This window comes from Pedobacter sp. 22163, assembly GCF_052045595.1.
Taxonomy (GTDB): domain Bacteria; phylum Bacteroidota; class Bacteroidia; order Sphingobacteriales; family Sphingobacteriaceae; genus Pedobacter.
Genome location: NZ_JBQEPM010000006.1, coordinates 57,672 through 173,014, shown reverse-complemented (window position 1 = coordinate 173,014; position 115,343 = coordinate 57,672). Strand labels below are relative to the sequence as shown.

103 protein-coding genes (1 of these 103 only partly in view) are annotated in these 115,343 nt (G+C 37.8%); 33 read left to right on the top strand and 70 right to left on the bottom strand.

What is annotated here, in order from left to right; all coding sequences use genetic code 11:
- From ACTJKN_RS16805 to ACTJKN_RS16705, 21 genes are all read right to left on the bottom strand, one after another.
- A protein-coding gene (locus ACTJKN_RS16805) for a substrate import-associated zinc metallohydrolase lipoprotein (RefSeq protein WP_440826791.1) crosses the window boundary here: on the bottom strand, positions 1-1,091 show its 5' portion. It extends 286 nt beyond the left edge of the window; only the first 1,091 of its 1,377 coding nucleotides appear in the window; its start codon is at positions 1,089-1,091; the stop codon falls past the left edge of the window.
- 9 nt (positions 1,092-1,100) lie between these two features.
- Positions 1,101-2,573, bottom strand: coding sequence for a RagB/SusD family nutrient uptake outer membrane protein (locus tag ACTJKN_RS16800; RefSeq protein WP_440826789.1), 1,473 nt, complete (start codon positions 2,571-2,573; stop codon positions 1,101-1,103).
- A 14-nt stretch (positions 2,574-2,587) separates the two neighbouring features.
- The gene (locus tag ACTJKN_RS16795; RefSeq protein WP_440826787.1) at positions 2,588-6,217 is read right to left on the bottom strand and encodes a SusC/RagA family TonB-linked outer membrane protein; all 3,630 of its coding nucleotides are present in this window, start codon (positions 6,215-6,217) and stop codon (positions 2,588-2,590) included.
- 343 nt (positions 6,218-6,560) lie between these two features.
- The gene (locus ACTJKN_RS16790) at positions 6,561-7,721 is read right to left on the bottom strand and encodes a FecR family protein (protein WP_440826785.1); all 1,161 of its coding nucleotides are present in this window, start codon (positions 7,719-7,721) and stop codon (positions 6,561-6,563) included.
- Between the two features lie 62 nt (positions 7,722-7,783).
- Complete coding sequence (locus ACTJKN_RS16785) at positions 7,784-8,383, bottom strand: RNA polymerase sigma-70 factor (protein ID WP_440826783.1); 600 nt, start codon at positions 8,381-8,383, stop codon at positions 7,784-7,786.
- A gap of 225 nt (positions 8,384-8,608) precedes the next feature.
- Positions 8,609-9,151 (bottom strand): DUF420 domain-containing protein, encoded by a 543-nt coding sequence (locus tag ACTJKN_RS16780; RefSeq protein ID WP_440826781.1) that lies wholly within the window; start codon positions 9,149-9,151, stop codon positions 8,609-8,611.
- Between the two features lie 87 nt (positions 9,152-9,238).
- Entirely contained in the window at positions 9,239-9,934 is a 696-nt protein-coding gene (locus tag ACTJKN_RS16775) for an SCO family protein (RefSeq protein ID WP_440826779.1), read from the bottom strand.
- Complete coding sequence (locus tag ACTJKN_RS16770; protein WP_440826777.1) at positions 9,934-10,287, bottom strand: cytochrome C oxidase subunit IV family protein; 354 nt, start codon at positions 10,285-10,287, stop codon at positions 9,934-9,936. Before ACTJKN_RS16770 ends, ACTJKN_RS16775 begins: the two co-directional genes overlap by 1 nt.
- Before the next feature lie 25 nt (positions 10,288-10,312).
- Entirely contained in the window at positions 10,313-11,026 is a 714-nt protein-coding gene (locus tag ACTJKN_RS16765) for a cytochrome c oxidase subunit 3 (RefSeq protein WP_086547888.1), read from the bottom strand.
- A gap of 31 nt (positions 11,027-11,057) precedes the next feature.
- Positions 11,058-11,624: a cytochrome c oxidase subunit 3 gene (locus ACTJKN_RS16760; protein ID WP_083488668.1), complete on the bottom strand. Its 567-nt coding sequence runs from the start codon at positions 11,622-11,624 to the stop codon at positions 11,058-11,060.
- 15 nt (positions 11,625-11,639) lie between these two features.
- Positions 11,640-12,548: a heme o synthase gene (cyoE, locus tag ACTJKN_RS16755; RefSeq protein ID WP_440826775.1), complete on the bottom strand. Its 909-nt coding sequence runs from the start codon at positions 12,546-12,548 to the stop codon at positions 11,640-11,642.
- A gap of 12 nt (positions 12,549-12,560) precedes the next feature.
- Complete coding sequence (locus tag ACTJKN_RS16750) at positions 12,561-13,619, bottom strand: COX15/CtaA family protein (protein WP_440826773.1); 1,059 nt, start codon at positions 13,617-13,619, stop codon at positions 12,561-12,563.
- Positions 13,620-13,702: 83 nt separating this feature from the next.
- The gene (locus ACTJKN_RS16745) at positions 13,703-15,583 is read right to left on the bottom strand and encodes a cytochrome c oxidase subunit I (protein WP_440826771.1); all 1,881 of its coding nucleotides are present in this window, start codon (positions 15,581-15,583) and stop codon (positions 13,703-13,705) included.
- Between the two features lie 23 nt (positions 15,584-15,606).
- Positions 15,607-16,839, bottom strand: a complete 1,233-nt coding sequence (locus ACTJKN_RS16740) for a cytochrome c oxidase subunit II (protein WP_440826769.1) — start codon at positions 16,837-16,839, stop codon at positions 15,607-15,609.
- A gap of 69 nt (positions 16,840-16,908) precedes the next feature.
- Positions 16,909-18,132, bottom strand: coding sequence for a quinol:cytochrome C oxidoreductase (locus ACTJKN_RS16735; RefSeq protein ID WP_440826767.1), 1,224 nt, complete (start codon positions 18,130-18,132; stop codon positions 16,909-16,911).
- Positions 18,133-18,146: 14 nt separating this feature from the next.
- A complete protein-coding gene (locus tag ACTJKN_RS16730) occupies positions 18,147-18,752 on the bottom strand; it encodes a c-type cytochrome (RefSeq protein WP_090498417.1) in 606 nt (201 codons plus the stop codon).
- Positions 18,724-19,260 carry a DUF3341 domain-containing protein gene (locus ACTJKN_RS16725; protein WP_029275887.1) on the bottom strand — a complete coding sequence of 179 codons (537 nt, stop codon included), beginning with the start codon at positions 19,258-19,260 and terminating at the stop codon, positions 18,724-18,726. Before ACTJKN_RS16725 ends, ACTJKN_RS16730 begins: the two co-directional genes overlap by 29 nt.
- A gap of 2 nt (positions 19,261-19,262) precedes the next feature.
- Positions 19,263-20,735 carry an NrfD/PsrC family molybdoenzyme membrane anchor subunit gene (gene nrfD / locus ACTJKN_RS16720; RefSeq protein ID WP_057931705.1) on the bottom strand — a complete coding sequence of 491 codons (1,473 nt, stop codon included), beginning with the start codon at positions 20,733-20,735 and terminating at the stop codon, positions 19,263-19,265.
- A gap of 26 nt (positions 20,736-20,761) precedes the next feature.
- Positions 20,762-23,794, bottom strand: a complete 3,033-nt coding sequence (locus ACTJKN_RS16715) for a TAT-variant-translocated molybdopterin oxidoreductase (RefSeq protein ID WP_440826764.1) — start codon at positions 23,792-23,794, stop codon at positions 20,762-20,764.
- Between the two features lie 48 nt (positions 23,795-23,842).
- On the bottom strand, positions 23,843-25,138 hold the full coding sequence (locus ACTJKN_RS16710; RefSeq protein ID WP_440826762.1) for a c-type cytochrome: 1,296 nt from the start codon (positions 25,136-25,138) through the stop codon (positions 23,843-23,845).
- Positions 25,139-25,393: 255 nt separating this feature from the next.
- Positions 25,394-26,374 carry a deoxyhypusine synthase family protein gene (locus ACTJKN_RS16705; protein WP_055903284.1) on the bottom strand — a complete coding sequence of 327 codons (981 nt, stop codon included), beginning with the start codon at positions 26,372-26,374 and terminating at the stop codon, positions 25,394-25,396.
- Between the two features lie 269 nt (positions 26,375-26,643).
- Here ACTJKN_RS16705 and ACTJKN_RS16700 point away from each other — a divergent pair, with 269 nt between their 5' ends.
- The gene (locus ACTJKN_RS16700) at positions 26,644-27,774 is read left to right on the top strand and encodes a BamA/TamA family outer membrane protein (RefSeq protein WP_440826759.1); all 1,131 of its coding nucleotides are present in this window, start codon (positions 26,644-26,646) and stop codon (positions 27,772-27,774) included.
- Positions 27,775-28,171: 397 nt separating this feature from the next.
- On the opposite strand, the gene ACTJKN_RS16695 is transcribed toward ACTJKN_RS16700, so the two are convergent.
- From ACTJKN_RS16695 to ACTJKN_RS16670, 6 genes are all read right to left on the bottom strand, one after another.
- Positions 28,172-30,550, bottom strand: a complete 2,379-nt coding sequence (locus ACTJKN_RS16695; RefSeq protein WP_440826757.1) for a TonB-dependent receptor domain-containing protein — start codon at positions 30,548-30,550, stop codon at positions 28,172-28,174.
- Positions 30,551-32,725: a M56 family metallopeptidase gene (locus ACTJKN_RS16690; RefSeq protein WP_440826755.1), complete on the bottom strand. Its 2,175-nt coding sequence runs from the start codon at positions 32,723-32,725 to the stop codon at positions 30,551-30,553.
- 12 nt (positions 32,726-32,737) lie between these two features.
- Complete coding sequence (locus ACTJKN_RS16685) at positions 32,738-34,291, bottom strand: N-acetylmuramoyl-L-alanine amidase (RefSeq protein WP_440826753.1); 1,554 nt, start codon at positions 34,289-34,291, stop codon at positions 32,738-32,740.
- A complete protein-coding gene (locus tag ACTJKN_RS16680; RefSeq protein ID WP_057931716.1) occupies positions 34,288-34,656 on the bottom strand; it encodes a BlaI/MecI/CopY family transcriptional regulator in 369 nt (122 codons plus the stop codon). The genes ACTJKN_RS16685 and ACTJKN_RS16680 overlap by 4 nt, the downstream gene beginning before the upstream one ends.
- Before the next feature lie 463 nt (positions 34,657-35,119).
- A complete protein-coding gene (locus tag ACTJKN_RS16675; protein WP_440826751.1) occupies positions 35,120-35,791 on the bottom strand; it encodes a DUF1345 domain-containing protein in 672 nt (223 codons plus the stop codon).
- A gap of 3 nt (positions 35,792-35,794) precedes the next feature.
- Positions 35,795-36,577, bottom strand: coding sequence for an O-methyltransferase (locus ACTJKN_RS16670; RefSeq protein WP_440826749.1), 783 nt, complete (start codon positions 36,575-36,577; stop codon positions 35,795-35,797).
- A gap of 44 nt (positions 36,578-36,621) precedes the next feature.
- Here ACTJKN_RS16670 and ACTJKN_RS16665 point away from each other — a divergent pair, with 44 nt between their 5' ends.
- Both ACTJKN_RS16665 and ACTJKN_RS16660 read left to right on the top strand, forming a co-directional pair.
- Entirely contained in the window at positions 36,622-37,485 is an 864-nt protein-coding gene (locus ACTJKN_RS16665) for a transglutaminase-like domain-containing protein (protein ID WP_440826748.1), read from the top strand.
- A 14-nt stretch (positions 37,486-37,499) separates the two neighbouring features.
- Complete coding sequence (locus ACTJKN_RS16660) at positions 37,500-38,621, top strand: glycoside hydrolase family 18 protein (protein WP_440826746.1); 1,122 nt, start codon at positions 37,500-37,502, stop codon at positions 38,619-38,621.
- On the opposite strand, the gene ACTJKN_RS16655 is transcribed toward ACTJKN_RS16660, so the two are convergent.
- From ACTJKN_RS16655 to ACTJKN_RS16620, 8 genes are all read right to left on the bottom strand, one after another.
- A complete protein-coding gene (locus tag ACTJKN_RS16655; RefSeq protein WP_440826744.1) occupies positions 38,616-39,098 on the bottom strand; it encodes a CAP domain-containing protein in 483 nt (160 codons plus the stop codon). The two genes, ACTJKN_RS16660 and ACTJKN_RS16655, sit on opposite strands and share 6 nt — an antisense overlap.
- 70 nt (positions 39,099-39,168) lie before the next feature.
- On the bottom strand, positions 39,169-39,996 hold the full coding sequence (locus ACTJKN_RS16650) for a glycoside hydrolase (RefSeq protein ID WP_440826742.1): 828 nt from the start codon (positions 39,994-39,996) through the stop codon (positions 39,169-39,171).
- A 430-nt stretch (positions 39,997-40,426) separates the two neighbouring features.
- A complete protein-coding gene (locus tag ACTJKN_RS16645) occupies positions 40,427-41,242 on the bottom strand; it encodes a DUF4595 domain-containing protein (RefSeq protein WP_440826740.1) in 816 nt (271 codons plus the stop codon).
- Positions 41,243-41,282: 40 nt separating this feature from the next.
- The gene (locus ACTJKN_RS16640; RefSeq protein ID WP_440826739.1) at positions 41,283-42,197 is read right to left on the bottom strand and encodes an alpha/beta hydrolase; all 915 of its coding nucleotides are present in this window, start codon (positions 42,195-42,197) and stop codon (positions 41,283-41,285) included.
- A 10-nt stretch (positions 42,198-42,207) separates the two neighbouring features.
- A protein-coding gene (gene prfB / locus ACTJKN_RS16635; RefSeq protein WP_131030342.1) for a peptide chain release factor 2 occupies positions 42,208-43,282 on the bottom strand; the annotation gives its coding sequence in 2 pieces (ribosomal slippage) (positions 42,208-43,221 and positions 43,223-43,282; 1,074 coding nt in all).
- A 158-nt stretch (positions 43,283-43,440) separates the two neighbouring features.
- Positions 43,441-44,745: an amidohydrolase gene (locus tag ACTJKN_RS16630; protein ID WP_440826736.1), complete on the bottom strand. Its 1,305-nt coding sequence runs from the start codon at positions 44,743-44,745 to the stop codon at positions 43,441-43,443.
- A 121-nt stretch (positions 44,746-44,866) separates the two neighbouring features.
- Complete coding sequence (locus tag ACTJKN_RS16625; RefSeq protein WP_440826734.1) at positions 44,867-46,060, bottom strand: hypothetical protein; 1,194 nt, start codon at positions 46,058-46,060, stop codon at positions 44,867-44,869.
- 65 nt (positions 46,061-46,125) lie between these two features.
- Positions 46,126-46,635 carry a hypothetical protein gene (locus tag ACTJKN_RS16620; protein WP_440826732.1) on the bottom strand — a complete coding sequence of 170 codons (510 nt, stop codon included), beginning with the start codon at positions 46,633-46,635 and terminating at the stop codon, positions 46,126-46,128.
- A 156-nt stretch (positions 46,636-46,791) separates the two neighbouring features.
- Here ACTJKN_RS16620 and pgi point away from each other — a divergent pair, with 156 nt between their 5' ends.
- The 6 genes from pgi (at position 46,792) to ACTJKN_RS16590 (ending at position 54,347) form a co-directional block, all read left to right on the top strand.
- Positions 46,792-48,438, top strand: a complete 1,647-nt coding sequence (gene pgi / locus ACTJKN_RS16615; protein ID WP_440826731.1) for a glucose-6-phosphate isomerase — start codon at positions 46,792-46,794, stop codon at positions 48,436-48,438.
- A gap of 170 nt (positions 48,439-48,608) precedes the next feature.
- Positions 48,609-49,922 carry a M16 family metallopeptidase gene (locus ACTJKN_RS16610; protein WP_440826729.1) on the top strand — a complete coding sequence of 438 codons (1,314 nt, stop codon included), beginning with the start codon at positions 48,609-48,611 and terminating at the stop codon, positions 49,920-49,922.
- Between the two features lie 33 nt (positions 49,923-49,955).
- Positions 49,956-52,034 carry an insulinase family protein gene (locus ACTJKN_RS16605; RefSeq protein ID WP_440826727.1) on the top strand — a complete coding sequence of 693 codons (2,079 nt, stop codon included), beginning with the start codon at positions 49,956-49,958 and terminating at the stop codon, positions 52,032-52,034.
- A gap of 389 nt (positions 52,035-52,423) precedes the next feature.
- On the top strand, positions 52,424-52,792 hold the full coding sequence (locus tag ACTJKN_RS16600; RefSeq protein WP_440826725.1) for a hypothetical protein: 369 nt from the start codon (positions 52,424-52,426) through the stop codon (positions 52,790-52,792).
- A gap of 58 nt (positions 52,793-52,850) precedes the next feature.
- A complete protein-coding gene (locus ACTJKN_RS16595) occupies positions 52,851-53,393 on the top strand; it encodes a YceI family protein (RefSeq protein WP_440826723.1) in 543 nt (180 codons plus the stop codon).
- A gap of 6 nt (positions 53,394-53,399) precedes the next feature.
- Entirely contained in the window at positions 53,400-54,347 is a 948-nt protein-coding gene (locus tag ACTJKN_RS16590; protein ID WP_440826721.1) for a DUF5777 family beta-barrel protein, read from the top strand.
- Positions 54,348-54,427: 80 nt separating this feature from the next.
- Here ACTJKN_RS16590 and ACTJKN_RS16585 read toward each other — a convergent pair whose 3' ends face one another.
- Genes ACTJKN_RS16585 through ACTJKN_RS16575 form a run of 3 tightly spaced genes read right to left on the bottom strand, consistent with a single transcriptional unit; the run spans position 54,428 to position 57,661 of the window.
- Positions 54,428-55,570 (bottom strand): ABC transporter permease, encoded by a 1,143-nt coding sequence (locus ACTJKN_RS16585; protein WP_440826719.1) that lies wholly within the window; start codon positions 55,568-55,570, stop codon positions 54,428-54,430.
- Complete coding sequence (locus tag ACTJKN_RS16580; protein ID WP_440826718.1) at positions 55,570-56,706, bottom strand: glycosyltransferase family 2 protein; 1,137 nt, start codon at positions 56,704-56,706, stop codon at positions 55,570-55,572. The genes ACTJKN_RS16585 and ACTJKN_RS16580 overlap by 1 nt, the downstream gene beginning before the upstream one ends.
- Entirely contained in the window at positions 56,684-57,661 is a 978-nt protein-coding gene (locus ACTJKN_RS16575; protein WP_440826716.1) for a lysylphosphatidylglycerol synthase domain-containing protein, read from the bottom strand. Before ACTJKN_RS16575 ends, ACTJKN_RS16580 begins: the two co-directional genes overlap by 23 nt.
- Positions 57,662-57,702: 41 nt before the next feature.
- Here ACTJKN_RS16575 and ruvC point away from each other — a divergent pair, with 41 nt between their 5' ends.
- Entirely contained in the window at positions 57,703-58,290 is a 588-nt protein-coding gene (ruvC, locus tag ACTJKN_RS16570) for a crossover junction endodeoxyribonuclease RuvC (RefSeq protein ID WP_440826714.1), read from the top strand.
- A 245-nt stretch (positions 58,291-58,535) separates the two neighbouring features.
- Here ruvC and ACTJKN_RS16565 read toward each other — a convergent pair whose 3' ends face one another.
- The 3 genes from ACTJKN_RS16565 to ACTJKN_RS16555 all read right to left on the bottom strand — a co-directional run bounded on the left by ACTJKN_RS16565 (position 58,536) and on the right by ACTJKN_RS16555 (position 61,244).
- Positions 58,536-59,426, bottom strand: coding sequence for a DUF4349 domain-containing protein (locus tag ACTJKN_RS16565; RefSeq protein WP_440826713.1), 891 nt, complete (start codon positions 59,424-59,426; stop codon positions 58,536-58,538).
- Between the two features lie 777 nt (positions 59,427-60,203).
- Positions 60,204-60,422: a hypothetical protein gene (locus tag ACTJKN_RS16560; protein ID WP_029278686.1), complete on the bottom strand. Its 219-nt coding sequence runs from the start codon at positions 60,420-60,422 to the stop codon at positions 60,204-60,206.
- Between the two features lie 57 nt (positions 60,423-60,479).
- A complete protein-coding gene (locus tag ACTJKN_RS16555) occupies positions 60,480-61,244 on the bottom strand; it encodes a 5'-nucleotidase, lipoprotein e(P4) family (RefSeq protein ID WP_440826711.1) in 765 nt (254 codons plus the stop codon).
- A 223-nt stretch (positions 61,245-61,467) separates the two neighbouring features.
- Here ACTJKN_RS16555 and ACTJKN_RS16550 point away from each other — a divergent pair, with 223 nt between their 5' ends.
- On the top strand, positions 61,468-62,172 hold the full coding sequence (locus ACTJKN_RS16550; protein WP_440826710.1) for a hypothetical protein: 705 nt from the start codon (positions 61,468-61,470) through the stop codon (positions 62,170-62,172).
- A 57-nt stretch (positions 62,173-62,229) separates the two neighbouring features.
- On the opposite strand, the gene ACTJKN_RS16545 is transcribed toward ACTJKN_RS16550, so the two are convergent.
- The 9 genes from ACTJKN_RS16545 to ACTJKN_RS16505 form a co-directional block, all read right to left on the bottom strand.
- Positions 62,230-63,357: an ATP-binding protein gene (locus ACTJKN_RS16545; protein WP_440826708.1), complete on the bottom strand. Its 1,128-nt coding sequence runs from the start codon at positions 63,355-63,357 to the stop codon at positions 62,230-62,232.
- 209 nt (positions 63,358-63,566) lie between these two features.
- Positions 63,567-64,451: an ATP synthase F1 subunit gamma gene (gene atpG / locus ACTJKN_RS16540; RefSeq protein ID WP_215132261.1), complete on the bottom strand. Its 885-nt coding sequence runs from the start codon at positions 64,449-64,451 to the stop codon at positions 63,567-63,569.
- 87 nt (positions 64,452-64,538) lie between these two features.
- Complete coding sequence (atpA, locus tag ACTJKN_RS16535; protein WP_029279568.1) at positions 64,539-66,113, bottom strand: F0F1 ATP synthase subunit alpha; 1,575 nt, start codon at positions 66,111-66,113, stop codon at positions 64,539-64,541.
- A 141-nt stretch (positions 66,114-66,254) separates the two neighbouring features.
- Complete coding sequence (gene atpH, locus ACTJKN_RS16530) at positions 66,255-66,794, bottom strand: ATP synthase F1 subunit delta (RefSeq protein ID WP_440826705.1); 540 nt, start codon at positions 66,792-66,794, stop codon at positions 66,255-66,257.
- A gap of 61 nt (positions 66,795-66,855) precedes the next feature.
- Positions 66,856-67,350 carry a F0F1 ATP synthase subunit B gene (locus ACTJKN_RS16525; protein WP_086547936.1) on the bottom strand — a complete coding sequence of 165 codons (495 nt, stop codon included), beginning with the start codon at positions 67,348-67,350 and terminating at the stop codon, positions 66,856-66,858.
- Positions 67,351-67,438: 88 nt separating this feature from the next.
- Positions 67,439-67,651, bottom strand: coding sequence for an ATP synthase F0 subunit C (gene atpE, locus ACTJKN_RS16520; RefSeq protein WP_025144011.1), 213 nt, complete (start codon positions 67,649-67,651; stop codon positions 67,439-67,441).
- Positions 67,652-67,693: 42 nt separating this feature from the next.
- Positions 67,694-68,860, bottom strand: coding sequence for a F0F1 ATP synthase subunit A (atpB, locus tag ACTJKN_RS16515; RefSeq protein ID WP_440826703.1), 1,167 nt, complete (start codon positions 68,858-68,860; stop codon positions 67,694-67,696).
- 14 nt (positions 68,861-68,874) lie between these two features.
- Positions 68,875-69,264 (bottom strand): hypothetical protein, encoded by a 390-nt coding sequence (locus ACTJKN_RS16510; protein WP_440826701.1) that lies wholly within the window; start codon positions 69,262-69,264, stop codon positions 68,875-68,877.
- Positions 69,265-69,520: 256 nt separating this feature from the next.
- Entirely contained in the window at positions 69,521-69,745 is a 225-nt protein-coding gene (locus ACTJKN_RS16505) for an AtpZ/AtpI family protein (protein ID WP_029279573.1), read from the bottom strand.
- 110 nt (positions 69,746-69,855) lie between these two features.
- Between ACTJKN_RS16505 and ACTJKN_RS16500 the strand changes: the two genes are divergently transcribed.
- From ACTJKN_RS16500 to uvrC, 5 genes are all read left to right on the top strand, one after another.
- Complete coding sequence (locus ACTJKN_RS16500; protein ID WP_440826699.1) at positions 69,856-72,621, top strand: tetratricopeptide repeat protein; 2,766 nt, start codon at positions 69,856-69,858, stop codon at positions 72,619-72,621.
- A 106-nt stretch (positions 72,622-72,727) separates the two neighbouring features.
- On the top strand, positions 72,728-74,947 hold the full coding sequence (locus tag ACTJKN_RS16495) for a transglycosylase domain-containing protein (RefSeq protein WP_440826698.1): 2,220 nt from the start codon (positions 72,728-72,730) through the stop codon (positions 74,945-74,947).
- Between the two features lie 75 nt (positions 74,948-75,022).
- Positions 75,023-75,250: a hypothetical protein gene (locus ACTJKN_RS16490; RefSeq protein WP_440826696.1), complete on the top strand. Its 228-nt coding sequence runs from the start codon at positions 75,023-75,025 to the stop codon at positions 75,248-75,250.
- An 11-nt stretch (positions 75,251-75,261) separates the two neighbouring features.
- Complete coding sequence (locus tag ACTJKN_RS16485; RefSeq protein ID WP_440826694.1) at positions 75,262-75,624, top strand: type II toxin-antitoxin system VapC family toxin; 363 nt, start codon at positions 75,262-75,264, stop codon at positions 75,622-75,624.
- Positions 75,625-75,655: 31 nt separating this feature from the next.
- A complete protein-coding gene (gene uvrC / locus ACTJKN_RS16480; protein ID WP_440826692.1) occupies positions 75,656-77,458 on the top strand; it encodes an excinuclease ABC subunit UvrC in 1,803 nt (600 codons plus the stop codon).
- Between the two features lie 132 nt (positions 77,459-77,590).
- On the opposite strand, the gene gldN is transcribed toward uvrC, so the two are convergent.
- The 9 genes from gldN to ACTJKN_RS16435 form a co-directional block, all read right to left on the bottom strand.
- Entirely contained in the window at positions 77,591-78,505 is a 915-nt protein-coding gene (gene gldN / locus ACTJKN_RS16475) for a gliding motility protein GldN (RefSeq protein WP_440826690.1), read from the bottom strand.
- Positions 78,506-78,512: 7 nt separating this feature from the next.
- Positions 78,513-80,045, bottom strand: a complete 1,533-nt coding sequence (gene gldM / locus ACTJKN_RS16470) for a gliding motility protein GldM (RefSeq protein ID WP_440826688.1) — start codon at positions 80,043-80,045, stop codon at positions 78,513-78,515.
- 42 nt (positions 80,046-80,087) lie between these two features.
- Complete coding sequence (gene gldL, locus ACTJKN_RS16465; protein ID WP_440826686.1) at positions 80,088-80,891, bottom strand: gliding motility protein GldL; 804 nt, start codon at positions 80,889-80,891, stop codon at positions 80,088-80,090.
- A gap of 40 nt (positions 80,892-80,931) precedes the next feature.
- Positions 80,932-82,257 (bottom strand): SUMF1/EgtB/PvdO family nonheme iron enzyme, encoded by a 1,326-nt coding sequence (locus ACTJKN_RS16460; protein ID WP_057931913.1) that lies wholly within the window; start codon positions 82,255-82,257, stop codon positions 80,932-80,934.
- Between the two features lie 225 nt (positions 82,258-82,482).
- Positions 82,483-83,253, bottom strand: coding sequence for a uroporphyrinogen-III synthase (locus ACTJKN_RS16455; protein WP_440826685.1), 771 nt, complete (start codon positions 83,251-83,253; stop codon positions 82,483-82,485).
- 14 nt (positions 83,254-83,267) lie between these two features.
- On the bottom strand, positions 83,268-84,245 hold the full coding sequence (locus ACTJKN_RS16450) for a DUF4271 domain-containing protein (protein WP_440826684.1): 978 nt from the start codon (positions 84,243-84,245) through the stop codon (positions 83,268-83,270).
- A 102-nt stretch (positions 84,246-84,347) separates the two neighbouring features.
- Positions 84,348-84,614 carry a Fic family protein gene (locus tag ACTJKN_RS16445; RefSeq protein WP_440827160.1) on the bottom strand — a complete coding sequence of 89 codons (267 nt, stop codon included), beginning with the start codon at positions 84,612-84,614 and terminating at the stop codon, positions 84,348-84,350.
- A 6-nt stretch (positions 84,615-84,620) separates the two neighbouring features.
- A complete protein-coding gene (locus ACTJKN_RS16440) occupies positions 84,621-84,944 on the bottom strand; it encodes a hypothetical protein (protein WP_440826682.1) in 324 nt (107 codons plus the stop codon).
- Positions 84,935-85,393, bottom strand: coding sequence for a mobile mystery protein A (locus ACTJKN_RS16435; protein ID WP_440826680.1), 459 nt, complete (start codon positions 85,391-85,393; stop codon positions 84,935-84,937). Before ACTJKN_RS16435 ends, ACTJKN_RS16440 begins: the two co-directional genes overlap by 10 nt.
- A 180-nt stretch (positions 85,394-85,573) precedes the next feature.
- Between ACTJKN_RS16435 and hemW the strand changes: the two genes are divergently transcribed.
- The 7 genes from hemW to ACTJKN_RS16400 all read left to right on the top strand — a co-directional run bounded on the left by hemW (position 85,574) and on the right by ACTJKN_RS16400 (position 92,317).
- A complete protein-coding gene (gene hemW / locus ACTJKN_RS16430; RefSeq protein ID WP_440826679.1) occupies positions 85,574-86,707 on the top strand; it encodes a radical SAM family heme chaperone HemW in 1,134 nt (377 codons plus the stop codon).
- Positions 86,708-86,804: 97 nt separating this feature from the next.
- Positions 86,805-87,587 (top strand): SDR family oxidoreductase, encoded by a 783-nt coding sequence (locus tag ACTJKN_RS16425; protein ID WP_440826677.1) that lies wholly within the window; start codon positions 86,805-86,807, stop codon positions 87,585-87,587.
- Between the two features lie 325 nt (positions 87,588-87,912).
- Positions 87,913-88,464: a fasciclin domain-containing protein gene (locus ACTJKN_RS16420; RefSeq protein WP_230144413.1), complete on the top strand. Its 552-nt coding sequence runs from the start codon at positions 87,913-87,915 to the stop codon at positions 88,462-88,464.
- Positions 88,465-88,789: 325 nt separating this feature from the next.
- Complete coding sequence (locus tag ACTJKN_RS16415; RefSeq protein WP_440826674.1) at positions 88,790-89,671, top strand: cupin-like domain-containing protein; 882 nt, start codon at positions 88,790-88,792, stop codon at positions 89,669-89,671.
- 134 nt (positions 89,672-89,805) lie between these two features.
- Positions 89,806-90,591 carry a DUF3050 domain-containing protein gene (locus ACTJKN_RS16410; RefSeq protein ID WP_440826672.1) on the top strand — a complete coding sequence of 262 codons (786 nt, stop codon included), beginning with the start codon at positions 89,806-89,808 and terminating at the stop codon, positions 90,589-90,591.
- Between the two features lie 128 nt (positions 90,592-90,719).
- On the top strand, positions 90,720-91,598 hold the full coding sequence (locus ACTJKN_RS16405) for a cupin-like domain-containing protein (protein WP_029274179.1): 879 nt from the start codon (positions 90,720-90,722) through the stop codon (positions 91,596-91,598).
- Positions 91,599-91,702: 104 nt separating this feature from the next.
- Positions 91,703-92,317, top strand: a complete 615-nt coding sequence (locus ACTJKN_RS16400; protein ID WP_440826670.1) for a sugar O-acetyltransferase — start codon at positions 91,703-91,705, stop codon at positions 92,315-92,317.
- Positions 92,318-92,606: 289 nt separating this feature from the next.
- On the opposite strand, the gene ACTJKN_RS16395 is transcribed toward ACTJKN_RS16400, so the two are convergent.
- Positions 92,607-93,032 carry a YybH family protein gene (locus tag ACTJKN_RS16395; protein ID WP_440826668.1) on the bottom strand — a complete coding sequence of 142 codons (426 nt, stop codon included), beginning with the start codon at positions 93,030-93,032 and terminating at the stop codon, positions 92,607-92,609.
- Between the two features lie 93 nt (positions 93,033-93,125).
- Between ACTJKN_RS16395 and ACTJKN_RS16390 the strand changes: the two genes are divergently transcribed.
- The 5 genes from ACTJKN_RS16390 to ACTJKN_RS16370 all read left to right on the top strand — a co-directional run bounded on the left by ACTJKN_RS16390 (position 93,126) and on the right by ACTJKN_RS16370 (position 99,169).
- On the top strand, positions 93,126-94,007 hold the full coding sequence (locus ACTJKN_RS16390; RefSeq protein ID WP_440826666.1) for a carbohydrate kinase family protein: 882 nt from the start codon (positions 93,126-93,128) through the stop codon (positions 94,005-94,007).
- 340 nt (positions 94,008-94,347) lie between these two features.
- Complete coding sequence (locus ACTJKN_RS16385; protein ID WP_131030386.1) at positions 94,348-95,445, top strand: vWA domain-containing protein; 1,098 nt, start codon at positions 94,348-94,350, stop codon at positions 95,443-95,445.
- Positions 95,446-95,604: 159 nt separating this feature from the next.
- A complete protein-coding gene (locus ACTJKN_RS16380) occupies positions 95,605-97,092 on the top strand; it encodes a magnesium chelatase (protein WP_440826664.1) in 1,488 nt (495 codons plus the stop codon).
- 5 nt (positions 97,093-97,097) lie between these two features.
- Positions 97,098-97,859: an AAA family ATPase gene (locus ACTJKN_RS16375; protein WP_440826662.1), complete on the top strand. Its 762-nt coding sequence runs from the start codon at positions 97,098-97,100 to the stop codon at positions 97,857-97,859.
- A gap of 59 nt (positions 97,860-97,918) precedes the next feature.
- Positions 97,919-99,169, top strand: coding sequence for a metallophosphoesterase (locus ACTJKN_RS16370; protein ID WP_440826660.1), 1,251 nt, complete (start codon positions 97,919-97,921; stop codon positions 99,167-99,169).
- Positions 99,170-99,268: 99 nt separating this feature from the next.
- On the opposite strand, the gene ACTJKN_RS16365 is transcribed toward ACTJKN_RS16370, so the two are convergent.
- From ACTJKN_RS16365 to ACTJKN_RS16355, 3 genes are all read right to left on the bottom strand, one after another.
- Positions 99,269-99,958: a response regulator transcription factor gene (locus ACTJKN_RS16365; RefSeq protein WP_029274172.1), complete on the bottom strand. Its 690-nt coding sequence runs from the start codon at positions 99,956-99,958 to the stop codon at positions 99,269-99,271.
- Between the two features lie 91 nt (positions 99,959-100,049).
- Complete coding sequence (locus ACTJKN_RS16360; protein ID WP_440826658.1) at positions 100,050-101,723, bottom strand: sensor histidine kinase; 1,674 nt, start codon at positions 101,721-101,723, stop codon at positions 100,050-100,052.
- Positions 101,724-101,726: 3 nt separating this feature from the next.
- Complete coding sequence (locus ACTJKN_RS16355; RefSeq protein WP_440826656.1) at positions 101,727-103,610, bottom strand: S9 family peptidase; 1,884 nt, start codon at positions 103,608-103,610, stop codon at positions 101,727-101,729.
- Between the two features lie 229 nt (positions 103,611-103,839).
- On the opposite strand from ACTJKN_RS16355, the gene ACTJKN_RS16350 reads away from it, so the two are divergent.
- Entirely contained in the window at positions 103,840-105,663 is a 1,824-nt protein-coding gene (locus ACTJKN_RS16350; protein ID WP_440826654.1) for a tetratricopeptide repeat protein, read from the top strand.
- Positions 105,664-105,770: 107 nt separating this feature from the next.
- Here the strand turns inward: ACTJKN_RS16350 and ACTJKN_RS16345 are convergent, their stop codons facing one another.
- Together ACTJKN_RS16345 and ACTJKN_RS16340 are read right to left on the bottom strand one after the other, a co-directional pair.
- The gene (locus tag ACTJKN_RS16345) at positions 105,771-106,328 is read right to left on the bottom strand and encodes a GNAT family N-acetyltransferase (protein ID WP_440826652.1); all 558 of its coding nucleotides are present in this window, start codon (positions 106,326-106,328) and stop codon (positions 105,771-105,773) included.
- Positions 106,329-106,345: 17 nt separating this feature from the next.
- Positions 106,346-106,609: a hypothetical protein gene (locus tag ACTJKN_RS16340; RefSeq protein WP_440826651.1), complete on the bottom strand. Its 264-nt coding sequence runs from the start codon at positions 106,607-106,609 to the stop codon at positions 106,346-106,348.
- 108 nt (positions 106,610-106,717) lie between these two features.
- Here ACTJKN_RS16340 and ACTJKN_RS16335 point away from each other — a divergent pair, with 108 nt between their 5' ends.
- Complete coding sequence (locus tag ACTJKN_RS16335; protein ID WP_440826649.1) at positions 106,718-107,020, top strand: DUF4286 family protein; 303 nt, start codon at positions 106,718-106,720, stop codon at positions 107,018-107,020.
- Positions 107,021-107,103: 83 nt separating this feature from the next.
- Here ACTJKN_RS16335 and ACTJKN_RS16330 read toward each other — a convergent pair whose 3' ends face one another.
- From ACTJKN_RS16330 to dtd, 3 genes are all read right to left on the bottom strand, one after another.
- Positions 107,104-107,430, bottom strand: a complete 327-nt coding sequence (locus tag ACTJKN_RS16330; protein ID WP_440826647.1) for a nucleotide pyrophosphohydrolase — start codon at positions 107,428-107,430, stop codon at positions 107,104-107,106.
- Complete coding sequence (locus ACTJKN_RS16325; RefSeq protein WP_440826646.1) at positions 107,420-108,961, bottom strand: glycosyltransferase family 39 protein; 1,542 nt, start codon at positions 108,959-108,961, stop codon at positions 107,420-107,422. The genes ACTJKN_RS16330 and ACTJKN_RS16325 overlap by 11 nt, the downstream gene beginning before the upstream one ends.
- A gap of 87 nt (positions 108,962-109,048) precedes the next feature.
- Complete coding sequence (gene dtd, locus ACTJKN_RS16320; RefSeq protein WP_440826644.1) at positions 109,049-109,501, bottom strand: D-aminoacyl-tRNA deacylase; 453 nt, start codon at positions 109,499-109,501, stop codon at positions 109,049-109,051.
- Positions 109,502-109,531: 30 nt separating this feature from the next.
- Between dtd and ACTJKN_RS16315 the strand changes: the two genes are divergently transcribed.
- Both ACTJKN_RS16315 and ACTJKN_RS16310 read left to right on the top strand, forming a co-directional pair.
- Positions 109,532-110,557 carry a hypothetical protein gene (locus ACTJKN_RS16315; RefSeq protein ID WP_440826642.1) on the top strand — a complete coding sequence of 342 codons (1,026 nt, stop codon included), beginning with the start codon at positions 109,532-109,534 and terminating at the stop codon, positions 110,555-110,557.
- Positions 110,523-112,976, top strand: coding sequence for a hypothetical protein (locus tag ACTJKN_RS16310; protein ID WP_440826640.1), 2,454 nt, complete (start codon positions 110,523-110,525; stop codon positions 112,974-112,976). Before ACTJKN_RS16315 ends, ACTJKN_RS16310 begins: the two co-directional genes overlap by 35 nt.
- A gap of 136 nt (positions 112,977-113,112) precedes the next feature.
- On the opposite strand, the gene ACTJKN_RS16305 is transcribed toward ACTJKN_RS16310, so the two are convergent.
- Complete coding sequence (locus ACTJKN_RS16305; RefSeq protein WP_215124980.1) at positions 113,113-114,159, bottom strand: 3-oxoacyl-ACP synthase III family protein; 1,047 nt, start codon at positions 114,157-114,159, stop codon at positions 113,113-113,115.
- A gap of 154 nt (positions 114,160-114,313) precedes the next feature.
- On the opposite strand from ACTJKN_RS16305, the gene ACTJKN_RS16300 reads away from it, so the two are divergent.
- Positions 114,314-114,595: an ATP-dependent Clp protease adaptor ClpS gene (locus tag ACTJKN_RS16300; RefSeq protein WP_029274160.1), complete on the top strand. Its 282-nt coding sequence runs from the start codon at positions 114,314-114,316 to the stop codon at positions 114,593-114,595.
- 145 nt (positions 114,596-114,740) lie between these two features.
- On the opposite strand, the gene ACTJKN_RS16295 is transcribed toward ACTJKN_RS16300, so the two are convergent.
- Entirely contained in the window at positions 114,741-115,340 is a 600-nt protein-coding gene (locus ACTJKN_RS16295) for a thioredoxin family protein (protein ID WP_440826638.1), read from the bottom strand.
- Positions 115,341-115,343: the final 3 nt, after the last annotated feature.

Below are 115,343 nucleotides of genomic sequence, written 5' to 3'. Positions count from 1 at the left end.
GTATTTGTATAATAAAGTGACAAAGTCATAGCAGTTGAACTTGTAAACGACAGCTTAGCATAATTAAAAACACGACCAGCATTTCCAACTGCAGCAACAGCTACTTTAGTTGCTTGATAAGCAGCTTTGAAATCACTAGATATTCCACTTGTATTATAAACTGGATCAGAATCTAAATTAATGGTCATTGATTTATATAAATTCTGCCCCATCCAGTAACGGAAGCTGGCTTGTTGATACTTATATTGATTGCGAACGATATTCTGAATTTCCATTTGCAGCGCTCTGAAATCAATACCCATATTGGTAAAATACTGTACAACACTTGCTTCTTTGGCTTTTAACGCTGCTTTACCGACTGCTTTTGAACTGTTTGCTCGTGCATCGAACCAGGCTTGACCAAACACCAGTAAGTGAGATACTGTTTCTGCAAAATCTTCACCTGGCTGACTTGAAGCATAAGGGGTTACATACCCATTATTTCTTGCGGTAGTATCATGTGTACTTGTCCAGGTTGCCAAATAAGTAGACTTGGTAATGTTCTGAAAATCATCAGGCATAGGAACGATTTGATTCAAAGTATGCGTAAACTCATGATGAATGGTTTTTAATTTTCCCACCACATCGCCTGGAACATTTATATTAAAATCGTTTACTGCATAAATGGTAATGTTTCTACCAGCAGCAGCCGTTGCCAATGTATATGAATTATCGGGATTGTAAGAACCAGAGCCAAACAACACAAATTGTTTAGGCACCATCTTTTTAATAAAGGAGGTACCCGCAATTTTTCGGTAAGGCAAAATAAAACCTTCTAAAACAGTTTGCATCTGAGACTGAACTTTATCAACTTTTACAGCCGCCACATCACGGTCATCTCCATGAAAGAAACGGTTGTAGCGGTAAATAACATCAATATTATATTCATCTAAAAATGTCGTGGTTAGCCATTTATCAAGCGGCGTATTCGCTACAGGGTTATCGATGTTGTATTGGCTAAAATCGACATTTAAAGGATCCTCTTTTTTACAGGAGTTTGCTAAAACCACCATTAGCAGTAAAGCAAATAATTTAAATATGTTCTTTTTCATAATTAGAAATTATCTTGGATTTAGTGGAACATTTGATAATAATGCTTCTTGAGGGATCTGGAAAACTCTGCGAAGATCGGTTGGACCTAACTCATCAAAAGTTTCTACACCAGCTGTATCATACTTGTTGTGTCTAACAGTTAATCCGTGGCGGATGATATCCAGCCACCTTAAACCCTCTTGTAAAAATTCTGCTTTTTTGCTTTCTAAAATTAATTTAATGATCACCTCTTTCGGATCAGAGATGCTGTAGAATGCAGTAATCTTTGGCAACGTTGCTGCATCAGAACTTGCACTATAATTACTGATCTTCGTACTTAAGAATGTATTCATATCTCTTAATGCATTATCAAACTGACCTAATTGTGCGTATGCTTCTGCTCTGTTTAATAAAGATTCATCAACCGTAAGCAATGGTGCAATTAGATATGGGAACCCGATATCAGCACCAGGGCTAACGCGATGGAAATATTCCTTGAATTTATAAGTGGTATAATGAGGAACTCCATAAGATAGGATTTTATCCGCTCTGGTTTTACCCGTAAAGTTACCCGCCAGGCTGAACATTTTAACCATGTTAATGCCATAACCATAACGAGGCGAAGTCTGTCTCTGCCAGCCAGAATATTGCTCGGTTAGCAACAAAGTAGATTTTTGATCTGATCTAGTGAACATGGTTCTGAAATCTTCTGTTCCTGCAGCTCTATAAGTGCTGTTAACAGGCCTTAAGTTGTTGAAGAAATCACCACCTGATACGGTTGCTGATGATTCATCAATTACCTTTTGCCATTCACCTTTGAATAAATAGAACCGCGATGCAAAAGCATGTGCAGCTGCCGGCGTAAAGTGATATTTTGGAACGGTGTAAGCTGTTGCAGATAATAAGGCCATTCCTTCCACTAAATCCTTTTCAATTTTCTCGTAAGTAGATTTTACAGTACCTCTGTCATATTGAGCTATAACCTTTGTTTCTGGAGCCGTTACATAAGGAATGCCAGGAGAGTCATTCGAACCGCCAATTGCATAAACTTTCGAAAAAAGTGTAACCAACATAAAGTGCGCATAAGCACGTGCTACCAAAGCTTCTCCTTTGTAAGGTAAAACCGCGTTGCCCAGGTTATTTTTTTCTATGGCTTCCAAGGCCTGGTTAGCTGCTGCAATAGCTTCATAACAACTGTTCCAATAAGCAGTGGTAGAACCAGTTCCATCACCAATTACATCTTGCCAGTTGTATGGCCTGCTAATTACATCATCCAAACCACCAACGCCATTACCTTTATCTTCAGCATTATCTGATGCAGATTCTGTAAAGTAGTAATAGTCACGGCCAGGGTAAGCTGTTGTTACCAATTGTGCAACTTTTTCAACAGAATTAATTTGTGTTCTATTATCTGGTTCAGTATCTAAATATTTATTACACGATTGTGTAGAAAACATAACACCCAAACCGAATAATAAGATATGTATCTTATTTAATTTCATAATTTTAGTTTTTTTTAGAATCCAACCTTTAGTGATAATGTATATTGTTTTGGAATAGGTAAAGCCACCCCTCCTGATCCGAAGAACTCAGGGTCTTGACCATTTAATCGTTTATCTGAATACAGTAGCGCAATATTATTTCCAATTAATGAAATTGATGCATTAGACATGCCCAGTTTTGCAGCCCATTGTTTTGGGACATCATAACCGATTGAGATTTGCTTAAATCTGATGAAGTCGCCTTTTGCTACACGCTCTGTCGAATAATTGTAAAGGTTGTAGGGATATACAGCCCAAACCGTTGATCCATCAGCATCCTTAACAGTCTGATTCACATCGTATGGATCGAGCAAGGCAGGAATGTTGGTAAACGCTTCATCGCCAGGCTTAATCCATCTGTTCAACATATCTTTCGACATTGAATAGATATCTGAATAAGATGCCTGATAAGTTGGGTCTAGACGTACGTAATTACCTGCTTGAAATGTAAATAAAGCCGAAACAGTGAAGTTTTTGTACCTGAACTGGTTATAAAAACCACCTGTTAACTTTGGATCAACCGGACCTTCGTATTTTAAATGTTGGGTATTTGTACTTTGCAAATTGATGTAAGTGTTGCGCCTTCCATCTTCGTCAATATAATATGGAAATCCTCTGTTATGATCTAAACCATCAAATTGAATTGAGAACAATCCACGTTGAGAATATCCTTTTAAAACGCCACCATCAGCATCTACTAAGCTGAAAATATTAGGACTAACTTCAAGATTTGTGATTTCATTGGTATTGTAACCGAAGTTTAAATTAGTTCTCCAACCAAAATCTCCAGCTTTAACTGGGGTACCGCCAATGGTTAGCTCCAAACCTTTACTTTTCATGGAAGCATAGTTGGCTGTTTTCTCAAACTGACCACCAATACCGGAGGTTCTGATGGTACCAATCAAATCAAAAATATTTCTTTTATAAACATCAACAGTTACGTTTACCCTATTCTGGAAGAATGCCAAATCAGCACCAATGTTTAATTCTTTATTTTTCTCCCAGGTAAGTTCAGAATTTTCTAAGCCGGAGATGTAAGTGGCTGTTTCTTTCTCATTATCATACGGCCTTCTTGTTACCTGATTATAGTATATTGCCGATGAGTTTCTGGCGTTACCAATGTTTGCAGTTAAACCATAAGTAGCGCGTAATGCTGCTGCAGTAAAGATTTTGCTATCCTGAGGCCAGAATGCTTCCTGATTAATAAACCACTTACCCGATATATTCCAGGTTGGTAACCATCTCGCAGTTCTGCTACTTCCCATTTTGTTCGATCCATCTAAACGACCAGAAGCATTGATGGTATAACGTTCCTTATATGAATAAGCGCCATTTAATAGGAAACCAGCGAATCTGTCGTAAGTATTACTCATACCAAAATAAGGGAATCCAGATTCTTGAGCCCATTTGAAATATTTGTAGGCCGAATTTACAATCCCCCCGTTTTCATATTGATATCCAACACCATCGAAGTTTTCTGCTTGCCTGTCGGTGTAGCGTACCTCCATTAAACCCATTCCATAAACATGATGATCTTGCCCGAAGATTTTATCATAAGTTAATTTTTGATTGAAGTAGTAGTTTTTCAGGTTATCGGTTTTTGTATTGTAGAAACCGCCTTCAGGTAAAACGCTTACTGGTAACCTTGTTGGATCTTCCGGATCAGTGTACAAATACTTGTTTGAACCAATTGTTGTCGCATCAGATGTATTGCGATAGGCTAATACCATATTTGCATTTTCTAAGATATAATGTTGACGTTCGGTTTTCGCAAAACGGTAGGCTGCATCAACTGAGTAGTTTAACGAAGGAATAATTTGATATCTCAATCCTCCTTGAACTTTGAAGTCAATCTGCCCTAATTTTAAATAATTGTTATCAATCTCATGAAGAATATTGAATGGTGAAAAATTTCTGGTAAAAAACTCACGGTTCCCATTTTCATCAAAAGCAGTCATTGTTCTGCTCGTATTCAAAGCATACGAATATGGGTTGATGTCGAAATCTCTAGAAAATTTTCCATAAACCGGATCAGATGTTCTTTCTAATGTACCCGGCGCACGTTGATCACGAACAGAACCATTGGCAAGCAATTCAAAACTTAGCTTATTAGTTACTTTACCATTAATCCTGAAATTACCTGTGAAACGATCTACATTATTTCCAATTGTTTGACCATTATCATGCAAGTACGAAGTTGAAGCATATGTTTGAAACTTCTCTGTACCTGAATTAACACTCATTGAGTGTTCTTGTAGTAAAGAATTTTTAAATAGTACATCAAACCAATCCGTATTTGCATTCGCATAACGTTGCAAGAAGTTGTTTCTACTCTGGATGTCGTTTCTTAGTGCGAACGAATCCGTTGATGGATTGTAATCGTACAATGAATTATACATTTTATAGAAAACACCACCTTCAGAACCTCTCGATGCGCTGGTATGCTGAAAAAAGCCTTTGTTCTCCAACTCCAATAAAACGGACATTTGATCTGCCGAATTTAGAATATCGAAGTTATCATAAGTAGGCTTTAAATACGTTGTGAAGTTTCCGGTGTAACTAATTTTAGGTGCTCCATCGGTAACTCTACCTTTTTTTGTGGTTACAACAACAACACCATTCATTGCACGGGCACCATATAAAGCAGTTGCTGCCGCATCCTTCAAAATGGTAAAACTTTCGATATCATCCGGATTAAGGCCGGCAACAGAAGAACCGATAAGTGTGTTGGCATCACCGGTTGAAAGTGCCTCATTGGAGATATTTACCACGTCTTCCAAAATGATACCATCCACTACCCAAAGTGGTTTGTTATCACCAGAAAGTGAAGTAGCACCACGAACACGGATTTTAGGTGCTGCACCAAATGTACCTGAAACGTTTTGAACAGAAACACCGGCAACCTGACCTTCTAACATTCTAGAAACATCAGGAATACCATTACGTTGTGCATCTGATGCCTTTACTAATGTTGCTGAACCTGTAAATAACTTTCTATCAATGTTTTGATAACCATTGGATACCACATTTACTTCTTTAAGTTGAGCAGCGTCTTCTTCAAGCGTAACATTAATAACCGTTTTACTGCCAATAGGTACCTCGAGTGTTTTGTAACCTATAAAGCTAAAGGTTAAAACGCCACCCTCTGTTACCGAAATAACATAATCGCCCGATCCATTGGTTGATACCGCATTGGCAACTCCTTTTTCTCTTACACTTACGCCTGGGAGTACTGCGCCACTTTTATCTCTTACCTTACCAGTTATTTTTACTGCAGCAAAATAACCAACTACTTTATCGAAAATACTCTTTTCCTTAGGTTTAATTAAGATCGTTTTATCTTCAATAGTATAGGTTAAATTCCGTCCTGAAATAATTTTAGCCATTACCTCTTCTATAGTCGCATTATTAAAATTGGCATTTAAAGTAGTAGCGCTTTTAATGGTGTTGGTCGATAATAGTACATCATAACCAGATTGCTGTCTGATTTCCCTAAACATTTTCTCTAATGTTACATTTTTCTCCTTTAATGTAACCAGCTGGCCAAATGAAGCTGCACTTACCTGCATTAGCGAGGCAAGTAATATGACCGTAACTAACTTCATAATTAATAGCAATTTAGGTATGTAGCGTCGATGCGTACATAAAATTCTAATATAAATTTTGTACATTTAATAGTCTGTTTTTGTGCGAAGCGCAATAAAGTTTAGACGCCAAAAAGCGTTTCGCGGTTATCCAAGAAATAATTGATTTTTAATCGATTCCGGCTTACGGAATAGCTAAACAGATAATAAAGGGGGTGTTGCAAGCACTCCTTTTTTATTTATTCAACGTTGAATCGTCAGGAGTTTTGTCGAGGTTTATTCATCATTTGTTAAGTTTTAGGTTAAGTTGATTAATTAGTTATTTTTAGAGATAAAGGTTAGTTACGCCTTCATCTTTTCTCGTTTATTCTTTATAGACAATTACTTTATTGCCTTTGATATCGAAACGCACCTCTCCGGTCTGCTCAAATTTTCTTAATACTTTCGAAATTTTTTCAAAACGGCTTACCGTTCCATAGTACATTACCTCTTTTGCATCTGCATCGGCATATTCTATTTCGACATTATACCAACGGGCAACTTTGCGTAAAATGCTTTCTTGCCTTTCGTTATTAAACATAAAATAGCCTTTTTTCCATGCGATTGATTCATCAACATCTACTTCTTTTATATCCATGCCCGAAACAGATACCAAAGATTGCTCGCCAGGTTTAAGCACCTCACTCTCATTGGTAATATTATGCGAAACACGTACACTCCCTTCCAACAAAGTGGTTTTAGTTACCCTTTCATCTTTATAGCTATTAATGTTAAAGTGTGTACCCAATACCTCAACAGACTGCTTATCGGTTTCTACAATAAAAGGATGTGCTGCATTTTTAGTTACTTCAAAATAAGCCTCCCCATCTAATTTCACTAAGCGCTGTTTAGCGGTTCCAATATTTAACGAATATTGGATTGAAGATGCTGCATTTAACCAAACCGTAGAACCATCGGGCAATTTGATCTGCCATTCGCCACCGTTAGGCGTAGAAATCGTATTTAATCTGGTATCATTAATATTTTCGGATTCAGCCAAGGTGTAAACCAATTGCCCATCGGCAGTTTTGGTGATAGAGAAGCCGGCTTCTTTGGCAACATCACCATTCATCACATCTGAAAGTGAAATTTTCTTTCCATCCGCCAGGGTGAGAATAGCTTTGTTTTTTCCCGGTGCCACGTCAGTAGCAAAAACATGCTCTTTCTTTTTCTGTAGAGAGAGGTAAGCAGTGAATGAAAACACAATAAAAACAACTGCAGCGGCAGCCCATTTTAAGCTGTTCATTAAAATCCGCTTAGGCGATTGGATTGGTTTATCTACCAAAAGAATTTTATTTAGAACCGGATTCCATTTTTCGTCAACAACATTAACCGCACATTCTTCTTCTGCGATAATCATTTTCACGATTTCGTCAGAAAGTAATGATGTGCTGTTTTCTGCCAAAACTAAAAGTTCTTCTCTTTCGGCCTGGCTTAAGGTTTTAGCTGTAAACTGTTGTAAGAGATAATGTATGCGTTCTTCCATAAAGATTCTGATATTAAGAAGCCGCAAAATAAAATTAGGACTATCGGGATATTAATTTTTTTCTATTTTATTTTCAAAAAGAAAAAAATTATGGAAAAAAAGAACACAATCCCATGTTGATCGAGGTGTATACGTATCGATTTAAGGGCAATTACCAGGGCATTTTTAACGGTATTAGGCGAGATATTGAGTATTTCTGCAATTTCAGGTATAGTTTTACCATCGCGTCTGCTTAATTGGTATATATTTTTGCGCTGATCAGGTAATTTTTCGACAGCAACAGCAATAATTTTCGTTATCTCGTTTAAATTAATAGTTTCTACGGTATTATTATGGCTATTTTGTTGTTTCGCGGTAAATGCATCAACAACTCTATCTTCTTTTAATTTTTTACGCAAGTAGCTTAAACATTCGTTTGAAACATATTTATATAGATAGGCTTTCACATTATCAACTTCCGCTAATTTATCGCGATTTAACCAAACCCTTAAAAATGAATCCTGAATAATTTCTTCTGCCGCATCTTCAGATTTAGTAAACTTAGCGGCAAAAATCTGGAGTACAGGAAGGTATTTGAAGAAAAGGACAGAAAAAGCCTGCTCATCTCCCCCTACGATTTTATCAATCAGCACATGTTCCTTGTCTGCGTTCCTTAGCGCCATAAAATTAGTTCATCACAATTTACTATATCTTCCATTATTCTGAGGCGTAATAATAAATAGATTTATCATTAAAAGAGAAGAAAGATTTAAACTAAAACATTTTAGTATGATAATAGGCTTCTTTACCAAATATACTGATTAAGAAATTTTAGCTGGCAAAAAATTAATTAAAAATAAAACCCCTACTTTTTAGGGTAGGGGTTCAAAAGTTAAGGTAGGATAACCTTAGTATGAATAATACGGTGATATCATCAGATAAACCACTACTCCGGTTATGGCTACATACAGCCACAGTGGAAAAGTAATCCTGGCAATTTTTCTGTGGCGATCAAAACGCTCGGCCAACGCCCTTACATAAGTAACCAATACCAATGGAATAATGGCTATTGACAATAGGATATGCGTTAACAAAATAAAGAAGTAGGCATATTTAATAGCGCCCTCACCACCAAATTTGGTAGATGGCGTAGTCATATGATAAGCGATATACATCACCAGAAACAATAAAGAACAGCCGATAGCAGTCTTCATGAGGTTTTGGTGTAATTGTATTTTACCGTTTTTTATTGCCCATACAGCCACTACTAAGAGTACAGCTGTTATTCCATTAATGGTAGCGTATATTGGCGGCAAAAAAGGCAAGGTAGGTGCATCAATACCTAAATCTTTCAGCTTTACCACAAATAAAAAGGCTACGGCTACGGGTATAAGGATAGAAAGAATAATGATCCACTTGTTATACTTTTTCTCAATTGGGCTATTTTCCATGAGTTTTTTAAATCTCTTTTATATTATTATTATTTTGTATCGACTTAGGACTTCAAACGCTAAGCCCTAAACATAACGCTAAGCCAACTACCTACCATCTTTAAGATTTCTTAAGTATTCGGCAATAAGTACTTTTATTTCATCCTCTAACCTGGCGTTTGCTTCAGCATTATCTGCATCATAAATACCACGTATACGGTGTAGATTATCAATAAGTACTATTTTATTGCTAAAAAGAAAATTGGTTTTCTCTTTCGTTTCGTCTGCAACTACATCAAGTAACAAACCTTTTCTGATCAGCGGATAAGTTTGAATGGTATCGCCAACCAGAAAATCCCATTTTCCAGCCTTTGCTTTAAACTGTTCGGCAAAATCTTTTATTCTACCATTATCAAGTGGATCAACAGAGAGGCTTAAAAATTTAACCAAAGGTTTTTGCTCATACCCATCAGATAATTTCTTGATGTATTTACTTGTTCCTTGATTATTTGCACCGGTATAAAACATATTCAGTACCACAATCTTGTTCTGCAACGATTTCCAGGTAACTGTATCGTTATGCTGGTTTATGAGTTTAAAATCAGGAACCTGATGGTAAATGGTATCTGGGATTTTCTTTCCTTTTACACTGTGAAAAGTTGATGCAACTACTTTTTTACCAAAGATGGGTAAACTCTTATACCGATTCTTGGCGAAGTGCGGCAATAAGTAAAAAAACAAAAATCCCGGTATAGCTAAAATGCTTACCAGGATTATTACCTTTTTTATAGGACTTCTTTTCATTAATGGTTCATCATGTGGATGTTTAAAAACCCACCTTCTATTAACATTAAAACAATAAAGTAAATAATGAAAACAAATGAAACTGTTAATGCAAGCTGCAAACCTAGCTTTTCATATTTTAAGTGCATAAAATAAGCTACAATATAAAATGCTTTTAACAGCGTTAATGCGATATAAATGTAATTACCAACATGTTGAGTCATATATCCTTTAGGAATGAAAACCAATGCGATAATAAACTCTATAACTGTAATTAATAAAAGGATACCAAAAACTTTCCAGATTTTACCCTTTGATAAACCTGCATGGTCATCGTGGCCGTGGCCTTCTGTGCTATGTGCGTTCTCTGACATAAAAATATTTTTATAATATGATAAATTAAACCAAATAGAAGAATGTGAATACGAACACCCAAACTAAATCAACAAAGTGCCAGTATAAACCCACTTTCTCTACCATCAGATAATGTCCTCTTTTCTCAAAAGTTCCATTAATTGTCATGATCAAAATGATGATGTTAATGATTACTCCACTAAATACGTGGAAACCGTGGAAACCTGTAATGGTAAAAAATAAGTTTGCAAATTGTTGAGAAGCAACTAATGATACATCTTCTGGTTTAAGGAAGAAATGTTTTAATTCTTCTGCTGACGGAATATGTCCCCACCAGAAACCATCATGGTGTAAGTGAGTCCACTCAATAGCCTGACAACCTAAGAACATGAAACCACCAATAATGGTTGCAATCATCCAGCCGATAACTTCTTTTTTAGAACGTCTGTGACCAGCCTCTACAGCTAAAACCATGGTTACCGAACTCATGATTAAGATAAAGGTCATGATACCTACGAAAACTAATGGAGCGCCATGTTCTGCAATACCTGGAATAGATTGGAAAACCTTATCCGGAGCTGGCCATGTTAATTTAGAAAAACGCTGAGCGCCGTAGTAGATCAATAAAGATGAAAAGGTAAAAGCATCTGACAAAAGGAAAAACCACATCATGATTTTACCATATTCTACCGACCACGGAGAACGACCACCATTCCATGGTCCGGTTTTAACTTGATCTAATTGTGATACTGCATTCATTTGGAAATAGTATAATAGTTTGTTAACAAATTTAACGGTTCAAAAGTAAAAAAACATACAGATATATCCATAATATATCTATAAAATGCCAAAAAATAGAAGCAATTTCCATTCTATACTGGACTTTGGCAACTGGAAGGCTTTTATAGCTGCCTGCTAAAGCATTAATAATAAGGCCAACACCGCCAATAATATGTAATAAGTGCATGCCAGATACCACATAAATAAATGATATCGCAGCGTTATTTCCTACAAGGGTTGCTCCGGTTCTAACCATACTTCCCCAGGCATTAAACTGCATTACACCAAAAGCGATGGCTAATATTACGGTAATCCACAGCATGTTGCGCTGTAAGCTAAAGTTCAGTTTCTTTAAAGCTTTTGATGCCAGCACCAAGGTGATGCTACTGGCAATAATTACCAAACTAGAGTAAATAAAAGCATCAGGTAAAACTAAACCATGTCCCTTTCCCTTCGAAGCGGCAAATACCAGATAATAACTGGTAAAACCACCAAACATAATTGTTGATGATACGACAAATAACCAAACAATAAATTTCCTTGGTTTAGGGTCAAACGTATCCTGCATCTTTTCCATTGTTAGCACCATAAATTATTTTGCTATAAAATTTAATAATAAGCCCAACTGTACAGCGGGGATGTAAAAAAACGAACAGAACATTACTTTCTTGGCGTCAGCCAATTCTCTGTTCATTAAAAGTTTAAAAGCCAGCCAGCTAAATATAAGCCCTGCTATTAAAGATAAACCAGCAATGTAGTATCCACCAAAACCATATAGCGTTGGCAGTAAACTTACCGGAATTAAAATTAATGTACTTAAAAAGGTAAGCAAAGCAGAGGTTTTATCTCTTTTTTTTGTAGGTAACAACCTAAAACCTGCTTTCTTATAATCATCATCCAAAACCCAGGCAATTGCCCAGAAATGTGGAAACTGCCATACAAACTGGATTAAAAACAGAATGCCCGCAATGTAATAATCAATTTCGTGGAACATTTCGGCTTTTAAACTACCAAATGCTGCTAAATACCCAATAAGTGGTGGTAAAGCGCCTGGAATGGCGCCAACAAAAACTGCTATTGGCGATTTCCTCTTTAATGGTGTATAAGCAAAAGCATATAGCAAAATTGAAAATACAGAAAGCAAACCTGTTTCTAAGTTTAGTTTACCGAGTAACCAGGTACCCAAAAATGCCATAAAAACCCCCAGGATCAATCCTTGTCCGGTAGTCATTCTGCCTGCTGGCATAGGGCGATCTTTAGTTCTAGACATTAGCTTATCTAAGTCCTTCTCAATAATTTCGTTAAAACAGTTTGCAGCAGCGGTAACTAAAAAACCACCGGCAATCAATATTAGCCAGTTTCCCCAATCGATACTAGGGATATGGTCTCTACCCACCTGCATTTTCTGTCCGATCAAAAAAGAGATCGACGCCGAAAACACCACCGTAAACGATAGCCTGAATTTGACAAGTTTAGAAAAATCTGAAAGATATTGTTTCAATTTTCTTAAATATTATTGTTTATATGTACTTGTTCGGTAAACCAATAAGTACAGGTAAAACTGTAAACTAAATAACAGCGTAGAGAACAAAATGTGCAAAGCCTGCGCTGCCGGTGGAAAAGCTATATACGCTAAAGCAAAACCACTTAATAACTGTATGAGGAGCGTTATTAACATAAACCTTGCAGTTAACAACGGTGCAGCCTTACCACTAAAACGGTCAATAACCATTTTATATACTACTGCATTGGCAATTACTACGAGTATAGCTAAATCACGATGATAAGAGAATACTTCTCCTACTTTCGAAATCCATGTATTCTTGCTTCCATAAGAAAGTGATTTTGCAATCACATCTACAGCTTCTCTAACTTCAGTCCCTAAAACAATCTGAACAATACTGATTACAAGGGTAAAAAACAAAAATCCCTTTAGCCATGCTATTCGGTACATAATTACCGAAGGCGTTTTATTTAATTGCTTCGCATAATTGTAGGTATAAATAGATATCGCTAAAATAACCAATGCCAACAACATGTGTACAGTTACCACCCATTGCGCCAGGTTGGTAGAAACCACTATCGAACCTAACCAACCTTGGTATCCCACTACAAAAAGATTGAGGATACTGAGTAGAATAATTCGTTTAGCTGTTTTGCGGTAGGCAAATGAATACACAACTGTTAAAAACAAGAATATTCCTGCGGCTACCCCAGCCAATCTATTCAGGTATTCAGTCCAGGTTTTAGTTGGATTAAACGCTTCAGGTATTGTAATACTCTTATCATGCCTAATGCTATCAGCCAGGGCTACTTTACCCATGCTTTCCAGATACTTGGCAAATTTCTCATTCTTCTTTAACCTACCTGCCACATATTTCTCTTTATAATTGGCAGGAAGTTGCGATACATCAGTTGGCGGAATGTAACGATCGAAACATTTAGGCCAATCCGGGCATCCCATGCCAGATCCGGTACTGCGCACAATACCACCGGCAAGTATAACCAATAGCGTAACTATGATGGTTATAAGATTAATTCTAATGAAACGTTGTTCTGATCTGCTGACCATATATCTATTAAGATGAAAAGGGTATCCGGATAAGCAGAAACTTAATCAGATACCCCTTTTAAAATTTTATTTTTAAGCTTAAACTAGCCCTTGTTTTCTGCAACAGGGTTAGCTAATTCCCAATCTTGCTGTATTTTTTCTGCTTCTGCATTTCCTTCAAAATCGTGAGGCAAGTTAGAGCTCATGGTTTGAGAGAAAGGAACAGTTTGAGGAATAAAGTCAGCATCATGACCTGGTTTGCTATAGTCATATGGCCATCTGTAAACCGTAGGAATTTCTCCCGGCCAGTTACCATGTAGGTGTTCTACCGGAGCAGTCCACTCTAATGTATTCGATTCCCAAGGATTTTGAGGAGATACTTTTCCTTTAAAGATTGAATAAAAGAAGTTAAACAAGAACGCTACCTGAGCTAGTGCTGCCATAATAGCTGCCCATGTTACAAATACGTTAACAGTTAACCATTTCTTCATAAATTCAAACTCAGTAAATGCATAGTAACGACGAGGTACACCATCTAAACCTAAGAAGTGAAGCGGGAAGAATACCAGGTAAGCTGCAATGAAAGTTAACCAGAAGTGTAAATATCCCAATTTAGCATTCATCATTCTACCGAACATTTTAGGGAACCAGTGATACACACCTGCAAGCATACCAAAGATTGCTGCAGATCCCATTACCAAGTGGAAGTGGGCAACAACAAAGTAGGTATCGTGTAAGTTAATATCTAACGAAGCATTTCCTAAGAAGATACCGGTTAAACCACCAGAGATAAAGAATGAAACTAAACCGATAGCAAATAACATTGCTGGAGTGAAACGGATGTTACCACGCCATAATGTAGCTAAATAGTTAAAGGTTTTTACTGCTGATGGTACTGCAATAATCAATGTGGTAATCATAAACACACCACCCAACAATGGATTCATCCCCGTTACAAACATATGGTGACCCCATACGATGAACGATAATACGGTAATACCAATTAAAGAGTAAACCATTGCATGGTAACCAAAGATTGGTTTACGTGAGTTTACAGAGATAACCTCTGATGAGATACCCAATGCTGGCATAATTACGATATATACCTCAGGGTGACCTAAGAACCAGAATAAGTGTTGCCATAAAATTGGCGAACCACCTTCATTTGGTAAAATATCGGTACCCATTACGATATCTGATAAGTAGAAACTTGTTCCAAAACTACGGTCGAATACCATTAACACTACCCCAGCTACAAGAACAGGGAATGATAAGATACCTAAAATAGCGGTCAAAAAGAAAGCCCAGATGGTTAATGGCATTTTCCAAAGGTCCATACCTTTAGTACGCATGTTTAAAATTGTACTCACATAGTTAATACCACCCATTAAAGATGATGCTACGAAAAGTACCATACTGATTAACCATAAAGTCATACCTAAACCAGAACCTGGCATTGCCTTCTCTACAACCGACAATGGCGGATAAACCGTCCAACCACCTGATGCAGGACCTGTTTGGATAAAGAATGAAGACATCATGATTACACAGGCCATAAAGAAGAACCAGTATGAAAGCATGTTTAAGAATGGCGAGGCCATGTCTCTTGCTCCAATTTGAAGCGGAATAAGTAAGTTACTAAATGTACCACTCAATCCGGCGGTTAGTACAAAGAATACCATGATGGTACCGTGTATGGTTACCAAAGCCAGATAAAAGTCAGACTTAATACGCCCACCTTCAGCCCATTTACCTAAAAATGTTTCTAAGAAAGGGAAGTTTTGATCTGGCCATGCCAATTGAATACGGAATAAAATTGATAAGCCCATTGCTATTACCGCCATAATAATACCGGTAATCAAAAATTGCTTAGCAATCATTTTATGATCCATACTAAAGATGTACTTTGAAATCAAAGTCTCTTTATGATGCCCATGATCAGCGTGATCGTGATTGTGTTCGTCGTGTAATGCTATTGTTGACATAATTCGTTCGCTCCTGCTTAATATTATTTATTTAAAGCCATTTGGTTAGTTTTCACAGCTGCTGAATCTTTAGCTGCTGAATCTGCTACTGATTTTACAGGTGCAGGTGCCACTGGCAAATTAAATTGTTTTCTTAAATCGTCGTTTAAGTATGTTTTTTGTTCAGCTATCCAAGTTTTGTACTCCGCCTCAGAAACTACACGTACCACTTTTTGCATGTTGTAGTGACCGGCACCGCAAATTTTAGCACATAAGAAAAGGTACTTAAAGTTAGGATCGTTAGTTTCTTGCTGCATTTCTGCAGTAGTTTTTGTAGGCGTAAACTCAAATATAGTTCTCATACCTGGTACGGTATTTAACTGTACCCTGAAGTGCGGCATATAAAAACTGTGAATTACATCTTTACTGGTTAAGATCAATTTAACTGGTTTACCAACAGGAAGAACCATTTCATCAGCCATCTCATCATCACGAGAGTTGATATCTTTGAAATCGATACCCAATGTATTGGTAGCTGTAGTTAACTTGTAGTTTTTGTTACCTACTATTCCATCAGCTCCAGGATAACGGATAGACCATTTAAACTGCTCAGAAGTAACTTCTATCTGCAATGGTTTGTTATTTGGATCTTCAACTTTGAAGAAAATAGATCTCCAGGTTAAGAAACCCATTAATACCAAAACAGTTAATACTAAAGCCGGAACAATTGTCCAGATTTTTTCGATGGTATTATTGTGTGGGTAGTAGTAAGCTTTTCTTTTAGCTGAGTATTTATAGATATAAGAAAATCCGAATAATAAGATGTGCGTAACTACAAATACAATGGTGGTAATGATTAATGTTAAATTAAACATCTCATCAATTTTCTTTCCGTGCTCAGATGCTGCATCAGGAAGTAACATTGCCCCATGTACTGTATATTCCCAATATACACCATATAAACCGATAACTAAAAACAGCGCAAATAAACTTGCGTGTACCCTGTTCCAGTTAATACCAACAGGTTTACCTTGTGCTTCACGGCTTAATTCATATACTTTTATTGCTTTACCAATAATTGCAATGAATAAGCATATGGCAAGGAAAACCAGAATATAAAATATTACCGATTTATAAACCTCGCCCATATCAACTTTCGGTGCCGCGGCAGCACCTGCTGCTGCATCTTGCGCAAATACGCTAGTGTTTGCAAAAACAGTAATCAATACTGCTAAAGCTGCGGTCGTTTTATTCGTTATAAACTTTCTTAAACTCATTTTCTTAAAAGTAGTACGCTGTACTGCTAATTATAATAATAATTAAATATTTGCTTTATCTTATCACCACTACAGTTGATGATGCAAACTTTCTTGTAATAATGGGTGGTTCTTTGCAATTAACGGTTTTTTGCTTAATGATGTTAAAACCGTAAAGGTAAACAATCCTACGAAACCTATTGCAGTACCAATTTCAATGATACCAAAACCATTATGTCCTTCTTCTACCGCTCCTGGCATAATCATTTGGTAGTAATCTACCCAGTGACCTAACAATACCACAATAGCAACGAACAACAATTTCGCATCTGTTCTTTTGTTATCTCTGTCCATTAATAATAATACTGGCGCTAAGAAGTTCATGGCCAGGTTTAAGAAAAACCAGAACTTGTAATATTCAAAGCGTTTGTAGAAGTATACAGTCTCTTCAGGCATGTTTGCATAGTAAATCAATAAGAATTGAGCAAACCATACATAAGTCCAGAAGATAGAGAAACCGAAAATAAACTGACCTAAATTGTGTAAGTGGCTATTGTTAACCCATTGCATATAACCAGCTCTTCTTAATAAGATAAGAATAATGGCAATAGTAGCTAAACTGCTTACCCACATAGCGGCGAAGTTATACCAACCGAACATGGTTGAGAACCAGTGCGCCTCTAATGACATTACGGTATCGAAAGCAAAAATTGGCGTTGTAAAACCATAGATTACCAAGAAGATACAAGCATTTTTAAAGCTTTTTCTGTAAGAATTTAAGCCACCTGCTAAATCTTCGTTGTAAGAAAACTTAACAAACATGATCGAAAATATACTATAGATACCTAAGAACACCACTTGGCGGCCTAAGAAAAAAGGTACATTTAAGAACACCGACTTACCAGCGATTAATGAATCGTAGTTCGGGCTGTTTGGATCAGTTAATCCATCAGCATGCCAGTGGTGATATAAGTTATGTGTATATAAACCTGCCGAAATTACTACAACAAGTATTACAGCTGCAATAGGCAATGTTTTTGCCATAGCCTGTGGTACACGTAAAATCGACGCAGACCAACCTGCTTGAGCTACGTATTGAACAGCTAGGAAAAATGTACCCGACATACAAACGCATGCAAAGTAATATGCCATAAGCAACAGGTTAGCAAAAGTACGCTCGTGCATTATTTTATCACCAGCGAAAAAGCCATAACCAACAGCAGCAACACCTAAAATGATACCAACTATGCTTAAAGTTTTTACTTTACCTGTAAACTCAAACTGTTCACTAAAATTAATATTGTGAGTTCCCATTTATATTTGCTTTACTATTGTCCTTTTTGTAATTGTTGAACATACATCACTACTTTCCAACGATCTGTTGGTGAGATTTGCGAAGCATGCGAGCCCATGTTATTTACACCGTATGTAATGGTGTGGTAAATTTTACCTGCAGTAAGATCAACCATGTTACCACCTCTAGACGATGAGCCTGTTTGATAAGCAGGTACACCACTAAATTTCTCAATTTTAACTAAGTGTCCCTGTCCATCGCCTTTTTCTCCGTGGCAAGGGCTACAGAAAACGGTAAATAAGTGTTTACCCTGAGCTAAATTTACAGTATCTACTGGTAAAGGGTTAACCATACTCACACCTGCTGCTTCATATCCTTCTTTTGTATTAGGATACTCATCGTATTCAGTAAAACCTACTGGTTTAGTATGTGCAGGTGGCAACTGAGCTGTTTTACCATCTTTAAAATTTTTGTTTGGCTGATCTGGATTATAAGCAATCGGATCATACATGTTTCTGGCATATTCCAAGCCAGTACTGCGTTTATCTTTACAAGCAGAAAAGGTAGCTGCAAAAGCGATAGCTAAAAACGCCGTGTAAACAAATTTATTCTTATTCATAGCTAATGTACTTCCTTTCATTATACTTTATTTCTAAAGCACCTGCATCTTTTAATAATCCATCAATTACAGTATGTTCTACATTGTCTTTTGCATCAACTGCAATAACAAAACGATCATCAGTAGCACGTAAATCCATCACTCTTGGTGCTCTTCCCGGAAATAAGTGAGTAGATGCATAATAAGTTAACACCATACCGAAAGCACAGAATAATACTGTAAGCTCGAACATTATCGGAATAAAATCCGGTAATGCGAATGATGGTTTACCACCTATGTTTACTCTCCAATCGATTACCGCGCAGAAATAAATCAAAGCGAATGCACAGCAAGTACCGGTAATACCAAAGCAAAATGCTGCGATATCGATTCTAGATCTTTTAATTCCTAATTTGGCTTCTATTCCGTGTATAGGCATCGGTGTATATACATCATGAATGCTGATGTTATTCTCCTGAAGCTTTTCGATGCCGTGCATCATTTCGTCAGGATCGCCAAAGCTGCCTAAAATATATTTGATATCACTCATTGTTATATTTTTGCGTAATCTTCTTGTTTAACACTATCAAATTTTTCTAAAGACTCTACGTATTCTGCAACGTATTCTTTATTCTCATGCCCTTCTTTAATCTGTTTCATTTTGGCTTGCTCACTTGCAGTTTTCAATAATAATTTAACCTCTGCTATAGCGATTGATGGCAATACTCTTAAGAACAATAAGAATAAAGTAAAGAACAAACCAATTGAACCTACGAATACACTGATATCAACCCAGGTTGGATAGAACATTGCCCAACTTGATGGAATATAATCGCGGTGTAATGAAGTAACGATAATTACGAAACGTTCGAACCACATACCCACGTTTACTACAATTGATAAAATCCAGGTAGCTTTAATGCTTAAACGGATCTTTTTGAACCATAACAACTGTGGAGAGATTACGTTACAAGTCATCATCATCCAGTACGACCACCAGTAAGGACCGGTAGATCTGTTGATAAATGCATACTGCTCATACTCAGAACCTGAATACCAGGCGATGAAGAACTCAGTTAAATAAGCCACACCTACGATTGATCCGGTTAAGATGATGATTTTATTCATCGACTCGATGTGGAACATGGTGATATAGTTTTCTAAGCCCAATACTTTACGTGCAACCAATAATAAGGTTAATACCATCGCAAACCCTGAGAAAATCGCTCCAGCAACGAAGTATGGAGGGAAGATGGTCGTGTGCCATCCCGGAATTACCGATGTTGCAAAGTCCATTGATACAATGGTGTGTACCGAAAGTACAAGTGGTGTAGAGATACCTGCTAAGATTAACGACACCGCTTCGAAACGTTGCCATGTTTTAACACTTCCACTCCATCCAAAAGAGAAGATAGAATAGATTTTTCTACGTGTACCCACTGCACGGTCGCGGATGGTAGCAATATCTGGCAATAAACCTGTGTACCAGAATAATAATGATACAGAGAAGTAAGTCGAGATCGCAAACATATCCCACACCAGCGGTGAGTTAAAGTTTACCCAAAGTGATCCAAATTGGTTTGGTAAAGGTAAAACCCAATAAGCTAACCAAGGACGGCCCATGTGTGATACAACATAAGTTGCGGCACAGATTACGGCGAAAATAGTCATCGCCTCTGCCGAACGGTTGATGGAGTTACGCCAGTTCTGACGGAAGAGTAATAGTACTGCTGAAATTAGTGTTCCAGCGTGACCGATACCTACCCACCATACGAAACCGGTGATATCCCAAGCCCAACCAACTGTTTTATTTAAACCCCATGCACCGATACCGTTCCAGAAAGTGTAGCTTACTGCTACTACCCAAAGTAAAGCACCTAATGAGGCAACGATGAAACCAATCCACCAAGCCTTGTTCGGCTTGTTCTCTACCGGGCTTAAAATATCATCCGTAATTTTAGCATACGTGATGTTATCTCCGGTAATTAATGGTTCTCTAAGTATTGATTCGTTATGTCCTGACATAATTTGTATTTTCTTTATACTAAAGCTTACGCTTGTACTGTTGTATCTGTATTTCTAATTTTTGTCATGTATCCGATACCCGGTTTCACATTGATCTCTTCTAATACGTAGTAGATACGCTCAGAACGTAATGCTTTTGAAACCTCTGAATTTGGATCGTTTGCATCACCAAATACAATCGCATTTGCTGAACAAGCTTCCTGACAAGCCATTTTAATATCGCCATCTTTTAATGGACGTTTCTCCAGTTTAGCTTGTAATTTGCCACCTTGTATACGTTGAATACACATAGAGCATTTTTCCATTACCCCTCTCGAACGTGTAGTTACATCAGGGTTTAAAACTAATTGGGTAAACTCGTTATTTAAATAGTTATCGAAACGTGAATCGTTCCAGTAGTTAAACCAGTTGAAACGACGTACTTTATATGGACAGTTATTTGCACAGTAACGTGTACCTACGCAACGGTTATAAGCCATGTGGTTTAAACCATCACTTGAGTGTACAGTTGCCAATACCGGACAAACGGTTTCGCAAGGTGCGTGATCACAGTGTTGGCACAACATTGGTTGGTGAACCACAGAAACGTGATCTAAGTCTTCTAACTTAGCAATTTCTTTCTCTCTAGTTACATCACCGTCTTTAGTTTCGTAGCTGTAATAACGGTCGATACGGATCCAGTGCATTTCACGGCGACGGCGAACCTCATCACGGCCTACAACAGGAATGTTGTTTTCTACGTTACAAGCAACAATACAAGAACCACAACCTGTACAGGCATTCAAATCGATTGCCATCACCCAGTTGTTGCCTGGTTTTTCCCATTTATCCCAAAGATCGTAATCTTTATGCTCGCCTTTTTCGTTACCGGCTCCAGGATTTTTCAAGTACTCCTTAAAAGTAGCTTCTTTAATCACTGCACGGCCTTCGAAAGAGTGGTGAGTTTGTGTTTGAGCCAATTCGTAATAACCGCCTGTTGGGGTAATGGTTACCGAAGTAGCATATTGGAAAGTTCCATTTACAAAAGAAACAAAAGGGAAAGCATTTTTACCTACATCGTTACCCGCTTTACCAGTTTTGGTACGGCCATAACCTAATGCGATAGATGCAGTTCCTTGTGCTTGTCCTGGCTGGATCAATACCGGAAGATCTACTGAATATCCGTTGCTGGCCTTAACCGTTACAACATCAAATTCTTTAACTTTTAATTTCTCAGCAAATTTTGGTGCAAGTGCAACATAATTATCCCAGGTTACTTTAGAAACCGGATCAGGTAACTCTTGTAAGAATGCATTGTTTGCATTTTTACCATCGCGCATCGGGATGCTTTCGTAAACCTGTAATTCTACTTCTTTAGCTAAAGCTTTGCTGCTATTCGCAATTGAAGTAGCAACTTGTGCTAAAGATTGAGTGAATGAATAGGCTCCAGCAGTTTTTGCTGTTGCAGTAACCACTCCTTTGTCTAAAACTTCTTCCCATTTCAAACCAACAGCTGGTAACATTTTAGCTTCCCAGTTGCTGCGTACAAACTGATAGTAATCTTTAACAGGAGCATCAGCCCAGGTTAATAAACTTTCTTCAGCCTGGCGGCTATTGAAAACAGGATTGATTGTTGGCTGAACGATAGAATAATATCCTTCGTAAGCGTTTGCATCACCCCATGATTCTAAATAGTTATGGTTAATTGCAATGGCATCACAAGCGCTAGCAGTTTCATCAGCACGGTCAGAGAATGAAATTTTAGCAGGAACCTTAGCTAATGCATCAGTAAATGCTTTTGCATTTGCGGCATCGTAAACAGGGTTACTGTTTAAGAATAAAACAGCACCAACTTCGCCACGGTTCATTTCAGCAACTAAGCCATTAAATTCGGCATCGTTACCTGCATATAAATAACAAGGGTTATCTAAATCGATAGTAGTACCATAACTTCCGATAGCGGCGTTAATAGCATTTACTAAAATCTGAGTAGAAACATCGTTTGAACCGCAAACTACAAGGCCTTTACCTTTAGCTTGTACTAATTCTTTAGCTACCAATTTAATTACTTTATCGGCAGTGGTGTTGTTACCTAACGTTCCGCCAGGTAAAGCACTACCGGTAATTGCATTATATAAAGCAATTAAAGCAGGTCCTTCTTCCGATAATTTAACCGGAACACGGGTATCTGCATTAGTACCTGTTAAGCTCATTCCACTTTCGAACTGAATGTGGCGGCTCATTTTTTTATTTTCTAACGATTTGTAGTTACGGTTAGCAGTGTACTGAGCAGTAAACTCTTCTCCGCTAATCCAGGTACCTAAGAAATCGGCACTGAAACTTACAATTAAATCGGCCTTATCAAAGTTGTATTTCGGCAAAACTGCTTTACCGAAACTGTTTTGGTTAGCCTGAATAATACCAGTATAAGAAACCGCATCGTACTGAACCAATTTAGCAGCAGGATATTTTGCAATAAACTGCGCAATAACTGCATTAGTTGACGGGCTGTTTACAGTTGATGCTACAATACGGATTTTCTTTCCACCCGCCTGTGCTTTTGCCAACTCGCCTTTTACAAAGCTGTCGATTTTTGCCCAGGTAGTTTCTTCAACTTTTCCATCTTTTACTAAAGCTGGTGCTTTTAGTTTAGATACATCATATAAATCTAAAACCGAAGCTTGCGCTCTCGCATCTGTACCGCAGTTAAATTGACCCGCATTTGGATTTGGTTCAATTTTAATCGGGCGTCCCTCTCTCGTTTTAACTAAAATACTCTGGCCATTAAAGCTCGAAGTATAATAGTTAGGAATACCCGGAGTAACCTCTTCAGGCTTTACCAGGTAAGGAATAGATTTATGAACAGGGGCAGTTTGACAGGCTGCCAAAGTTACTGCACCTAGCCCAAAACCTAACGCCTTTAAAAAGTCGCGGCGTGGGGTAACGGTACTTAACCCTGCTTCATTTAAAACATCTTCTATTGGAAGTGGCTCGGCGAATTCGTTTTTGCTATTCTTAACAAAATCGGGTGTATTGTTATACTCCTCTAAGCCTTTCCAGTATTTTTTGTTGCTTTCCATTTAAGCTATATTACTGTTTATTCGAACGTTCTTACTAAACTCTATCTATTAATAGTGGCATTTACCACACTCTAAACCACCCAATAACGCTGGTGTAATTTTCTCGCCTTTTTTAATCTTCTCGTGCGCTTCGATAACCTTAGCGTAGAAAGCATTATTTTTCTGACCAGAAATATCTGTTTCCTTATGACAGTTAATACACCATTTCATGGTTAATGGAGAATATTGGTAAATTTCTTCCATTGTGTTAACCGGACCGTGACAAGCGAAACATACAGGTTCTGTTGGTTGTAATCCTTTTGCTTTACGGATTGCATCTTCTGCAACAACTACGTGTTGAGAGTGATTGAAGTAAGCAAAATCAGGAAGGTTGTGTACACGTACCCATTCCATTGGTTTAGCTTTACCTTCATCATATTTCTGTGTTTCAGGATCGTAACCTAAAGCATTGTAGATTTTTTTGATCTCTGGAGAAATCTCACCTTCATATTTATCTCTTGCCTGAACAGCTTTATGGCAGTTCATACAAACATTTAATGATGGAATAGTGGCATTTTTAGATTTAAATGCTCCATTGTGACAATACTGACAATCGATCTGATTGATACCAGCGTGCAACTCGTGAGAGAATTTAATTGGCTGAACTGGTTGGTAACCGGTATGAACACCAGTGTTCCACATGCCCATCCAACCGAATGAACCTAAACAGATGATTAAACACAAGATAAAGAACATTACAAATTTCTTGTTTTTGAACATCTTGCGCACACCTACCTTTAACGGCACATCTTCTTCAATCTCGATACCTTGTTTTTGTAAAATCAGGCGCTCTAACAATTTAGAAGCACGACCTAAGATTACTAAAATAACAATCGCTAATACAACGATGGCTACAATACCTGCAATTGATAAACCTGAAGTAGATTCATCTTTTACTGCAACAGCACCACCTGCAGGAGTAGCTGCTTTTGGCTCACCTTCTTTAATGTATTGTAAGATGTCTTTAACTTTTGTTTCATCCAATTCAGGAAAAGAAGTCATTGGTACTTTTCCATTCTCATTGAATAATTTAACAGCCTCTGGATTTCCAGATGCCACCAATCCCTGAGAATTAGGAATCCACTTTAAAAGGAATTCTTCTGAATGGCGATCGCTTACACCAGTTAAGGCCGGACCAACCAATTTAGCATCTAACGCATGGCACGAAGAACATTTTGCTTTGAAAAGCGTTCTTCCCTCTTTAGCATCCTGCGCATTTACGGTAGAAACCGCTATTACGGAAATTGCTGAAAATACGAATAACGACTTCCAAACGCTTTTTAAAATCATCGAGATATCTCTCATAATGAACACTTTATACTTATTTAATTTACTTTTTGTTGTGAAATTGATGCTGAACTAGGGGTAGCCCCACCAAAACTTGAACAAAAGTATAACTTATTAATAAATCCCATGACATAATAGTGACTGGAAATACAATTTATAATCATTCTAAACAAATGTCGTTTCAAGCCATTCAGGCAATAAAAATGCCCATTTTTGATATGTTATCTCCAATGGGCATACTAGAAACCAATTTGGTTTATTTATTTTTAATGATTATTGTTTTAATATCCAGGCAAACATTAACGGTGCAACAATTGTCGCATCACTTTCTACAATAAATTTTGGCGTATTGATATCCAGTTTACCCCAGGTAATCTTTTCGTTCGGTACAGCACCAGAATATGAGCCATAAGAAGTAGTCGAATCTGAAATCTGGCAGAAATAACTCCAGAAAGGAATATTTTCCATTTCCATATCCTGATAAAGCATTGGTACTACACAAATAGGGAAATCGCCGGCTATACCGCCACCAATCTGGAAGAAACCGATTCCTTTTCCTCCGCTGTTCGCAATATACCAGTCGGCCAACCAACCCATATATTCAATACCACCTTTTACAGTAGTTGCGGTAAGTTCTTTTTTCATCACATACGATGCAAAAATGTTTCCCATGGTAGAATCTTCCCATCCCGGAACTACAATCGGCAAATTCTTTTCAGCCGCAGCAAGCATCCATGAATTTTTAGGATCAATTTCATAGTATTGCTCTAAATCTCCGCTTAAAAGCATTTTATACATAAATTCATGCGGAAAATAACGCTCACCTGCAGCTTCGGCATCCATCCAGATTTTTTGAATGTGTTTCTGCAAACGGCGGAAAGCCTCTTCTTCAGGGATACAGGTATCGGTAACACGGTTGTAATGGTTTTCTAAAAGGTCCCATTCATCCTGCGGACTTAAATCGCGATAGTTTGGTACACGTTTATAATGTGAATGTGCTACCAGGTTCATAATATCTTCTTCAAGGTTTGCACCAGTACAAGAAATAATAGCCACTTTATCCTGGCGAATCATTTCTGCAAGTGAAATCCCCAATTCTGCAGTACTCATTGCACCAGCAAGTGTGATCATCATTTTACCACCTTCATCTAAATGCGTTTCGTATCCTTTAGCCGCATCCATCATTGCCGCAGCATTAAAATGGAGGTAATTACGCTCCATAAACTGAGATATTGGTCCTCTTGTATTGCTCATTTCGTTTTGTATTGTTTGCGGCAAAAATAGGTATTTAGGCCGAAAGGTTAAAACGTAAAAGCGTTTAGCGATTGGAGCATGGCGTTTGGCGCATAGCGACTAGAACACGACGTCTATTAACTGATAAAAATTAGAGCTGATCATTCCCTCGCGGTTTGTCATCCTGAGCGAAGTCGAAGGATCTTTATTTGAAAAGCAGTTTGCAGTACCAATCAACAAATGAACCATCGACTAATGAACTATAACTAAATTTCCTTTTCTTTGTGACAATGAAAAAATATTATCTAATTATTATACTTGCGCTCATTTCAGGAAGTTCGTTTGGACAGATGAAACTGATCAAAAAGATGCTCTCAAATGAAAAAGATACTACCCGTAAAGCAAGCTTTTTACCTTTGCCAGCTTTTGGCTATAGTCAGGAAACAGGCTTTGAATTTGGCGTTGGTGCCATTTATTCATTTTACATAGACCGTAAAGACACGCTGAACCGCAGTTCCAACTTTGCCTTGAACACAACCTATTCTACCAAAAAGACAGCTAATTTTATGTTGAAGGGCGATGCCTGGACGAAAGGAAATAAATATCATTTTATCGGTGATATCCGTTTCAAAAACCAGCCATTTAATTTTTATGGTATTGGCAACAATGCAATAAAGGCAAATGAAGATAAACTAGACCAACGGGTATTTAAAACGCTTTTCGATGCGGAAATGAACACTTTACCAAAAGCTTATACGGGTATTTCGCTAGGTTTTGAGAATTACCGTTTTATAGATAAGGAAATTGGCGGCATTTTCACCACCAATCCACAGATTTTGGATAAAGAGGGTGGTTCAGTAGCCTGGATCGGTGCATCGCAGAGTTACGATACGCGGAACAGCAATAATTATCCAACAAAAGGCTTTTTTGGTAGAGCAACCTATCAATACGCGCCTGATTTTTTTGGCGGAGAAAGTTTTAATGGCTCACAGATTAAACTAGATCTCCGTGGTTTCTTTAGCCTGGCACCAAAGGTAGTTTTAGGGGTACAGGGCATTTTTTATACCATTCAGAGCAAGAGCACTCCATTTTACCTGTTACAACAGTTAGGCAACGACCAGATGATGCGCGGTTACTACAGTGGCCGCTACCGCGACGAAAACCTGATGGCCGCTCAGGCCGAAATCCGCTACCGTTTTATGAACCGTTTTGGCATTGTCGCTTTTGCAGGTACTGGTAAAGTATTTGCAAACGGTGAGTTTAATGGCGATGGGCTAAAACCAAACTTTGGTGTTGGTGGGCGTTACTTTTTCGATCCCGCAAAAGGTTTGAGTGTTCGGTTAGATTATGGCATTGGCGAAAAATTGCCAAACGAAAAACGCCAGGCCGGGTTTTACATCAGTTTGGCGGAAGCGTTTTAGGGGACGGGGGATGTATAATCGGAAAGATATGACGGAGGAGGTTCGTACTATCTTCCTGTTCCTTTTGTCATCCTAAGCATAGTCGAAGTATCTTTAGCCACAGATACACACAAATCAACACAGATAGCTTATTGTCACGGAAATGAAGAGATACTTTACTAGTTATCATCCAGCCAGACTTGTCATTCTGAACGCAGTGAAGAATCTTATAACAATATAGATGCTGAACAAGTTACCAATGACAGATTACAACGAATGGTCGTCTTTCCCGCGCAGGCGGGAACCACGCAGTGCTCAGCGAAGCTAATCTTAATGCAAGCTACAAGCCCAAATAAGTCATTACGATTTCCAATCAAGTTGGGAATGACGATTTGCCAGCACCTTTTCTCCTACATCTCTAATTACTCCTCCTCCGCTCCTCTTCATTACCCGGCTTTCTATCCTGCTGTTTAATTTTTTCATTGCCAAAATTATAGCGGAAGGCAATCTTGAGTTGGCGGCTATCGTAATAGTTATTATAATCCTGCCTGATGTTGTTGACCAAACTGTTAAACCGGTATTGATTCGTTTTTAAAACATCGGTAGCGGTAATGGCCAATTGGATCTTTTTGTTAAATAATAAGGTTTTTATACCCAGATCGAGGTTATATTGGTTTTTATTCTGGTTCAGTCCATCAACTGAGGGAAATTGATACCAGAAACTGGCTTCACCTAAAATAGTTTTCGACGGGTTAAAAACAAACTGATTTAATGTAGAAAAATAACCACCAAATCCATTCAGGTTACTTAAGGTTTGCGTGATGCTGGAATTTGATGTATTATAAAAAACATCAACCTGATTGATACTTTCCAACCATTTCAACACATTAAAAGTAACTGCATTGCTGAACTGATAATGATACCCTGTAATAAAGTTAACAGGTTTGGCCGCCTGGATGTTAGTGCCAGCATCAATAAAATTTACATCATTAAAGCCGTTTGTGGTATGACTAAAAGATAGTGTCGTGGTGAAGACATTATTATAAGTGTGAGAAATTTCGATGTTGTCGTTATAAGATGGTTGCAAAAAAGGATTTCCTTCAGTATAGGCATATTGATTGCTGTACCAGCGGAAAGGATTCAATTTGCGGTAAGCAGGCCGGTTGATCCGACGGCCATAATTAAGCGCAAAAGTACTTTTATCATTTGCACGATAAACAATGTAAAATGTAGGAAAAAGACGGAAATACTCATTTCGATTTTGTTCATTAACGGATATGCCATCAATCTGCGTATACTCTCCTCTTAGTCCGGCCTGAAAATCCCATCGTCTTATCGTTTTATTATAATTAACATAGAGGGCCTGTGTATTTTCCTGATAGTTAAAAAGGTTGGTTTGGCCCGGATCTAATTCGTAAACCGCATTACGGACTTTGTAAAAGGCAAGATCACTCTGGTTTTTGATAAAGCTCAGTTTTGTACCGAAGGACAACTTAAAGGTTTTATAGGGCAGGTCTACATCGGCTTTTAAGGTATATAAATCTATATTTTGTTTGCTGGTTGATAGGTATTCGGCAAAGGAATCCGGGATAACCCCTCCATTTTGGAAATAACTCGTATTGTTAAAAAACCTGTTTTTATCATCACTGTATTTAAACCAATCGCCGTTAATGGTTAGTTGTTTCCCTGTAGAATCCAAGGCCTGTTTTAAATAAATATTGGCCGAATGATAATGAGACCTGATTTTGGCATTGGCATCAGAATTCAGTACTGAATCTAAATTACCGGTTTTGCTATAAACAGTGGTTTTAATATTTTCTTCGGAATGAAATTTGGTTAAGCCAGCGTTATATGATAAACCCAATACTGTTTTTGAGGAGGCCTGATAATCAATTCCGATCTGTCCGCTCGGTACCGTTCTAAAATTCCGGTCCTTATTTACAATATTCCAGCTCTGTGTTGGATAAAAAACATTACTTTGCTCAAACGGCACAAGAGATCCTTTTCTGACATTGAAATTTGAGGAGAGTGTAATTTTATTTTTCCGAAAACTCAAATTCGCACCTGCAGATGCCGTTGGATGAGTAGCTTGTGAAAAAGCTGTATTAACCGACCCTCTAAAGCCTTCGGCTGTAACTTTCTTCAATACAATATTAATCAATCCATTATTTCCATGGGCATCATATTTTGCCGGTGGATTGGTAATCACTTCAATCTTGGCGATATTGCCTGATGAAATTGATTTTAAATAATTCGACAGTTCATCATCTGACAAGGGCACCAATTTATCGTTGATCATGATGTTAACAGCACCCTTGTCTACCAAAGAAACCTTATCATTCAAAACCCTAATACCTGGCACTTTCGAAAGCAGTTCCAAAGCATCTGTTCCGATGGCAGAAACACTGTTCTCGACATTAAAAACTGTCCTATCGATCAGTTTTTCTATTAAAGCTTTTCTAGCATTGATCTGAACATCAGCAAGCTTGTTTCGATTTTCCTGGAGCTGAATATTAATTACGGTATCTTTTGTTAAGGCAAATGACTGTTTTACAGCTTTATAATTGATTGCAGAGCAAATGACTGAATATTTCCCAGCTTGTAAATTGTTGAAATGGTACAATCCCAAACTATCTGTTTGAGTATAATTTACCCGATTTTTAGCATCAGAGATTTTAATGGTAACAAATGGTGCGGCTTTATCCTCTTGGCCTGTTACTTTTCCTGAAAGATTAAATTGGGCTTCAGCAGATAAAACAGAAAAAAAAGTAAAAAGAAAGAAAAGAAATTTTAACATCTAGCGTTTAAAATCAGCGCTATATAATATAGCTTTTGTGGTTTTCAGATCAAAATATATGCTGTCTGCCTTAACGGTTTTATTGTCACTCGACATCATCGTTGCATTGTTTACCGTTACCGAACTGTTCTTTTTGTTATAAACGATTTTCGTTCCTGATAGTACTGTTTTATTGTAAAACACCTTGGCATTTCCAAATAAAGAAATTATTGATTTATCCTTACTTATTGTAATAGAGTCACTAGCATTGTAATCGACCTCTGAATTGTCTATATAACCACGATGAGCAATAGAATTAATCAATTTTTCAAGATTATTGCCTGTTTTGGTTTCATCACCGATATCAATACGATAATCTCCTTTTTTTAGGTCAAACTTCATGAGGTTAGACTTTACCATAACATTTTGTTTAGAATTTTTAAGCGATGCATTTTTGGCGATCATTTTATTGTTGGCTTGATCCAACTCAACATACCTGGCTTCTAATCTGCAATTGCTAATATCGATAACCGCATTTTCCATGTAAGAAATCTTATTTTTTGTATCACCCGTTATCTTAGAAAAGGAGATGATTTTAGGTTTAACAGGTTCTGAAATTTTGGCTGGATCATCTCTTACCGCAGCTACTTTCTGCTTCCCATCATTAAAATAAAACCGGTTATAAAGCGCTTCATTTTTGATTGTATATTTTTTAGGTTCAGAATACAGCACAATCATTTTATCTGTACTATAAGTATTTTTTGAAACCAACTTTTCCCCAATAAATTTAACCAGTACCTTATCACCAACTTTAAAATTATCATCCTTTATGTTCTGTGTTTTAAGGTTTAGGCTGATGATAAAAAATCCATCATTCAAAACAATCTTTTCAATCTTACCATTGGCACCTTTTTGAATAGATTTAATTTTAGAGGAAGCAAAACGTGCTTTATTGGCTTCATATAAAAAGGCATGTTTTTCAGGTTTAAACTCGTAAATTAAATTACCTTTTAAATCTTTTATAGTTTTAGGCAAGTAGGTAATATCGACATCTTTAAATCGATCAGGCTCCCCAATTGGTACAGGCGGCAATATATTTGCACTAATTAACGCAATCACTTTGTCACCTATTTTAAGTTTATTGTTAGCATTATTATATTCTATTGAATAAATACCAGTTGCCGTTTTTAAGCTGAATGTTTTACGGTTATCTTTCTTATTAAATTCAATAACCACTCCTTCAATCGACTTTCCAAGTATGGAATCGGTTTGTAATGTTTTAATGTCGGTTTGTACTGTGCGGGAAACATCAACATATTCTACTGTAAAACCATACACCAGCCCCAGTAATATCGGCAATGCCAATACATAAACTAATTTTTTCATATTTCCAGATTTTTGTTTAAACAACATTTTAATCCGGTCTTTAATCGGGCTCTTCACAAAATTGTGGATCAGCGGCACATCACTTTTGCTGATCGCCAGTTTTAAAAGGAGGTTGGCATATTCCTGATTGCCAAAATCTGTAGAACTGATTTCATCTGCCTCATATTCATGGATCTGTTCCAAAGCTTTATCATATAAGTAAACAACAGGATTAAACCACAAAACGGCTTTAAAAACCATTAAAACAATTTTATCGATCGAATGATATTGCCTGGCATGAACCTGTTCGTGTTTAAGCAAAACCGATAAATCGGCTGTACTTAAATCTTCATCATTTATAAAAACATAGTTAAAAAAAGAACAGTTGGTAAACCCTTCTGTTTTGGTAATCAGCTTTAGGCCATCGCCATTTTTAGTATACCTATTAGTATGCTTAAGCAAGCTGAACAAACGCCACAGGCAGACCAATAGTATAAGCGAAGCAGTACAACCATAAACGTAATACATCACCGCCACCCAGTCGATTTTAGGCGCTACCTCTGGCTGGTACTTCACCATAACGGGCTGAACAGGCGCTTGAGCTATGGGTTTTATTTCAGGTATATTAACCGGAACCTCAGTTTCTACTATTGTTATTTCTCGCTTAACTTCGAACTGCAAAGCCGGAATAATAAAACTAAGCAACAGCGTAGCCAGCAAATAAAAACGGTTGATTTTAAAGAAAGTCAGTTTTCTTAAAACCAGCAGGTAGAAGCCAAAGAATAACACCGTACAGGCGGTAACTTTGAGTAGGTAGGTTAACCATTCCATAGCTATAATTTATTAACAGCCGCGTTTCGAAAAAGCTACAAATCCATCTAAAATCAAATTACTGATTCTTCGGATATTTTTTTCCTGATTGATATAATCAAGCGTCTTACTGTCTGATATATTTCCAAGCTCAATTAAAACTGCAGGTATTTTAGATTCGCGGAGCAACAAAAGGTTTGCGTTCTTTAATGAATCTCCTACTTCCATCCCTTTAAGCTGTTTCAGATTGCTTAAAATTCCGGCACCCAGATCTTCAGCAGTTTTAATATTGCTGTTCAGTTTCGAAACATAAATTTCAATACCACCGAAAGGTACAGCGGCATTTGCAAGTGTTGCATTATGATGGATGGAAATAAAAGCCGTAGCTTCTTGTTTTGGTAAACGATCGCGAAGTGAAATAAACTGGTCAGAATTTCTGGTTAATATTACTTTAATCCCTCTTTTTGCGGCTTCTTCCTTCAGGATTTTTACCGCCCTTAGATTTAAGTCTTTTTCCTTTTGTCCATCCAGGGAGCTTACAGCTCCATCTTTTCCGCCGTGGCCGGCATCAATAACCAATGTAGGTTCTACTTCATTAAAAGCAGCATTCGGATTAACCCTAATATTGCTGTTTAAATAGTTCATAGCATAAACATTTGGTTTTGTCGGTGCATCCGCAGAAGCCTGGTTCCCTACTGACGTTTTCTCAACAATAATTTCTTTGCGGTTTATAAATGCCATACAGCAGATCATTAAAACCGGAACAATGGCTAAATAGGCAAGCTTTTGCAGCTTGGCGTTTGGTTCTTTATACAACATCATGATTCTATTTTTTAGTGGAAGTTTACTGAAACTATTAATGGCTAAATTTTTAGCTGGCATAGCCAGATTTAAAAGTAAAGAAGCATAAACCTTCTTATCTGCAACTTTAGAAGTTTCACGGTCGGCCAGAAATTCGTGGTTATGATCGATGGCGTTCCGCCAGAAATAAATAATGGGGTTAAACCAAAGGATTGCAGTAACGAAATTGACCAAAAATTTGTCGACAGCATGCAACTGCTTCACATGAACGTATTCGTGTTTAATTACCAGGTTTTTTTCTTCTTGCTGCAAAGCGGAGTCGACAATAATCTGGTTAAAAAAAGAGCAGTTTTTTATGGTTGATTTCGCATCGACCAGGATAACGGCAGCACTCCTTTCAATGGCATGTTTTCGCAATTGCATCTGAATACGTGCCATCATAAAAAGCATTCTAAAAACAAGGGCGGCTAAAACCAAGCAATAACCATACATGAGCACTTGATCCCAGTTTATGGTAGCGTTAGCAGCATTACCATCATCTACAAAATCCCGTTCAACAAAACCATCGTTGCTGTAAGCTATTTTTGACGGAATCTCCTGGCTGGCTACCATTACTTCCTGACGGTTTTCGATGGTAACTGCCGGAATACTAAAACTCAACACCAGCATTATTAATAAATAAGCACGGTTCAGGTTAAAAAACGTGAGTTTAGCCAGTAAGAACTGATAGGCTGCAAAGAAGATTAAGGTACAGGCCGATACTTTTAATAAGTAAATTAAAATCATGATTTTGGATCTTGGTTAATGATCTTTTTAATTTCTTCTATATCCTTTTCACTTAGTTTTTCTTCTTTTACCATAAACGATAAAAGGCTGGTTGGAGAATTATCAAAATAACCTGAAAACAATTTCGAAAAGGTAGTTTTGGCATATTCATCTTTTGTAATCGCCGGAAAGTATTCGTAAGTTTTTCCATAGGCCTTATAATTAACATAGCCTTTCTTCTCTAAAAGCCTTACAATTGAGGAAATGGTATTGTAAGGTGGTTTAGGTTCTTCTTCCAGTTCATCAATAATATCTTTCACAAATGCCTTTTGCAGTTTCCATAAAACCTGCATAATGCGCTCTTCCGCTTTAGTTAATTCTTCCATACCCAAACTTATAACTTATTTTTCAGTTTCACAACTAAAAAACAAGTTATATTACTGAAAAATCAGTTTAAAATAATAAAAGACTGATATACAATAAGATAAATTGATTTTATTTTATTTGTTGGAAAACGTACAGACTGTGGTTCTTGGCAAGTGAAGCCCTGCCATCCGCTTTACTCCGTTACACTTCGTGCTCGCTGCTGTCAGGTTTACGACCGAATGGCTTGCTCCTGGCATGAGCCAAAAGGCATCTATCCCTTGTAACTAAACCTGATCGAAGTGGTTCCGGTTCTTCACCGGAAGGAACGGAGAGCGGGACTGAAGCCCGCCAAAAGAACTGGATTGCTCATTTCCAAAATACTAAAATTTACTACAGCCTCGCCCACACCAGGCCAAACTTACGAAGTTCGCCTGTGCTTTGGCCTGCCTAAACTTCGTAAGTTTCCAAAGCCTTAGCTAAAACTTATTTACTTAACCCAGCCAATGCGTTAATGGTTAACGCTACAATTACAGTATTAAAGATAAAGGCGATTAAACTGTGTAAAAGGGAAAGCCGCCTGATCTTCCGATCTGAAATTTCTACATCAGAAACCTGGAAAGTCATGCCGAGCACGAAAGAAAAATAGGCGAAATCGATAAAATCAGGCTCATCATCTCCAGGAAATTCAAGTCCTGCTCCTTTTTTATCAATATGTTTCTTTTTATCGTCGCCATAATAAAGGTGTGCATAACGCATGCTAAAGGTGGTGTGCACCAAAAACCACGATAAAAACATACCTGTTATGGCTACCACTAAATCGAGTGGCTCAATATCTTTATTAATCAGCAACAAAATTACGGCAAGCAAACCAGCAAAAGTAGAAACCACCACAATAGCAAAAATTTCGCCTCGAGTTTCATCCTGCATTTTCGCTTTAAGATGTGTTTCGGCAGCGGAAGTATGAAAAAACATATACCAATGGAGGGAAATTAGGATTAAACAAAATATATCCCAACCGAACATGATATGTGTAAGCACACTCATTTTAAAAAAAAGCGAAACCAAATAAAAAGCGATCCCGGAAAACAGGCTTATCAACAGGATAAATAGCGCTGATCGTTTCTGGATGCCTTCTAACTTGGGTTCAACATTCATTTTTTAAAATTTAAGCTTAAAATGTTCTTTTGCCTGTCCTTTTTTAAAGTAAACCAAGCCGATCCAGAACAAATCTACTGTTAGGGTAACATCAGGATGGTTTTTAATTTCTGTCCAGGCTTCTTTCATACCTTCGCTCCAATAAATATCGTCAAAAATCAGCAGTGAATTCTCATTAACTTTAAGCAAACACCAGTTAAAATAATTCAGGGTAGCATCCTTGCGGTGGTTACCGTCAATGTAAACGAAATCTAAACTTGGTTGTTTCGCAATAACATCGGGTAAGATCAGATCAAAATTGCCCACATGAAGCTCGATATTCTCTAAATTTAGATCCTCGAAATTTTTCTTCGCCACCTCTGCCGTTTGCGGACAGCCTTCTATACTAATCACTTCTGTATCAGCACTTGTTGTGGCCAGATAAGCTGTTGTAATGCCAAGGCAGGTGCCTAATTCTATAGCACTTTTAGGATTTGTATTTTTCGCCAGCCGATAAATCAGTTTGGCCAAGCGCGGACTTTTCAACGCATTCTTCGCAATCTGACTTACCTTTTTTGTACGGTTCTTATTGAGATGAGAACCCGCCCCAAGGTCTGTAACAGTGATTATCGAATCGTCATTAAAAAGTTTTTTTCGCTGTTCTTCTATGTTTTTGTATTCAGATTTGTCGGTAAAATCGTAAATTACCTCATCAGCGAGCTTGTACACGAATGGTGAGTGCGTTCCATGTCGGCTTTTTGCTGTTAAACGGTGTTTAAGGTAATCTGTAATAAATTGAAATAGCATAATATTGCAAAAGTAATTAAACACTGCAAACGTAGGTATGTTTTATGGAAAATAACGCAGAGATAAGTGCTTTAGTAAAATTGTTGGATGATCCTGACGAGGAAGTTTTCCATCATGTAGAAAAGAAACTGCTTGAATATGGCGGCGAAGTAGTACATTTTTTAGAAAATGCCTGGGAACAGTCTTTTGATGGATTGTTACAGGAGCGAATTGAAAACATTGTTCATCAGATCCAGTTTAAAACGGTTAAAGAAGATTTAAACTTATGGTATTTAAGTGGTGCTTTTGATTTATTACAAGGCGCTTTGATTATTAACCGGTATCAATATCCGGATTTAGATGAGCAAAAGGTAATTAACCAGCTGGAAGAAATTAAAAGAGATATCTGGTTGGGCCTTCAGTACGAAATGAGTTCGGTTGAAAAAGTTAAACTGATCAATCACGTTTTGTATCAACAATATGGTTTTGGTGGGAATACCAAAAACCATCACGACCCTCAAAATTCTTATTTAAACCAGGTTTTAGAAAGTAAAAAGGGTAATCAGATTTCGCTGGCCATTATCTATTCTACCCTGGCACAGAAATTAGATCTGCCTGTTTATGGGATAAATTTGCCGCAGCACTTTATTTTAGGTTACATAGATGATAGCAAACAGGAAGGAAGCGAATATGGCGTACTTTTTTACATCAATGCTTTTAACCGTGGCAATATCTTCGGCAAACACGATGTTGATCAGTTTCTTCGTCAGCTTAATTTAGAGGCCCTGCCCGAATATTACAGGCCTTGCAGCAATAGCGATATTATCCGCCGGGTAATCAGAAACCTGATTTCGGCTTATGAAAATGCAGGGGCTACCGATAAGGTTGCCGAATTGAACGAACTTCAAGATATTATTGCCGAAAAATAGTTTACCCAGATCCCATGCACAAAAGAAAGCTTACCGCCCCCACTGTACTGTTCTTCATTATAGCCATCATCTCCTTATCATTTTTGAGTATCCAAACAAAAGCTCAAAAAACAATTAAACCAAACGTAATTGCTTATTACACCGGACAAAATTCAGTAATAGATAGCTTTCCTATCGAAAAATTAAGTCATTTAATTTATAGTTTCGGTCATTTGAAGGGTGATAGTTTAAACATTAGCTCCGCTAAAGATTCTGCGCTGATTTCAAAGATGGTCGACTTAAAGAAACGGAACCCTGATTTAAAGGTAATGATTGCTATGGGTGGCTGGAGTGCCTGCAAAGATTGTTCGGAGGTATTCAGCAGGGCTGGGGGACGAAAAACATTTGCCAAAACCACTAAAGAAATACTCGATTTTTTCCATGCCGACGGGATAGACATTGACTGGGAATACCCTGCAGTAGTTGGCTTTCCTGGACATAGATATACACCTGAAGATAAACATAATTTCACTTTACTGATTGAAGAACTCCGTAAAAAATTAGGTAAAAAGGCCGAAATTAGCTTTGCAGCAGGCAGCACAAAAAACTGCATCGATTCTTGTTTCGAATGGGATAAGGTGATGCCATTGGTAAACCGGGTTAATGTGATGAGCTACGATCTGGTAAGCGGATATGCGACACAAAGCGGTCACCATACCCCGTTATATGCTACCGCTCAACAATATTTATCAGGCGATTACGCAGTAAAAGCTTTAATAGATTTAGGTGTACCCGCACAAAAAATTGCATTGGGAGCAGCTTTTTACGCCCGTATTTTTGAAAACACTACCGAGGCCAACCAGGGATTATACCAGCCTACCAAATTTTTAAGCGGTGTTTCTTTTAAGGATTTTAAAAAGCAGTTCACTGCAGAAAATGGCTATACTTATTATTGGGACGAGAAAGCCAAAGCCCCATATTATTATAATCCACAAACAAAATACCTTGCCACTTTTGACGATCGGAAATCAATTTCATTAAAAACCAAATATGTTATCGATCAAAAATTAAATGGCATTATGTTTTGGGAATTAACAGATGATGCTTATACCGATGGACTATTGGATGTGATTGATAAAACGATAAAAGAATTATAACGGATTACCAAAGGTTACCACCCAATAGTTTTGGGCCATACCTACACCAGCTTCTTTGCTTTTAGCATCCATCATGGCTTTACAATGGCTTACGCTATTTTTCCATGCAGCAATTACCTGATCTGCCTGACTATATCCCTTAGCTAAATTTTCTGCCCTAAAATCACCTGTATAACCTGCATTTAATGCACGCTCTGCTGGGGTACCGCCTTCAGGAGATAAATGATCAAAATAGTTTTGCTGTGCCATATCTTTGGCATGAGTTATTGCGGCATTTTGCAATTGGTTATTTAATGATAGGGTAGGTACCGGGGGCATGTATATTGTACCACAATTACACCCACTTTGCCTTAACAGATTAATTTTAGCGATTAGCAAATTAACATCATTCTCTGGCACAGCCAATTCATCCTTTTTACACTGTGCAAATAAAATGCAGAGCAGTATACAGGCCAAAATGCTTAGGCTTTTTTTCATATTTATTTTATGCTATAAAAGGAGGCAGCTATAAAGCTACCTCCGAAAGTGAGTGTTTGTTTTTTATAAATTAAAAAGCTCTTTCTCTACCCATATAAACATTCTTACCTGTGTAGAACGTATTGCCAGAAGGGCCTGGAGCGCCGCTATCGCCTTCCATTTGCATGTTGATAATTAGCCACATGGGTTTATTTACCGAATTACTCATGGTATGCTTGGCTACCCACACGTTATCAATATAATAATGGCAATCTACATCTGTTGCATTTACCTTATTGTACCAGCATTTGTAGTTATGGTATGAGGCCGCATTAGAAACTGCTGTAAGTTTATTCTCCCAACCACCATCATAAGTATTCTGCCAATTAGTGTTACTGCCTTTAAACTCCATGATATCGCTTTCAGGTGGCCATGAATTAACGCCGGTAATCCAAAAAGCAGGCCAGGTTCCTCTACTGGTGGGTACAGCAAAATCGCCAGAAATGGTATAACTGGGAAACTGATCGTTAATTACAACCTGTTGTTTGGCATAACAAGCACCCGAATTGTACCAAATAGCAATATTGGTAAAACCGTTAGCCGTACTGTTTCCTGGAGATGAGGCCAAGCGGGTAGCTTTGATGGTGAGTACACCTCCGCTTAACGAGAGCTGGTTATGATTTGAGGAACTCCCTACCATGCGGGCTGAACCATTATGATCGGCACCCCAGGGATAATTATAATTCCATTGTGCCTCAAAATTAGTATAGTCGGCAAGAGAATTACCATCTATTAATGTTTCCCAGGCTTTAACCTGTCCGTTTTCTTGTTTAACTTCTTCTTTCTCTTTTTTACAAGATAAAAGCGCCACAAACATGCATGTAAATAACATACACCATTTCATTTTTTCATTTCTCATTTTTTTTGAATTAGGTAAATATTTGGTTAATTGCAAGGCATTTAGATGTGACCAATCAGCTGTAAATCAATAATTAATAAGCACAAAAGATTCAGCGACTACTTTAGGGCAGGCAAGGTTGATTGGTGTTTTTTTCATAAGATTTGGTTAGGCTACAAACATAATCTCAATTTTAAAATTGACATGCTTGTAAGCAAAGATATACGCAGGCTTATCAGAAAATGAGGGGCTAAATCGTAAAAAAAGAGTGGTAAAATGGGCATTTTTACATCATTTTCTTAATATGTGTTATTTTCTGTTTCTGATATTTGGGCAATTAATTTTATTGACGGCTAAAAACCCCACAAAAACAAAAGCCTGATCACGGTTTATGATCAGGCCTTTTCCATCCTTGTACCTTTATTCTAAGGTTATGTAAGATATTTTTTGTCTATTTACAGTTATATACCAAATTAAAAATTGCAGCAGATTCGTTTAATATCGTTCCGTCGCCCAATTTCTGTTCACTTTTTACTGAAGTATATATTGCATTTCCTTTAGCATCAAATTTATAACTATAATCAGAAACCAGCTGACCATCTAAGTTTGATAAACGTTGTATAGATTTTATGACCACATTTTTAGAATGTTTACCGAAGTAACCACCAGGCATATAATCAACAATCACTGAAATTGGATCTGAAGTTTCATATGGATTAACAGCTAGCTGACTGGAGTATTCGTATGTGGTTGTTTCTGTTTCGCCATCTTCAGCATAGGTAATTTTGCTTTGCGTTAGGTTCCCATTCGAATAAGTAAGCTCGGCTGTAGAATTTAAATTCTTATCTAAATAACTCTTTATTACACTTAGGTAGCCATCAGCATTATAAGTATACGTTCTGGTTACGGGAACGCTGGTACCATTTACATTAAAAAAATCTGAATTATAGCTCGAAATGGCTTTTCCACCAGATATGGTTAGTTCTGTTCTTTCGCCGCCAGGTAACACACCCGTAATTTTTGTCTCAGTATAGGTATATATCCTGCTTTCGCCATCGCTGGTAGCCTTAATCAGTTTACCAGATGCATCATAAGTATAGTTAATAACGTATCGGCCCAGTATGCCTAAATCAGTATCAACACTTGCCAGTTTACAGCCATTTTCGCCATTGGCAAATTTGGCATTATAATTAATTTCCTTTTTACAACTTGCTATTGATATGATAGCAACAAAAGCTACCATAACATATTTCATTGTTTTTTGCATTAAAATTTCCGGTTAAGAGGTTAAAATATCAGCAAAGATATTAAAATTTCTCTTTTTTCATCCAGTCAGCCAACAAGTTAAACCAATCTACATCCGAAGTTCTGTTGATTAAGCCAAAACCGTGACCACCTTTCTCGTACAGATAAATATCGGTATCTACCTTATTTTGTTTTAACGCCTCATTCATTAAAACACTATTTTCGAAAGGAACAGTTTTATCATCTTTAGCATGTACAAAAAAAGTTGGGGGTGTTTTCCTGGTTACATTTTTATCGGCTGAGAAATAATGTTTTAAACTATCAGCAGGATTTGGGCCCAATAAATTCTTCATCGTACCTGTGTGAACAGATTCTTCAAAACTAATTACAGGATAAATTAATGCAGCGAAATTTGGCCTAAGATCTATCTTTTCCGGATCGGAAATTTTAAGATCGTTATAATGGGCAACCAAAGTTGAGGCAAAATGCCCTCCGGCAGAAAAACCCATAATCCCGATCTTGTTAGCTTTGATACTATACTTTTTTGCATTTTTTCTGATCAGGTAAATGGCCTGCTGTGCATCCTGTAAGGGGCCATAAGTTTTATCAACCATAATCTGATCGCTCGGTAACCGGTATTTCAATACAAAAGCGGTAACTCCAATCGCATTAAATCTTTTGGCTACATCGGTTCCTTCATGGCTAAATGCCAAAGCGCCATAACCGCCACCCGGACAAATAATTACTGCAGTTCCAGTAGCAATATTTTTAGGTGCTTCGAAAACCGTAAACGTAGGTACCGATACTTTGGTAACACTCAAGGTACCGTTTGCACGTACTTCAGTATTTTCAACATAATCAGCAGGTGTAGTTTTAGCACCCGGAATTTCACCTGAATATAACGGTACAACTTCTTGGGCATTCGAATAGTTAACTGCCATAACCAATAACATGATAAGGATGGATGATTTTGCCATTTGTTTTAGATTAAAATTCCATTAAATATGCTTTTAAAAACCCGTTAATATCGCCATTTAAAACCGCATCGGGATTAGAGGTTTGATAATTGGTCCGGTGATCTTTTACCCTTCTGTCATCCAGCACATAACTTCTGATCTGCGAACCCCATTCTATTTTCTTTTTCGATCCCTCTACCGCAGCAATTGCTTCGTTACGTTTCCGTTCCTCAATTTCATATAATTGAGATTTTAATAAACGGATAGCATTCTCTTTATTCTGCAATTGCGACCGCGACTCCTGATTTTTAATAATGATGCCTGAAGGTTTATGGTATAAACGCACAGCTGTTTCTACTTTGTTTACGTTTTGTCCGCCTGCTCCACCAGCCCTAAATGTTTCGAACTCTATATCAGCAGGATTAATATCAATCTGTATTGTATCGTCAACCAGGGGATAAACATAAACAGAAGCGAAAGATGTATGCCTACGGGCATTAGAATCGAATGGAGAAATCCGAACCAAACGATGCACACCATTTTCACCTTTCAGATAACCATACGAGAAATCCCCATCAAATTGAAGCGTTACCGATTTTATACCTGCAACCTCCCCTTCCTGACTATCCTGTTCGGTAATTTTATAACCGTTCTTTTCTCCCCACATCATATACATGCGCATCAGCATATAAGCCCAATCACAGCTTTCAGTTCCGCCAGCTCCAGCAGTAATCTGTAAAACGGCAGAAAGCTGGTCTTCCTTGCTACGGAGCATGTTTTTAAGTTCCAGTTCTTCTACAGCAGTTTTACTGATCTCGAACTGGTCTTGCAGCTCCGCTTCTGAGGCATCGCCCGATTGAAAAAACTCAAACATTACCGCTGCATCTTCAACCGCATTATTGGTTTGGTTAAAGCCATCCGTCCATTTTTTCTTTGAACTGATTTCGGCAAGAATTTTTTCTGCTTTTTTAGGGTCGTCCCAGAAATCGGGAGCCATTGTTAATTTTTCTTCTTCGCGGATGGCGTAAAGTAGCTCATCAACGTCAAAGATACCTCCTCAGCGACGTTACTCTGTCCCTTAAATCCTGAATATTTTCTTTGGTCATGGAACAAATATATAAAATCGATTTGAGCATAATGCATGGCGGAAAGCGATTTCAATTAAACTGACCCTTTACTGTTTGTTAATCAATTTTATTTTCTTTATTAATCCATTAGGCACCATGACTAATTAACCAACGACAAATGAATTAATGAACCACCCTTATTTCTTCATCGACATATAATCTAAAGTAAGATTAGAGAGTAATTTAACCCCTAAAACAAAACCGCTTTCATCAAGATAAAAATCTGGTGTGTGGTGCGATGCAGCTTTTAAAGGATCTTTACCTTTTGGCATCCCTCCTAAAAACACAAATAAACCTGGTACTTTTTCCTGAAAGAAGGAGAAATCTTCTGCGCCTGTAACTGGTGGTTTTAATTTCACGTGATCCTTACCTGCCGTCGATTCCATGCTTGGCAACATCTTTTCGGTTAGCGCAATGTTATTAAAAGTAACCGGATAATGGTTGCTATAAGGGATTTTGACTTCTGCTGTTGCACCGCCTGCTTCAGCCGTTTTGGTTACTATGGTTTTAATCCTTTCGATAAACATGGCCTCATCTTCCTTACTAAAGTTGCGTACTGTACCTAACATTTCTACCTTTTCGGGAATAATATTCGACCTTACACCACCATTAATGGCCCCAATGGTAACGACACCTGGGTTTTCGGTCACATTTAAATTCCTGCTTACTATGGTTTGTAAGCCATTGATAATCTGGGCCGAAACTACAATAGGATCGATGCTGCTCCATGGATAAGCCCCATGCGCTTGTCGGCCCGTAACAGTAATCTTCATATCGTTTACCGCTGCCATTGTACCACCCGGGCGATAAGTTACATCACCTACTTCGGTCTGAGAATTGATATGTAAACCGAAAATTACATCAACTTTGGGGTTTTCGAGTACGCCCTCCTTAATCATTAATGCTGCTCCACCTTCATCTCCGGCAGGCACACCTTCCTCCGCGGGCTGAAATATGAATTTCACCGTCCCTTGAATATCTTTTTGCATAGAAGCCAGCACTTCTGCTACGCCCATTAAAATAGCCACATGACTATCATGTCCACAGGCATGCATTACACCAACCTCTTGTCCGTTATACTGCGTTTTAACCTTCGAGGCAAACGGAACCTCTACCCGTTCGGTAACCGGCAAGCCGTCCATATCGGCACGTAAAGCCACTACTGGTCCGGGTTTACCCCCTTTTAGCACACCAACTACGCCTGTTTTGGCAACGCCTGTTTTTACTTGTATACCTAAAGATTCTAAATGTTTTGCAATAATGCCAGCTGTTCTTACTTCAGTATTTCCCAATTCGGGGTGTTCGTGAAAATCGCGCCTCCACGTAATTACCTTTTGTTCGATGGCATCAGCTTTTTTTGAAACCAATGGCCTCAAATCTGATTTTTGGGCGAAAGAATTTAATGCCAGTAGGGAAAAACCGATCAGGAATATTTTCTTCATAAATGAATTATTTAGTTTAGGTGCCCTAAGCTAAACAATTTTAAGGAGAGATGGAATTGTGTAAAAAAACAAAAGCCATCCTGTATAAGAATGGCTTTACGTAATTTTATAGAAGCAAATTTTAACCTTTTTTAAATACGATTATCCTTCTTCCGTAAACATCGCAGGCAATAACATCTCCATTCGGTGCAACAGTCACATCCACTAAATTCAAAAATGAACCAGCACCTATTTTTTCTTGAATATCTCCGTTTTCATCAGTCTTAATAATAACGCTTTCGCCCGAGTTGGCTATGTAAATATTATCACCAAAAGCCCTTAAGCCAAAAAGGTAGCCCTTTACAGCAAAGACTTTTAAGAATTTACCGTTCTTGTCAAAAACTTCAATACGATTATTCCTTGTATCTGAAACGTATATTTTGTTTCTGAAATAGCATATACCAAATGGAGCATCAAAATCACCTTCTGATTTTCCTTGTTTTCCTAATTTCAAGAGGAGATTACCATTTTGATCATACTTTTTTATCCTGTGGTTCACACCATCAACAATCCAGATATTCTGTTCATCGTCTATCGTCAAACATTCAATATTACCGAAATTGCTATCACCTGTACCATAAGTACCCCACTCTTTTATCAGTTGTTTATTAGGGTTAAATATTTGCACGTAGCTACTGCTCTGGGTACGGGTAGCAATGTAATTGCCATTACTAAAAAATGCAACGGCTCTGGCAGCAGATCCACTATAAAATTGTTCAATAAAACTTCCAGTAGAATTGAATTTCAAAACCCTGTTTAACCCTTCATCGCTAACGTAAATATTCCCGGTTTTATCAACTTCAACGTGCATATTAAAGTTAAACTGTGCAGCTCCCGATCCTTCCGAGCCAAAGGATAGTGATTTATAATAGTTAAATGCGGAAGTATATCCAAAATCTGCATCACTAAACCGACTAAAAGACTTTGTATTATTGTAAGTTCTAACTTTATAAAAGTTCTTTGTCAAAGATTTTGCTATAGCTGCATCATCAAAAGTAGTATCGGCTAATTCTTTTAACAAAACATACTTTTGAGTAACATCATTAAACTTATATAACTGATACTTTTGAGCCAATGGCATTGGTGTCCAAGAGATGGTGATCCGAGTTCCGTAACTGCCTTTTGTAGCTTTAAGATTTATAGGTCGATCAACATCAAGTGTGTCGATTATTCTTAAGGTATCTATTTTAGTTACCCCCTCTTTTTCACAAGAAGAAAAAAGGAAACAACAAAAAAACAGGCAGCCTGCTGCCAATAGTGAGAGCGCTCTATACATATTTTATTTTTTCGGTGAAGATAATTATTTAACCTCATCTGCTAAATAATTATCTTCAATTGATTTTACCCAAACATTCCCTTCAGCTTATCCATAATACCGTCACCACCCGTTTGGCCAGGTTGCTGCGCCTGCCCACCGCCATTAAACATTCCGATTACATCACTTACATCAAATTTACCATCATCACCGCCCAAACTTCCCAAAACATCTTTAATGTTAAAAGAACTATCGTTCGGGTCGTTTGTTTTTTGGGTAAACTTGGCAATCAGGCCCGGAATAATGCTTGCCGCCAAAGATTTCGCCGTATCGGCATTTATGCCCAAGCCACTTAATTTATCTATAAAATTACCCGAAGCCTGCTCAGCAACCTGGGTACCTTCTGCTTTATTACCGTTAAATATATCGGTTAATGCACCAATATTACCTGATGATACCTGATCTTTCAGCGTATCGAAGATAGAACCAGATGCAGCCTGGATTACCGCTTCATTTTGTTCGTTCGGAATGGCAGTATTGTTTACAACACTTTCCTGCACGTTTTCACGCACCATATTATTTAAATTTTCTAACATAACGTAGCATTAAAGGTTAAAATAATTAATGAACTAACAGGGATGGTATATTAAAGTTAATGTGTTTAATCGACATTAAAAATTCTTATTCATTTAGAACATTAAAAAGACCATTTTAAATTTTTGCTTTATTACTTTTACAAAAAAACAAAGATTATGTTACCTAAAGTAAATTTCACAGAAACTGAGGCCTACAAGTATTTAGCCGATCATTTTATAGATATTAATCAAAAAAGCATTAAAGATCTTTTTGCTGAGGATGCAGATCGTTTCAATAAGTTTTCTGTTTTTTTTGAAGATATTCTCCTAGATTACAGCAAGAACCGCATCAGCGATGAAACATTAGCCCTATTAATTCAATTGGCCCGTGAGTGTAAATTGGATGAAGCTATAAAATCGATGTATAATGGCGATAAGATTAATGAAACTGAAGACCGGTCGGTACTTCATATTGCCTTACGTAATTTAAGCAATACGCCAATTTTAGTTGACGGTAAAGATGTGATGCCCGAAGTAAATGCAGTATTGGCTAAAATGGAGAAATTCAGCAACAGCATCATTAGCGGCGAATGGAAAGGTTATACAGGCAAAGCCATTACCGATGTGGTTAATATTGGTATCGGTGGGTCAGACTTAGGCCCGGTAATGGTTACCGAGGCACTAAAACATTATAAAAACCACTTAAACATTCACTTTGTTTCGAATATTGATGGCACACACATAGCCGAAACATTAGCAGATTTAAATGCCGAGACAACACTATTCTTAGTCGCATCAAAAACCTTTACTACGCAAGAAACCATGACAAATGCACACTCTGCACGCTCTTGGTTTTTGGATAAAGGCGGAAAAGAAAGTGATATTGCTAAACACTTTGCTGCATTATCTACAAATGCTAAAGACGTTTCTGCTTTTGGTATCGATACCGAAAATATGTTTGAGTTTTGGGACTGGGTTGGTGGTCGTTACTCATTATGGAGCGCTATCGGTTTATCCATCTCATTAAGTATAGGCTTCGATAATTTTAAACAATTGTTAGCGGGTGCGCACGCAACTGATAACCATTTTAAAACCGCTGAGTTTGAAAGCAATTTACCTGTAATTTTAGGCTTGTTAGGCGTTTGGTATATCAATTTCTACAATGCAGAAACACAGGTTATTTTACCTTATGACCAATATATGCACCGTTTTGCAGCTTATTTCCAACAGGGAGATATGGAGAGCAACGGTAAACATGTAGATAGGAACGGTAACGAGGTAGATTATGAAACAGGACCAATTATCTGGGGTGAGCCCGGAACAAATGGCCAGCATGCCTTTTATCAGTTAATCCACCAGGGTACCAGAATTATCCCTGCCGATTTTATTGCTCCGGCACAGAGCTTAAACCCACTAGGCGATCATCATCCAATTTTACTATCAAACTTCTTTGCACAAACAGAAGCTTTAATGAATGGTAAAACCGAAGAAGAAGTAACAGCTGAGTTAAAGAAAGAAGGCAAATCAGATTCAGAAATTGAAAAAATTGCACCGTTCAAAGTATTTGAAGGCAATCGCCCAACAAACTCTATCCTATTGAAAAAAGTAACGCCATATACTTTGGGCAGTTTAGTTGCCATGTACGAACATAAAATATTTGTTCAGGGAATTATCTGGAACATCTTTAGTTTCGATCAGTGGGGGGTAGAACTTGGCAAACAATTGGCCAAAAAGATTCTTCCAGAGCTGGAGGGCAGCGAAAAAGTTTCGAGCCACGATAGTTCTACCAACGGCTTAATTAACCAATACAAGGCCTGGAGATAAATTATATAAAAAAAGCGAGTGTTAATACTCGCTTTTTTATTTAAATCTCATATTTTAGGCCTATCCTTATTACTGTTTCACGCTAGTGAAAAATCTAAAATTAACTTATTAATGAAATAATTGCTCGCTTTCTGCTTTTGATTATTTCTAATCATTAAAACAAACTATCAATGAAAAAAAGAATTCTTTTTGCTTTGGCCATTTCCGGTCTGTGCTTAAGTGCTTCTGCCCAAAAAGTACAGTTTACGGAGTTTGACCTTGACAATGGCCTCCATGTCATTCTACACCAAGACAAAACCGCTCCGGTAGTTGCCGTTTCGGTAATGTATCATGTTGGTTCTAAAGATGAAGAAACCCAGCGTACAGGTTTTGCTCACTTTTTCGAACACTTATTATTCGAAGGTTCGGATAATATCAAAAAAGGTGAATTTATGAAATTAGTAAGTAGTAACGGCGGCCAGAACAATGCCAATACTTCTCAAGACCGTACTTTTTATTATGAACTTTTTCCATCAAACCAATTGGAACTGGGTTTATGGCTGGAAAGCGAAAGAATGTTACACCCGGTAATTAACGAAAGTGGCGTAAAAACACAAAATGAAGTCGTAAAAGAAGAGAAACGTTTGCGCATAGACAACTCACCTTACGGAAAATTTACAGAGAAAATTTTCGGCCATTTGTTTGATGGGCATCCTTATCGTTGGCAGCCAATTGGTTCAATGGAGCATTTAGATGCGGCAAAACTAAGCGAGTTTATTGCTTTCTTTAAAAAGTATTATGTGCCCAACAATGCGGTTTTAACCATTGCCGGCGATTTGGATATAGAGAAGACCAAAGCTTTGGTAAAATCATACTTCGCCGAAGTACCTAAAGGTGCACCAGTTGTTCGTCAAGAATATAAATTACCGGAAATCACCAAAGAAATCATCGATACGGCTTATGATGCCAACATTCAGATCCCGGCCATCTTCGCGGCATACCGCGTGCCTGGCATGAAGAGTAGAGAGAGCAAGGTTTTAGGTATGATCAGCTCTATTTTATCAGAAGGTGGAAGCTCGAGATTAAGCACTAAAATGGTCGATCAAAAGAAAACAGCCCTGCAGGTTGCTGCTTTTAACTATTCGCTTGAAGATTATGGCGCCTATATCACTTTAGCTTTACCCAATAAGAATACACCACTTAACGATTTATTAAAAGATATTGATGAAGAAGTTTTACGCCTTCAAACCGATTTGATTAGCGAAAGTGATTATAAAAAACTGCAGAATAAATTCGAAAACAATTATGTAAGTGCAAACAGTAAAATGTTAGGTGTTGCCGAAAACCTGGCCGATGGTTATACTTTCCATGATAAGGATACAAACGATATCAACAAGGAATTAGAGGTAATCAGATCAATCACCCGTGAGGAGATCAGAGACGTTGCCAAAAAATACCTGAATAAAAACCAAAGAGTTGTATTGTATTACTTACCTAAGAAATAAGCTGATCGCTTTTTCATTTTAATTATTAAAAACATGAAGAAATTATTCATTATAGCTGCAGTTTCCTTATTGGCTCAAGGTATTTCAGCACAAACAATAGACCGAAGCCACAAACCAAAACCAGGTCCGGCACCCGTTATTACCGTTGGCGATCCTGTAATTTATAAATTAGCAAATGGTATTACTGTTTTGGTGGTAGAAAACCATAAACTACCAAAAGTAGCAGCAAGTTATAGTATCGATGCAGGTCCCATTACTGAAGGTGCTAAAGCAGGCGTAGTAGGCCTGATGGGCAGTATGCTGAACGAGGGAACCACAACTAAAACAAAAGCGCAATTTGACGAAGCGGTAGATCAGCTTGGCGCTGATGTAAGTGCAGGGGCATATGGTGGCGCTGCTTCTGCTTTAACCCGTTATTTTCCTGAGGCATTTGCTTTAATGGCGGAGAGTATCCGTAAACCTGCTTTTCCTGCAGAATCTTTCGAAAAACTAAAATCGCAAACCATTACCGGATTAAAATCTAACGAAAAAAGTGCGAAAGCCATTTCTGCACGTGTGGTAAATGCATTGGCTTATGGCAAAAACCATCCTTACGGAGAGTTTGAAACCGAGGCTTCTATTACAGGCATTACTTTAGATGATGTAAAAGCAGCTTATAAGAAATACATTACCCCATCAAGAGGTTATTTAACTTTTGTAGGTGATATTAAACCAGAAGCAGCAAAAGCTTTGGCCGAGAAAGCCTTTGGCGATTGGAAAGGAACTACCTTAACTTTACCAGTACTCACTAAAGTTGCTAATCCTGCCAAAACTGAAGTCGACATCATTAATGTGAGCAATGCTGTTCAATCTGAAATTACAGTTGTGAACTTAATCGACCTCCCAATGAGCAGTCCAGATTATTTCCCGATTTTATTGGCAAACCAGATTTTAGGTGGTGGCTCTGAATCGAGATTATTTGATAACCTCCGCGAGAAACACGGCTTTACTTATGGTGCATACTCAAGCACGGGTTCAGGCCGTTTTCAATCTAAATTTTCGGCCAATGCAGCTGTTAGAAACGAAAAAGTTGATAGTGCAGTAGTAGAATTTTTAAGAGAAATTAACAATATCCGCACAACCAAGGTGACTCCTGATGAATTACAGAATGCAAAAAATCTTTTCAATGGATCGTTTGCATTGGGCTTAGAAAACCCGGCACGTACTGCAGGTTTTGCGAGCAATATCTTAATAAATAACTTACCTAAAGATTTTTACCGTACTTATTTACAAAAGATTAATGCCGTAACTACCGATGATATTTTAAGGGTAACCAAAAAATACTTTAACCATGATAATACACGTATTGTTATTGTAGGCAAAACTGATGCATTCGCAGCAGGCTTAACCAAAGCAGGTTTTAAAACACAGGTTTATGATAACTATGCCAATGCGGTTAAAGCAACCGAAACTACGGCTATACCAACAGCTGCACCTGCAGAAATCATCAAAAATTATATTAAAGCCATTGGCGGTGAAGAAGCTATTAAAAAAATCACTTCATTACAGCAAAATGGTGAAATGGAAATGCAAGGTCAAAAGCTTACGGTTACCATTAAAAACATGGCGCCTAACTTAAGCAGCATGGAAATTTCTATGGGCGGCCAAACGGCGATGAAACAGGTTTACAATGGAAAAACAGGTTATGCGATGCAAATGGGCCAAAAGGCTGAATTAACTGGCGATGACCTGACTGAAAAGAAAGATGATAAAGGTTATGGTAGTCAAGTGTATTATGCAACTGATGGAACGAAAATTGAAGCCGCTGGAACGGCAAAGGTAGGCACTGCTGACGCTTTTAAATTAAATATCACTTCGCCATCAGGCAAAAAGAAAACCGAATATTACGATACCAAATCTGGCTTACTTTTAAAAGACGAGAGTACCATTACCAAAGGCGGGGTAGAAATTAGCCAGTCTATGGAGTATTCCAACTACAAAAAAGTAGGCGATGTATTATTTCCGTTTACCTTAACTCAATCCGTAACAACCCCACAAGGTGCTCAGGAGTTTTCAGTTGTAATTAAAGACATTAAAATTAATCCGCCATTAAAAGCCGAAGATTTTAATTAAGTTTTAGATAGAATTTATCTCGAAAGCCGTCCTGATGTAAAATCGGGACGGCTTTTTTTGTATTTTTTTTTATTGCAGGCAACCAATTATAAAGAGTGTACGTATCGATTAAGATTTCAACAGAAATTTCATTTAAAAACCACTGCCAATACAAAAACACCAATGATTTTTTAAATAAACAAAACTTAAACTTAAAACTATTCGGATATGACTGCTAAAAAACAATTTACCGCATTTTATTCGCTGCATTCCTGAACATGCTATGCATTTCCGTAAAGGCAAAAGTCAATTCAGTCCTCACTAACAAAATTTTAGCTGTTTCGCTTACCAATCGACTATGATTATCAAGAAATCTATCTTTTTACAGAAATAATTTAAACAAAAACCTTATGAAAAAACAAAATTCATTTTTTTTACTAGCCGCGCTCATTGCTTTACTTTTTGCCTGCTCAAAAAAACAAGCAGAGGAAATAAAACCCGAAACACCAACACCAAGCGGTCCAACACCTGTAACCACAGCGAATGTAACCTACTCAAATTTTGCCGGGGCATTGTTTCAAACCAAATGCAACAGCTGTCATGGTCCTAATGGAGGGATGAAAGGGGTATGGGCATTAAATGGTTTAGCCTCTATAAAAAATGATGCACGTGTAGCTAATTCTGTTCTGGTTACGAAAACAATGCCTAGAGGTGGATCACTAACCACTAGCGAAAGGGAATTATTACAAGCCTGGGTTGATAAAGGTATGCCAGAATAATAAATAAAGATTAACGCTGATCAAGATGGTTCCATTAAAAATTTAAATAGATACACCAATGCAAAAACTACTTTTCACCTTAATAGCCCTGTTATTATGCACAGGTATAAAAGCGCAGATATGGGTAAGTAAAAATGTAACTTCTTCATTTTTCTCTTCAACACCCGTTGAAGATATAGATGCCTCGAGTAAAGCAGGGGCTTCAGCCATAAACACCAAAACCAACGATATCATTTTCAAAATCAACAATACTTCTTTTCAATTCAAGAAGAAGTTGATGCAGGAACACTTTAACGAAAATTATATCGAAAGCGATAAATATCCTACATCAGAATTTAAAGGAAAAATTGTAGAACAGATCGATTTTTCAAAGCCAGGCACCTACCCCATTACGGTAAAAGGGAACCTGCAGATCCATGGAGTTACCAAAGAATATCAGGTTAAAGGTTCGCTGGTTATTACAGCTGATGAGGTAAAGGCCACCTCAGCCTTTAATGTAAAACTTGTAGATCACAATATCAAAGTCCCAACGATTGTTTTCAAACAAATTGCCGAAACCATACAGGTAAAAATGACGGCTACTTATCAACCTAAAAAATAAAACCTTATGAAATATCATCTAAAATCACTTCTATACCTATTTGCTCTTTGTTTACCAATAGTTGCTTCAGCACAGGATTCGCTTGAAAATGCATTGCAGATGCCTGTAGAAAAAAAGAATGTAAAGGCCACGTTTAAAGCAACCAAACTCATTAACATACAAACCAATGAAACCATTTACAAAAATGAGATGGATTTCAGGGTAGACCACCGTTTTGGAGACATTGCCGGATCAGGTGGCGGGATTAAAAACTTTTTTGGTCTGGATCAATCAACCGATATCCGCATTGGTTTTGAATATGGAATCAGCGATAAACTTTCTGTTGGTTTAGCCAGGGCAAAAGGTGCCGGAGTTGTAACACAATTGTATGAAGGAAATTTAAAATATCGGTTACTGGAACAAACAGATGATGAAAAAATACCCGTAGCGGTAACTTTGTTTGGCAGTACAACCATTGCTGCCGTAAAAGCTTCAACTGATCCAACAGCGGTGAATGCTTACAGTAAATTTCAAGACCGTTTAACCTATGTAGTGCAAGCGGTAATTGCCCGTAAATTTAATTCGAACTTCTCCATGCTGGTAATGCCATCGTACATACACCGCAACTTTACTGTTTTTGGAGATCAGAATGATATGCTTGCACTATCGGTTGGTGGGCGTATCAAGATCACTAAACGCATGGCTTTTGTTGCCGATTATACCATTCCATTCAGAGATAAAGATAAAAAAGCCTACCTCGAAAACACATTGGGAACGCAATATTACAAAACGCTTGGTGCCGGACTGGAGTTCGAAACTGGCGGTCATATTTTCCACCTTAATTTCACTAATGCCACGGCCATACAGGAGTCGCAATTTATTACCGATACCAATACCTCCTGGCTTAAGGGACAATACCGTTGGGGCTTTAGTATTGCCCGAAGGTTCTCTTTCGATAAGAAGAAAGCAAAATAATCAAACTTATAACAAACGATTAAGTTTTGTTTTTAAGGGTAAGCAGTATCGTAATTGGTACTGCTTTTTTATAACAGGATTTAAACGGTTACATTCTGTCCTTTTACATCAAATGCATCGCGTAAGCCTATGGCCAGCACATTAAAGGCATAAACAGTAAACATAATGGCTAACCCGGGCAAAACCGCTAAGTAGGCTGCATCCATAATAATATATCCATAATGTTCTTTAATCATGCTCCCCCAACTGGGCATAGGTGGCTGAGCGCCAAAGCCTAAAAAGCTTAACCCTGTTTCAAGCAATATGGCTGAGGCAAAATTAGATGAGGCAACAACTAAAATTGGCCCCGCGATATTCGGTAGTATATGTTTGATAATTGTTCTGCCCGTGCTAAAGCCCAGGGCTCTTGCAGCCTCTACAAATTCGACTTCTTTTAAAGCCATTACCTGCCCGCGTACTAACCTTGCTACATCTACCCAGGTTGATAAGCCTACCGCAATAAAAATCTGCCAAAAACCCTTGCCTAAAGCGAATGATATAGCAATGACCAGCAGTAACGAGGGCAGTGACCAAACTACGTTCATAAACCAACTGATGGCTGCATCTACGCGACCACCAAAATAGCCAGCAATGGCTCCCAAACTTACGCCAATAAAAAGAGAGATGAGCACAGCCATTAACCCTACAGATAACGAAACTCTGATACCTAAAATCAACCTGCTTAATAAATCACGTCCATAAATATCTGTGCCTAGAATATAGGTGTGTGTATAGATGTTATTTTCTTTAAACAGTGCTTGTGGTGTTCCTATTTTTGAAGGTAAAACACAGCTTGGACATAAATCTTTCAGTTCGTACCTGGTTTCCTTGGCTTTTTCATCCTCGCCAATATATTCCTGCACAAAAACATCTTTGCCTTTTATCTTGTAAGAAGTAATTGGGATACTTTTAAAAGTTGGTGTTTGCCCGTTCAGCATTCTTTCGAAAAGACCGACTTTTTCAATATGATCATATCGCTCAATGATCAGAAATTTGAACTGAGCACCGGGTTTCTGTTTGGCAATTTGAACTTTTTGAACATTCGCATTTGGAGAATCATCGGGCATAATCAAATAGCCCAAAATACCCATCACCATCAAAAGCAAAATAAAGACCAATCCGCCAAAAGCAAATTTATTCCGCTTAAACTTTAACCATACTTTTTTTGATGGGCTACTATCCATTATCTAACCATTCTGCCTTTCCAATTGTATTTGCCACTGTTTCCAGCAATGCCGATGTAAACCATATAAAGCACATGCAGCACATTTAAAACCGGGATTAAAAGGAGTAAACTGCGTCTTTTTGCAAAGCCGGTTACATCCCATAAAAATAAGGTTTCTAAAATCATTTTAACCAATAATTGATAAAATGTGATGGTCATAAAACCCGGAATGAAAAGCCCGGTGATAAAGTTTGCCAGAATAGTGAGGTTAAAGACCCAGATCAGAACCCCTAATACGATAATGGCCTTATTTTTATAACGGGTACTTTTAGATGCCCAACGTTTGCGTTGCTGAATAAATGCGCCCAAGGTTTCTTTTGCATGCGTATACACAATGGCTTCTCTATTTTTGAGAAAACCAATCTGATCAGGATACTTGGCTGCAATTTTATGCAATAGTAGCTCGTCATCGCCCGATGCCAGGTCATCTATGCCCTGAAAGCCACCAACTTCATAAAAAGTCGTTTTTTCGTAAGCTAAATTTGCTCCATTACAGGTAGAGGGTTCCTTATTGCCAATAGTAGAGGCCCCCAAACCAATAAGGTATAGAAATTCTAACGATTGCAGGCGCTCAAAGAAACTCTTCTCCTGAAAATAGGCTACCGGAGAGGAGATCATTTTATAATTTTTCTGTTCATATAGGTTTACAATGGTAGCCAGCCAATCTGCGCCCATCCTGCAATCGGCATCGGTCGTGATAATCAGATCGCCAGAACAAGTTCCTATTGCAGTTTGTATAGCCTTTTTTTTGTATGAATTCAGGGCTCTATCTTCATTCAGCTTAATCAGTTTTACATTCCGGTCTGCATAACTTAACACAATTTCTGCCGTACGATCGGTAGAATGGTCATCAATAATAATAATTTCGGTTAATACCTTAGGGTATCGCTGTGCAACCAGGTCATCAATGGTTTTGGTAATATTAGCTTCCTCATCCCTTGCGGCAACAATTATAGACACTTTGGTCTGAGGATCAGACTTTTGTGGAGTATAATAAACCAGGTTATGCCATCCTCTGATAAAATTAAGGACTAAAAAACCGTAGATTAAGGTTAAAGCAGCAGATACTAGACTAATTAGATTTAAGATTTCCAAAAAAATTGAGTTTAAAAACGAAATAAGTGCCTAAGATAGCAGGAATTATAATATTTATGAGCCAAATACTTGCAGTACATGCAATAACGGCCACATGCTGATCAGTTACGTGTTTAAACAACTCAACAGCGGTAACACTCCTGATACCCACATCAAAAAGATCAAGTGACGGCAATGCCGATTGTACCAAAAAGAGCAAACAGGTCATCATAATGATATCTGCATAATGCAAACCTGGTATCAACCAGGTAAACAGAATGAAATATTGCGAGCTAAATACCAGATAACGGGCAAAACAATAAGTGATGATTTTGAATAACTCTCTTTTCCGGTAACGACCTAAAATGCTGTAAAACTTCTTGTATTTCCTTGTGAATTTGATAGAGAGCAAAATCCCATTTAACCATCGGATATTAAAGTAGAAGATCAGGAAAAACAGACAGAAAAATACCGCCAGAAATACCACTGCGATAAACAGCACATCATCGATCGGAATAAAACGATAAACAAAAAAACAGGCTGCAATGGCTCCAAAAACATTCGTTAATACCAGTTGACCAATGCTGCCCACACTCATGGCCACTATGCCCACAATCCTTCTTTTAGGTGACAGGAAAAATACCCTTCCTCCATACTCTCCCAGCCTGTTGGGTGTAAAAATGGCCAGTGTTAATCCGCAAAATACCGATTCGATAGCGCGATAAAAACTGATAGGCTCTATGTGGCTCATAAGGTATTTCCATTTTCCTGCCTCCAAAAACCAATTCACAAGCATCAATAACACCACGATACCAATTACCGTAATAATTTCTGTTTGAGGGATATCTTTTAATAATGTACTAAAATCGTGCAGATTTTTATTCGCAACGAGCTTATGGTAAATAAACCAAAAAGCAAATATTACGATTGCAGCTTTGATGAAGATTGATAATATTTTTTTGTTCTTGCCTGTCAAGATTATCTTTTTAGTTTGCAAATATGCTTAATATTGCTGTAATGTTGAACGAAAAAAAGGAACGGGTTATTATGGGCATCGATCCAGGCACTGCGGTGATGGGTTATGGCGTAATTTTAGAGAAGGGAAATAAAACAGAACTGATCAGTTTAGGGGTGGTAAAGATGACCCATTTAGATGATCCATTCCTTAAACTTCAACGGATATTCGAAAAAACTGTGGTTTTGATCGATCAGTACAAGCCAGATGTTCTGGCCATCGAAGCACCATTTTATGGAAAAAACATTCAGGTATTGTTAAAACTGGGCCGGGCTCAGGGCATTGCCATTGCAGCCGCACTCTCCAGAAATATTTCCGTAACTGAATATTCGCCGCGTAAGATCAAACAATCCATTACAGGCAGCGGAAATGCCACTAAAGAGCAAGTAGCGGCTATGTTGCAACGCTTGTTAAATTTTAAGGAAACGCCAGAGTTTTTAGATGCTACTGATGGTTTAGCAGTTGCAGTTTGCCATTCGTTCCAAAAAATTACCTCAGCGGGGAAATCTAAAACCTATTCGGGTTGGGAATCTTTTGTAAGCGATAATAAAACCAAGGTTAAAGGTTTAGCGGTTAAAGCAAAGAAATAAATATCGGTTGGTGAATCACCAACCGAAGGAGAGCGAATGACGATGATAGGTCACGAGGTATCGTCATTCCCAACCCGATACCTATCGGGTTGATTGGGAACCACGGAGTGTTCATGAATGCCTCTGAAAAAAAGAAAACTTATGAATAATCCTAATGCTATAAGCTTTAAGATTCCCCGCCTGCGCGGGAATGACGGTCGATTATTTAAATCTGTCATTGGTAGCGTAGCTGAAGGAATAGATTCTTATTGCCTAGCCTGATCAATCATATTTTTAGTCGCTTCATCCATTGCTAATTTATTCCTACGAATAAAATATTTTATAGTGAAGAAGGTTGCAATACCTACCAATATTAACATCCATAAATTAGAAATTGCGATGATGATTTCTTTAAAAATCGTCCAGCCATTTACAATGCCCAACCAAAGCCTGTTAACAAACGCCGGACGATAGTCGTACAGATTGTCGTTGGCAATAATCATTGTTTTAACGGTATTATCCTGATAAAAGTTAAGGGTAATGGTACTGAATTTTACACGGCTATCGATTTGCATATTCTCAATTCTCTTGTCAACATAATCGTCTTTGATGTAAAGAGAAGATTCTACATTGGCACTTTTCTTCGAAGCTACTTTATTGATCTTTTCAATCGCATCGACCCGATTCTGCGCTTTTAGCTTATTAGATAAATAGGCGATACTTTGATCGTCCATCTTCATCGATTGGTTATCTACAAAAATTGCCATTTTTGCAATGGTATTGGTAAATTCGTCTAGCTTCTCTGACGGAACTTTTGCTACCAGATAACCCTGTGTGCGATAGGAAGTAATTTCCTTTAGCGAATCGGTAGATTGTTTAACCTTATCGGTTTCCTGGATGGGACTTTCGATGGAGAACTCTGCAACAGTCCCTCCTTGGGCTTTAATGGTTTTGCTGAGCTGTTCTTTGGTGTTTTGAACGTCTTTCACCCTAAAACGCATATCTGCAGTTTTGATAATCTTAGCCACAGCTGTACTATCTGTAGGTATTCTTAATTCATTTGCGACGAGAACTTCGGAGCTGGCATACTTTTCATTCGATTTTTGGCAGCCAAAAATTGTTAAAACTATGGCTATAGCAATTATATTCCTTTTCATGATTCAGTGGTTCTAAAAAATTAATCATTTTAAATATCTGCTTCAAATGGCCATTAGAAGTTTCGCGTTTTGGGTTGGTTTGTAACGCTCTTTTCACTTAATACTACAAAGTGATTTAGGTAACCCAAAAAACAAATTGTTTATATAGAGATGTTATATAGCCCGCATTTCCATAAAGTAAAAATGCAAAAACAAAAATGCCAGTTACAATGTAAAACCGAAAGCCGCATAACTGGTGGGTTTTAGATAGAAAGGTTTGTCAAAATAATTTGAACCTGACAGTAGCGGGCAACGAACGTGGAGAGGTAAAGCGGATGGCAGGGCTTCTGGAACCGATACTCACAGAACCCTGCTTTTCAAAAAAAGAAGGTTACATTTCCAACAAAAACAGCTATTGGTACCTGAAACCTATTTTATTTTTTTTGAAAAGCAAATACAGAAGCGGTTGGGTTACAGCAGTCCCGCCATTTGCTTTAGCCCCTATGTTAATTTAGTGCCGATTCATCGGTAAAGAATCGGGGCGGCTGCCACGGCTGTCGGGTTTAGGATAGAAAGGTTTACCTAGGTAATTCAAACCTGACAGTAGCGAGCACCGAACGCAGTAAGGTAAAGCGGATGGCAGGACTTTCGGAACCGATGCCCACAGGAACCTGCTTTCAAAAAAAGACGCCCTTATTTAACTTAAACCTAGAAGGTTTTGAAACCTTATAGGTTTGTAAAACAAAAAAGCCGATCATGAATAACATGACCGGCTTTTATATCTTGATCGCAATTGGCTTATGCGTCTAATATTTTGAATACACCTTTAATGGCAATAATTGCACCGATGAACAAAACAATCCAGGATGCCAGAGACACTTGCCACGAATCATAAGCGAAACGTGCATAAGTACCCACCATGCAAACCAGTACACCAAAAATCATTAATTTATAAATTCCTGGCTGGTTAGCCGTTTTCATACTTTCTGTATTGTGCTTTAATTCGTTGTTCTCCATAATGTTTATTTTTATGATGCTGCAAAAGTAATACTTATTGCTGAATAATTATAAAACTTAGTAACTTTTTAATCGTTCTAATCTTTGTTTCGCTTTATCTTTATCACTAAGTTTTTCTCCCTGATACAAAGGCTTTTCCCAATCGCCGTACATTGGGTTCGGCAACACGATATACTGTGTTCCAAATAGGTGCTGATTTATGTTTACCTGTTCAAATGTATTTTTGTTTTCGCGATAAAAAATATTACTGAAATCGCTTAAATTATCGCCACATAACAGGAAAATATTATGTGTTTCACTAATTTTTTGGCGGCGCGGTTCTTTATTTGATGTTCCTTTCGACACCACTAAATGCGCATCATCGGCATATGGAAAACCAAAATGCTGCAGGTTTTTCAGCGTAGCAGTATAATCCTTTTCATCGCGGTTGCTCACATAAAATGTTTCGATATGCTTTGATGCTGCAAACTTTAAAAAGGCCAACGCCCCCGGAACAGTATCAGCCTGGGCCAGATTTGTCCATTCGGTCCAGTCAGCAGGCACATAACTCAGTCCTTTTTTTATTTCGTGCCCTTGAAAGGCTGAATTATCTAAAACAGTTTCGTCAATATCAACAATCACGCAATTTGGCTTTTTGCTGGTATCGGCCCATAATGCTTCTTTTAATGATAAACGGGCAAAGTTATAGGCCTGAAAGCATAATGCCCTGTACTCGCCCGAAGTTTGCTGCCAAAGCACTGCATTGGTATAATCACGGGCAGGATTTTGGGCCTTTGTAAAAAACGGAAAAGCAGACAAGATGATGAAGATGTATTTTTTCATTGTTGATATTATACCGCAAAGATATTAAAAGACTATCATTAACCAGGCCTGAAACGCTTGTAAAACAGTTCTTATGTAATTTGCATGGAAATACTTTAATACAATACATTTAAGTAAGAGATAGACTACGGAGCAACCGCAATAATCAGAATAATTTCTACCAATTAAGATTTTAGTTATAAAAATAACTATTTTTGGGCACACACAAATAAAATCAATTATTATGAAATCTAAAAGCCTACTAGGGATAGCTATTGCCCTATTTTTCTTTGCGGCCTGCAAGAAAGGTGACCCGATTGAGCCTCCAGTGGTTATCGAAAAAGAAGACCCTTTAGAATATGCTCATGACAGTATATCTTACAACATCGATGGGATCACTTATAAACTATCTAAATATTCCAGTTTCTACAGTGCCAGTAATAGACAACCGTATTCAAAAGTAGATTCAATTGTAGGCAACGGTTATTATATATCTGGTATTAAAGATTCTGTTTTATACTCAAGGAAATATGGAATGTATAATGATGAGCAAAAAGTGGACGTAATATTTATTAAAACTTATAACAAAGCATCGATGTTGCAATCACTGATTTTGAGGCCAAAATATATTATGGATTTATTTACAGCGGGGCAGAGAAATTATGCGCTGGATTATGGTAGAGATAATATCCAAAATGGTGTTGCTATAAGCATCTCTGATGGATTTAAAACATATGGTTCAGAATCATTCAGAACACCACCACAATTAAGCGCTGATGCTCAAAATAATTCAAAATTTGAAATCACAAGTTTAAAGAAATTAAAGTCTGGCACATATATTTTAGAAGCTAAATTTAATGCAACGGTTTACAACGATAACAACGTGAGCAAAAAATTAGAAAATGGATATTTGAGATTAGTTATGAGTAAATATGACTCAATCTTATAAATAAGTAAGATGCCCATTCCAATTAAGAATGGGTATCTTAGTTTTATCAACAAACGATTAACCATTCAAAAAACTTCCTCTTTCACCTTTTGATAAGACCAGTGTCTCTGCTTCAGGATAAGCCTGGGTAAAAGTTACAGGAATTTTATTTTTACCTCTTTCATTCCATTTAAATTCTACAGCGAGAAGCCTGGTATCCGTTTTTTCGATATAATCGATTTCCTGTTGCTGAGTTGTACGCCAGAAAAAGCATTCAGCTTCCATTTGATTCTGATGCAAAAACTTCATCCGCTCAGCAATCATATAATTTTCAAACAATGCACCTACATCGTTTCTGTTGGCAATTGGATTAAAATTCCTTGTAATGGCGTTTACAATCCCGGTATCGTAGAAATAAATCTTTTTATTCTTTTTTATTTCGTTGCGTACATTACCCGAAAATGCTGGCAGCGTAAAAACTACAAAAGATTTTTCGAGCAGACTGATATATTTATCAACTGTTTTCTGGTCGGCTTTTACCAATTGTGCCAGTTCAGAAAAATTCACTTCGCTCCCAATCTGTAAAGCCAAAGCCTTTACAATTTTCTCAAACAACAGTGGCTTCTTCACCTCCTCGAGTGCAAATAAATCCTTATACAGGTAGCTATCGGAAAGTAATTTTAAATGCTCTTCGGCATGCTGTGGATCGTTAATAATTTCAGGATAAGAACCATAAATTAAACGTTGCTCCAGCGATCTTTCTTCGGTAATGAAATCGGTATCGTTTACCAGTTCGGCATAAGAGAAAGGCAGAAGCATCATTTCATACTTACGACCAGTTAAAGGCTCGTTAATCTTACCTGATAGTTCAAAGGCTGAAGAGCCTGTAGCAATTACCTGAACATTTTTAAATCGATCTACAATGATTTTAATCAATAATCCAACATCACTTATCCGTTGAGCTTCATCAATAAATAGAACTTCGTAATTACCAAGCATTTGGCCAATCTGTATAGCATTCGGTTTAGCTAATGTTTCTCTTACATCAGCATCATCTCCATTCAGATACAATGTTTTTTTATTAACCTTTGCTAACAACTGCTCCACAAAAGTAGTTTTACCGGTCTGCCTCGGGCCGAATATAATAAAAGCTTTCCCCTTAAAGAGCCTGGCAAGAGCATAATCTAATTGTTTCCTAACGATCATAGCCAATAATTATCATACAAAAATATAATAATTTTGGATTACAATCCATAAAAAACATAATAATTTTGGATTACAATCCATAAAAAATATAATAATTTTGGATTACAGACTGCATTAATACTAAAAAAGCCCATTTCAATTAAGAAATGGGCTTTTTAGTTTATATTACAACAAATACTGCTAACTCAAAACTGTGAGCTGCAAACTAATTATCCGTTCAATGCCGCTGCACCACTTACAATCTCAGTTAACTCAGTTGTAATTGCTGCCTGCCGTGCCTGGTTGTATGAAAGTTTTAAGGCTTTCAATAATTCTCCAGCATTTTCAGTTGCTTTATCCATTGATGTCATACGTGCACCATGTTCAGAAGCATGAGAATCTAAAACAGCTTTGTATAACTGAATTTTAACTGATTTAGGGATCAACTGTCCTACAATCTCTTCTTGCGAAGGCTCTAGAATGTAATCAACATTGGTAGTTTTACTTTCAACCTTTGTTTCTTCCGCTTTTGGTAAAGGCAACAATTGCTCAGTTGTAATAAACTGAACCGCTGCGTTTTTAAAACGATTGTAAACAACCTCTACTTTATCGAACTCACCTTTAATAAAACCGGCCATAATCGCATCGGTTATTTTGGTTACGTTTTCGAAGGTTAAAGCAGCGTATACTTCATTATTATTACCAATTACGTTATAATTACGTTTTTCGTAAAAATCCTGAGTTTTCTTACCAATAGAAATAATGCTTACATTACCGTTTTTCAACTGTTCGCTATATTTCTCAGCAATTAAATTGTTGGCCGCTTTAATCACGTTCATGTTAAAAGCACCAGCCAAACCACGGTTTGATGATACTGTTACAATTAAAACCTTATTAGGTTCACGCTCTTGTATAAAAGGCGATGAAGACCCTTCTAAACTTGCTGATAGATTACCTAAAATCTCTTTCAGTTTAGTTGCATAAGGACGTAAAGCGATAATTGCATTGGTAGCACGTTTCAACTTAGCTGCCGAAACCATTTTCATAGCCTTGGTAATCTGCTGCGTTGATTGTACCGATGCAATCCGGTTTCTTACTTCTTTTAAATTAGCCATTCTTTATTTAGATGTGAGATGTGAGATATAAGATGTGAGACGTTTCCGGCCCAATCTCAAATCTCAAATCTCATGTCTCAAATCTTATTAATATTTACTTGAAATCTCTTTTGCTACTGTATCTAAAACACCTGTAATGGTATCATCAAATTTACCAGCTTTTAATGCCGCTAAAGTTTCCGGATGACGTAATTCCAATTGCGTTAAATATTCAGTTTCGAATTCTTTTACTTTATCAACCGGTACGCTACGCATTAAGTTTTTAGTACCTGCATAAACAATAGCTACTTGTTTTTCAACTGTAAAAGGTGTAAACTGAGCTTGTTTTAACATTTGTACGTTACGTGCACCTTTATCTAAAACCGATTTCGTTGCAGCATCTAAATCAGAACCGAATTTAGAGAAAGCCTCTAACTCGCGGTATTGAGCCTGATCCAATTTTAAAGTACCTGCTACTTTTTTCATCGATTTGATCTGTGCATTACCACCCACACGTGATACCGAGATACCTACGTTAATTGCCGGACGGATACCTGAGTTGAACAAGTTCGACTCTAAGAAAATCTGACCATCAGTAATCGAAATTACGTTGGTTGGGATATATGCTGATACGTCACCTGCCTGAGTTTCGATAATCGGTAAAGCTGTTAATGAACCACCACCTTTAACGATATGTTTAATCGATTCAGGTAAATCGTTCATCGCTTTTGCGATATCATCGTTAGAGTTGATTTTCGCAGCTCTTTCTAACAAACGACTGTGTAAGTAGAAAACGTCACCTGGATAAGCTTCACGGCCCGGTGGACGACGAAGTAATAAAGATACTTCACGATAAGCTACAGCTTGTTTAGATAAATCATCATAAACAATTAAAGCTGGTCTACCTGTATCGCGGAAAAACTCACCAATTGCAGCACCAGCAAACGGCGCATAGAACTGCATTGGAGCAGGATCTGCAGCCGAAGCAGCAACAACAACTGTATATGGTAAAGCACCGTTTTCTTCCAATGTACGTACAATGTTAGCTACAGTAGAGTTTTTCTGACCGATAGCAACATAAATACAGAACACAGGCTGGCCTGCTTCATAAAATTCTTTTTGGTTGATAATAGTATCGATACAAACGGCAGTTTTACCAATCTGACGGTCGCCAATAACCAACTCACGTTGACCACGACCGATTGGAATCATTGCATCAATTGCTTTAATACCAGTTTGTAAAGGCTCATTTACCGGCTGACGATAAATTACACCTGGTGCTTTACGCTCTAATGGCATTTCGTAAGTTTCACCTAAGATTGGTCCTTTACCATCTAAAGGCTCACCTAAAGTGTTCACTACGCGGCCAAGCATACCTTCACCAACTTTAATAGAGGCAATTTTTTTGGTACGTTTAATCGTATCACCTTCTTTGATCTCGTCTGAAGCACCTAAAAGTACCACACCAACGTTATCTTCTTCAAGGTTTAATACGATACCTTGTAGGCCGTTTGCAAATTCAACTAATTCTCCCGATTGAACTTTAGTTAAACCGTAAACACGGGCAATACCGTCGCCCACTTGCAACACGGTACCAACTTCTTCCAGTTCGGTTTCTGATTTGAAGCCCGCCAATTGCTGTCTGATAATTGCCGATACTTCGTCTGGTCTTACCTCTACCATAATTTTACTTTATATCTTTTTGTAAATGTTTAGTGCTTAGCGCATGGCGCTTGGCATTTATTCGCCATCCGCTTATCGCAATACTTTTTTGTTTAGCTTTTGGTGTATGGCGTTTTCCGCGATACACTTATCGCCTCGCGCTTACTGCGCAAATTCTTTTCTTAGTTTACTTAAACCGCTGGCAATACTTGCATCAAATTGCTTATCACCAACTTTTAATATAAAACCACCAATTAATTTTTCGTTAATTTTTTCATTAACAATAACCTGGTTGGCGTTTAATTCTCTTTTTACAATCGCAATAATCTGCTCTTTAGCTGCAGGGCTTAGTGCACTTGCAGTAGTTACATCAGCAGTAACAATACCCTTAATTAAGTTATATTGTTGAACGAACTGTTTAGCAGTGGCAAATAAAATCGCCGAACGGCCTTTGTTTACTACAATTTTAAAAAACGAGATGGTTAGTTTACTTACTTTATCAGCAAAAATACCGTTCAAAATACCCGTCTTTTTATCTAAAGGTACAATCGGGTTTTTTAATATTGCTTCTAGTTCAGGGGTTTCATCAACCACTTTCTCAAACAAAACCATATCATTATAAGAAGCCTCTAACGCGTTGTTTTCAACGGCTAGGTCTATTAATGATTTGGCGTATCTGCTTGCAACTTTAATTTCTGACATATCTTTTGGGTTGGCGTTTAGCGCTTAGCGTTTAGCACGCCCATCGCTTTACGCAATACGCTTAGTTTAATTCAACGTCTTTTAACAAGTTAGCTACTAAAGTTTCTTGTTTTGCTTTATCATCCAGTTGCGTACGTAAAACACGTTCTGCAATTTCTAATGATAATGAAGAAACCTGGTCTTTAACTTCAGCTAAAGCTGCTTTCTTTTGGTTTTCGATTTCGATTTTAGCTTTCTCGATCAGTTTAGCACCTTCAACCTGGGCCTGTTTTTTAGCTTCGTTTAAAATACCATCCTTTAAAGTTTTAGCCTCCTTTAAAATTTCATCGCGTTCTGCACGAGCCTGTTGCATCAAATCTTGATTTTGGCTGGTTAAACGAGCCATTTCTTGTTTGGCTAATTCAGCTTTGTTAAGCGCCTCATCAATGCTTTGCTCACGTTCGTGAATAGCACCTAAAATAGGTTTCCATGCAAATTTCCTAAGTAATATCAATAAGCAGATAAACGCTAACGACGTCCAAAAAACCAATCCTATGCTTGGGGTTACTAATTCCATTTTTATCTAATTTTTAAAAACAATCTTTTTAATAGGGCTGGGTAAATAACCAATCGTTAAATACCCAACCTAATTTCTTCAGTGATTATTAACCGTTTAAGCCTAATAATGCAACTACCACACCGAATAAAGCAGCACCCTCGATAAGGGCAGCAGCGATAATCATTGCAGTCTGAATTTTTGATGCAGCTTCTGGTTGACGAGCAATACCTTCCATTGCTTTACCACCTACTTGACCGATACCGATACCTGCACCGATTACTGCTAAACCGGCACCAATTGCCGCGATTGAACCTACCATAACTAATTTAATTTATATTAATTTGTAAAAAATAGTTTTCTATTAATGATGCTCTTCTACTGCCATACCAATAAACAAGGCAGTTAATAATGTAAAAATAAAGGCTTGTAAAAACGCTACCAGTAATTCCAGTACATCCATAAATAAAACGAATGCAACTGAAACCGGAGCAATAGCCAATGTTTCGAAAATAAAAATTAAGGATATTAAACTTAATACGATAATGTGACCAGCTGTAATGTTTGCGAACAAACGAACCATTAAAGCGAATGGCTTAGAAATGATACCGATAACCTCAACAACAACCATTAAAGGCCACAACCAAAATGGAACATCAGGCAAAAAGATGTGTTTCCAGTAATACTTATTACCATTTAGGTTTACGATAAGCATAGTACCCAAAGCCATAACAAACGTTAAGGCAATATTACCAGTAACATTTGCACCACCTGGAAAAATCGGCACTAAACCTAATAAATTGTTAAATAAGATGAAGAAAAATGTGGTCAATAAATAAGGCATAAACTTAGCATATTTATGGCCAATGTTCGGCTTGGCAATATCATCTCTTACAAAAATAATGATCGGCTCAAAGAAAGACTGCAAACCCTTTGGTGCTTTACCTACACGTTTTTTATAAGCACTTGCCACAGCAGCAAACACAATTACGATTACCAGGATAGCTACAAACATTGCAGCAATATTTTTGGTAATAGAGAAATCAATTACTGTATCAGATGCATTTTCATCAATCTGACCATCTGCGCCAACAACTTTAATATTTTTATTAAACATATCTTTCGACATGCTTTGTTTTAAACCTGTTACCAAACGGTATTTATTGTATTTCCCTTGATAATCTTCTTCTCCATGATGGAAATGAGCTGAAGAAAAAACCTCCAAACCATTGGCAGTGTACAAAATTACTGGTAGAGGCAATGAAGTGTGCCCCCAAAGATGCCATACATGTGAATCGGCAATGTGCTCCATGATCACTTTAGTTGGCTCGAATTTTTCTTCACCATGTTTAGCAGCGCCATGCTCACCAGAAACTGCATGAGCAGATTCGGCTACAACACTATCAACAGGAACAACAGCGCTATCAACCTGGGCGAAAGTATCAATTTTGATAGATAAAAACGCGATTAAAAGCGTAAAAACAACAATTAGTCTTTTAACTTTCGACACAAAAACTTGGTTACAATCCATTTATTGGCAGTTTTTTACTTTAAATTTTGGTGGCGCAAGTTACGTAACAAACAGTAAATTTCAAAGGCCGTAAACAATAAATATAAAGAAAAAAAATTAAGCAGAAACACAAGCCCAATTCCCTTCGCTTTTATACTGTAAATCAACACAAAAGCCATACAAAAAATCATCTTCACCGCAATTGATCCCATAATAGCCATTACACCTACTTCAGGATCACGTTTTACACCGATATCAACAAGCATATAGGCCACGTAAGTTATACCGGCCAAAAAGCCAAACATCACCCAAAAGTTATTTACAAACAATTGTTTATCAGGAAATACGACAGGTAAAACGGCAATTACGCCTATTAAAAGGCCTACGAAAATGAAATAGATACTTGTAAATTTGGCTAGAGTCAATGTATAATTTCTTAGCAGATAAAAACTTTTGCAAAGATAAGGTTTTTAGTATCAAGTAACTAGTGTGGGAGATAATTATTATGAAGGTTGGTTAACTGTTTAAATTGATTAATAGGTTAGTTGAAGCAAACAGCTAATTGTTTCATTACGTAATTGTTTATCAGTTAAACAAAACTTCCAATCTAAATTGCATTATATTAACTGTTGATCGGAACTGAAAATCGCTAACTGCCAACTGGAAACCGCCAACTGAAACTTACGGCTTAGTCGCCTGCCTGATGGCTTGATAAAGCGCAATTCCCACCCCTGCCAGAGCAAAAGCAGCAGTAATTAAGTTGGTTTTACTGTTTCTGTGCTCGTCAATCTTGTAGCCGATAAAAGTAAGCAGGCCAATGGTAGCAATCATCTGGAAGCCAATGGCCGAATATTTGGCGGCTGCATTTACCTTTTTCTTTGTATCTTCTTCTTTCGGATTTTCCATTTTTTAATGCAATAATTAAATTAACTTTGGATAATTAAAATTTGTTGCCAAATAAAATATTTTTCTACATATATTGTTTATTGTATATCCACCTAAGAGATTTATCATACTTGAAAAATTACGCTAACAAAAACTTAAATCCCTTCTTCATCCTTATAAGTGTCCTCCTTATTTATGGCTGTGTCGCAAATAAAGATACAGCAGTAGATCGCAGGTTTCAAAACTTAACGGCAAGGTATAACTATATCTACAACTCCAATGTTTTACTAACTGAGTACAATGAGAGCCTATTACAAAGTTATGCCGATAATTATGAAAAAACCCTTCCTGTTTACCTCGATCCAGAGCCGCAGGTAAACCTGGTGCTTACACCAGGGGTAGCCAATAAACAGCTCGATGAAGTAATTACAAAAGGACAAACCGTTATAAACGATAAAAGTTTTAGTAATTATATTGATGATGCCTATATGCTTTTGGGTAAAGCAAATTATTTAAAAGGCAATTATTTTATCGCATCAGAATATTTCGATTATACGGCAAAAACCTATAATAACGATTTAAAAACATTCATTATGGCGATGAACTGGAAAGCGCGTAGCCAAATGCAACTGAACAATATGGTACTGGCCGATAAAATTCTTGATACCATGTTGCGTGCTTCTGATGAGTTAAAAAAAGATCTGGCAGAGCCTTTAGCTACTGCCGCTCAGATGCGTATTTATCAAAAACGCAATAAAGAAGCTATTCTTTTTTTAGAATCGGCAATTGCCCTTCCGGCCGAAAAACAGCTGCGTATACGTTGGCGCTTTATCCTTGCTCAACTGCAGGAGAAAGAAAAAAATCTTCAGGATGCTTATGCCAATTTTACCAAGGTGGAAAAAAGCAATGCTCCATTTGAAATGTATTTTCATGCCAATTTAAACCGCATTAAATTAAAAGCATTATTAAGCGGCGTTAAGCTAAATAAAGAAGAACAGCTGCTTGCTTTGTTAAAAGACGATAAAAACTTCGATTATACTGATCAGATTTATTATCAGGTTGGGGAACTTTTCTCTTCAGAAGGAAACTTTGTAAAAGCTGAAGAAAACTACCACAAATCAGTTGCAAAAAGCACCAGGAACCAAACTCAAAAGGCATTATCCTATTTAAGGATTGCCGACTTAAACTTTAAAGAGTTTAACAACTACATTAAAGCAAAACTGTATTACGATAGTACGGTGATGATTTTACCTAAAAACTTTCCTGATTACGACAACATTGTTAAAAAGGCCGATAACCTGAAATATTTAACAGATAGGTATACCATTATTGCCAAAGAAGATACCGCCCAGGCCATTGCTAAACTTCCTGCAGGCGAGCGCGAGGCTAAGGTTAAAGCCTATCTAACACCTAAAGTTGAAGTAAGCAATACCGGAGGGGTAATCAGTAATCAATATTTAAATGATCCTGATTTCCCTAATCGATCGTTAAATGCCTCGAACAATACTGCGGGAAATACCTTTTATTTTAACAATAATGCAGCAATAAGCAATGGCTTTGGCGATTTCAAAAAACGCTGGGGCAACAGGCAGCTGGAAGATAACTGGAGACAAAGCACCCGGTCTTCTGCCCAGGAAACCAATCAGGTTTTGGCAGGAGGAAATGTAGCTACTGGAATAACACCTGCAAATGGAGAAACGAATCAAACGGCTGTAGACCAAACCACATTAGAAAAACAGTTTTTGGATGGTTTGCCAACCACTCCGGCACTATTGGCGACCTCCGATCAAAAAATCATTGATGCTTATTTCGAAATTGCCAGCTTCTATCAACAAGAGCTAAACGACAAAGCTGAAGCAAATAAGATTTACCTGGAACTGATTAAAAGATATCCGGATAATAACCATTTAGTTGCCATTTACTACAGTTTACATCTAAATTACAAGGGTGTTGATGAAGTAAAATCAGATCAGTACAAACAATTGGTGCTTACCAAGTTTCCTGAATCTAATTTTGCGAAGAATATCTTAGATCCATCGTACTCGGCCAAACAAACGGAGATGGAAAACATCGCCATTAACAATTATAATGTGGCCTTTGATGCTTATGCGAAAAAAGATTATGCAAACGTGGTAAAACAGGCGGATGATAACATTACAGCTTTCCCTAACAATGATTTAGCACCACAGTATGCCTATTTAAAAGCAATTGCCATCGGCCGCACTGCAAAGGTTGATCCCCTGCTTACCGAATTCAACCTGATTACCACGCTTTATCCAAATGATAAAATTATTACGCCATTGGTGCGCGATCATTTAAAATATATTGAAGCGAACCTCGAGGAATTTAAACAAAGACCGCTGGCCCTTGTCGATTTTGATGCTAATGCGCCACGTTTTGTGAGTCAGGCTACGCCAATTGCCGTACCAACAAAACCTTTAGTAACTGATAATGCCGCTGTTAAAACAGCAGAGCCCGCCACTGTATCTAAACCTGCTGAGGTTAAACCAGCAGATCCGACAAAACCGGCCAGCATTTTTAGCGCAGCTAAATCAGAAGAGTACTATTATGTGATCGACGTTGCCGACGCAACTTTAACCTTAAGTTCATCGCGTTTCGGAATAGGCCAGTTTAACCGTGGTAATTACCCCGATAATGATTTGGAACATAAATTGGTAGAGTTAGATAACGATCAGCTGATTTACATTACGAGTTTTATCGATCTTGAAGACGTAAAAATTTACGAATCAAGCATTACAGGCCAGTTAAAGAACATTATGAAAGTTCCGGCCAACCTATATAAGGGCTTTATCATCAGCAAAGAAAACTTCGAAAAGCTAACAGACCGATCGCGGATTAACGAGTATCTGGAGTTTTTAAAAGACAATTACAAATAAGTGTAGAATATTTTAAGCTTGAGGCTAAAAATCGATTCTATAAAAAATTAATAAATTTGCATCCAAATCTTCTATTCTGGAGATGATTGGAAAATAACAACACAAAATGAATAAGTCCCTTTCTGCACAAGAAACAAAAAGATATAGTTTAGTCATCTGGAAAATACTGATTGGGGGAATAGCCCTGTTTGCCATTTTCATTTCGATGATCGGGTTGGGCCTTTTTGGTGCGCTGCCCTCTTTCAGGGATATTGAACACCCAAAAAGTAATCAGGCTTCAGAAATTATTGCCGAGGATGGCCGGCCATTAGGCACCTATTTTGTTCAGAATAGGTCGAATGTTACTTATAAAGATATTTCGGAAAACGTAATCAATGGGCTAATTGCCACAGAAGATACCCGCTTTAAAGAACACTCGGGCATAGATTTTAAACGTACCTTCACCATTATCGGTTATAATTTAATCGGCAAAAAACAAGGAGCAAGTACCATTACACAGCAATTGGCTAAAAATCTTTTTCCAAGAGAATCGAACCTAAATTTTTTCTCCCTCGTGTTAACCAAGTTTAAAGAGTGGATTGTTGCTGTTAAATTAGAACGCAACTATACCAAGGAGGAAATTATTACCATGTATTTAAACACGGTTGATTTTGGTAACCAGGCTTATGGCATAAAATCGGCAGCCAGGGTTTATTTCAATACAACCCCTGATAAACTTACTTTAACAGAGGCTGCAACGCTTGTAGGGATGCAAAAAGGGATAACCATGTACTCGCCAACCCGTCACCCTGAAAGATCAAGAGACCGCAGAAATACCGTAATGGCCATGATGGTTAAATCTGAGCTTCTAACTCAGCAGGAATTTGACGAACAAAAAGAGAAACCTTTAAACCTGCATTTTAATGCGGCAACCGTTAACGATGGTATTGCACCATATTTCCGTTCGGTATTAAAAAATGATATCAAAAACATTTTTCAGGAGCAGTCGATTACCAAACCTGATGGCACACCTTACGATTTGGACCGCGATGGTTTGAAAATTTATACCACATTGAATTATGATATGCAGGTATATGCCGAAGAGGCACAAAAAGAATACATGAAGATCTTACAGGCGCAGTTTATCGCCAGCTGGAAAGGCAGAAACCCTTTTAAGGATAAAGCTTTACAGATTGAACAGGGTATTAAAAGATCAGACCGTTATAAATCGTTAAAACTGGAAGGTAAATCAGACGATGAAATTAAAGATGATTTTAACACTAAAACAGAAATGACCATCTTTACCTGGAAAGGAAATGTTGATACGGTGATGAAACCGATTGACTCCGTTCGTTACTACAAAATGTTGTTGCGTAATGCCATGATGACCATGGATCCGACCAATGGCCATGTAAAAGCATGGGTTGGGGGGATTAATTATGAGCATTTTAAATACGATCAGGTTAAAATGGGGACCAGACAAGTGGGTTCAACCGCAAAACCATTTACTTACGCCGTAGCTATTGAAAATGGTTATTCCCCATGTTACACCGTACCAAATGTACCGGTAACAATAGATGGCTATGGAGAACCATGGACGCCAAGAAACTCAGGCAAACCTTTACCGGGCAATATTACTTTGCAGAAGGCATTGGCCTATTCACAAAACTTTGTAACCGCTTATTTAATGAAACAGGTTGGTCCGGTTGCGGTATCTACCTTGGCGACCAAAATGGGCATTCCCAATGTTCCGGCATTTCCATCTATTTGTTTGGGGACGTTCGATTCATCAATTTTTAATATGGTTGGCGCCTATGGTGCATTCGCAAACAAGGGAACCTATACCAAGCCGATTTATTTACTAAGAATTGAAGATAAAAATGGTGTGGTGTTATTTTCTCAAAAGGAAATCCCAAAACCGATAATGAGTGAAGAGGTTGCCTATGTAATGACCAGAATGTTGAAAGGTGTGGTTACCAACGGAACGGGATCGAGGCTGAATTATAAATACAAAGTTAACGCACCTATCGGGGCTAAAACGGGTACTACTCAAAACAACTCAGATGGTTGGTTTATGGCCATTACTCCTCAACTGGTAACAGGTATCTGGACTGGCTGCGAAGATAGGGCATTCCACTTTATCAGTACCAACCAGGGTGAAGGTGCCAATACAGCTTTGCCTATTTTTGCAGGATTTATAAAGAGGGTATATGCCAATCCTGCCTTAAAAATTAGCCATGCTGATTTTGAGGCGCCAAAATCTGGGGTTTCCATTACTTTTGATTGTAACCAATACCAACAACAGGAAGAAGGTGCAACCGAATTGGATGAAAAACTTGGTTTTTAGACACTATTTACGACCAAAAGTTTTCACTAAATTTTAGGAGATAAACATTAAATTTGTAATAGAAAATTGAAATATATGAGAGTTACACTGGAAATAGCAGATTTTGATGAGATGAAAAAACTCCTTTCTTTATTTCAAACCATGAAATTAGAGAGTATTAAAATTATTTCTCCTAAGAATGAGGCTAAGCCTAATATCTTGAAAGGGAACAAAACAATCAATCCAAAAGATCTTTTTGGCATTTGGAAAGATGCACCAAAAAATATAGAAGACATAAGAACTAAAGCCTGGGATCGTAAATAACAGTTATGGTTTTGTGCGATACTAATATTCTAATTCATGCATTTAATGGCAATACGACTACCATCGAAGCTTTGGAGGAAATAGGCTTTGCAAATATTGTACTTTCATCAATTACAACGATGGAGCTATTGCAAGGCATGGGAAATAAAGCTGAGCTAGCACACATGAAGAAAAAAATTAAGTATTACGACATTATTCATTTTGATAGCCATATATCGCAGAAATCTATAGAACTTATCGAAGGTTTTAAGTTAAGTCATTATCTTCAAATTCCAGATGCAATTATTGGGGCAACCGCAATTGTTAACGAAATAGAACTGTTTACTTACAACAAAAAAGACTTCGATTTTATGCCTAATATTACGCTCTATTAAAATCACCTTAATTTTGCTCCATTAATCCCTCATGAGCAGTTTCGACCATAAAACAGCATTAACAGCTATTCCACATAAACCAGGTGTTTACCAATATTGGGACGCTGATGGAAAGCTCATGTATATTGGAAAGGCAAAAGACCTGCGCAACCGTGTAGGTTCTTATTTTAATAGCGATAGGAATCAGTTTAATGGCAAAACAAGGGTACTCGTTTCCAAAATCCGCAAAATTACATTTACCATTGTTGATACCGAGATTGATGCCTGGTTACTCGAAAATAGCTTAATTAAAAAACATCAGCCAAAATTTAACATCAACCTAAAGGACGACAAAACCTATCCATGGATAATTGTTAAAAATGAAAACTATCCGCGGATTTACTGGACAAGGAAAGTGATAAAAGATGGTTCTACCTATTTTGGCCCGTATGGTTCGATAGGCATGATGCATACTATTTTGGATCTGATTAAAGAAACCTACCCCCTTCGTACCTGCAGCTTACCTTTAACGGAAAAAAATATAGCCGAAGGGAAATTTAAAGTTTGCCTGGAATATCAAATTGGCAACTGTAAAGGTCCTTGTCAGAATTACCAGACCGAAACGGATTACGATAAAAATATAGCTGAGATTAAAGAGATTCTGAATGGCAAAATCGGGAATGTAATCCGGGATGTTAAAGGAATTATCAAATCGGCATCAGAAAACCTGAACTTCGAACTGGCGCATCAATACGCAAGGAGATTAGAAGTACTGGAGAAATACCAGAGTAAATCTACTGTGGTAAATAGCGCCATTACCAATGTTGATGTGGTGAGTATTGCATCGGACGAACGTTATGCTTTTGTAAATTACCTGAAGGTGATGAACGGAACGATTATCCAGACGCAGACCATTGAGGTTAAAAAGCAATTGGACGAGAGTGACGATGAGATTTTAACATTGGCCATGTTAGAGTTCAGAACGAAGTTCAGCAGCACCTCCAAAGAGATTATTGTTCCTTTTGAGCCTTCGTTAGAGGATGAAAGTTTAAAGTTTACTGTACCTAAGCTCGGCGAGAAGAAAAAACTCCTGGAGCTTTCGCAAAAGAATGTTTTGTTCTTCAAAAAAGAGAAACTTAATCAATACGAAAAATTAAATCCCGATTTACGCACCGATCGTATTTTATCTACGATGCAGAAAGATCTGCGTTTAACTCAGCTTCCAAAACACATAGAATGTTTTGATAACTCAAACTTTCAGGGTAAATATCCGGTTTCGGCAATAGTTGTTTTTAAAGACGCTAAACCATCGAAAAAAGACTACCGCCATTTTAATGTGAAAACGGTAGAGGGTCCTAACGATTTTGCGACCATGGAAGAAGCTGTTTTCCGCCGTTACAGGAGGATGCTGGATGAAAACCAGACTTTGCCTCAGCTCATCATCATTGATGGCGGTAAGGGGCAGCTTTCGTCGGCCCTGAAGAGTTTAAAGTTATTGGGCATAGAAAACAAAGTTACCGTAATTGGTATTGCCAAACGTTTGGAAGAACTATTCTATCCAGGCGATTCATATCCATTGTATCTGGATAAAAAATCGGAAACCTTAAAAGTGATCCAACAGTTACGTGATGAGGCCCACCGCTTTGGAATTACCTTCCACCGCAAGAAACGCGATCAAGGGACACTTAAAACAGAACTGGAGCAGATTGAAGGTATCGGCAAAACTACCGCAGATAAACTGCTAACCCATTTTAAATCGGTTAAAAAAATTAAGGAGGCCACCGAAAAGGAACTGGCAGAGGTACTCAACAAAAAACAGATGATTACCCTTCAGGCCTATTTTAACCAGCAATAGCGCTTTTAATCCTTGAGTTTCATTAAAGAGGGTTAAGATTTCGCCTCTGAAGGAACTCTTTTGGAACATTACGGTCGAAATGACAATATAGCAAAAAAGGCCCCGATTTATTATCGAAGCCTTTTAATAAGGTTAGTATTCCCAAAGACCTTGTTCGTAATCAAGAACAGATTTTTTAATCCTTTCTGATTCGTACAACCTTTCTCTAGGATCGGTAATAATATCTCTGATCTTATTGTCGCCAGGATTTGACTCTTTTACAATATAGCTACTGAATAAGCGGCGGATAAAGAAATCATCGAAACTCAATGAAGAAGCATCGTTATTGGTATTAATCAAACGTTTCTTCGTTAAAATCTCTCTAGCTTCTGGATAATACACCCAAAATACTGGCTGCCATTGTTTAGAAACTTCATTGTATTTTAATGGTGCAATACCTACAATACGCGGTTCGAAAACAGAACGTTTGGTATCGAAAATCCAGTCTTCTTTAATTCTGAATTTCAAGAATAACTCAGGGTTAAAATCATTAACCACGGTAGTAACCGTTCCGGTTTTATTGTTCGAAACCTCTGCTGTTCCTAAAGCCGATTTGGATGCAGAATCTGCCGACATTGGGTTAAGAAAAGCATCATCTTCGTTCAACGCACTATCAATTGGCGAGTACGCCGTTAATTCGTCTTTCTTAATTGCAGCAATCAATACATCAATTAGTCGAGATTTAGGCGATTTTAAAGCTGAGTTAATTGTATCGCGTAAGTCAATTTCTCTCCAGATCCGTTTTGCGTAAAAAACATCCTCTTCTCTCACATCTGCCAAAGGAACCATTTCAGTACTATCAATGTCCTTACGGGCATAGAAACCATCTTTAGGTGGTACCTTAAGTTTCTTTTTAGCTGTTTTAACAGGGGCTTTCACTGTATCTGCCGCAGGGGGTGCGGCAACTACTGGTGCAGCTTTCTTTGGCACTAACTTGGTTGGCTTTTTTTGTGCAAAAGCAAACGAGGTTAACAAAACTAAAATAGCAATACTTAAAATCCTTTTCATCTTCTTCTTATTTTACACTAAACGCTAATGAAGGCAAAATTCTTTGACGGCCATCTGGCCCTACAGAAACAATATCTTCAAAAAACACTCTTGTACCAGGCGTAATTGAGTTTATTGCACCCTTAACTGCGCCTGCGAAACTTCCACCACTACCTGCAATGGTAACAGCATCAGAACGAGGTTTGATAATTGTTAACTTATAACGTTGTATTTTAAACTTAACATCGAAAGGAAAATCATCCAGATCTGCTTCAATTTCAGTTTCGCTTTTTAATTGTACCGAAGCTACATCACCTCCAGCGCGGCCACCAACCTTAGCCACCGGAGCAGGGATAGCTTTAACCCTGAATTTTTGTGAGCCTAAGCTGACCGTTTTACCAGCATTATTTGCAGATACATTAATGGATACTTCCTGACCAACCATGCTTCCCGGAACGTTAACATTATAGTTTCCGTTAGCACCAGACATTGAACCTCCTGAAATGGAAGCACGAACACTTTCTAGAGGGAAACCTGCCGCCGATACCGTAAATGGATTGGCAATACCTGCATAAATTACATTCAATTTGGTTGAAGAAACAGATGCTGATGGTTTCGCTACCTGATAAGTTTGTGGTTGAGTTTTATATTCTTTTACCTGACCATCGGTTTGGCGAACACGAACCGTACCAACCCATGTAAACTGGCCAACACTACTTGTACCACCGCTATAAGTTCCCTTACCATCTTTAACAGATAACTTACTTCCATTAACGGTAATATCAGGAGTTGATCTCGAATCGCTGGCGGTTAAAAATACCTCAGCAGTATATGGCTGACCTTGAATTACGTAAGAAGTAGGTGCTACTGCAACTGCTGCAAACTGATCCAGATTAACCTGTGCCTTATCCATATTTCCGAACAATTTTTTAACTACTTCCGCTTCAGCATTTTTTGTATCTGTTTGCAGTTTGGTTAATATCGTCATTGCAGCAGTTAATGGCGTTCCCTCACCAAAGTAAGTTTCCTGCCAGTTTCCTTTTCTTTTTCTTGCAGGATCTTTAGCTTCGAGAGAGAATGAAACATTCGCTCTATCAGCCGGGTCTAGCAAAGAGATCAGTTTTTCGCGTGTGGCGTTAATTCTATTTTTCAACTCATCTGCTTTCTTTTGATTGATCATGATATTCTGTGCAATATCCTGATTTGACCTATTTACCAAATCGTCAGTTTCCGGATCAATTCCATCACCTGCCTGGGTAAATTCTTTTTTAATGCTTTCAATATAATTATTCAAATCATCAGCAGCCTTCTGTGCCTGTTTTGCCTTATCGTAAATTGGCTGTGCACGGGCTGGCTCTTCTTTCAACTTCGAATTTTCGAAGGCAGAAAATAACTGATTAATACTTGTATTTACATTGTTTTTAGAAGTATCCAAACTATCATTGATATTTTTGAATGCATCTAAAATGGTATCTGATACGTTTAAGGCGAGCATAGCCAACAATACCAAATACATGATATTGATCATCCGCTGCCTTGTTGTTTCTTTTCCGCCTGCCATGTTTGATGTAGCTTTTCCTTTAAAAATTAAAAACTAAACAAATTATACACGTGGGCCGTTCATAGCCGATAACATATTGCCATAAATTGCATTAAGCGACGATAGGTTTTTAGCCAACTTATTCACCTCTTCTTTAAACTGTTTCGAATCTTCCATCGATTCGTTAAAGTTCTGCATGGTTAACGATAAGTTTGAATAGAATTTATTCATCGATTTTAGATGCGCACTAGAATCTTGCAATTCTAATTCATATACCGCATTTAAAGCTGATAAATTTTTAGCCAAATTGTTAACCTGATCATGGTAAGCCTGAGAATCTACAGTGCTCTCACCCATTGCCTTCAAATTAGCCGTGGCTTTATCAAAAGAAGCACTTAAACTATCGAAACCTGCTGAAGCTGTTTTAATTTTTCCGGTAAATTCGTTAGTTGCCGTAGATGCATCTGCAACATTAGAGATTGTTGCTACCTTATCACCAAAAGTACGCAAGCCAGAGCCTAAACTTTCAATCAATTCAGGACCGATTTTAGCATCTGATAACATCTTATCCAAAGCTGCTGTATTCGATGCTGTTGCTGCAACAGGCCTAGCTGATGCAGTTGGTAATTCTCCTTTAAAATCTGCTTTTAATTCAGGGTAAACTCTTTCCCAAGCCGGTTCTGGCTCTGGTGGAAAAAACCCTGTTAAAAAGAATAAAAATGCCTCTACACCAAGACCAAGACCGATCATATAGTTACCCATAATTCCACCAATGTGTAGAATTTTAAATAACGCTCCGATAATTACAATACTTGCTCCCCATGAAATCGCTACGTGTAACCAGCCTGGTTGTTTCTTTGCTGCCATAAAATTTTGATGTTTTTCTTTAGTTTTTAGTTTGTTTGGTTTAATGTCTTAGATCGGTACCAGGATAAGATGAAACGCATCTGAAACCAATATATGATCTTTGTGTATCCTGATATTCGTATGTTGCTACCGCGTTTTGTAGAAAATAGCCTGTATCTTTCCACGAACCGCCTTTTACCACTTTACGCTTTTTGTATTTACTGTCCGTTGCACCAGCATCATAAGTAAAATTCGGGTTCAAATCGTGCAATAACGGGCTTGCGCCTTTATTGTACGCAGTTAATGTCCATTCAGAAACATTACCTGCCATGTTGTACAAACCATAATCATTAGGGAAATACGATCTAACACCTACGGTATAAATACCCCCATCGCTCGAATAATCGCCACGGCCTGGTTTAAAGTTAGCCTGTAAACATCCTTTTGTATTTCTAATGTAAGGGCCTCCCCAAGGGTATTTGGTTTTGGTATTACCACCTCTTGCTGCATATTCAAATTCAGTTTCAGCTGGTAATCTATAATCTGATCTGGATCCTACGGGCAATTTTCTTGCTGTAGCAACTCCATCGTACAATCTTGTTCTCCAATGAGAGAATGCTTTTGCCTGTTCCCAACTTACACCAACTACAGGATAATCATCATAAGAAGGGTGGTTGTAGTAACCACGTACCATAGGATCGTTTTGTGAATAAGAATAGTCTGTTTTCCATACCATGGTATCAGGATAAATAGCAACGGTATAACGATCGATATAATCCTGGCGTTTGCTGTTTGGATCTTTATGCCCTAGAGCAGCTTTTTCCATATTTAATTCGGCATAAGAATATTCGAATTTACGAACATCTAATTCTTTTTTCCCTGGAAGCGCATCTAAACCTGAATAATACATACCATCTAACTGGCTCACCTGAGCGGCAGCTGCACCCTTACCTTTATTGCGCCAAATGTTGGCACCGTTTGGTCCAACTTTTCTCCAGTCGATGTATTTCTCCCCACCAACAGCATTTGCGGCGTTTCCTTTAGGAGTAACCATAAATTGTTGAGGGTTGCCCATCATCACAATTGCAATCGAATCGCGTACCCAGTTGGTAAACTGGCGGTATTCTGCATTTGAAATCTCGGTCTGGTCCATGAAGAACGCGCTAATGGTAACCATTTTACTTGGCCCGTTCTGAGAGAATGTAATATCTTCATCCGATCCTCCCAGTGGGGTATGCCCTGGTGGCACATAAACCATTCCTAGTGGGATTCTATCGTTTTTGAATTTTCGGTTATAAGCACCAACCAGCTCGCCTTGGCCGCCATGACCACAGCTTGCTAGCATTACAGTTATACCTACAATAGCTAGAAGGTAGATTTTCTTCATATTTTTTATAGTGTGCACAGCACGATTAGGAGCAATTTTATCAAAAATCACTGAAATTATCAACAAAAGCAAATATTTTACGTTAAATCATCACTCAAAGACAATTAAAGTTAGATTAACACTTCTTCAACAGCCGTATATTTTGCTCAAAAATATGCGTAACTTTCTTATTAACAGTAAAGTTACGCATTTATTATGTTGACTTAAAATAAATTATTTATCGTATTATTTATTAGATATTTTGATGTAATTCTCAATAGCCATCGTCATAGACGGAACGCCCGGGGTTGGCGCAGCAATATCCACTATCAGGTCCATATCGGTACAAGCCTTAGTCGTGTTAGTTCCAAAAGCAGCAATACGTGTATTATTCTGTTTAAAATCGGGGAAATTCTTAAACAACGACTGGATACTTGACGGACTAAAAAATGCAATGACATCGTAGAATACTTCAGCTAAATCAGATAGATCGCTCACTACAGTTCTAAACAAAACTGCAGGAGTAAAATTATACCCGCTTTTTTCTAAGAACTTCATCGTGTCTTCGGTAGCCATATCAGAGCAAGGATATAAAAACTTCTCATTTGCATGCTTCTTTAGCACCTCTGCTAAATCTGCGGCTGTTTGTTTACCAAAAAAGATTTTACGCTTCCTATACTGAATATATTTCTGCAGATACAACGCAATAGTCTCAGACAGACAAAAATATTTCAGTTCTGCTGGTACTTCATAACGCATTTCTTCGCAGATTCTAAAAAAATGATCTGCTGCATTACGGCTGGTAAAAATTACTGCCGTAAAATCGGCCAGGTTAATCTTATCCTTTCTAAAGTCTCTTGCGGGCACACCTTCAACATGAATAAAGGACCTAAAATCAACTTTTAAATTGTGTTTTTTGGCCAAATCGTAGTAAGGAGATTTTTCTGTTTCAGGTTTTGGTAAAGTAACCAAAATACTTTTTACTTTGCGGATTCTAGAGTCGTTCTTTTCTTGCATTTTCCTTTTTCCTGCTACAGTCCTATCGTTTTAATTAGTATTAGGATGGGACATATTTCGAGGGCGCAAAAGTACAAAAATAAATGCATTCTAGAAAACTTATTATTAGAAAGTATCGTTATACCTGCCCGCAATAGCTGAAAAGCAAAAATAATGCCTAACAGTAAGAATGCCAACACGATATACACCCCACCGTATTTAAGTGGCGATAAGGCGAAAGCAACTACTAAAGGAATAAATAGTAGGGATGCATTGAAGTAACTGAGGTACAAAATTGAGATGTATTCGCCCACTGGTTTCTGCACATTGAACAGGTATCCCAAAAAGCGCAACAGGACCAGCTTGAGGGCATAAAAAACAATTATAGTAATCGATATACTAAAAAAGAACTTAAACCCATCTTTCGCCTGATACATATCATTCCACTGCGCTACCAGAAAAAAGAACATCCCAAAAACGAAACCAAACTGCACAAAAAGCAACAAAAATGGCCACGAACTAAAGAGGTTATCTTCCTTGTTAATATTATTCAAAATCCTGTTGCTGAAAAACGATTGAACGATTGCCGATAATTGTTTCGAAAAAGCATTTTTTAGAATGGCAAAGATGATAAGCATGCCAAAAATAAATCCAAGCAAACCAACATTGCCTTTTGGGATTTTTGTCCCTAGTTGATAGGGATTTGCCTTTTTCTTTAAGTGCTGATATTTCTTTTGCCAGGCAAGTAGATCGAGTTTAGGAAAAAGATATTCCTTTTCGATGGTATCGAGCAGAGCCCCCTTGTTAATTAAACTATCAGGAAGCACCCAGGTATGGTGAACGAGCGAATCGGTCGAAAATTCCTGTCTGGCAAGTGTTGCAGAATCTGGCCGGTATCTTCTATATTGATATTGATTAACCGCTACGCTATCTGTTTGAACAGGAATTTCTTGTGCTGCTGCAAAATTAGCAGACCATACAAACGCGAACAAAAAGAAAATAAATTTCGGCATGCTGTAAATCAAAACTTAAGGATGCAAAAGTAGTCGAATAATCATGGTTTACCTAAAGAAAATAAATGGATTTAGGATAAGTTACCTCGCGCCCTGTACTTGCTACGATCTGGCAAACCTAAGAAGCGCTTCATAATTACCTGAATCTGCCAATTTCAGTGCATTTAGATATTGTTTTCTATTCTCACTTTCTTTTGAAAGATTTCCGGCACCCCACGTAAATACAGGTCTATCAAATATCATTTCAATAATCATATCAGCCACTAAGCGGCTGTGTCTTCCGTTCCCATTAGAAAAACAATGAATACTTACTATGCGATGTTTAAAACGTATAGCGATTTCATCAGGAGAATAGGTATTGTTTTCAATCCAGAATCACGCATCCTCCAGCAAATTCTTTAATTCAATAGCAACCTGCCATCTATCTACCCCAATATTTTTATTTGTTTTACGAAAAGCTCCTGCCCAAAGCCAAACATCTTTATACATACGTTTATGCACATTTTTAATAAAGGATTCAGTAAGCAGTTTATCAGATTTAATTTTTTTCCCGATAGACCATTTTATGGCCTCTTCAATATTTTGTTGCTCAAACTCATCAAGCTCCTCTCTTGTGGCAATGGTAGAAATGAGCAAACCCTCTTTTTCATCTTCTTCCAAAGGGGTTTGGCCGTTAATATAAATTAAATCTAATCCCATAAAATTTTAGGCATTTCCTTTTTAATTTCTTCCGTCCTTTCACTTATCGCTTTTTCGATCCTTTCCTTTGAATTACCCTGATCTTCTAATTTCATTGTGTTTGAAGTTCGAAGTACAATTTTCGTAGCCAGTTCATTGGCTTTTTTTTCAATCATGGCCTCCAACGATCCATCCTTAGGCACAAAACCATAAACCAGTTCCATATCTAAAACCCGACCTAGTTCCCTTAGAGATTTTATAGTTATCGAACCATCTGCCTCTCTTTTTTCGATATCTAAAACCGCTTGTTTGCTTATTGATAATTTATTGGCCAATTGTTGCATAGACATACCGAGTGTATTACGGATTGCTTTAATCCAACCACTTGGCGGAATTGCAGTCCCGCTTAAAATGGCAAAACTTAAAAGCTTGCCATTTAGCTGTTGTAGCATTAATGATTTCTTTCCCATAGCACTTATAGTAAAGTAATAGCTTTACTTTAACACCACAAAAGTAAAGCTATTACTTTACAAAAACAAAAAACAAGTTAAGTTATTACTTTACTTATCCAATTTTCATCAATTTTCTGTAAACCCATTGCCAATTATTTATAACCATAAAGAAAAATTAACTTCGCTATCTTTGCACTAATGTCTGGTATCTATATTCATATCCCTTTCTGTAAAAAGGCTTGTCACTATTGCGATTTTCATTTCAGCACTTCTTTAAAATATGCTGATGAAATGGTTGATGCGATCTGCAAAGAGATCAAAATGAAAAAAGACCGGATTAGCGGACAGGTTGGAAGCATTTATTTTGGCGGCGGAACACCCTCTATTTTATCGCAGGCAGCTTTACAAAAGATTTTTGATGCCATTAACCACACTTTTTCGGTTGATGCAAATGCTGAAATTACCATTGAAACCAATCCCGATGATTTAACCGCTCAGAAACTAAAAGAACTGAAACAGTTACCCGTTAACCGCTTTAGCGTGGGTATTCAATCTTTTTATGATGAAGATCTGACCTGGATGAACCGGGCACACCAGGCCCAGGAAGCGGAAGATTGTATCAGAAGAAGTCAGGACGCCGGTTTTGAAAACTTAACCCTCGATTTAATTTATGGCTATCCTTTACTTACCGATCAAAAATGGTTAAGGAACATCCAAAAAGCAATTGAGCTTGAGGTTCCGCATATTTCGGCCTATGCCCTAACGGTAGAACCACGAACGGCTTTAGCTCATGCCATTAAAAGCAAAAAACAAGCGCCCGTAAACGATAATCAAAGTGCTGCTCAGTTCGTAATTTTGATGGACAAACTGATTGATGCCGGATTTGAACACTATGAAATTTCGAATTTTGCCAAACCAAACCATTATGCGGTGCACAATACCAATTACTGGAAAGGCGTAGATTACATTGGTATAGGTCCATCAGCCCATGGCTTTAATGGCCAGAACCGCTATATGAACCCTGCCAATAACGCCCTGTATATGGAAACATTAGGCCATAACAAACTTCCTGAAATTGTTGAAGAACTGAGTTTAAATGACAGATTTAACGAATATGTCATGACTTCGTTAAGGACGATGTGGGGAACTGATTTACAAAAAATAAATACCGATTTCGGGAAAGACTTTTTAACAGAAACAAAACACAACCTTAAAAATTTCGAGGATAAAGATTGGCTACTGATTAACGGAGATAAGATTTGTTTAAGTCAAAACGGAAAATTATTTGCTGATTATATTGCTTCGGAATTGTTTATAGTAGGAGATGAATGAGTGAATTGAGAAGGATTGAATTAGAGAATGGCTGATTTAGCGGGTTAAACAACATTCACTCATTCAAAACTCAATCATTCAATAATTAATTAAAAATATGTCAAAAATTGTATGGATTACAGGCGCATCATCAGGTATTGGAGAGGCCTTGGTATATGAATATTTTAAAGCTGGCAATAAACTGATCATCTCTGGAAGAAATCGCGATGAGCTATTCCGTGTAAAAGGAAACTGCCAAAACTCTTTTAACGTACATGTTTTACCATTCGATTTAAGCGAAACAACTACGCTGGAAAACAAAGCTGCCGATGCCATCCGTATTTTTGGAAAAATAGATTTAATGATCAATAGCGGCGGCGTAAGTCAGCGGAGTTTGGCACTCGAAACCAACCTGCAAACAGAACAACAGATTATGGACACCAATTTCTGGGGAACAGTTGTACTGAGCAAAGCAGTGCTGCCTCTAATGATCGCTAACGGTGGTGGACAGATCGTTGTTATTAGTAGCCTTGTTGGAAAATTCGGCACGAAATTCCGCTCTGCTTATGCGGCATCAAAACATGCCCTACATGGTTATTTCGATTCACTCCGATCGGAAGTTTACGATAAAAACATCGATATTACCATCATCTGTCCAGGTTTTATTAAGACAAATGTAACCTATAATGCGCTCACGGGAGATGGCAACCCACTCAATAAGATGGGTGATGCACATGAAAACGCCATGACTCCGGCCGAATGTGCAACACAAATTATGCAAGCTGTTAGCAACAAAAAAGAAGAGGTTTATATTGGCGGGAAAGAAACCAGAGCGGTATTATTGAAACGCTTTTTCCCTAAGCTTTTTTCTAAAAAAGTAAGAACGGCAAAGGTGAATTAGTGCAGCGTTTGGTGCTGGGCGTTAAGCGTGACCAGCGAAGTTTATAAAGGATGCGACTTAGGGACGAACCCAATTGATCTAAACCCGGTTGAAGCGATATCCTTTTGGCATAATTCTGAGTGTAGTCGAAGAATAGCCAAAAGATTAAGCGAAAAACGGGACCAGTCGGCCCGAAGAACCACTACTGTATCTTTACAAACCAAAAAAATAAAAATTAAAGCACTAAAAATCAACACATTAAAAATTATTTTTAATTTCTAAAAACCAAGTATCTGTAAGCCATCGTAAATGGAACCAAATAACAGAAACTTAAAAATTAGAAATAATGAAAAATTTAATCTTATCCGCATTTGCCGTAATTACCATGGCATTCACTACTCAGGTTTACGCTCAAAAAAATCCAATGGTTGGTGGCGCAGCCATGTATTCGACTAAGGATATTGTAGACAATGCCGTAAATTCAAAAGACCACACTACACTGGTTGCAGCAGTAAAAGCCGCAGGCTTGGTAGAAACTTTAAAAAGTGCTGGCCCCTTCACTGTTTTTGCACCAACTAATGCCGCATTTGATAAACTTCCTGCCGGAACGGTAGACAATCTTGTTAAACCAGAAAACAAAGCAACCCTAACTACCATTTTAACTTACCATGTTGTTGCCGGTAAAATGGATAGCAAAGCAATTGCAAAAGCAATTAAAGCTGGCGGCGGCAAAGCTGAACTTACAACGGTACAAGGTGGTAAACTTTGGGCCTGGATGGAAGGCAAAAAATTAGTGCTAAAAGACGAAAAAGGCGGAATGAGCACTGTAACCATTGCAGATGTTTACCAAAAAAATGGTGTAATCCATGTTATTGATACTGTTTTAATGCCGAAGTAAATTTTAGATATCCTTATATCAGTGTAAAACGTTCTGACTTTTGTTGGAACGTTTTTGTTTTTTATAAAAAATCGCTCTTTAAAAACCAGGTCATTATTTTATAAACACCGATAAAACACAAAAAGATTTCCTTAAAAAACATATCTCAGTTACGATGTGATTTTACATGAGCATGCTTACCTAATCGAACGGACGTTCTTTTATCTATCCACATCATACTTTCTGACTTTTTTTGATGAATTGTCAGTTTTTTTTCACGTTTTTGCATTTGTAATGTTTAGTGTTTTTTAACTATTTAATTTTGCTGCATTAATAGTTTTTTAACATGAAATTCAATTTATCTCCGATAGATGTAGTTGAAGACATATCTAAATCAGATTTCGAGCTGAACTACCTTAAACCGCGTAAACCATTGGTAATAAAAAATATGGCCAAAAAATGGCCTGCTTATCAAAAATGGACGATGGAATACATGAAAGAAGTTGTTGGCGATAAAACTGTTCCGCTTTACGACAGTTCTAAAGCCGATCCTTCTAAACCTATAAATGCATCAGCCGCCGAAATGAAATTTGGCGATTATATCGACCTGATTAAAGAAACACCGACCGATCTGCGTATATTTTTGTTCGATCCGATAAAATTTGCACCAAAGCTACTCGAAGATTATATCGCACCGAAAGATTTAATGGGCGGTTTTTTAGATAGCTACCCGAATATGTTCTTTGGCGGTAAGGGATCGGTAACATTTTTACACTATGATATTGATTTAGCACACATTTTCCATACGCACTTTAATGGTCGCAAGCATGTAATCTTATTCGATTATAAATGGAAAGAACGTTTGTATCAAATCCCTTATGCCACTTATGCTTTAGAAGATTATGACGTAGAAAACCCCGATTTTGATAGATTCCCAGCTTTAAAGGGTGTTCAGGGCGTTGAAGCCTATTTAGAACATGGCGATACTTTATTTATGCCTACCGGATACTGGCACTGGATGAAATACCTGGATGGCTCTTTTTCCATTAGTTTAAGGGCCTGGGACAAAAGCTGGGCAGTAAAAGCAAAAAGCTTGTATAACTTAACTTTACAGCGTAAATTTGACGACTTTATGAAAGCAAACTACCGCGAAAAATACATGCAATGGAAAGAAAACCTTGCAGTTAAAAGAGCGAGTAGAGCACTAGAGAAGAATTTACCAAAATAAATAATGATTGAATGATTAAGTTTTGAATGATTGAATGAACATGTGTTTAACCCTGCTAATTCACTAATTCCATCATTCTCTCCCTCATAATTTAAATGCCCCATTCAAACATCAATCATTCACTCATTCAATATATGCATCCTAATATTATAAAAATCCAGGAAAGAATAGCGCCGCTTAGGCAAGAAATCATTAACCATAAAGTTTATTCGGCCATTAGTGAAATAGAAGATCTCCGGGTTTTTATGGAACACCACATTTTCGCCGTTTGGGATTTTATGTCGTTGCTTAAAGCCCTACAAATTAATTTAACCTGTACTACTTTGCCCTGGTTCCCGGTAGGCGATCCTGTTACCCGCCAATTGATCAATGAAATTGTGGCCGGTGAAGAATCAGATGTAGACGCCAATGGAGCCATTAAAAGCCACTTCGAGTTATATTTAGATGCTATGGATCAATGTGGTGCCAATACCAAACCCATCAATACCTTTTTACAGGAACTAAAAAACGGGAAAAGTTTTAATGAAGCTTTCACGAAAGCTGATGTTCCTGCAGCGGCAAAGGATTTTGTAAATGCAACTTTCGAAACCATCAACAGTGGAAAAACACATCTACAGGCCGCAAGTTTTACTTTTGGTCGTGAGGATTTAATTCCAAACATGTTTTTTAGCATGGTAAATGACCTGAACAGCACCCAGGCTGATAAAGTTTCGATTTTTAAGTATTACTTAGAGCGCCACATCGAAGTAGATGGCGATCACCACAGCCATTTGGCACTCTCGATGACAGAGAAGCTTTGTGAAAAAAATGAAGCCTTTTGGGCCGAAGCAGAAGAAACCACAATACAAGCCTTGCAGAAAAGGATCGACCTGTGGGACGCTGCCTATATCGAAATTGTTAAAAATAAAGTTGAGGCGTAATTATTAAATTGTTAAGTATTTACTAATTTTAGATTACGTGATTTTAGTCACATTTACCTGTTAACATCAATTTTGTAAAATAAAATTTACACATTTGTTGTTCGGCACAAATAACCGATTTTAAGCGCATGAGTTTCATTTTAAAACCTGTTGATATCGTTGAGAGCATCACTCCCGAAGATTTTAAGAAAAATTATCTGAAAACTAAACGTCCGTTAGTAATCAGGGGCCTAACCAAAGACTGGCCTGCCAGAGAAAAATGGACGACTGAATATTTAAAGGAAATTGGTGGCGAGCTCGAAGTTCCACTTTACGATAACTCTAAAGCCGATCCATCTAAACCGATCAATGCAGCTACTGCGCATATGAAATTTGGCGATTACCTTGACCTGATCAAACGCGAGCCAACTGAACTGCGTATATTCTTTTTTAACCTGTTTAAAAAAGTACCAAGTTTAATCAATGATGTAAAAATCCCAAAAGATTTAATGGGTGGTTTTATTGAAAGTATGCCTGCTATGTTTTTTGGCGGTTCTAACTCGGTAACCTTTTTACATTACGATATCGATTTACCGCATATTTTCCATACACACTTTGGCGGTAGAAAGCACATCGTTCTTTTCGACAACAAATGGAAAGACAGACTGTACTGCCTGCCAAATGCAACTTACGCTTTGGAAGATTATGATGTCGCCAACCCAGATTTCGAAAAATTCCCGGCACTGAATGGTGTAGAAGGTTATGAAGTTTTCCTGGAGCATGGCGATACTTTATTTATGCCAACCGGAATGTGGCATTGGATGAAATACCTGGATGGGTCGTTCTCTTTAAGCTTAAGAGCCTGGGATCAATCAATTACGCGCAAAGTAGCCAGTGTTTGGAGCTTATTTACCCACGGTGCGATAGACAGTTTAATCAAAATGACTTTCAAAGAAAAATACGCCCACTGGAGAGAGAAAAAAGCAGTTAAAATTGCTGAAAGGGCTTTAGCTAAAGGCAGACCATAGAAAAGTATTGAAAAAGTAAAATACAACGGGGCATCGGTTACGATAGCCCCGTTTTTGTTATTATTGCGCGTAAACATGGAGAATTAAAAAATCAGATACCTAAGATGGAAAACAATATCCTTAGCGAAAAAGAAAAAATGTTGACCGGTAAAGCTTATCAGGCTGGCGGCGAAGAACTATCAAAAGAAAGATTAAAAGCGCGTGAAATTGTTTTCGAGTTTAATAACCTCGCACCAAAATTTATCAAACAACGCAAAGCGTTATTAAAAAGGTTATTCGGAAAAACAGAAAGGATGTTTTATGTAGAACCTCCATTTAGATGCGATTATGGCTACAACATCGAAATCGGCGATAATTTTTACGCAAATTTTAACCTTGTTATTTTAGATTGCGCTAAAGTACGCATCGGCAACAGCGTTTTCATTGCGCCAAACGTGGCTATTTATACCGCAGGCCATCCTATCCATGCACATTTACGCGATCAGGAATATGAATGGGCGCAGGAAGTGACCATTGGCAATAGTGTTTGGATCGGCGGCAATGTAGTGATTAACCCCGGGGTAAAAATTGGGTCAAATGTAGTAATCGGATCGGGTAGTATTGTTACCAGGGATATTCCTGATAATGTTTTTGCCGCAGGAAATCCATGTAGGGTAATCCGCCAGTTAACAGATGCTGATAAGGATTATTATTATAAGGATTTTAAGTTGGGAGAATAAATAATCGTCCCGATTTGCAATCGGGATGCATGAGAAGGGCGATTTTATCGCCCTTAAATTAATTTAAACAGCATTAAAAATGCTGATCACACGAATCCTCGTTGTAAACTAAGACCATAAAGGTTAATTAAATGGCGTCATCTCGACTGGAACGCAGTGGAATGGAGAGATCCATCTAGACAGATTTCTCGACTTCGTTGCACTCCGCTCGAAATGACGACCGGCTGAAGCTTCGCTACCAACACAGTTTTGTCTCCCTCATCCATTTTACATTTCACCTCTTCCACACTTAGCTACTATGATCAGCAACTACTTTCCATTCGCCTTTTATCTTTTTAATTAATAAGGTAAAATATCCTTTAAGTTCGTCTTTTTCGCGTTTAACATTCCAGCTGCCCAATACAAAAGCCAAATCGGGCTTTAAAAAATCGACCTTTTTAATTCCGAACACCAAAAACCCCATTGCCGATTTATCCGGATAGCCTTTTTTATAATTATCCAATGTTTTTTGCCAGCCATAAGTTGGTCCGCTTTTGCCTACAAAAAGTAAACTATCTGATTTTTCATAACCCTGCATAAAGGCTTCAACATCACCTTTGTTCCAATCCGTACGTTGCTTTTCGAGTAAATTAAGTATGGCCTGTTTATCTTTCGTATTTTGGGCAAAAGTGCTAAAGGAAGCTAAAAACAATGTAATTACAAGTATTCTTTTCATGGTTATTTAAGTTGAGGTAAAAATTAAAGATATGAAACAAATTATTTTGTTCCATGCATAAAAATTCTTTATTTACATATCTATAAATCTTCTATGCAAAATAAAGTAATCACAATTGGCGAAATACTCTGGGATGTTTTCCCAGAGGGTAAAAAAGCTGGCGGCTCGAGCATGAACGTTGCGCTTAATTTACACAAACAAAGTATAGATAGCAGTTTTATAAGCGCAACTGGTGATGATGAAAATGGAAAAGAGTTATTCGATTTTCTAGCCAGCAATCATTTTGCAACTGATCTGATTCAAGTAAACACCGAATTACCAACCAGTACGGTTGTGGTGCGGTTGGATGAAAACCATCAGGCCACTTATACGATTAAACAACCTGTAGCCTGGGATGACATCAAAATCAGCGATAAAAACATAGCCGCCGTAAAACAGGCAGATGCATTGGTATATTGCAGTTTAACCTGTAGAGCGGAAGAATCTAAAAAAACTATCCTTACGCTCTTAGAAAATGCCAAGACTAAAATATTCGACATAAACCTCCGTGCTCCTTTTTATACAAAAGAACTAATTGGCGCGCTTTTGGCAAAAGCAGATATCCTAAAAATAAATGAAGACGAAATTTTATGGGTGAAAGAATCTTTTGGCTTAAGCGGTAATACTGATGAGCAACTTTTAAAGCAACTTTCCAGTCAGTTTAACATTGAAATGATCTGCCTCACGCTTGGCGATAAAGGGGCATGCGTTTTAAAAGATGGCAAATTATTCAAACACCCTGGCTACAAGGTACAGGTGGCCGATACAGTTGGTGCCGGCGATGCCTTTTTAGCTACATTTATTGCCTGTTATCTACAGGGTTATCCTATGGAGACCACATTAGATAATGCCTGCAAAGTTGGGGCATTTGTAGCCTCTCAGCCTGGCGCAAATCCAGAGTACAATAAAAAGATTTACCATATGGCATTGGGTTAAGCATTCTGCTTTGTTGCCACGGAGACACGGATTAACACGGAATTTTAGATCTGATCTGAAACGGTGGGTTTTGCGTTAGGGATTGTAAGGGTTCAGTACCAATATTTCATTGGTACCGAAGCGAAGCGTAGCCCTGAAAAGCCCGCCCCTTGCGCAGCTTGGGGGAACGCCCAGATTAGTTTGACAGTTTTCAATTAGACAGTTATCAGTTGACGATTTCCAATTTCAATCTGCTTTGGTCTTTCAGCTTTTACCTTTCTGCTTGTCTCCAAATATGACACCGCGCTTAAATTAATGCAAAGCGAAACTTTTATCTTCGATAAATCGTTAATATAAGCACATGAGAGGTTTTCGTTTTTCTGATTATAAGCCGGGCGATACGCCAAAGGGTGGGTTCGATGAGTTGCTGAAATTATTTAGCGAATTGCTGAATTATACAGCTGGAGATGCAGCAGAGGCTTTAAGCTGGCTGAACGAGCTCGACAAGCAATATAAATTAACCAATAACGATTATGGTATTGGTAATTTTATCGACGACCTGAAAGACAAAGGTTATCTTACGGAAGACAATCAATCTGGGGAATTTAAAATAACAGCCAAAACCGAGCAGACCATCCGCAAATCGGCCCTTGATGAAATTTTCGGGAAACTAAAAAAATCAGGACGGGGAAACCACAACAGTAACCAATCAGGCGTTGGCGAAGAAAAAAATGCCGATAGACGAGAATATAGTTTTGGGGATAGTTTGGATCAGATTGATATGACTGCTTCTATCCACAATGCACAGATTAACCACGGTATTGGCGATTTCACCTTAACCGATCGCGATCTGGAAGTAGAGGAAAAGGATTTTAAAACCTTAACATCTACCGTATTAATGATCGATATTTCGCACTCGATGATCTTATACGGCGAGGACAGAATTACCCCTGCAAAAAAAGTTGCGATGGCTTTGGCCGAGCTGATTAAAACGAAATACCCTAAAGATACTTTAGATATTGTGGTTTTCGGAAATGATGCCTGGCCAATTAGCGTGAAAGACCTGCCTTATTTACAGGTTGGCCCTTATCATACCAATACCTATGCGGGCTTAGAATTGGCTGCTGATTTACTCCGTCGAAGAAAAACACATAATAAGCAGATTTTCATGATTACCGACGGAAAACCAACCTGCTTAAAAGAAAATGGCAAGTACTATAAAAACAGTATGGGTCTGGATAGGAAGGTAATTAATAAAACCTTAAACATGGCTGCCCAATGTAAGCGCCTAAAAATTCCGATTACTACATTTATGATTGCCAAAGACCCTTACCTGCAACAGTTTGTGCGCCAGTTTACCGAAATTAATGGCGGCAGGGCTTTTTATAGCTCGTTAAACGGTTTGGGCGAATACATTTTTGAAGATTATATTAAAAACAGACGTAAGACAGTTAAATAAGGTAGAGGGTAAAAGGCGGAAGGTTTAAGGTAAAACCTAAAGCCGAAAAGACCTATTTAACGAGGCTTAGAAACATTTAAACAAGGGAAGATTTAGCGATTGATGTTGCGTGCTGCAACCTTAAACCCTAAACCATAAACCTTAAACCCATTTTAAAAGATGCAAAACACCACATTAGGCGAATTAAAAACCACAGGATATAAATCGAGATCTGTAAAAGAAGAGCTCAGGGAAAATCTCATTAAAGTTCTCCGCGATAAAAAAACTGAATTTGAAGGCATTATCGGCTATGATGAAACGGTGATTCCTGAATTACAAACCGCCATTTTATCGCGCCACAATATCTTACTTTTAGGTTTACGTGGGCAGGCTAAAACACGGATTGCCCGTTTGATGGTAAACTTATTAGATGAGTATGTGCCATATGTTGCCGGAAGTGAGATTTTTGATGATCCATTGAACCCGATTTCATGGTATGCGAAAAATGAAATCGCCATAAAAGGCGATGATACTGAAATTGCCTGGTTGCACCGTAGCGAAAGGTATACTGAAAAACTGGCCACGCCCGACGTTACTGTTGCCGATTTAATTGGCGATGTTGACCCCATTAAAGCCGCAACATTAAAATTAACCTATAATGATGAGCGTGTAATCCACTTTGGTTTAATTCCGCGCGCACACCGCAGCATATTCGTGATTAATGAGCTTCCGGATTTACAGGCACGTATCCAGGTGGCATTATTTAACATGCTGCAGGAGAAAGATATCCAGATCCGTGGTTTTAAACTGCGTTTACCCCTGGATATCCAGTTTGTATTTACCGCAAACCCTGAAGATTATACCAACCGTGGAAGTATTGTTACACCTTTGAAAGATAGGATTGAAAGTCAGATTTTGACCCACTATCCTAAAACCATCGAAATTTCGCGCAAAATTACTTTCCAGGAGGCAAAATTAACCACCGATCAAAAAGCCAATATTGAGGCGGATGGATTGGTAAAAGATTTAATCGAGCAGATTGCTTTTGAGGCACGTAAAAGTGAATATATCGATCAAAAATCGGGTGTTTCAGCCAGATTAACCATTTCGGCTTATGAAAATTTAATCAGCACTGCTGAAAGAAGAATGCTGATTGCAGGCGAGAAAAATTCTTTTGTACGTTTATCTGACCTTGCAGGAATTATCCCGGCAATAACAGGTAAAATAGAACTGGTTTACGAAGGCGAACTGGAAGGGCCAGCGCATGTAGCTACAACCTTAATCGGAAAAGCGGTTAAAACCTTATTTGCACGTTACTTCCCCGATCCAGAAAAAGCGAAGAAAAGTAAAACGGCCAACCCTTACGCCGAAGTAACCGAATGGTTTACGGAAGGTAACAATGTAGATGTTACCGATGTTTTAACCAATGCACAGTATAAAAAAGCGTTGATGCTGGTGCCAAGTTTATACGACCTGGTAAAGAAGTTTCATCCTAAATTAAGCGAAAACCAAACTTTATTGTTAATGGAATTCGTATTGCATGGTTTAGCTGAATATTCGCAATTGAGCAAAAATTATTTAAATGGCGGCTTCGGTTTCTCCGATATGTTTGGCAGTTTATTTAACGCCGAATTTGACGAAGAAGAGGATGAAGACGATTTCAGATAAAATTAATGGAGTTTAACGGATATCTTTTATCGCTAAGGCTAAAACAAGAGCACCTTCCTAATGGATATCCGTTTAATATTGCATGCTTAAAATCTTTTGAAAAGTTAGACTTCCATCCCAATGTTACATTTTTTACCGGCGAAAACGGGGTTGGAAAATCGACCCTGATTGAAGCCATAGCGGTTTATCTTGGTTTCAATGCAGAGGGCGGAGGTAAAAATTTCAATTTTAAAAGCACAGCAACACATTCTGCATTGCATAACTTCCTCAGTATAACCAAAGGATATAAACAAATTAAAGACGGCTACTTTTTAAGGGGAGAAAGTTTCTACAATGTTGCCAGCGAGATTGACAAACTTGATGAAGACGACCCAGATATACCTATATCTTTAACTAAGATAATAGATTCTTATGGAGGTATTTCCTTACATGAACAATCTCACGGAGAATCTTTTTGGTCGCTATTTATGAACCGCTTTAGTGGCCATGGCGTTTATATCCTCGATGAGCCCGAATCGGCCCTTTCAGCTACGAAACAAATCGCTATGTTATCCAAAATCAATAATCTGGTAGACAAAAATGCTCAATTCATCATCGCCACACACTCGCCGATCTTATTATCCTACCCCAATGCATGGATATACGAAATGTCGGAGAATAAAATAGCTAAGGTTAAATATGAAGAATCTGAGGTTTATCGGGTTTATAAAGCCTTTTTAGATCATCCTCAACGAATATTAAATAATATATTTACTTCAAATACTTAATTTAGACAGGTCAAAAGAACCTGTCTTATTTTTTAATTTAACCCGAATAACCCGATCGTATGGGAAGACTACCTTTCATCATTGCTGCCTGCATATTCATTATTGCTTTTGACATTTATTGTTACAAAGCCATTATTGCTGTTTTTAAAAAATGGAAACCGACTACTAAAAGAGTATTTGCTATTGCCTATTGGAGTTATAGCCTGCTTTTGATTTTTGGCGTTTTCTGCGGCATTTACCTCAACCTTTTCCTTACATTGAGAGCCATTATTTTGGTTGCCTTCTTTTTAACCGTTGCCTGTAAAATGACTATGCTCCCATTTTTGATCCTGGATGATTTGCGAAGGTTATTCATTAAAATTTTCAGGAGGAACAAAAAAAGTGAAGTTTCAACAGGACAAAATACAACAGCAGAACCCATTTCACGCTCTGAATTCCTGGTTAAAGCCGGATTGGTGGCAGCGGCAGTACCCTTAACTTCATTAAGCTGGGGCATTATTTCTGGCGCATACGATTATCAGGTGAGACGGGTAAATTTAATCCTCCCTAACCTACCCAAAGCTTTTGACGGCATTACCATGGGGCAGATTTCTGATATCCACTCTGGAAGCTTTTACAATAAAACAGCCGTAAAAGGTGGTGTAGAAATGCTATTGGGCGAGAAACCCGATTTCGTTTTTTTTACCGGCGATTTAGTGAATAACCTTACCAACGAGGTAAGAGACTATCAGGATATATTTTCGAAAGTAAAAGCACCTCTAGGAGTATATTCAACATTGGGAAACCACGATTATGGTGATTATTTTTTTGGCAAAGAATCTTCTCCTGCCAAGGTGAAAAACCTGAAAGATATGGTTGATGTGCATAAGGTAATGGGATACGATTTACTAATGAATGAAAACCGGAGATTAAAAGTAGATGGAGAAGAAATCGGAATTTTAGGTATCGAAAACTGGGGAATGGGCCGCTTCCCTAAATATGGAAAGATGGAGCTAGCGGTTCAAAATACGGATGATTTACCTGTTAAACTTTTGCTTAGTCACGATCCTTCACACTGGCGTGGAGAGGTTTTAAAGAAATACCCGCAAATAGATGCGATGTTTAGTGGCCATACACACGGAATGCAGTTTGGCGTTCGTTTCAAAGAGGTTCAATGGAGTCCGGTGCAATACATTTACAAAGAATGGGCAGGTTTATACCAGGAGCAAAAACAACAGCTTTACGTTAACGTGGGCTATGGCTTTTTAGGTTACCCGGGCAGGGTTGGTATTTTACCTGAGATAACAATATTTACTTTGAAGAGAGCTTAGACTAAAAATGAGTGAGTTTCGAATGAGTGAATGATTGAATATTTTGGTATGACCCCCAACATTCAATCATTCAAGATTCTTTAATTCAATAATTACCTATTATCCCGCATTAAAGCGATAACCTACCCCCCTAACGGTCTGTAACAATTGTGGATTATCAGGATTCAATTCTATCTTCTTACGTAAGCGCACAATATGCATATCAAGCGTTCTGGTATTCACATCAGAGTTGTAGCCCCACACCACCAACATTAATTCATCACGGTTGATAACTTTACCCGGGTTGCGCAAGAAATAAAGGAGGATACGGTTTTCCAATATCGTTAACTCGATTTTCTTCCCATCTCTAAACAATGTGTGGATATTTGGATGGTGTTCCATATTGCCAAAACGGTGAATTTCGGCAGTATCTTTATTCACAATAAATTTCACCTTGCTCTCCAACATCGCAACCAAAACATCCATATTAAATGGTTTGGTGATATAATCAGATGCACCAAAGTTATAGGCGTCAATTTTATCAACATCCTGCGCTTTGGCAGTCATCATAATGATCAGGTTTTCGAATCCTTGCTTGCGCACATTCTCACAAACTTCGGCGCCCTGCTTACCTGGCATCATCCAATCCAATAAAACAATATCAGGCTGATCGGCAACAATCATTCTTTCACCAGCTTCGCCATCATTTGCTTCAAGCACAGTATAACCTTCAGCCTTTAAACGGTGGGCCACAAGAAAGCGAAGATTTTCATCATCTTCTACAATTAATATTTTTACTTCTTTTGACATTTGTATGTGTGTTTTATATGCGGTTGTAATGTTGAAACGCTGTGATGTTTAAAGGGTTAAACTCAACTTACAACCTTCCAACTCCTAAAATTTAACTATTATAAGGCAGCACAATCTTAAATTCGGTACCGCTTCCTACTTTACTTTTTACAGAGATTTCTCCCTCCATAAAGTTAACCAGTTCTTTGCAGAATGCCAAACCCAGACCTACACTGCCCATTTGGTTATATTCATTCTGAATCCTGAAAAACTTCTTAAATATATTGTTTAATTCTGATGCTGCGATACCTATTCCCTTATCGGCAAACCGGAAAACCAGCACCCCTTTAATCAACTTTGCACTAATGTGTAATTTTTTCTGTTCTGGTTTCGAATATTTGTAGGCATTTTCTGCCAGATTATCGAATAAACTGCCCAATAATACCGGATCGGTAATAAAGGTTTTAAAGCCCACCACCTCATAGGTAATCTTAAAATCGGGGTGTTTTAATGTATGCGATTCGATAGTACTTTCAATAAAATCTACTATATTAACTTCTTCCTGGTTCAGCTTAATCGCCTTATTTTCGATCTGCGTAAAGGCCAGTAATTTGTTCATTAAGCCATTCAGCTTGTCGGCTTCTTCATCCAGTATCTTGCCATAAAGTTGCTGTTCTCTCTGGCTTAATGCGGTAGCACTTTTAATATTGTTTCCCGCAATCTTAATCACGCTAACGGGTGTTTTAAACTCATGCGTGAGGTTATTCACAAAATCGTACTGCAACTTAAACATTTTGCTATTGATGTTCAGGTTACGGTAAATCAAAAAAGCAACCAATAAAAGCACGCCGTATACCAATAAAAGTACCAGGGCAATCGGCATGAAGTAAATAAAAATTTCTTTCTTGATGTAAGATCTTGATGAAATGAGGTATAACTTAAAATCAGAAAATGCGCCTGGCAAGGCAATTTCAGTATTAATATTTTCTTCAGAAGTATCAATCGGATCGTAAGTCAACGGCTCAATCCTGATCTTTTGATACAGCAACGGCCTGGTATTGATGATCTTGATTTTATGTGCATCGAGATTAAAAACCAGTACATCCTGTTGATAAACGGGCGCCGGATTTAACTTCCGTCTGATCATATCTTTATAGGCCCTTAAATCTTCCCGGCGGGGAATATTTAAATAGGTGATTTTATTCTCATTCGAGTTAACGATAGAAAAATTAGTAAACAATTCCTCTTGTGTAGGCACCGATGCTGTATCCAAATCCTCAACAAAAGTGGCAAGTTTAATGGCTATTGCATTAAAATCGCTCCCCACATTAAAAGATCTGGTATCATCTTCTGAATATAATTTTACCGAATCGGGTTTAATACCTTTGCCAAACTGAAAAATAGATTTAGGGCCAATACCTAAGTGGTTTGCATTGATCCCATCCTTTACGGGAACATTCTTTACCTCTGTATCGTAAAAAGTAACCTTCGAGATAAAAGGATATTTTAACATCACGGTATCTACAAACTTTGCTGCTGTAGAAGAATCTAAAAAGCCGCTATAATATGAAATCTCTGGCATTTTATTCTGAAAGAAATCGTTATAAGGCTTAATACTTTGCTCTAGCACGTTTACTTTCTCAGATACAAAATCGTTCTCGATCGATTTCTTACTGTAGTTAAACGCTAAAAAAAGCGACAGAATAAAAAGAATGGAAATGAGTACAATGAAGGTTATACCGAGCGAGAAATTTTTACGATATCCACTTTTTTTATCTAAGGCCATACCCTATTTCTTACCTAGATTTTCCTGTAAAAATTCTTCTAATGCTTTGTACAGGGCCGTTCTACTCTGTTGACGCACTATAGGGTTTGGACCTTCTTCCTTTTCGATATAAATAACCTGAACATTCCGTTTTTTCAGCTCTTTAATAAACTGAACACCTTCTGCTACGTTAACACGTGGATCTTTAGGATTCTGTGCTATAAAAACAGGCGCTTTAAACCGGTCGGCATGGAAAACAGGCGATGCAAACCGCATATAATCGGTATCGGTTACCGGATTGCCAACAATTTCATAATACATCTGTAAATTCGCTTTTAAAAACGGCGGGATGGTTTTCAGGTAACTGAATAAATTGATTACTCCTGAATTTGATCCACCACATTTATAAAGATCGGGATTTTTATACAAACAATTTAATGCAATATAACCACCAAAACCATTGCCATAAATGGCGATTTTTTTAGGATTGGCAATTTTTTTGGCAATTAACCATTTTACGCCATCGTTAACGTCTTCCTGGATTTTATCACTCCACTGCTTAAAACCAGCGGCATAAAAAGATTTACCATAGCCCGTAGACCCACGATAGTTTACCTGCAAAACAGCATAACCACGGTTAGCCAAGAATTGAACTTCTGCATTATAGCCCCAACTATTTCGCCCTGCAGGGCCATTATGTGGCAGGACCACTACTGGCAAATTAACGGCCTTTTTATTTTTGGGTAAGGTTAAATAACCGTTAATGGTTAAATTATCAGAGCTTTTAAAACAGATCGGTTTCATGGCACTCATATCACCCTGTTTAATGGATGGGCTAATATCAGTTAGTTTTTTAAGTTTATTCTCGCTAACGGTATAGAGATAATAAGAACCCGGATTTTTATCGGTAAATGTTCTTACTACAAAAACCTTGTCCATTTTATCTTTATCCATAATTTTCCATTCGGTACCTGGCAAAAGCCGGTCTATTTTGGAATAGGTAATCTTCGTACTGTCATCAAGGTAATATTTTTCCTTTTTCCAGGTTTCGCAGGTTACAAAAAGCATTTTCTTTTGTGGCCGCGAATATTTTGCATCTACTACATTTAAGGTATCGTTTGCAAAAAGTACCTGTTTTTCTTTACCTGTTTTTAGATCGAGTGCCACTAGTGCATTCTTATCTCTATTTACATTTGAAATGGCATAAAGTATATTGGGCTGGCTTTCTGAGAAGGCAACTGGCTGTAAAGTGGTTTCGAAATTATTGGTAATTACCGGAGCAAAGGCCTGGTTTTCGTTTTCCCGGTACATCAAGGTTTCGTTCACCCCATCACTCGCTACAGCAATTTTCAACACTCCTCTATTATCTGTCATCCATTCGGTAATATTTCCAGGGTTTTTAGCTGCAATATCCATTTTACCGTTCCTAACATTTAGGCGGTAAACATCGAAAACTGTTGAATCACGTTTATTGGATGCAACAATAATGTATTTATCATCAATTAACTGATCTTCTATTACCCTTAACCTGCTTTTCTCGTTGGCACTCAGCTGAACCTGCTTGCTTCCATCTTTATTGATCACAAAAATATCCGATTTGCGCTCTTTAGATTCGTCTTCAGCATAATAAATCAACTCGTTATTGCTGGTCCAGAAATGAAAACTGATATTCTTCCCATTCAAATGGGTTAACTGAAGACTATTTCCAGTCGCAAGATCTTCAACGAAAAGATCAAGTTTTTTATCATGAAGCTTTAAATAAGAAAGACTTTTCCCGTCAGGAGAAATGCGATAATAGGCCTTATCCTGCGTTTTAAAAAAATCGTCCACAGGAATAGTATCATTGTTAGTGCCTTTACAGGCCCAGATCAATGCAACCATTAACAATAGAAAAATCTTTTTTAGCATAAATAAATCCTTTACGGGATGACAAAAATAAGTATCCTAACAACTTAACTGCGATTTACACCAACAATGTTACTTATGCAATCAAATAATAAGTCGTGGTTCAATTTAGTATTTATAAAATACCTACAAAATAAAATACAGGTAACATTTAAAATACGTTTAATATCAATTGATGCTTTAGCTAAAGATGTATTAAAATGTTACATTTAAAACTTATAATTTAGGGTTTATGAACCGCTTGCTTTTCATCATATTCTTATTTCTATCTCTTGGGACCCACGCACAAATCTTCCGTCCCAATCAACAGATTGCACCTGATGAAAGTAGCCTGGCCATTCAATACTATAATGATGGTGATTATGAAAAAGCAGTTGTGCTACTGGAAAAACTTTATGCCATACCCAATAACGAAGCCTATTTCGATATTTACTTTAATACATTGGTAAAATTGAAGCGTTATGATGTTGCGGAGAAAGTGGTTAAAAGGGAAATAAAAAAAAATCCACAGGGCGATGTTTATCCAATAGCATTGGGCAAACTTTACCAGGAGAAGGGTGATGTGCAAGCGGCAAACAAGATTTTTACCGATGTAATTAATAAACTTCCGAAAGATGAATTTAAGATCAGGAATTTAGCCAATAGTTTTTATCGTTTTGAAAATTATGAATTTGCAGTTCAAACTTTTAAGCAGGGCAGAAAACTGTTGGGCAACGATCAACTCTTTGCCTTTGAGCTATTGAACATTTACCGTTTCAAAAAGGATAAGCCCATGCTCATGCAAGAGTACCTTGATGCCATGGGCACCATGCCTCAGCTTTTACCGCAGGCTGAAGCCGTACTGGCCTCTATATTTGAGGACAAAAACGATTACCAAACCTTTCAGGCAGCCATTTTAAGGAAAATACAGACAGAGCCCGATGCCGAAATTTATATTCAGTTACTCACCTGGAACTATATTCAACAACAGGAATTTGATATGGCCCTGCGCCAGTTAATTGCGTACGATAAACGCACCAAGGCTGATGGAGGCACCTTATTTAAGGCCATTTATACCTTTGTTGACAATGGCGCATACGAAACAGCGATTAAAGCCTACGATTACCTGTTAACTAAAGGAAAGGATAACCAGTATTACCTTCCTTCAAAAATAGAAATGCTGAATACCAAGTATAACCTGCGTACCAACGGGAAATATACGGTAGCTGATCTTGATCTGTTAGCAAAAGATTATCAGGCCTTACTGGATGAAAACGGCAAGAACAGAAACACGCTTTTCGCGATAAAAAAACTCGCAAACTTGCAGGCTTATTATTTAAATCAACCCAGCAGTGCAGAAAAAGAACTGGAAGAAGCCATAAAAATGCCTGGCATTAACGATCAGGAGTTAGGCCAACTGAAACTCGATTTAGGCGATATTTATATTTTAACCAACCAACCCTGGGAAGCTTTTTTAGTGTACGAGCAAGTGAGCAAACAATTTGAGGGGCAACCCGTAGGAAATGAGGCACGTTTCAGGAGCGCTAAACTTTCTTTTTATCAGGGTAATTTCGAATACAGCAATGGCCAATGCCTGGTTTTAAAGGCTGCAACTTCACAACTCATTGCAAACGACGCCTTGAACCTGAGTTTACTGATTAACGATAATATTCAAACCCCTGCAGATAGTAACGCATTAAAAATGTATGCCGATGCAGAGATGCTTTTATTCAGAAACCTCCCTGAACGTGCAGTAAAAAAAATGGACAGTATTGCCATAGCATTTCCGCAAAATAGCCTAACCGACGCGATAATGATGAGTAAAGCAAGAATTCTCATCAAAGCCAATGATTTCCAAAAAGCAGCCGATATTCTGAAAAAGGTAACTGAAGATTTTAAAGATGGCATTTGGACAGACGATGCCCTTTTTACTTTGGGCGATCTTTATGAAAAGAAATTGAACGACATTGCACAGGCCAAAATCTACTTCCAGAAACTGATTACGGATTACCCGGGGAGCATGTTCAGTGCTGAAGCCAGGAAAAGGTTTAGGAATTTACGTGGAGATGGGGTTTGATTAGTTCAATGGTTCATTAGCCATTAGTTCATTCGTAATGATTAATCGGTTAATTGTTGTAACTGGTAAATTGATGCCAAACGCCTATCGCTAAACGCCAAACCAATCTACCGTTTCCAGTCCCAAACCACCACATTCCATTCTACAGCGCTGTTATCGGTATAAGTATGAATAACCTTGAAACCAATACGTTTATGTGCATTCATCGATCGTAAATTGATGCTTGCAATTTCGGTGATTGCGAAATCGTATTTAGATTTAAAATAATCTTTATAAGCGTGATAACATTGATCGAACAAACCTTTACCACGATAAGCCTGACTAACACACACCTGCCCTACAACGATATAAGAATAAGAAGAAACGGATTTATCGTAATATTGGATGTGATCGAAACTTTCGTACATTTCAACTAATCTCGGGATATCATTTTTAGACTCATTGGTCATTGCTAGCACATAAGCTACAACCAATTCTCCATCTTTTGCAATAATGTTGGGTTCGTACCGATGCATCTTTTCCAGATCATCAAGCGAATGCGAAACGGTAACAAAGCCTTCTTCTTTTATTTGTTCGGGAGTTAAATCTTTCTTTAAGTTTTGCTTTTGAAGCTCAAGAATGCCTTCAAGCTCTTTTGTAGTAGAAGATTTGGTAATAATAATCATTTCCGGATATAGATGGCTTAGGCATCTAATGCAATAATAGTTAAGGTTAGCAACAAAATGAAGCAAATTGCTGCCAAAATTAAAATTCTGGCGCCATGTTGCCTATCCGTTAGGGAATAAGAAAAAACCTTTTCGCCAGTATTTAATGTTCTCTTTTTCTTCATTAAATCCCAACCAATCACCAGCCCTAAAATGCCGCCGAAAATTGCAGTTAGGTAACCAGTATAAATATAATTACGAGTGGAATTGTCTATTTTTTGAGAGTCGTTAGTTCGTATCATGCTTAAAAACAATGGGAATTAGCAAATTTAACAGATTGACACCACTTTAAAGAATAAAATCCATTATCATCAATTTTTTAACATTTATATATTATCTACCTTTGTGCTATGTTTTTATATAATGTTACGCTCATCCTTGATGATGCAGCAGCCGAAGAGTGGTTACAGTGGATGCAAGATGTTCATATCCCTGAAGTAATGGCTACGGGTATGTTTATTTCCAACCGTTTATTAAAGGTTGTAGACTCACCCAACGAAGGGATAACCTATTGCGCACAGTATGTTGCCGAAACATTAGATCATTACAATAAATACCAGGAAGTATTTGCACCGGCTTTACAGGCTGAACTAAACGAAAGATACAAAAACCGCTTTGTGGCATATAGGAGTTTGATGGAGTTCGTTGGCTAAGCCAAAAGAATAATTGAATTTTGAATGATTGAATGTTATTAAATACCCTTCATTCACTCAGTCAAAATTCAATCACTCAATATTCACTTAAGCTTCTCATTATTCTTATGCCTATCTGCATCGCGGATGCTCTTTTTTTCCAGATTCTTTTCCAACGCATCGGTAAGGTTTATGCCTGTTTGATTAGCCAAACAGATTAAAACGAACATCACATCAGCCATTTCATCGGCGAGGTTTACCTCTTCGTCGCTTTTTTTAAACGACTGCTCGCCGTATTTACGGGACATAATACGGGCTACTTCTCCAACTTCTTCCATCAAAATGGCAGTATTGGTGAGTTCGTTAAAATAGCGGATGCCCGTGGTTTTAATCCAACGGTCTACGGTTTCCTGTGCTTCGTTAATGGTCATGTTTTTCTTCTTCTATTTCTGATTTTATAATGCTAGTCACTTCAATATTGGCACCTTCAAGCAAAAAAACTCCTGCGCCCCTTTCTCTCGTATATGGAGTAGTTACTTCACCAATTTTGGTGATCCTGGCAAAATAGGGCTGCTCTCTCTTCCGCTGTGGATCTTTGTCCTTCCATTCGGTGATCATAATGAAATCTTTGATCGGCTTATCCATTTTAAACCAATACAAGTAATCGGCATTGTATGATACCGCATTGATGTTTTTATATTTTGAATAATAATTAATTGCACCTGCTTGGCCATAATTATCTGCACGAACCAATACGGTAGACTTATCTTTAACCATTCCGTAAGCCGAATCAACAAGCGTTGCCAGTTCCTTCCAGCCTTGCATATCGGCATAGTCCTGCGGTAGCTCGTGATTTTTACCATCTTCCCAACGCAATGCCCCTACCCGTTCGAACCTTTTATGATGCGCTACAATTTCATCAGGACTATAAACTGGCATAATAAGCGGTATCAAATAAATGAATGAGCCAATATTAAAAGCGAACAGCAATCCTGTTAATACATATTTATTTGCTAAAACCCGACTTAAATAATGTGCACCAAAAGCCAGTAAAACCGGATATAAGCCTAATGCATAATAATCTTTTGCCTTAAAATAGCTAAATACAATAAGTGTAAACAGATAGGAGAGAATAATCCATCTGTATTTGCTGAAATCCTTATAAAAAACCAGACTGCCAATGCCTGCTAAAAGAATAAAGATCGAACTGATAAAAAAGAGGAACTGTCCGATAAAAAAATCAATCCGGTTTACATGAACCAATTGCGTTACCTGTAAAAGTTTCATATGGGTGAGCACCGGAAAGTGATTATTAATCTGCCAGATTACATTGGGCGAAATAATTAAAAGCGCCAGTAAAATGGCCAGATAAAGATGTTTATCGGTAAATATTTTTCGTTTTGATGTAATGAGTATAGCGGGTAGTAAACCAATGATGAGAAAAAGGATGTTGTATTTATTTAAAAAACCTAAAGCGACAAAAATGGCAAAGGCATACAGATATCTGGCTTCGTTTTTATCGAAATATTTTAACAGATAATAGAATATGGCTGTCCAGGCTAAAACATCGAAAGAATTGGGCTGGTAAAGGGTATTTAGCCTTAGCAGAGCAGAACACAGGCAGGCTACAGCAACCAGGCATTTGGCCAGTAGGTTACCCTTTAAAAAACCGACAATTTTCCAGCAGTACAATATAGTCAAGGCACCTAATAATGCAGGAACAAGTTTCACCACGAAATATCCATTGCCAAAAGCTTTAATAAGCCATGAAAATAGCGAGGTTAACGGCGGAACTGACGTGAAACCCGCAGCGAGGTGGTTCGCCTGATCCAAATGCAAAAATTCATCACGATGCAATTCGTAAACTGAATTGACCAATACAAAAGATAACACTAACTTTAAAATCAGAAAAAACGCAAGACAACTGTATTCCGCCAACCGGTTCGGATTTTTATCCTTCATATTAGCTTAAGTTAAATTTTGAAATAAAATATTATTTTTTTGACCATTCAAGACTTGATAAGTTACGCCGCGATTGTTTAAATTTAATTATTCCTTATCTTTTGTATCAATCAAAATCGTAACTGGTCCATCGTTTAACAGTACAATTTTCATATCAGCACCAAAAATTCCGGTTTTTACTTTTTTACCCAATAGAGCCGATAGCTTTTCAATCATTTTCTCGTAAAGTGGAATCGCCACATCTGCTCGTGCTGCCCTTGTAAAACCTGGGCGGTTTCCTTTTTTGGTAGATGCAAATAAGGTAAACTGACTGATCAATAAAATATCTCCACCCACATCGGCAAGTGCTTTATTCATCATTCCGTTTTCATCTCCAAAAACACGCATACCGATAATTTTCTGTGCTAACCAATCTAAATCCGCTAAAGTATCGGCATCTTCTATGCCTAACAACACTAGAAATCCGGTATCAATCGCTCCCGTTACCTCACCGTCAACCGTGCAACTTGCCTGTGTAACTCTTTGTAAAACTGCTCGCATTTTATACTACTTTTGCTCAATAAAATTGATATGCGCAAGATAAGTATTTTAGTGATTTCTGTGTTTCTCTTCCTTGGTTGTAAGCAAAAATCAATTGTTCATCCTACTTTTTATTATTGGAAAACGGATTATCAGAACAAAAAGGAAGAAACCAGTTATCTTGATCAATTTAAATCTAAATCTTTGTACCTGCGAATTATGGATGTAGATTTTAATCCAGATCTTCAGCTGCCTGTACCCATTTCACCGATTAAATTTTCAGATCCGCTACCTAAACAGATCGATATTATCCCTGTTGTGTTTATCGTTAACGAGGTTTTTAACAAGATTGACACCATGCAAACAGCGGTTATGGCCGATCGCATTGTCAAATTTGTAGCCGCAAAGGTAAAACAGGCCGGAAAGCAAAATTATGCGGAATTACAGATTGATTGTGATTGGACCAAAGGCACCAGAAACAGGTATTTTAAATTCCTCGAACAATTAAAGGCGAATCCGCTTTTAAAGGGAAAAGCCATTTCGGTAACACTGCGTTTGCATCAGGTTAAAAACATTGTATCAAGCGGAGTGCCGCCAGTAGAAAAGGCCATTTTAATGTGTTACAACATGGGCAACCTACGTAAATATGGAGAGCAGAACTCTATATTGGATCAACACGAAATGGATCTTTACCTAAAAGATTATCTTGAGCGATATCCCTTGCCACTTGATGTAGCCCTACCTATTTTTGAATGGGCGGTGGTATTCAGGAACGGGCAATATGCGGGTATCTCCAAACGGATCGGCAAAATCCAGCTCGGGGATAAAAAACTTTTTAAACAGAGGGGAAATTCCATCCTTTACGATCTTTTGATTGATTATCCTGCAGCCGGATTAAAAAAAGGTGATGTGGTAAGGTGGGAACAGATTTCCACTGAAGATTTACTTTCGACCTCTAAATTTTTATCCCGATATTTAAGCCCTAGAGACCGCAACCTCGTTTTTTACCATTTAGACACCGACCTTTTAAAACATTTTACTAATGAAGACGTTCAAAAAGTTATCGCTAATTTTTAGTGTATTCCTGATTACTTTTTTCGGCGAAATTGCCGTAAATCTTGCCTGTGGTGGCGAGATAGATCCCTACGATTATTATATTTCTTATTTCCACAACAACATTGAAGGGGATGAATATTCGCCGTTCGCCTACAACCAGATGGTTTACCTCAACAGCGAAACGGATATAGAAAGCGAGCCGGATATCAATAGCAGAGAGTGGGCGAAATACCTCAGTGTTAAAAAAGAAGATGTGCTAAAAGTAATGTACAAAACAGATAGTGCTACTGACGCAAAACTCGTTAATTTTAATGGTAACGCATCACAATTACCAGACAGCTTACAGCAGAATAGTTTTATCCAGGCATTAAGTAAACGCAAAGAATCACTAAAGTATTATCAATTCGCCAAAAGCTGTGAACCTTTGGCCAATGTGGATTTTAGTCTTTGGGACCCTAAACCCCGCGATACTGCGGCTATGGGTTCAAAAGCCCAGGAAGGCCTGAAATTAACCGGAGCAGAAAAAGACGATTTTCTTAAGCTGCGTTACGCTTACCAAGCTGAACGGATGTTCCATTTTGCAGGTTTGCACACCGAAAGCAAATCGACCTACGAAAAGTATATCAAAACCAGTAAGGTAAACAGTGCGGTTAAGGGCTGGGCATTGGCATTGTATGCAGGATCTACCCGTAGGTTGGGCAATCCGGAAGAATCAGCCTTTTTATTCTCGAAGGTTTTTGCAAGCAATCCGGAGCGGAGGGTACAGGCTTATAAAAACTACTACTATAACAGCACACCGGTTAATGGAGCATTAAAGTACGCCAAAACCAATAATGAGAAAGCCAATATCTGGGCAATAAACGGGTTTGGAGATGCTGATTCGGGCATAGAAAGCCTGAATAAAGTTTATCAGTACGAACCAAAAAGCCAGCTTAACGGCACGCTGCTGGTACGTGAAGTAAATAAATTAGAGCAAAACCTTATCCAGGCGAACGATATTGCCAAAATTGGCTATAATTATTATTTTTCGGATAACGGCAATTCTAAATACAAAGACAGTCTAAAAGCCATCAACCTTAAACAACTAAATGAAATCAGGAATTTTGCGGTAAAACTGGCAACCGAAAAAAAATATCCGCAGCCTGAGCTGGGCACTTTAACCGCAGCTTATTTATCGTGGATGGAGAATAAAGATTTTCTGGCCTCGAATTATCTTGCCATCCTAAAACCAGATAAACTACCAGAAAGATTACGCGACCAATACCGCATTACCGATTTATTGATCAAGGCGAAAAGCATCAAAAAAGGAAATCCTTTTAATGAGAACGATTTATTGCCGACCTTAAAATGGCTTGACGAAAAACGTTTTGCAGAAAACAGCGAGCAACCTAAAGGGCCATATTACTATGATACAGATCGTGCCAGCAAACGCTTTAGCAGAACGACCAGGAATTTTTACCAGCAAATATTGGCTCCAGCTTATTTAAGTATGGGCGATACTGCTAAAGCGGCATTGGCAATGGTTAAAGGCGACTTGGAATATAAAACGTTAAAGGAGAATTCACTTTTCCAGAATATGAGTTATCAAAGTATTGCTTTTTGGCAGAAAAACTTAAGTCCGAAAAGCATGCAGGGCTTAGCTGTTTATAAAACCAGGGCGACGGGCAATGATGTCACCGCTTTGTTAGCATCGGCTTTAAACCAGCTCAAAAATGATGATTTTTATGAACTTTTTGGAACGACTTATTTACGCACACATCAGTATGATAAGGCCGTTCAGATGTTTGCAAAGGTTTCGCCAGGTTACAAATATTTTAACCCTGATAACTGGTATGCTGATGAAGCCAATGCTAAACTTTATGCAAATCCTTTCATCGAAACGATAAACGATTATCCTAAAAAATATGTAACAGCAAAAACATCAATTACAAAAAAAGCTTTTGCAGCCGAAATGCTCCGCTTGCAGAAATTAACCATCAGTGATAAAAAGAATGCTGCGCTTTACTATTATAAAATGGCCAATGCAGTTTATCAGACAGGTTATTTTGGTAATAGCTGGTTTTTAATCAGTTATGATTGGTCATCATACGACAATAGTAACCCAGCAAAATATGTATACGATGGCGATTACAAAAAAGCGCAAACGGCAAAAGCCTGGTATTTAAAAGCCAGGGCATTAAGTACCAATGCCGATTTTAAAGCTAAGTGTACTTTTATGTTAGCTAAATGTTTGCAGAAACAGATCATCATGAATGCAAACCCGCTATCATTTTATTATTATGATAAAAAAGATGTGAAATGGAGAAACTTCATCAAGGCTAATTACAACAATCCTTATCTTAAAGAATTAAGATTTAATTATGCCAAAACGCCTTTTTATGCTGTTGCGGCGGGCGAGTGTAGTTATTTAGGAGATTTTATTAAGCCAAAAACGCAATAGGCCAATCGAACTACTTCACTATTAAGAGTTTCAAATGAACGGTCGTCATCTCGACCGAAGTAACGCGGAGTGGAGAGATCTTTAGATATAGATTTCTCGACTTCGTTGCACTTCGCTCGAAATGACGAATCTATGGTTACCACCTAATCAGTGCACTGGCCCAGGTAAAGCCCGACCCAAATGCGGCAAGGCAAACCAGATCGCCATCTTTAATTTTGCCTGCTTCCCAAGCTTCGCACAAGGCGATAGGAACAGAAGCTGCTGTGGTATTGCCATATTTCTGGATATTATTAAAAACCTGATCATCATTTAAACCCAACAACTGCTGCACGTACTGGCTGATCCGCAGATTTGCCTGATGTGGCACCAACATATCAATATCTTTCTCCGTTAAATTATTAGCAGCCAAAGCCTCTTTAATTACTTCAGGAAATTTTACCACCGCTTTTTTGAAAACCGATGGTCCATCCATATAAGGTAAAGCGGCACCGCTATCCAAAATTTCCTGCGTCATAAATAATCCGCCCAGCTCCTGTTCAGGATAGGCAGGTTTATCTTTCAACCATTTATTTGCATGAGAACCTGGATAATACATGGCCAAAATTTCGGCATCGGCACCATCACTATGTAAATGTGTACTTAAAATCCCTTTTCCTGGTTCATCTGTAGGCTGTAACACAACAGCGCCAGCACCATCGCCAAAAATTACAGATACGTTGCGGCTACGGGTTTCAAAATCCATCGCGAACGAATGTTTCTCGCTTCCCACTACCAGCACATTTTTATACATACCTGTTTTTACAAACTGATCGGCCACAGAAAGTGCATACACAAAGCCCGAACATTGGTTGCGGATATCTAAAGCACCAATTTCACCCATGCCCATTTCGCGTTGCAATAGTACGCCACAACCTGGGAAATAATAATCGGGGCTTAATGTGGCAAAAACGATAAAATCGACATCCTTAGCGGTAATGCCAGCCCTTTCGATCGCGATTTTGGCTGCCTCAATACCCATTGTGGTAGTGGTTTCCTCGTTACGATCGGCAAAACGGCGTTCTTTAATACCGGTACGCTCCTGGATCCACGCATCGTTGGTATCCATAAAACGGCTTAAATCATCGTTGGTATATACATTTTTCGGAACGTAGTAACCTATTCCGGCTATTTTAGACTGGTGCATACTCGTGTTATTATAATTTGGTTAAACAAAGTTAGTTAATTAAAAAAGATATGAGCGCTGCGATTTGAGACGTGAGATTTCATCGCAATATCCTAAAATCTAATATCTCAGTCCAATATCTAAAATCTTCTAAATTATTGTTTATTTTTGCGCCATGTCTACAGAAACCAAAGAAGAGACCTTTACGCTCGAAGAAATTTTAACTTCCCTAAAAACCGTACATCGCCTTATTTTGTGGAATGATGATATCAATACTTTCGATCATGTGATTTACTGCATGATGAAATACTTAGATTATAACGAATCTCAGGCTGAAAAAATTGCCTGGAAAGTACATAATGATGGAAAATGCCCTGTTTTGGAAGGTTCATTTACCGAGATGGAAGTTTATCGTAAAATTTTACAGCAAGAGGGACTAACTGTTTCTGTTGATTAAATTTACGAGGTAAGATTTTTTTCCTACGAATCGCCATGCTGAACTTGTTTCAGCATCTTCATATAGACCCTGAAATAAATTTACTGCGTAGCTTTCCGCTGCGCTACAGGTCAGGGTGACGACCGCTTAAAATGAAACTATAAGATTAACCCTCCAAACCTTTCAAAAGTTCATTTAATCCGGCTTGTGTCGTCTGTGTTTTATCTTTGGCGTACCAGCCGTGAAGTTTTTCTGCCAAAATTGGCATTTCAGTATTTTCTTTTCTCCACTCTTGTAAAAGCTCCTGCAAAATTTGTGGCCTTGGCCCCCAGGTTCCTAAAACCTGATCTGCTGATTCATTTAACACAATTAAAACCGGAATAGCTCTTCCACCATTGGTTAAATGCGCATCAATTAAGGGCAAATTTTTATCGCGTAAAACAAATTTCAGATCAATTTTACCTAATGATGCAGTCGCGATTTTATTGAAGACCGGAACAATCTGGGCCGCATCTCCACACCAGCCTTCGGTAATCACCAAAAATTTATAATTTTCTTTAAGATGATCAATGGTCGAAGTCAACTCATCGGTTAAGCTAACCGTCTTATCCACACGACTCATCCTTTGCACATTCATTTTAGTATAGTGCAAATCGTAAGTTACATCACCAGTAGCTTTTCCCTCTAATAGAAGTTGATCAATCAATGCACGATAGGTTTGATAATCCATTCCTTGTGTGCTGAAAATTTCGCTGTAATTAACCATGAT

Excerpts from the sequence above, each read along its gene's own strand:
- ACTJKN_RS16415 (WP_440826674.1), top strand. The coding sequence starts at position 88,790 with ATGAAATTCAATTTATCTCCGATAGATGTAGTTGAAGACATATCTAAA.
- ACTJKN_RS16660 (WP_440826746.1), top strand. The coding sequence starts at position 37,500 with ATGCACAAAAGAAAGCTTACCGCCCCCACTGTACTGTTCTTCATTATA.
- ACTJKN_RS16625 (WP_440826734.1), bottom strand. The coding sequence starts at position 46,060 with ATGTATAGAGCGCTCTCACTATTGGCAGCAGGCTGCCTGTTTTTTTGT.
- ACTJKN_RS16460 (WP_057931913.1), bottom strand. The coding sequence starts at position 82,257 with ATGAAGAAAATCTACCTTCTAGCTATTGTAGGTATAACTGTAATGCTA.
- ACTJKN_RS16670 (WP_440826749.1), bottom strand. The coding sequence starts at position 36,577 with ATGCTATTTCAATTTATTACAGATTACCTTAAACACCGTTTAACAGCA.
- atpE (WP_025144011.1), bottom strand. The coding sequence starts at position 67,651 with ATGGTAGGTTCAATCGCGGCAATTGGTGCCGGTTTAGCAGTAATCGGT.
- ACTJKN_RS16560 (WP_029278686.1), bottom strand. The coding sequence starts at position 60,422 with ATGGAGAACAACGAATTAAAGCACAATACAGAAAGTATGAAAACGGCT.
- atpH (WP_440826705.1), bottom strand. The coding sequence starts at position 66,794 with ATGTCAGAAATTAAAGTTGCAAGCAGATACGCCAAATCATTAATAGAC.
- ACTJKN_RS16345 (WP_440826652.1), bottom strand. The coding sequence starts at position 106,328 with ATGATTATTATTACCAAATCTTCTACTACAAAAGAGCTTGAAGGCATT.
- ACTJKN_RS16650 (WP_440826742.1), bottom strand. The coding sequence starts at position 39,996 with ATGAGAAATGAAAAAATGAAATGGTGTATGTTATTTACATGCATGTTT.
- ACTJKN_RS16455 (WP_440826685.1), bottom strand. The coding sequence starts at position 83,253 with ATGCAAGAAAAGAACGACTCTAGAATCCGCAAAGTAAAAAGTATTTTG.
- gldL (WP_440826686.1), bottom strand. The coding sequence starts at position 80,891 with ATGGCAGCAAAGAAACAACCAGGCTGGTTACACGTAGCGATTTCATGG.
- ACTJKN_RS16565 (WP_440826713.1), bottom strand. The coding sequence starts at position 59,426 with ATGAAAAGGAATATAATTGCTATAGCCATAGTTTTAACAATTTTTGGC.
- ACTJKN_RS16640 (WP_440826739.1), bottom strand. The coding sequence starts at position 42,197 with ATGGCAAAATCATCCATCCTTATCATGTTATTGGTTATGGCAGTTAAC.
- ACTJKN_RS16300 (WP_029274160.1), top strand. The coding sequence starts at position 114,314 with ATGTCTACAGAAACCAAAGAAGAGACCTTTACGCTCGAAGAAATTTTA.
- ACTJKN_RS16665 (WP_440826748.1), top strand. The coding sequence starts at position 36,622 with ATGGAAAATAACGCAGAGATAAGTGCTTTAGTAAAATTGTTGGATGAT.
- ACTJKN_RS16385 (WP_131030386.1), top strand. The coding sequence starts at position 94,348 with ATGAGAGGTTTTCGTTTTTCTGATTATAAGCCGGGCGATACGCCAAAG.
- ACTJKN_RS16440 (WP_440826682.1), bottom strand. The coding sequence starts at position 84,944 with ATGGGATTAGATTTAATTTATATTAACGGCCAAACCCCTTTGGAAGAA.
- ACTJKN_RS16310 (WP_440826640.1), top strand. The coding sequence starts at position 110,523 with ATGAAGACGTTCAAAAAGTTATCGCTAATTTTTAGTGTATTCCTGATT.
- ACTJKN_RS16715 (WP_440826764.1), bottom strand. The coding sequence starts at position 23,794 with ATGGAAAGCAACAAAAAATACTGGAAAGGCTTAGAGGAGTATAACAAT.
- ACTJKN_RS16315 (WP_440826642.1), top strand. The coding sequence starts at position 109,532 with ATGCGCAAGATAAGTATTTTAGTGATTTCTGTGTTTCTCTTCCTTGGT.
- ACTJKN_RS16375 (WP_440826662.1), top strand. The coding sequence starts at position 97,098 with ATGGAGTTTAACGGATATCTTTTATCGCTAAGGCTAAAACAAGAGCAC.
- ACTJKN_RS16450 (WP_440826684.1), bottom strand. The coding sequence starts at position 84,245 with ATGCCGAAATTTATTTTCTTTTTGTTCGCGTTTGTATGGTCTGCTAAT.
- ACTJKN_RS16750 (WP_440826773.1), bottom strand. The coding sequence starts at position 13,619 with ATGGTCAGCAGATCAGAACAACGTTTCATTAGAATTAATCTTATAACC.
- ACTJKN_RS16745 (WP_440826771.1), bottom strand. The coding sequence starts at position 15,583 with ATGTCAACAATAGCATTACACGACGAACACAATCACGATCACGCTGAT.
- ACTJKN_RS16400 (WP_440826670.1), top strand. The coding sequence starts at position 91,703 with ATGGAAAACAATATCCTTAGCGAAAAAGAAAAAATGTTGACCGGTAAA.
- ACTJKN_RS16525 (WP_086547936.1), bottom strand. The coding sequence starts at position 67,350 with ATGGAATTAGTAACCCCAAGCATAGGATTGGTTTTTTGGACGTCGTTA.
- ACTJKN_RS16360 (WP_440826658.1), bottom strand. The coding sequence starts at position 101,723 with ATGGCCTTAGATAAAAAAAGTGGATATCGTAAAAATTTCTCGCTCGGT.
- ACTJKN_RS16340 (WP_440826651.1), bottom strand. The coding sequence starts at position 106,609 with ATGATACGAACTAACGACTCTCAAAAAATAGACAATTCCACTCGTAAT.
- gldN (WP_440826690.1), bottom strand. The coding sequence starts at position 78,505 with ATGAAAAGGATTTTAAGTATTGCTATTTTAGTTTTGTTAACCTCGTTT.
- ACTJKN_RS16765 (WP_086547888.1), bottom strand. The coding sequence starts at position 11,026 with ATGAATGCAGTATCACAATTAGATCAAGTTAAAACCGGACCATGGAAT.
- uvrC (WP_440826692.1), top strand. The coding sequence starts at position 75,656 with ATGAGCAGTTTCGACCATAAAACAGCATTAACAGCTATTCCACATAAA.
- ACTJKN_RS16295 (WP_440826638.1), bottom strand. The coding sequence starts at position 115,340 with ATGGTTAATTACAGCGAAATTTTCAGCACACAAGGAATGGATTATCAA.
- ACTJKN_RS16775 (WP_440826779.1), bottom strand. The coding sequence starts at position 9,934 with ATGAAAAGAAGTCCTATAAAAAAGGTAATAATCCTGGTAAGCATTTTA.
- ACTJKN_RS16710 (WP_440826762.1), bottom strand. The coding sequence starts at position 25,138 with ATGAGAGATATCTCGATGATTTTAAAAAGCGTTTGGAAGTCGTTATTC.
- ACTJKN_RS16620 (WP_440826732.1), bottom strand. The coding sequence starts at position 46,635 with ATGTTAGAAAATTTAAATAATATGGTGCGTGAAAACGTGCAGGAAAGT.
- ACTJKN_RS16355 (WP_440826656.1), bottom strand. The coding sequence starts at position 103,610 with ATGCTAAAAAAGATTTTTCTATTGTTAATGGTTGCATTGATCTGGGCC.
- ACTJKN_RS16335 (WP_440826649.1), top strand. The coding sequence starts at position 106,718 with ATGTTTTTATATAATGTTACGCTCATCCTTGATGATGCAGCAGCCGAA.
- atpG (WP_215132261.1), bottom strand. The coding sequence starts at position 64,451 with ATGGCTAATTTAAAAGAAGTAAGAAACCGGATTGCATCGGTACAATCA.
- ACTJKN_RS16305 (WP_215124980.1), bottom strand. The coding sequence starts at position 114,159 with ATGCACCAGTCTAAAATAGCCGGAATAGGTTACTACGTTCCGAAAAAT.
- ACTJKN_RS16705 (WP_055903284.1), bottom strand. The coding sequence starts at position 26,374 with ATGAGCAATACAAGAGGACCAATATCTCAGTTTATGGAGCGTAATTAC.
- gldM (WP_440826688.1), bottom strand. The coding sequence starts at position 80,045 with ATGGCAGGCGGAAAAGAAACAACAAGGCAGCGGATGATCAATATCATG.
- ACTJKN_RS16490 (WP_440826696.1), top strand. The coding sequence starts at position 75,023 with ATGAGAGTTACACTGGAAATAGCAGATTTTGATGAGATGAAAAAACTC.
- ACTJKN_RS16700 (WP_440826759.1), top strand. The coding sequence starts at position 26,644 with ATGAAAAAATATTATCTAATTATTATACTTGCGCTCATTTCAGGAAGT.
- ACTJKN_RS16365 (WP_029274172.1), bottom strand. The coding sequence starts at position 99,958 with ATGTCAAAAGAAGTAAAAATATTAATTGTAGAAGATGATGAAAATCTT.
- nrfD (WP_057931705.1), bottom strand. The coding sequence starts at position 20,735 with ATGTCAGGACATAACGAATCAATACTTAGAGAACCATTAATTACCGGA.
- ACTJKN_RS16350 (WP_440826654.1), top strand. The coding sequence starts at position 103,840 with ATGAACCGCTTGCTTTTCATCATATTCTTATTTCTATCTCTTGGGACC.
- ACTJKN_RS16760 (WP_083488668.1), bottom strand. The coding sequence starts at position 11,624 with ATGGAAAAGATGCAGGATACGTTTGACCCTAAACCAAGGAAATTTATT.
- ACTJKN_RS16675 (WP_440826751.1), bottom strand. The coding sequence starts at position 35,791 with ATGAATGTTGAACCCAAGTTAGAAGGCATCCAGAAACGATCAGCGCTA.
- ACTJKN_RS16495 (WP_440826698.1), top strand. The coding sequence starts at position 72,728 with ATGAATAAGTCCCTTTCTGCACAAGAAACAAAAAGATATAGTTTAGTC.
- ACTJKN_RS16770 (WP_440826777.1), bottom strand. The coding sequence starts at position 10,287 with ATGTCAGAGAACGCACATAGCACAGAAGGCCACGGCCACGATGACCAT.
- ACTJKN_RS16545 (WP_440826708.1), bottom strand. The coding sequence starts at position 63,357 with ATGATCGTTAGGAAACAATTAGATTATGCTCTTGCCAGGCTCTTTAAG.
- ACTJKN_RS16555 (WP_440826711.1), bottom strand. The coding sequence starts at position 61,244 with ATGAAAAAATACATCTTCATCATCTTGTCTGCTTTTCCGTTTTTTACA.
- ACTJKN_RS16735 (WP_440826767.1), bottom strand. The coding sequence starts at position 18,132 with ATGGGAACTCACAATATTAATTTTAGTGAACAGTTTGAGTTTACAGGT.
- ACTJKN_RS16785 (WP_440826783.1), bottom strand. The coding sequence starts at position 8,383 with ATGGCGCTAAGGAACGCAGACAAGGAACATGTGCTGATTGATAAAATC.
- ACTJKN_RS16405 (WP_029274179.1), top strand. The coding sequence starts at position 90,720 with ATGAGTTTCATTTTAAAACCTGTTGATATCGTTGAGAGCATCACTCCC.
- ACTJKN_RS16790 (WP_440826785.1), bottom strand. The coding sequence starts at position 7,721 with ATGGAAGAACGCATACATTATCTCTTACAACAGTTTACAGCTAAAACC.
- ACTJKN_RS16780 (WP_440826781.1), bottom strand. The coding sequence starts at position 9,151 with ATGGAAAATAGCCCAATTGAGAAAAAGTATAACAAGTGGATCATTATT.
- ACTJKN_RS16395 (WP_440826668.1), bottom strand. The coding sequence starts at position 93,032 with ATGAAAAGAATACTTGTAATTACATTGTTTTTAGCTTCCTTTAGCACT.
- ACTJKN_RS16685 (WP_440826753.1), bottom strand. The coding sequence starts at position 34,291 with ATGATTTTAATTTACTTATTAAAAGTATCGGCCTGTACCTTAATCTTC.
- ACTJKN_RS16590 (WP_440826721.1), top strand. The coding sequence starts at position 53,400 with ATGAAATATCATCTAAAATCACTTCTATACCTATTTGCTCTTTGTTTA.
- ACTJKN_RS16435 (WP_440826680.1), bottom strand. The coding sequence starts at position 85,393 with ATGGGAAAGAAATCATTAATGCTACAACAGCTAAATGGCAAGCTTTTA.
- ACTJKN_RS16505 (WP_029279573.1), bottom strand. The coding sequence starts at position 69,745 with ATGGAAAATCCGAAAGAAGAAGATACAAAGAAAAAGGTAAATGCAGCC.
- ACTJKN_RS16695 (WP_440826757.1), bottom strand. The coding sequence starts at position 30,550 with ATGTTAAAATTTCTTTTCTTTCTTTTTACTTTTTTTTCTGTTTTATCT.
- ACTJKN_RS16600 (WP_440826725.1), top strand. The coding sequence starts at position 52,424 with ATGAAAAAACAAAATTCATTTTTTTTACTAGCCGCGCTCATTGCTTTA.
- ACTJKN_RS16795 (WP_440826787.1), bottom strand. The coding sequence starts at position 6,217 with ATGAAGTTAGTTACGGTCATATTACTTGCCTCGCTAATGCAGGTAAGT.
- dtd (WP_440826644.1), bottom strand. The coding sequence starts at position 109,501 with ATGCGAGCAGTTTTACAAAGAGTTACACAGGCAAGTTGCACGGTTGAC.
- ACTJKN_RS16420 (WP_230144413.1), top strand. The coding sequence starts at position 87,913 with ATGAAAAATTTAATCTTATCCGCATTTGCCGTAATTACCATGGCATTC.
- pgi (WP_440826731.1), top strand. The coding sequence starts at position 46,792 with ATGTTACCTAAAGTAAATTTCACAGAAACTGAGGCCTACAAGTATTTA.
- ACTJKN_RS16380 (WP_440826664.1), top strand. The coding sequence starts at position 95,605 with ATGCAAAACACCACATTAGGCGAATTAAAAACCACAGGATATAAATCG.
- ACTJKN_RS16730 (WP_090498417.1), bottom strand. The coding sequence starts at position 18,752 with ATGAAAGGAAGTACATTAGCTATGAATAAGAATAAATTTGTTTACACG.
- atpA (WP_029279568.1), bottom strand. The coding sequence starts at position 66,113 with ATGGTAGAGGTAAGACCAGACGAAGTATCGGCAATTATCAGACAGCAA.
- ACTJKN_RS16800 (WP_440826789.1), bottom strand. The coding sequence starts at position 2,573 with ATGAAATTAAATAAGATACATATCTTATTATTCGGTTTGGGTGTTATG.
- ACTJKN_RS16605 (WP_440826727.1), top strand. The coding sequence starts at position 49,956 with ATGAAGAAATTATTCATTATAGCTGCAGTTTCCTTATTGGCTCAAGGT.
- ACTJKN_RS16630 (WP_440826736.1), bottom strand. The coding sequence starts at position 44,745 with ATGAAGAAAATATTCCTGATCGGTTTTTCCCTACTGGCATTAAATTCT.
- atpB (WP_440826703.1), bottom strand. The coding sequence starts at position 68,860 with ATGGATTGTAACCAAGTTTTTGTGTCGAAAGTTAAAAGACTAATTGTT.
- ACTJKN_RS16655 (WP_440826744.1), bottom strand. The coding sequence starts at position 39,098 with ATGAAAAAAAGCCTAAGCATTTTGGCCTGTATACTGCTCTGCATTTTA.
- ACTJKN_RS16740 (WP_440826769.1), bottom strand. The coding sequence starts at position 16,839 with ATGAGTTTAAGAAAGTTTATAACGAATAAAACGACCGCAGCTTTAGCA.
- ACTJKN_RS16610 (WP_440826729.1), top strand. The coding sequence starts at position 48,609 with ATGAAAAAAAGAATTCTTTTTGCTTTGGCCATTTCCGGTCTGTGCTTA.
- ACTJKN_RS16690 (WP_440826755.1), bottom strand. The coding sequence starts at position 32,725 with ATGGAATGGTTAACCTACCTACTCAAAGTTACCGCCTGTACGGTGTTA.
- ACTJKN_RS16370 (WP_440826660.1), top strand. The coding sequence starts at position 97,919 with ATGGGAAGACTACCTTTCATCATTGCTGCCTGCATATTCATTATTGCT.
- ACTJKN_RS16680 (WP_057931716.1), bottom strand. The coding sequence starts at position 34,656 with ATGGAAGAATTAACTAAAGCGGAAGAGCGCATTATGCAGGTTTTATGG.
- ACTJKN_RS16725 (WP_029275887.1), bottom strand. The coding sequence starts at position 19,260 with ATGAGTGATATCAAATATATTTTAGGCAGCTTTGGCGATCCTGACGAA.
- hemW (WP_440826679.1), top strand. The coding sequence starts at position 85,574 with ATGTCTGGTATCTATATTCATATCCCTTTCTGTAAAAAGGCTTGTCAC.
- ACTJKN_RS16410 (WP_440826672.1), top strand. The coding sequence starts at position 89,806 with ATGCATCCTAATATTATAAAAATCCAGGAAAGAATAGCGCCGCTTAGG.
- ACTJKN_RS16645 (WP_440826740.1), bottom strand. The coding sequence starts at position 41,242 with ATGCAAAAAACAATGAAATATGTTATGGTAGCTTTTGTTGCTATCATA.
- ACTJKN_RS16550 (WP_440826710.1), top strand. The coding sequence starts at position 61,468 with ATGAAATCTAAAAGCCTACTAGGGATAGCTATTGCCCTATTTTTCTTT.
- ACTJKN_RS16425 (WP_440826677.1), top strand. The coding sequence starts at position 86,805 with ATGTCAAAAATTGTATGGATTACAGGCGCATCATCAGGTATTGGAGAG.
- ACTJKN_RS16325 (WP_440826646.1), bottom strand. The coding sequence starts at position 108,961 with ATGAAGGATAAAAATCCGAACCGGTTGGCGGAATACAGTTGTCTTGCG.
- ruvC (WP_440826714.1), top strand. The coding sequence starts at position 57,703 with ATGTTGAACGAAAAAAAGGAACGGGTTATTATGGGCATCGATCCAGGC.
- ACTJKN_RS16390 (WP_440826666.1), top strand. The coding sequence starts at position 93,126 with ATGCAAAATAAAGTAATCACAATTGGCGAAATACTCTGGGATGTTTTC.
- ACTJKN_RS16585 (WP_440826719.1), bottom strand. The coding sequence starts at position 55,570 with ATGGATAGTAGCCCATCAAAAAAAGTATGGTTAAAGTTTAAGCGGAAT.
- ACTJKN_RS16595 (WP_440826723.1), top strand. The coding sequence starts at position 52,851 with ATGCAAAAACTACTTTTCACCTTAATAGCCCTGTTATTATGCACAGGT.
- ACTJKN_RS16330 (WP_440826647.1), bottom strand. The coding sequence starts at position 107,430 with ATGACCATTAACGAAGCACAGGAAACCGTAGACCGTTGGATTAAAACC.